At 63.8% G+C, this 115343-nt stretch carries 101 protein-coding genes and 2 pseudogenes (1 of these 103 running past the window's edge); 72 read left to right on the plus strand and 31 right to left on the minus strand.

Annotated features, from left to right (window positions below; translation table 11 throughout):
- Positions 1-73 precede the first annotated feature (73 nt).
- The 3 genes from NL532_RS26695 to NL532_RS26705 all read left to right on the plus strand — a co-directional run bounded on the left by NL532_RS26695 (position 74) and on the right by NL532_RS26705 (position 2703).
- Entirely contained in the window at positions 74-988 is a 915-nt protein-coding gene (locus NL532_RS26695) for a LysR substrate-binding domain-containing protein (protein ID WP_023828028.1), read from the plus strand.
- An 86-nt stretch (positions 989-1074) separates the two neighbouring features.
- Positions 1075-2331: an aminopeptidase gene (locus NL532_RS26700; protein WP_023823466.1), complete on the plus strand. Its 1257-nt coding sequence runs from the start codon at positions 1075-1077 to the stop codon at positions 2329-2331.
- Positions 2332-2346: 15 nt separating this feature from the next.
- On the plus strand, positions 2347-2703 hold the full coding sequence (locus NL532_RS26705; RefSeq protein ID WP_023823467.1) for a DUF488 domain-containing protein: 357 nt from the start codon (positions 2347-2349) through the stop codon (positions 2701-2703).
- Between the two features lie 138 nt (positions 2704-2841).
- On the opposite strand, the gene NL532_RS26710 is transcribed toward NL532_RS26705, so the two are convergent.
- Positions 2842-3189 carry an ArsC family reductase gene (locus NL532_RS26710; protein WP_023687095.1) on the minus strand — a complete coding sequence of 116 codons (348 nt, stop codon included), beginning with the start codon at positions 3187-3189 and terminating at the stop codon, positions 2842-2844.
- Positions 3190-3354: 165 nt separating this feature from the next.
- Here NL532_RS26710 and NL532_RS26715 point away from each other — a divergent pair, with 165 nt between their 5' ends.
- Both NL532_RS26715 and NL532_RS26720 read left to right on the plus strand, forming a co-directional pair.
- The gene (locus NL532_RS26715) at positions 3355-3711 is read left to right on the plus strand and encodes an ArsR/SmtB family transcription factor (RefSeq protein ID WP_023828027.1); all 357 of its coding nucleotides are present in this window, start codon (positions 3355-3357) and stop codon (positions 3709-3711) included.
- Positions 3708-4187: an SRPBCC family protein gene (locus NL532_RS26720; protein WP_023828026.1), complete on the plus strand. Its 480-nt coding sequence runs from the start codon at positions 3708-3710 to the stop codon at positions 4185-4187. The genes NL532_RS26715 and NL532_RS26720 overlap by 4 nt, the downstream gene beginning before the upstream one ends.
- Before the next feature lie 89 nt (positions 4188-4276).
- Here the strand turns inward: NL532_RS26720 and NL532_RS26725 are convergent, their stop codons facing one another.
- Complete coding sequence (locus NL532_RS26725) at positions 4277-4630, minus strand: nuclear transport factor 2 family protein (protein WP_023684393.1); 354 nt, start codon at positions 4628-4630, stop codon at positions 4277-4279.
- Between the two features lie 186 nt (positions 4631-4816).
- On the opposite strand from NL532_RS26725, the gene NL532_RS26730 reads away from it, so the two are divergent.
- Entirely contained in the window at positions 4817-5521 is a 705-nt protein-coding gene (locus NL532_RS26730; RefSeq protein ID WP_023684394.1) for an SOS response-associated peptidase, read from the plus strand.
- A gap of 440 nt (positions 5522-5961) precedes the next feature.
- On the opposite strand, the gene NL532_RS26735 is transcribed toward NL532_RS26730, so the two are convergent.
- The 6 genes from NL532_RS26735 to NL532_RS26760 all read right to left on the minus strand — a co-directional run bounded on the left by NL532_RS26735 (position 5962) and on the right by NL532_RS26760 (position 12070).
- Positions 5962-7047 (minus strand): ABC transporter ATP-binding protein, encoded by a 1086-nt coding sequence (locus NL532_RS26735; protein WP_023687090.1) that lies wholly within the window; start codon positions 7045-7047, stop codon positions 5962-5964.
- Entirely contained in the window at positions 7037-7645 is a 609-nt protein-coding gene (locus NL532_RS26740; protein WP_023687089.1) for a helix-turn-helix domain-containing protein, read from the minus strand. The genes NL532_RS26735 and NL532_RS26740 overlap by 11 nt, the downstream gene beginning before the upstream one ends.
- 213 nt (positions 7646-7858) lie before the next feature.
- The gene (locus NL532_RS26745; RefSeq protein WP_023668506.1) at positions 7859-8965 is read right to left on the minus strand and encodes an ABC transporter substrate-binding protein; all 1107 of its coding nucleotides are present in this window, start codon (positions 8963-8965) and stop codon (positions 7859-7861) included.
- A gap of 25 nt (positions 8966-8990) precedes the next feature.
- Complete coding sequence (locus tag NL532_RS26750) at positions 8991-9818, minus strand: ABC transporter permease (protein ID WP_023709184.1); 828 nt, start codon at positions 9816-9818, stop codon at positions 8991-8993.
- Entirely contained in the window at positions 9815-10696 is an 882-nt protein-coding gene (locus NL532_RS26755; protein ID WP_023828025.1) for an ABC transporter permease, read from the minus strand. Before NL532_RS26755 ends, NL532_RS26750 begins: the two co-directional genes overlap by 4 nt.
- 96 nt (positions 10697-10792) lie before the next feature.
- On the minus strand, positions 10793-12070 hold the full coding sequence (locus NL532_RS26760; RefSeq protein ID WP_023828024.1) for an NAD(P)/FAD-dependent oxidoreductase: 1278 nt from the start codon (positions 12068-12070) through the stop codon (positions 10793-10795).
- Positions 12071-12246: 176 nt separating this feature from the next.
- On the opposite strand from NL532_RS26760, the gene NL532_RS26765 reads away from it, so the two are divergent.
- The 7 genes from NL532_RS26765 (at position 12247) to NL532_RS26795 (ending at position 20394) form a co-directional block, all read left to right on the plus strand.
- Positions 12247-13404, plus strand: coding sequence for a fumarylacetoacetate hydrolase family protein (locus NL532_RS26765; RefSeq protein ID WP_023828023.1), 1158 nt, complete (start codon positions 12247-12249; stop codon positions 13402-13404).
- Between the two features lie 137 nt (positions 13405-13541).
- Entirely contained in the window at positions 13542-15086 is a 1545-nt protein-coding gene (locus tag NL532_RS26770; RefSeq protein WP_050590912.1) for a sugar ABC transporter ATP-binding protein, read from the plus strand.
- Positions 15083-16111: an ABC transporter permease gene (locus NL532_RS26775; protein WP_196813808.1), complete on the plus strand. Its 1029-nt coding sequence runs from the start codon at positions 15083-15085 to the stop codon at positions 16109-16111. Before NL532_RS26770 ends, NL532_RS26775 begins: the two co-directional genes overlap by 4 nt.
- Before the next feature lie 296 nt (positions 16112-16407).
- Positions 16408-17340 carry a substrate-binding domain-containing protein gene (locus NL532_RS26780; protein ID WP_023687083.1) on the plus strand — a complete coding sequence of 311 codons (933 nt, stop codon included), beginning with the start codon at positions 16408-16410 and terminating at the stop codon, positions 17338-17340.
- Between the two features lie 109 nt (positions 17341-17449).
- Positions 17450-18436, plus strand: coding sequence for an ABC transporter permease (locus NL532_RS26785; protein WP_023668514.1), 987 nt, complete (start codon positions 17450-17452; stop codon positions 18434-18436).
- A gap of 4 nt (positions 18437-18440) precedes the next feature.
- Complete coding sequence (locus NL532_RS26790) at positions 18441-19235, plus strand: ATP-binding cassette domain-containing protein (RefSeq protein ID WP_023668515.1); 795 nt, start codon at positions 18441-18443, stop codon at positions 19233-19235.
- A 136-nt stretch (positions 19236-19371) separates the two neighbouring features.
- The gene (locus NL532_RS26795; RefSeq protein WP_023668516.1) at positions 19372-20394 is read left to right on the plus strand and encodes a LacI family DNA-binding transcriptional regulator; all 1023 of its coding nucleotides are present in this window, start codon (positions 19372-19374) and stop codon (positions 20392-20394) included.
- 336 nt (positions 20395-20730) lie between these two features.
- Here the strand turns inward: NL532_RS26795 and NL532_RS26800 are convergent, their stop codons facing one another.
- A complete protein-coding gene (locus NL532_RS26800) occupies positions 20731-21312 on the minus strand; it encodes a TetR/AcrR family transcriptional regulator (protein ID WP_023668517.1) in 582 nt (193 codons plus the stop codon).
- A gap of 242 nt (positions 21313-21554) precedes the next feature.
- Here NL532_RS26800 and NL532_RS26805 point away from each other — a divergent pair, with 242 nt between their 5' ends.
- The 9 genes and pseudogenes from NL532_RS26805 (at position 21555) to NL532_RS26845 (ending at position 31859) form a co-directional block, all read left to right on the plus strand.
- Positions 21555-21815: a hypothetical protein gene (locus NL532_RS26805; RefSeq protein ID WP_023692134.1), complete on the plus strand. Its 261-nt coding sequence runs from the start codon at positions 21555-21557 to the stop codon at positions 21813-21815.
- Positions 21816-21862: 47 nt separating this feature from the next.
- A pseudogene (locus NL532_RS26810) lies at positions 21863-24079 on the plus strand (efflux RND transporter permease subunit); the annotation flags it as partial.
- A gap of 109 nt (positions 24080-24188) precedes the next feature.
- Positions 24189-24998, plus strand: a complete 810-nt coding sequence (locus NL532_RS32445; protein ID WP_280799651.1) for an efflux RND transporter permease subunit — start codon at positions 24189-24191, stop codon at positions 24996-24998.
- A 14-nt stretch (positions 24999-25012) separates the two neighbouring features.
- Entirely contained in the window at positions 25013-26167 is a 1155-nt protein-coding gene (locus NL532_RS26820) for an efflux RND transporter periplasmic adaptor subunit (RefSeq protein WP_023687079.1), read from the plus strand.
- Between the two features lie 179 nt (positions 26168-26346).
- A complete protein-coding gene (locus tag NL532_RS26825; RefSeq protein WP_023828020.1) occupies positions 26347-27054 on the plus strand; it encodes a GntR family transcriptional regulator in 708 nt (235 codons plus the stop codon).
- A gap of 17 nt (positions 27055-27071) precedes the next feature.
- Positions 27072-28175 carry a mandelate racemase/muconate lactonizing enzyme family protein gene (locus NL532_RS26830; protein ID WP_023696609.1) on the plus strand — a complete coding sequence of 368 codons (1104 nt, stop codon included), beginning with the start codon at positions 27072-27074 and terminating at the stop codon, positions 28173-28175.
- Positions 28176-28336: 161 nt separating this feature from the next.
- A complete protein-coding gene (locus NL532_RS26835) occupies positions 28337-29659 on the plus strand; it encodes an NAD(P)H-dependent oxidoreductase (RefSeq protein ID WP_023828019.1) in 1323 nt (440 codons plus the stop codon).
- 20 nt (positions 29660-29679) lie between these two features.
- Entirely contained in the window at positions 29680-31167 is a 1488-nt protein-coding gene (locus NL532_RS26840; protein WP_023729285.1) for a xylulokinase, read from the plus strand.
- Between the two features lie 224 nt (positions 31168-31391).
- Entirely contained in the window at positions 31392-31859 is a 468-nt protein-coding gene (locus NL532_RS26845; RefSeq protein WP_023828017.1) for a hypothetical protein, read from the plus strand.
- A 17-nt stretch (positions 31860-31876) separates the two neighbouring features.
- On the opposite strand, the gene NL532_RS26850 is transcribed toward NL532_RS26845, so the two are convergent.
- A complete protein-coding gene (locus NL532_RS26850) occupies positions 31877-32839 on the minus strand; it encodes a sugar-binding transcriptional regulator (protein WP_023668527.1) in 963 nt (320 codons plus the stop codon).
- A 284-nt stretch (positions 32840-33123) separates the two neighbouring features.
- Between NL532_RS26850 and NL532_RS26855 the strand changes: the two genes are divergently transcribed.
- The 11 genes from NL532_RS26855 to NL532_RS26905 all read left to right on the plus strand — a co-directional run bounded on the left by NL532_RS26855 (position 33124) and on the right by NL532_RS26905 (position 44805).
- On the plus strand, positions 33124-34107 hold the full coding sequence (locus NL532_RS26855) for an ABC transporter permease (RefSeq protein ID WP_050587056.1): 984 nt from the start codon (positions 33124-33126) through the stop codon (positions 34105-34107).
- A gap of 129 nt (positions 34108-34236) precedes the next feature.
- On the plus strand, positions 34237-35175 hold the full coding sequence (locus NL532_RS26860; RefSeq protein WP_023668529.1) for a sugar ABC transporter substrate-binding protein: 939 nt from the start codon (positions 34237-34239) through the stop codon (positions 35173-35175).
- Positions 35176-35204: 29 nt separating this feature from the next.
- Positions 35205-36713: a sugar ABC transporter ATP-binding protein gene (locus tag NL532_RS26865; RefSeq protein WP_023668530.1), complete on the plus strand. Its 1509-nt coding sequence runs from the start codon at positions 35205-35207 to the stop codon at positions 36711-36713.
- Between the two features lie 106 nt (positions 36714-36819).
- Complete coding sequence (locus tag NL532_RS26870) at positions 36820-37584, plus strand: SDR family oxidoreductase (RefSeq protein ID WP_023828016.1); 765 nt, start codon at positions 36820-36822, stop codon at positions 37582-37584.
- On the plus strand, positions 37562-38380 hold the full coding sequence (locus NL532_RS26875; RefSeq protein ID WP_050586867.1) for a glucose 1-dehydrogenase: 819 nt from the start codon (positions 37562-37564) through the stop codon (positions 38378-38380). Before NL532_RS26870 ends, NL532_RS26875 begins: the two co-directional genes overlap by 23 nt.
- 425 nt (positions 38381-38805) lie before the next feature.
- Positions 38806-39780, plus strand: coding sequence for an ABC transporter substrate-binding protein (locus tag NL532_RS26880; RefSeq protein ID WP_286487657.1), 975 nt, complete (start codon positions 38806-38808; stop codon positions 39778-39780).
- A gap of 70 nt (positions 39781-39850) precedes the next feature.
- Positions 39851-40930 (plus strand): quaternary amine ABC transporter ATP-binding protein, encoded by a 1080-nt coding sequence (locus NL532_RS26885; protein WP_023828015.1) that lies wholly within the window; start codon positions 39851-39853, stop codon positions 40928-40930.
- On the plus strand, positions 40927-42906 hold the full coding sequence (locus NL532_RS26890) for an ABC transporter permease (RefSeq protein ID WP_023828014.1): 1980 nt from the start codon (positions 40927-40929) through the stop codon (positions 42904-42906). Before NL532_RS26885 ends, NL532_RS26890 begins: the two co-directional genes overlap by 4 nt.
- Before the next feature lie 7 nt (positions 42907-42913).
- Positions 42914-43714, plus strand: coding sequence for a hypothetical protein (locus tag NL532_RS26895; protein ID WP_023828013.1), 801 nt, complete (start codon positions 42914-42916; stop codon positions 43712-43714).
- A 4-nt stretch (positions 43715-43718) separates the two neighbouring features.
- Positions 43719-43856: a hypothetical protein gene (locus NL532_RS26900; protein WP_023696622.1), complete on the plus strand. Its 138-nt coding sequence runs from the start codon at positions 43719-43721 to the stop codon at positions 43854-43856.
- Between the two features lie 154 nt (positions 43857-44010).
- Positions 44011-44805, plus strand: a complete 795-nt coding sequence (locus NL532_RS26905; protein WP_023687067.1) for a hypothetical protein — start codon at positions 44011-44013, stop codon at positions 44803-44805.
- A gap of 41 nt (positions 44806-44846) precedes the next feature.
- Here NL532_RS26905 and NL532_RS26910 read toward each other — a convergent pair whose 3' ends face one another.
- Positions 44847-46205 carry a trimethylamine monooxygenase gene (locus NL532_RS26910; RefSeq protein ID WP_023704844.1) on the minus strand — a complete coding sequence of 453 codons (1359 nt, stop codon included), beginning with the start codon at positions 46203-46205 and terminating at the stop codon, positions 44847-44849.
- 265 nt (positions 46206-46470) lie between these two features.
- Here NL532_RS26910 and NL532_RS26915 point away from each other — a divergent pair, with 265 nt between their 5' ends.
- The gene (locus NL532_RS26915; RefSeq protein WP_023687066.1) at positions 46471-47181 is read left to right on the plus strand and encodes a helix-turn-helix domain-containing protein; all 711 of its coding nucleotides are present in this window, start codon (positions 46471-46473) and stop codon (positions 47179-47181) included.
- Between the two features lie 153 nt (positions 47182-47334).
- Positions 47335-47706: an endonuclease domain-containing protein gene (locus NL532_RS26920; RefSeq protein ID WP_023701508.1), complete on the plus strand. Its 372-nt coding sequence runs from the start codon at positions 47335-47337 to the stop codon at positions 47704-47706.
- A 117-nt stretch (positions 47707-47823) separates the two neighbouring features.
- Here the strand turns inward: NL532_RS26920 and NL532_RS26925 are convergent, their stop codons facing one another.
- Genes NL532_RS26925 through NL532_RS26940 form a run of 4 tightly spaced genes read right to left on the minus strand, consistent with a single transcriptional unit; the run spans position 47824 to position 51608 of the window.
- On the minus strand, positions 47824-48864 hold the full coding sequence (locus NL532_RS26925) for a heme-dependent oxidative N-demethylase family protein (protein ID WP_023828012.1): 1041 nt from the start codon (positions 48862-48864) through the stop codon (positions 47824-47826).
- A 9-nt stretch (positions 48865-48873) separates the two neighbouring features.
- Complete coding sequence (locus tag NL532_RS26930; RefSeq protein WP_023828011.1) at positions 48874-49839, minus strand: PDR/VanB family oxidoreductase; 966 nt, start codon at positions 49837-49839, stop codon at positions 48874-48876.
- Positions 49836-50432, minus strand: coding sequence for a dimethylamine monooxygenase subunit DmmA family protein (locus tag NL532_RS26935; RefSeq protein WP_023668542.1), 597 nt, complete (start codon positions 50430-50432; stop codon positions 49836-49838). The genes NL532_RS26930 and NL532_RS26935 overlap by 4 nt, the downstream gene beginning before the upstream one ends.
- Before the next feature lie 42 nt (positions 50433-50474).
- On the minus strand, positions 50475-51608 hold the full coding sequence (locus NL532_RS26940) for an aminomethyl transferase family protein (protein ID WP_023825990.1): 1134 nt from the start codon (positions 51606-51608) through the stop codon (positions 50475-50477).
- A gap of 283 nt (positions 51609-51891) precedes the next feature.
- Between NL532_RS26940 and NL532_RS26945 the strand changes: the two genes are divergently transcribed.
- From NL532_RS26945 to NL532_RS27020, 16 genes are all read left to right on the plus strand, one after another.
- Positions 51892-52179, plus strand: coding sequence for a hypothetical protein (locus NL532_RS26945; protein WP_023668544.1), 288 nt, complete (start codon positions 51892-51894; stop codon positions 52177-52179).
- 28 nt (positions 52180-52207) lie between these two features.
- Complete coding sequence (locus NL532_RS26950; protein WP_023668545.1) at positions 52208-52585, plus strand: hypothetical protein; 378 nt, start codon at positions 52208-52210, stop codon at positions 52583-52585.
- 27 nt (positions 52586-52612) lie between these two features.
- The gene (locus NL532_RS26955) at positions 52613-52774 is read left to right on the plus strand and encodes a hypothetical protein (RefSeq protein ID WP_023668546.1); all 162 of its coding nucleotides are present in this window, start codon (positions 52613-52615) and stop codon (positions 52772-52774) included.
- Positions 52775-52788: 14 nt separating this feature from the next.
- A complete protein-coding gene (locus NL532_RS26960; protein ID WP_023668547.1) occupies positions 52789-54183 on the plus strand; it encodes an APC family permease in 1395 nt (464 codons plus the stop codon).
- Positions 54184-54225: 42 nt separating this feature from the next.
- The gene (locus tag NL532_RS26965; RefSeq protein WP_023754051.1) at positions 54226-54915 is read left to right on the plus strand and encodes a hypothetical protein; all 690 of its coding nucleotides are present in this window, start codon (positions 54226-54228) and stop codon (positions 54913-54915) included.
- Positions 54912-55229: a hypothetical protein gene (locus NL532_RS26970; RefSeq protein ID WP_023668549.1), complete on the plus strand. Its 318-nt coding sequence runs from the start codon at positions 54912-54914 to the stop codon at positions 55227-55229. The genes NL532_RS26965 and NL532_RS26970 overlap by 4 nt, the downstream gene beginning before the upstream one ends.
- Before the next feature lie 84 nt (positions 55230-55313).
- The gene (locus NL532_RS26975) at positions 55314-56210 is read left to right on the plus strand and encodes a class II glutamine amidotransferase (protein ID WP_023668550.1); all 897 of its coding nucleotides are present in this window, start codon (positions 55314-55316) and stop codon (positions 56208-56210) included.
- A gap of 4 nt (positions 56211-56214) precedes the next feature.
- Entirely contained in the window at positions 56215-56943 is a 729-nt protein-coding gene (locus NL532_RS26980) for a GltB/FmdC/FwdC-like GXGXG domain-containing protein (protein ID WP_023668551.1), read from the plus strand.
- A gap of 6 nt (positions 56944-56949) precedes the next feature.
- The gene (locus NL532_RS26985) at positions 56950-58278 is read left to right on the plus strand and encodes an FMN-binding glutamate synthase family protein (RefSeq protein WP_023668552.1); all 1329 of its coding nucleotides are present in this window, start codon (positions 56950-56952) and stop codon (positions 58276-58278) included.
- 32 nt (positions 58279-58310) lie between these two features.
- Positions 58311-59618, plus strand: coding sequence for a type III glutamate--ammonia ligase (gene glnT / locus NL532_RS26990; RefSeq protein WP_023696631.1), 1308 nt, complete (start codon positions 58311-58313; stop codon positions 59616-59618).
- Between the two features lie 36 nt (positions 59619-59654).
- Positions 59655-60908 (plus strand): sarcosine oxidase subunit beta family protein, encoded by a 1254-nt coding sequence (locus NL532_RS26995; RefSeq protein WP_023752573.1) that lies wholly within the window; start codon positions 59655-59657, stop codon positions 60906-60908.
- Between the two features lie 15 nt (positions 60909-60923).
- Positions 60924-61199 (plus strand): sarcosine oxidase subunit delta, encoded by a 276-nt coding sequence (locus NL532_RS27000; RefSeq protein ID WP_023684437.1) that lies wholly within the window; start codon positions 60924-60926, stop codon positions 61197-61199.
- A gap of 180 nt (positions 61200-61379) precedes the next feature.
- Positions 61380-64373 (plus strand): sarcosine oxidase subunit alpha, encoded by a 2994-nt coding sequence (locus NL532_RS27005; RefSeq protein ID WP_031202560.1) that lies wholly within the window; start codon positions 61380-61382, stop codon positions 64371-64373.
- On the plus strand, positions 64366-64983 hold the full coding sequence (locus NL532_RS27010) for a sarcosine oxidase subunit gamma (protein WP_023754049.1): 618 nt from the start codon (positions 64366-64368) through the stop codon (positions 64981-64983). Before NL532_RS27005 ends, NL532_RS27010 begins: the two co-directional genes overlap by 8 nt.
- A gap of 354 nt (positions 64984-65337) precedes the next feature.
- Positions 65338-67707: a trimethylamine N-oxide demethylase gene (locus tag NL532_RS27015; protein WP_023828009.1), complete on the plus strand. Its 2370-nt coding sequence runs from the start codon at positions 65338-65340 to the stop codon at positions 67705-67707.
- Between the two features lie 306 nt (positions 67708-68013).
- Positions 68014-69723: a trimethylamine N-oxide permease gene (locus NL532_RS27020; protein WP_023828008.1), complete on the plus strand. Its 1710-nt coding sequence runs from the start codon at positions 68014-68016 to the stop codon at positions 69721-69723.
- Positions 69724-69784: 61 nt separating this feature from the next.
- On the opposite strand, the gene NL532_RS27025 is transcribed toward NL532_RS27020, so the two are convergent.
- The 5 genes from NL532_RS27025 to NL532_RS27045 form a co-directional block, all read right to left on the minus strand.
- On the minus strand, positions 69785-71140 hold the full coding sequence (locus NL532_RS27025; RefSeq protein WP_023828007.1) for an LLM class flavin-dependent oxidoreductase: 1356 nt from the start codon (positions 71138-71140) through the stop codon (positions 69785-69787).
- Positions 71141-71415: 275 nt separating this feature from the next.
- Complete coding sequence (locus NL532_RS27030) at positions 71416-74553, minus strand: efflux RND transporter permease subunit (protein WP_023828006.1); 3138 nt, start codon at positions 74551-74553, stop codon at positions 71416-71418.
- A gap of 249 nt (positions 74554-74802) precedes the next feature.
- Entirely contained in the window at positions 74803-75942 is a 1140-nt protein-coding gene (locus tag NL532_RS27035) for an efflux RND transporter periplasmic adaptor subunit (RefSeq protein ID WP_023692166.1), read from the minus strand.
- Between the two features lie 58 nt (positions 75943-76000).
- On the minus strand, positions 76001-76606 hold the full coding sequence (locus tag NL532_RS27040; RefSeq protein WP_023668564.1) for a TetR/AcrR family transcriptional regulator: 606 nt from the start codon (positions 76604-76606) through the stop codon (positions 76001-76003).
- A 161-nt stretch (positions 76607-76767) separates the two neighbouring features.
- A complete protein-coding gene (locus NL532_RS27045) occupies positions 76768-78408 on the minus strand; it encodes an acyl-CoA synthetase (protein WP_023709942.1) in 1641 nt (546 codons plus the stop codon).
- A 190-nt stretch (positions 78409-78598) separates the two neighbouring features.
- Here NL532_RS27045 and NL532_RS27050 point away from each other — a divergent pair, with 190 nt between their 5' ends.
- The 5 genes and pseudogenes from NL532_RS27050 to NL532_RS27070 all read left to right on the plus strand — a co-directional run bounded on the left by NL532_RS27050 (position 78599) and on the right by NL532_RS27070 (position 82902).
- Positions 78599-79570, plus strand: a complete 972-nt coding sequence (locus NL532_RS27050) for a sugar-binding transcriptional regulator (RefSeq protein WP_023709943.1) — start codon at positions 78599-78601, stop codon at positions 79568-79570.
- Between the two features lie 94 nt (positions 79571-79664).
- Positions 79665-81719, plus strand: coding sequence for a bifunctional aldolase/short-chain dehydrogenase (locus NL532_RS27055; RefSeq protein WP_023668567.1), 2055 nt, complete (start codon positions 79665-79667; stop codon positions 81717-81719).
- Between the two features lie 213 nt (positions 81720-81932).
- Positions 81933-82267: pseudogene (locus tag NL532_RS27060) on the plus strand (D-alanine--D-alanine ligase A); the annotation flags it as partial.
- A 94-nt stretch (positions 82268-82361) separates the two neighbouring features.
- Complete coding sequence (locus NL532_RS27065; protein WP_023704832.1) at positions 82362-82622, plus strand: ribbon-helix-helix domain-containing protein; 261 nt, start codon at positions 82362-82364, stop codon at positions 82620-82622.
- Positions 82615-82902 carry a type II toxin-antitoxin system RelE/ParE family toxin gene (locus tag NL532_RS27070; RefSeq protein ID WP_023704831.1) on the plus strand — a complete coding sequence of 96 codons (288 nt, stop codon included), beginning with the start codon at positions 82615-82617 and terminating at the stop codon, positions 82900-82902. Before NL532_RS27065 ends, NL532_RS27070 begins: the two co-directional genes overlap by 8 nt.
- 71 nt (positions 82903-82973) lie before the next feature.
- Here the strand turns inward: NL532_RS27070 and NL532_RS27075 are convergent, their stop codons facing one another.
- From NL532_RS27075 to NL532_RS27085, 3 genes are all read right to left on the minus strand, one after another.
- Positions 82974-84026 carry a substrate-binding domain-containing protein gene (locus tag NL532_RS27075; RefSeq protein ID WP_023687049.1) on the minus strand — a complete coding sequence of 351 codons (1053 nt, stop codon included), beginning with the start codon at positions 84024-84026 and terminating at the stop codon, positions 82974-82976.
- A 46-nt stretch (positions 84027-84072) separates the two neighbouring features.
- Positions 84073-85068: an ABC transporter permease gene (locus tag NL532_RS27080; protein ID WP_023668572.1), complete on the minus strand. Its 996-nt coding sequence runs from the start codon at positions 85066-85068 to the stop codon at positions 84073-84075.
- A 74-nt stretch (positions 85069-85142) separates the two neighbouring features.
- Positions 85143-86654 (minus strand): sugar ABC transporter ATP-binding protein, encoded by a 1512-nt coding sequence (locus tag NL532_RS27085; protein ID WP_023825982.1) that lies wholly within the window; start codon positions 86652-86654, stop codon positions 85143-85145.
- Positions 86655-86791: 137 nt separating this feature from the next.
- On the opposite strand from NL532_RS27085, the gene mtnK reads away from it, so the two are divergent.
- From mtnK to fba, 3 genes are all read left to right on the plus strand, one after another.
- Complete coding sequence (mtnK, locus tag NL532_RS27090) at positions 86792-88060, plus strand: S-methyl-5-thioribose kinase (protein WP_023828005.1); 1269 nt, start codon at positions 86792-86794, stop codon at positions 88058-88060.
- The gene (mtnA, locus tag NL532_RS27095) at positions 88057-89151 is read left to right on the plus strand and encodes an S-methyl-5-thioribose-1-phosphate isomerase (protein ID WP_023668575.1); all 1095 of its coding nucleotides are present in this window, start codon (positions 88057-88059) and stop codon (positions 89149-89151) included. Before mtnK ends, mtnA begins: the two co-directional genes overlap by 4 nt.
- Before the next feature lie 315 nt (positions 89152-89466).
- The gene (fba, locus tag NL532_RS27100) at positions 89467-90531 is read left to right on the plus strand and encodes a class II fructose-bisphosphate aldolase (protein ID WP_023729260.1); all 1065 of its coding nucleotides are present in this window, start codon (positions 89467-89469) and stop codon (positions 90529-90531) included.
- Positions 90532-90691: 160 nt separating this feature from the next.
- On the opposite strand, the gene NL532_RS27105 is transcribed toward fba, so the two are convergent.
- The 5 genes from NL532_RS27105 to NL532_RS27125 all read right to left on the minus strand — a co-directional run bounded on the left by NL532_RS27105 (position 90692) and on the right by NL532_RS27125 (position 95455).
- The gene (locus tag NL532_RS27105) at positions 90692-91798 is read right to left on the minus strand and encodes an isopenicillin N synthase family dioxygenase (protein ID WP_023828004.1); all 1107 of its coding nucleotides are present in this window, start codon (positions 91796-91798) and stop codon (positions 90692-90694) included.
- A 137-nt stretch (positions 91799-91935) separates the two neighbouring features.
- On the minus strand, positions 91936-92592 hold the full coding sequence (locus NL532_RS27110) for a methionine ABC transporter permease (RefSeq protein ID WP_023668578.1): 657 nt from the start codon (positions 92590-92592) through the stop codon (positions 91936-91938).
- A complete protein-coding gene (locus tag NL532_RS27115; RefSeq protein ID WP_023704825.1) occupies positions 92573-93661 on the minus strand; it encodes a methionine ABC transporter ATP-binding protein in 1089 nt (362 codons plus the stop codon). The genes NL532_RS27110 and NL532_RS27115 overlap by 20 nt, the downstream gene beginning before the upstream one ends.
- Before the next feature lie 83 nt (positions 93662-93744).
- Positions 93745-94599 (minus strand): MetQ/NlpA family lipoprotein, encoded by an 855-nt coding sequence (locus tag NL532_RS27120; RefSeq protein ID WP_023828003.1) that lies wholly within the window; start codon positions 94597-94599, stop codon positions 93745-93747.
- Between the two features lie 172 nt (positions 94600-94771).
- Positions 94772-95455, minus strand: coding sequence for an SDR family NAD(P)-dependent oxidoreductase (locus NL532_RS27125; RefSeq protein WP_023668581.1), 684 nt, complete (start codon positions 95453-95455; stop codon positions 94772-94774).
- A gap of 213 nt (positions 95456-95668) precedes the next feature.
- Between NL532_RS27125 and NL532_RS27130 the strand changes: the two genes are divergently transcribed.
- Positions 95669-96784 carry an anhydro-N-acetylmuramic acid kinase gene (locus NL532_RS27130; protein WP_023709179.1) on the plus strand — a complete coding sequence of 372 codons (1116 nt, stop codon included), beginning with the start codon at positions 95669-95671 and terminating at the stop codon, positions 96782-96784.
- Here the strand turns inward: NL532_RS27130 and NL532_RS27135 are convergent.
- Together NL532_RS27135 and NL532_RS27140 are read right to left on the minus strand one after the other, a co-directional pair.
- Entirely contained in the window at positions 96781-97200 is a 420-nt protein-coding gene (locus NL532_RS27135; protein ID WP_023692175.1) for a GNAT family N-acetyltransferase, read from the minus strand. The two genes, NL532_RS27130 and NL532_RS27135, sit on opposite strands and share 4 nt — an antisense overlap.
- A gap of 60 nt (positions 97201-97260) precedes the next feature.
- On the minus strand, positions 97261-98439 hold the full coding sequence (locus NL532_RS27140; protein WP_023751854.1) for an MFS transporter: 1179 nt from the start codon (positions 98437-98439) through the stop codon (positions 97261-97263).
- Between the two features lie 48 nt (positions 98440-98487).
- On the opposite strand from NL532_RS27140, the gene NL532_RS27145 reads away from it, so the two are divergent.
- The 6 genes from NL532_RS27145 to NL532_RS27170 all read left to right on the plus strand — a co-directional run bounded on the left by NL532_RS27145 (position 98488) and on the right by NL532_RS27170 (position 106553).
- Positions 98488-99027 (plus strand): Lrp/AsnC family transcriptional regulator, encoded by a 540-nt coding sequence (locus NL532_RS27145; protein ID WP_023687041.1) that lies wholly within the window; start codon positions 98488-98490, stop codon positions 99025-99027.
- Positions 99028-99125: 98 nt separating this feature from the next.
- The gene (locus tag NL532_RS27150) at positions 99126-100529 is read left to right on the plus strand and encodes an SWIM zinc finger family protein (RefSeq protein WP_023828002.1); all 1404 of its coding nucleotides are present in this window, start codon (positions 99126-99128) and stop codon (positions 100527-100529) included.
- A complete protein-coding gene (locus tag NL532_RS27155; protein ID WP_023804368.1) occupies positions 100526-101959 on the plus strand; it encodes a DUF5691 domain-containing protein in 1434 nt (477 codons plus the stop codon). The genes NL532_RS27150 and NL532_RS27155 overlap by 4 nt, the downstream gene beginning before the upstream one ends.
- Before the next feature lie 19 nt (positions 101960-101978).
- A complete protein-coding gene (locus NL532_RS27160) occupies positions 101979-103058 on the plus strand; it encodes an ATP-binding protein (protein ID WP_023687038.1) in 1080 nt (359 codons plus the stop codon).
- Between the two features lie 4 nt (positions 103059-103062).
- The gene (locus NL532_RS27165; protein ID WP_023708142.1) at positions 103063-105315 is read left to right on the plus strand and encodes a DUF5682 family protein; all 2253 of its coding nucleotides are present in this window, start codon (positions 103063-103065) and stop codon (positions 105313-105315) included.
- A gap of 2 nt (positions 105316-105317) precedes the next feature.
- Positions 105318-106553, plus strand: coding sequence for a VWA domain-containing protein (locus NL532_RS27170; protein ID WP_023704819.1), 1236 nt, complete (start codon positions 105318-105320; stop codon positions 106551-106553).
- Here the strand turns inward: NL532_RS27170 and tssH are convergent, their stop codons facing one another.
- Positions 106554-109328 (minus strand): type VI secretion system ATPase TssH, encoded by a 2775-nt coding sequence (gene tssH, locus NL532_RS27175; RefSeq protein ID WP_023828001.1) that lies wholly within the window; start codon positions 109326-109328, stop codon positions 106554-106556.
- Between the two features lie 324 nt (positions 109329-109652).
- Here tssH and tssA point away from each other — a divergent pair, with 324 nt between their 5' ends.
- The 6 genes in view from tssA to tssF are tightly spaced (at most 51 nt apart) and all read left to right on the plus strand, a layout consistent with a single transcriptional unit that may run on beyond the window.
- A complete protein-coding gene (gene tssA / locus NL532_RS27180; protein WP_023687034.1) occupies positions 109653-110831 on the plus strand; it encodes a type VI secretion system protein TssA in 1179 nt (392 codons plus the stop codon).
- A 6-nt stretch (positions 110832-110837) separates the two neighbouring features.
- On the plus strand, positions 110838-111374 hold the full coding sequence (tssB, locus tag NL532_RS27185; protein ID WP_023673718.1) for a type VI secretion system contractile sheath small subunit: 537 nt from the start codon (positions 110838-110840) through the stop codon (positions 111372-111374).
- A 3-nt stretch (positions 111375-111377) separates the two neighbouring features.
- Entirely contained in the window at positions 111378-112883 is a 1506-nt protein-coding gene (gene tssC, locus NL532_RS27190) for a type VI secretion system contractile sheath large subunit (RefSeq protein ID WP_023682611.1), read from the plus strand.
- 51 nt (positions 112884-112934) lie between these two features.
- Positions 112935-113384 carry an Hcp family type VI secretion system effector gene (locus NL532_RS27195; RefSeq protein WP_023673716.1) on the plus strand — a complete coding sequence of 150 codons (450 nt, stop codon included), beginning with the start codon at positions 112935-112937 and terminating at the stop codon, positions 113382-113384.
- Positions 113371-114126 (plus strand): type VI secretion system baseplate subunit TssE, encoded by a 756-nt coding sequence (gene tssE, locus NL532_RS27200; RefSeq protein WP_023692179.1) that lies wholly within the window; start codon positions 113371-113373, stop codon positions 114124-114126. The genes NL532_RS27195 and tssE overlap by 14 nt, the downstream gene beginning before the upstream one ends.
- A gap of 3 nt (positions 114127-114129) precedes the next feature.
- Positions 114130-115343, plus strand: the 5' portion of a protein-coding gene (tssF, locus tag NL532_RS27205; protein WP_023682613.1) for a type VI secretion system baseplate subunit TssF. Its footprint extends 661 nt past the window's final position; the window shows 1214 of its 1875 coding nt (coding positions 1-1214); it begins with the start codon at positions 114130-114132; its stop codon lies off the right edge, out of view.

Below are 115343 nucleotides of genomic sequence, written 5' to 3' on the forward strand. Positions count from 1 at the left end.
GTCCCGCTAAAATTTGCTCTATTCCGCCGTCTTTCAATTGAGATTTCGGCCGCGCCGGTTTAGAAAAACTGGAATGGCTATGCTGAACCGCGTCCATCTCAACGGCCTGCGCGCCGTCGAAACCGTCGCCCGCCTCGGCTCGCTGGCGGCCGCTGCCGGCGAGCTCAACGTCTCCGTCAGCGCCGTCAGCCAGCAGATCAACCGCACCGAAAAGCAGCTTGGACAGGCGCTGTTCGAACGAACGGCGAGCGGGCTGGTGCTGACCGAGTTCGGCACGGTTTTTTCCGCCCGGCTGGGCGCCGGTTTTCGCGAGCTGGCGCAGGCGGTGGCGCTGGCCGACGAGGCAAGCCAGTGCACGCTGGTGGTTTCGGTGGCGCCGGCCTTCGCCTCGAAATGGCTGCTGCCGCGATTGTCGCGGCATTTCGACCGCCATCCCAACGTGCTGCTGCGCATCGACGCCTCGGTGCGGCTCGCCGATCTCGAGCGTTCCGACATCGACATCGCCATCCGGCTCGGCGACGGCAAATGGCCGGGCGGCCGGGCGGAACTTTTGTTGGCGCAGGAGGTCTTTCCGGTCTGTGCGCCGGTGATCGCCAAAAAGCTGACGTCGATCGAAGACCTCGCACAGACCTGCGCCATCACCGACGAGCGGGCGATGATCAATTGGGAGAGCTGGTTCAAAGCCGCTGACGTCGAACCAGTCACCTTCCGCAAGGGTGCGCGTTTCACCGACCCGATGCTGTGCCTGGAATCGGCGATCGCCGGCCATGGCGTCATGCTCGGCTGGCAATTGCTGGCCGCCGATGCGCTGGCCGACGGCCGCCTCGTCGCGCCTTTCGGCGTGCGGGCGCAGAGCGGCCTCGGCTACTGGCTGGTGACCTCGGCGACCAAGACCGAAAGCCGCAAGGTGCGCGATTTCAAGATCTGGATCCGCGAGGAAATCGCGGCGACCGTGGCGCAGTTCAGCGCGCTGGAAAGCGCTGCCTAGGGCTGTCCGTCGCGACAGTGCTGGAAAGCACAGCTGCGCCGACCTATGTTGGAAGCTTCACCCCCAAGACCAAGACAGGCAGGATCATGACCACACATTCGCGCGGCGTTTCCGCAACGATCGACCCGGTGAAGCTCGACAGGCTGGCGGAAGTCGCCATCAAGGTCGGGCTGCAATTGCAGCCGGGGCAGGATCTGGTGCTGACCTCGTCGATCGCAGCCCTGCCGCTGACCAGGCGCATCGTCGAGCACGCCTACAAGGCCGGCGCCGGGCTGGTAACGCCGATCTTCAACGATGACGAGATCACGCTGGCGCGCTTCCGCTACGGGGCGGATGCCGGCTTCGACCGCGCCGCCGGCTGGATGTATGAAGGCATGGCGAAGGCCTTTTCCAACAATGCGGCGCGGCTTGCCGTGCGCGGCGAGGACCCGTCGCTGTTGTCGGCGCAGGACCCGGCGAAAGTGGCGCGCGCCAACAAGGCGAACTCGATGGCCTACCAGCCGGCGCTGGAAAAGATCACCGGCTTCGACATCAACTGGAACATCGTCGCCTACCCGGATCTCGCCTGGGCAAAACAGGTCTTCCCCGGCGATGCCGACGATGTCGCCGTGGTGAAGCTCGCCGATGCGATCTTTTCGGCATCACGGGTCGATGTGGAAGACCCGATCGCAAACTGGACGGCGCACAATGCAGCGCTGCGCGGCCGCACAAAGTGGCTGAACGAGCACAATTTCCATGATCTGCATTTCAGCGGCCCGGGCACCGACCTCACCGTCGGGCTGGCCGATGGCCATGAATGGATGGGCGGCGCCTCGACCGCCAAGAACGGCGTCACCTGCAATCCGAACATCCCGACCGAGGAGGTCTTCACCACGCCGCATGCACGGCGCGTCTCCGGCCATGTCTCCTCGACCAAGCCGCTGTCCTACCAGGGCACGCTGATCGATGATATCTCGGTGCGTTTCGAAGAGGGTAGGATCGTCGAGGCCAAGGCTTCGAAGGGCGAGGACGTGCTGAAGAAAGTGCTCGACACCGACGAGGGTTCGCGCCGGCTCGGCGAGGTGGCGCTGGTGCCGCATTCCTCGCCGATCTCGGCCAGCGGCCTGCTGTTCTTCAACACGCTGTTCGACGAGAACGCCGCCTGCCACATCGCGCTCGGGCAGTGCTATTCAAAATGCTTCGTCGACGGCGCCTCGCTCACCCAGGACGAAATCGCCCAGCGCGGCGGCAACAAGAGTTTTATCCACATCGACTGGATGATCGGCTCGGACAAGATCGACATAGACGGCGTGCACAAGGATGGCCGCAAGGTGCCGGTGATGCGCAAGGGTGAGTGGGCGTAAGCTCGCGGAGGGCGGATGGCCTTCGACCTGACGGTCAAGCGAATTTACGAAGCACCCGCGCCCGATGACGGGCAGCGGGTGCTGGTCGATCGCATCTGGCCGCGCGGCATCAGCAAGGAGGATGCCGCGCTGACGCTGTGGCTGAAGGAGATCGCGCCGAGCGATGAATTGCGGAGGTGGTTCGGACATGAGCCGGCGCGATGGGCGGAGTTTCAGGTGCGGTATTCGGTCGAGCTGGATGGGAATAGAGAAGCGGTGGCGAAACTGCGTGGCTTGCTCGGCAAGGCCAAGGTGACGCTGCTTTATGGCGCGCATGACGAGGCGCATAACAATGCGGTGGCGTTGGCGGGGTATTTGCGCGGGACGGGTTGAGAGACAGCGAACCGCTGCATACGCCGCAAGCGAAAGCCTTCACAATTAGCGATCGCCCTCCACGCGTTCGTCATCCTCGTGTCTGCGCTGCGTCGCTTCGCTCCTTGCTACGCCATAGGCTGACGAGGCAGGGCTACGCTACTTCACCACCCCTTCATAAGCCTCCGGCTTGAACCCCACCAAAATCTCATCCCCGACCTCGAGCACCGGGCGCTTGATCATCGTCGGGTTGGCCAGCATCAGCTTCCTGGCCTTCTTCTCGTCGAGCCCTTGCTTGTGCTTGTCGGGCAGTTCGCGGAAGGTCGTGCTGCCCTTGTTGAGCAGCTTTTCCCAGCCAACCTTGCCGATCCATCCATCCAGTCTGCCCACCTCTATCCCCTCGGCCCGGTAGTCGTGAAAACGGTAAGGCACATCGTGGCCCTCCAGCCAGGTGCGCGCCTTCCTGATCGTGTCGCAGGTGGTGATGCCGTACATGGTGATCGTCAAAACGCACTTCCCTTGGGCTGGTGGTCGAATCCGCCGGACAGCCTAAAACCGTCCTTCCCGCTTTGCCAGCACCCCGGTCACATCAGCCCATTTTTAGGGCTTGCCAATACTAAGGAATTTTCCTAAGTATCTTTCTATACCCGTCGACGGACCTCAGGATCGCCCATGCCAAGCCTCCACGCCCCAACTACAAGTCTCCCGCCGATCGACGGCATCTTCCGCGCGCTGGCTGACCCGACGCGGCGGCGCGTGGTCGAGCGGTTGAACCGCAGTCCGGCCTCGGTCACCGAGTTGGCGCAGCCTTTCGAGATGGCGCTGCCTTCCTTCATCGAGCATCTGAAAGTGCTGGAAGGCTGCGGTCTGGTGCGATCGGAAAAAATCGGCCGCACCAGGACCTATCAGCTGGCGCCCGAACCGCTGCAGCTCGCCGAAAACTGGCTGGCCGAACAGCGCACGCTGTGGGAGCGCCGACTCGATCAATTCGACGCCTATGTGATGAGCCTCAAGGAGCAAGAAAAGTGAGCTATCCCTTCAAGCCCGACCCCAGACTGGACCTTGTGCTGGAGCGCAAGCTCGACGCGCCGCGCGAACTCTTGTGGAGCGCGATGACGGTGCCGGAGCATGTCAAGCAATGGTTCACGCCCAAGCCCTGGCTGATCACCGATTGCGAGATCGACCTTCGTCCGGGCGGACTGTTCCGGACGCGCATGCAATCGCCCGACGGCAAGGAGGTCAACGACCGCCATTGCTGCTATCTCGAGATCGTGCCGAAAGAGCGGCTGGTGTGGACCGATGCGCTGCTGCCGGGCTATCGGCCCTCCGGCGAGCCCTTCATCACCGCAGTCATTTCGCTTCAGTCGGATGACAAGGGCACGCGCTACACGGCAACGGCCATCCATCGCGACGAGGCTACCCGCAACAATCATGAAGAGATGGGGTTCTTCGACGGCTGGGGCACGGTGGCCGATCAGTTGGCGCAGTATGTGAAGACCATTTGAGCTTTTCCCACTGCGGCCAGGACTTTGTCCCGGCCGCCTGGTTTTTGGGTCGTGCAGCGAAGTGCGCCGGAACCCTACGGCACCCGGGCTCAGTAGTAGAAGCGCTCTTCGGTGATCTTGCCGTTCTTGACCGTGTACAGGCCAACCTCGTCCATGGTGACCCGTTCGCCGGTGGCCTTGGGCGTTATGTCGAACTTGAAGCGCACCGCGAACTGGTCGCCGTTGACATAGGGGCCTTCGACAGAGCCGCCATGGACTTCGTGGTTCTCTTGCCACCATTCGCCCTTTTGCCTGAGAGCCTCCTTGCCACGGGCGATGGCCATCGGCCCCTCCATGGCTTCGAGGCTGACGATATCATCGGCATTGTACTTTTCACCAGCACCCAGGTGATCCCCCTGCTGGAGCATTTCAGTGAAATCCTTGGCAACATCCGCGATGGTCATGTGTGTTCCTCCTGTTCAGACTGGTTTGAAGTAGGGAAGCTCTTGCCGGCCCGCCACCTTTACCCGCACGACAGCTGACAAGGTGTGTCAGGACGATGATATAGCGCGGCTGTGTGACGACGATTGCGGCGGCGTCGGACAGCGACTTCGGTTGCAGACAAAAGCCAATTCCGCAATGCTGGGTGCATGTGCAACCTCTACAACATCACGACGACGCAAGAGGCGGTCCGCCAATGGACCCGCACATTGCGCGATATCAGCGGCAACCTCGAACCTTCGCTTGATGTCTATCCCAATCAACCTGGGCTTGTCGTTCGCAACAGGACGGATGGGGAGCGTGAACTGGCGAAACTGCTTTGGGGTTTGCCAACGCCGCCCGAGCGCATGAAAGGTAAGGCCGACTACGGCACCACCAACGTTCGCAATCCGCAATATTCGCACTGGCAGCAATATGTGGGCGTCGAGCACAGATGTGTCGTGCCGGTGACCAGCTTTGCCGAGCCCAGCCCTGCGGCGAACGATAAAGACCCGGAAACAGGAATCCAGCGAAATTACTGGTTTGCCCGTGGCGAGAGCCGGCCGTTGTTCTTCTTCGCTGGTTTCTGGACGTCTTGGCAGGGCGTGCGAAAGGTCAAGGACGGTCCCGGCGACTTCGAGCTATACGCCTTCATGACCACCAAGCCTAATGCTCTCATTGCGCCGATACATGAGAAGGCTATGCCCGTGATCCTCACCACGCCGGAGGAAACCGAGGCTTGGCTGACGGCGCCATGGTCGGAAGCACGGCGTTTGCAGCGGACGGCGCCCAACGACGCGTTGGTGATCGTTGAGAAGCCAGCCACACAGATCAAGTTCCCACCACAGGCCCCGGCCCAAGGGTCTCTGTTTTAGCCCGAAATCGGCTCTCCTCAATCGTCGTCTCGCCAGATTACCCGGCGAACCATGCGGATTTCGACAAGACGTCTGACGCGAATTTTAAGGCGTTCAGCAGCGCTTGGCAGAATGATGCCTGCATCGAGCTCACGACCTTTGCAGCGCTCGCACCGCATGTGCCGCTCCACATCCCAAAAGGGGATATCACCAACCAGCTTTGCGAGATCGCCAGGCAGATAGTGTCGAGTGATGTTGCAGTTCCGACATCGAACACGAATTAGCTGCCCGACTTCATGCGCCAAGCAGAGGGTTTGCACATTTCGGCGCGGTCGGGTGCTTAGTTCGGGCATCCCGCAAAGTAGGAATATGTTCCTTTGCGAGTCAATTCACACTTAATTCCACCTTGGCGATCTTCACAGCAGGTTAAATCCAACCGTCGATGAAGGGATTGGGTTGGATCAGCTTGGCAGCATAGGGCAGTTGGCACCACGGCGCAGGCTGATATGCGCCACGTCGCCGACGCTGAATTGAAAGCCCTCGGCCTGGCGCGGCGCATCGATCACCACCGGCAATCCCTGCCCCAGCTCAGCATGCAGCCGCAGCGTGCGGCCGTGGAAGACGATGGAGTTGACGCGCGCCGGCGCGGTGCCGGCGGCGGCATCGGTGGTGGCCAGCAAGTCCTCGGGGCGAACGCCGATGGTGCGCTCAGTGCCTTCGCCGGGTGTGTCGCCGGTTTCAGATGTTGCTTCCAGCGAAAGCCCGCCAGCGGCGAAGCGCAGGCGGTCGCCGTCGCGGCCGATGAAGCGCGATTGCAAGAGGTTCATGGTGCCGATGAAGCTTGCGACGAATTTCGTCGCCGGCCGGTCGTAAAGCGTAGCCGGCGGCGCGATCTGTTCGATGCGGCCCTTGTTCATGACGACGATGCGGTCGGAGATCGACAGCGCTTCGGTCTGGTCGTGGGTGACCATGACGAAGGTGGTGCCGAGCCGCGACTGCAGCCGCTTCAGTTCGACCTGCATCTGTTCGCGCAGATGCGCATCGAGCGCCGACAGCGGTTCATCGAGCAACAGAACGCGCGGCTCGCAGACTATGGCTCGGGCGAGCGCGACGCGCTGGCGCTGGCCACCCGACAGTTCGGAAACGCGGGCGCCGAGCTTGTCGGCGAGGCCGACCATGTCGAGGGCTTCGCGGACGCGCTTTGCCTGCTCGGCGCCGGACAGTTTGCGCAGCGACAGGCCGAAGCCGACATTCTCGGCGACGTTCATATGCGGGAACAGCGCATAATCCTGGAACACGGTGTTGACGGGACGGTCGAACGGCCTGAGCGCGGTGATGTCGCGACCATCGAGCAGCACCTTGCCGCTCGACGGGCTCTCGAAACCGGCAATGACGCGCAGGCTGGTGGTCTTGCCGCAGCCCGAGGGCCCGAGCAGGGTGATGAACTCGCCGCTGATAATGTCGAGATCGACGGCGTCGAGCCCGACAATGCCGCCGGGGAAAACCTTCGAGACCGTGTCCAGGCGTACCAGCGCATCAGGCGCCATCGCGAACCTCGGACGGCTTGGTGGTGTTGACCCAGAGGATCTGGCAAGGCTCGGTGCCGGGATTGCGGAAGGCGTGCAGAAGCGTGCTCTTGAAGGCAAAGGAGTCGCCGCTCTTCAGCACGTATTTTGTCGAGTCCACCACCAGTTCGACCTCGCCCGACAGGACATAGCCGAACTCGTGACCGATATGCGCGTAGGCTTCCGCCGTGCCGCCATCGGCTTCCACGGTCACCAAGAGGCCGGTCAGCGCCGCGCCCGGCGGCGACAGCAGCGCCTTGGCGATGCCTTCCGACTTGACCGGGAGCTGCCGCCTTTTGTCGGCGCGCACGCAATAGAGATCGTTGGCGGCTTCGTTGCCGTCGGTGATCAGCGCCGAAGGCTCGATGTCGAGCGCGGCCGCAAGCGGCCAGATCACCTTGACGCGCAGCGAAGACAGGCCGCGCTCGATCTGGCTCAGCGCACCGATGGAGACGCCGGCTTTTGCTGCCAGCTCGGCCAGCGACAAATTGCGCTCCAGCCGCAGCGCCCGCACGCGCCGGCCGACGCGAATGTCGGCGTCGGCCTTGGGCTTCTCGGTTGCGTCGTCAAGCATGTCCATGCGTGGGTCCTTGTAACTGTCCTATTGGCGCGGCGCAGCGCCGAAGAGCTCCCCCTTCTCCCCTTGTGGGAGAAGGTGTCGCCGAAGGCGACGGATGAGGGGTGTTCCAGCGGAGTGAGACGTTGGCGTTCCCTGGACCACCCCTCATCCGTCTCGGCGCTATCGCGCCGATCCACCTTCTCCCACAAGGGGAGAAGGTGAGGTCTGCGCTGCTCACCCCCCCGCCTTCACCTTCTCGAACATCTTCGCCACATCGTCGTTCTGCTTCATCGGGCCGGTGAAGATGGTGGTCTTCAGCATCACCTCCGGGTCGGCCGGCAATTGCAGCTTGTCCAGTTCGTCCTTCGCCACGCCGGCGAAGGCGGTGCTCAGCGAGCTGCCATAGCCGTAGGCTTGGATCAGGTACTTACCCGAGTCGGCGTCGAGCCGGCTGTTGATGAAGTCATAGGCGAGGTCGACGTTTTTGGCGTCCTTGAGCATGACGAAGCCGCAGGCCCAGGTCAGCATGCCCTCCTTCGGCTTCATGAACTCGACCGGCACGCCCTGCTTCTTCAGCGAGGTTGCCGACGCGTTCCAGGTCATGGCGGCGACCAGCTGGCCGCTGGCCAGCGCCTGTTCGACCGAGGTCATGTCGGTGGTGTAGTTGGAGAGCAGCGGACGCTGCTCGCGCAATTTTTCCGCCACCTTGTCCATCTGCTCCGGCGTCATATCGAAGGGGTTTACGCCGGCCAGAAGTGCTGCAACGATCGGCGTGTCATGCACGGCATCGATGGTCGCCATGCGGCCGGCATATTGCTTGTCCCACAGAAGGTTCCAGCTCGCTTCCGGGTTCTTCACCAGATCGGTGCGGTAGAGGATCGAGGTGTTGCCCCAGTCCCACGGCACCATCCAGACCTTGCCGTCGCCGGCCTGGATGTCGGGCAGGTTCTTGAACACCGGGAAGATCGAATCCCAGTTCTTGATGCGCTTGGTATCGATCGGCTGCAGCAGGCCTTCCTTGTTCCAGCGCGCCACCTTGTCGTAGCAGGGATGGGCGATATCGGGGCGGAAGCCGGCCTTGACCTTGGTGAAGGCATCGTCGTCGTCGCCGAAGATCGAGGCCTCGACGCCATCGGGATGGGCCGTCAGGAAGCTCTTGTTGAAGTCTGGCAGTTCATAGCCGGACCAGGTGAAATATTGCAGCTTGTCGGCGGCGAAGGCGACAGTCGACGACAGGACGATTGCAAGCGCGGCAAGCCCGGTGCGGGCTGTCTTTGCAGTGATCGATTTCGGGCCAGTGATCGATTTCAGCCCAGTAATTGATTTCGGGTCGAATGCCATTTCGGTTCTCCTCTTTTGTTATGGTTCAGGCTGGACTGGTGGGCGCCGTCCGACGGGCTGTGCTCAGCCCGCGATGGCGCAGGATTTCGGCGATGCCGGCGATGATGACGGACACAGCAAGGATAGCTGTCCCCAGCGCCATCACGGTCGGCAGCGAGCGAGGAAAACGCAGTTGGCTCCAGATGTAGAGCGGCAGCGTCGGCTCGGTGCCGGCGAGGAAGAAGACGACGATGAACTCGTCGAAGGAAATCAGAAAGGCCAGCATGAAGGCCGAGACGATGGCCGGCAGCGAGAGCGGCAACATCACCCGCCGGAAGGTCGTCCAGTCGGAAGCGCCGAGATCGAGTGCGGCCTCGCGAATGGTTTTCGGAATTGCGGCAAACCGGCTGCGCATGATCACCACGGTGGTCGGCAGCGCCACCAGTATGTGGCCGAGAACGATGGCGATGCGCGACGGGCCGAGGCCGATGAGATTGACGAGGATCAGCAACGATATGCCGACGATGACGCCGGGGATCAGGATCGGCAGCCTGGAGATGGCGCTGATGGTGGCGGCGAGCGGCGAACGACCGTAGAGGTCCATATAGGAGACGGTGATGCCGCAGAGCGTGGCGCCGGCGGCGGCCACGACGCCAATGACGAGACTGTTCAAAAGCGCGCCGGACAGCGCCGGATTGCCATAGAGCGTGGCATACCATTCGAGCGTGAAGCCCTGCAGCGGAAACGCGGCCTGGATGGAGTTGTTGAAGGAAAACAGCGGGATCAACAGCACCGGCAGATAGAGGAAGACGAGATAGGCAAGCACATAGACGCCGAGCCAGCCGCGGCCATCATCTCTCCGCGCCGCGCTCATGTGCGGCTGCCGAATTTGCGGTCGGCGCCGCGTGCGACCAGCACCACGCAGAGGATGACCAGCATCACGCAGACTGAAAGTGCCGCCCCGAACGGCCAGTCATTGGCCTTGCCGAACTGCGACTGGATCAATGTGCCGATCATGGTGCTGGCGGGACCGCCGACCATGGCCGGGGTGACATAGTCGCCGACCGTCGGCACAAAGACGACGAGGGCGGCCGCCAGAACGCCCGGCATCGAATTGGGCAAGACGACGCGGCGAAACGCCGTGTACGGTCTGGCGCCGAGATCGGAGGCGGCTTCGAGCAGTGATTTCGGGATGGTGTCCAGCGCCACATAGATCGGCAGGATGGCGAAGGGCGCATAGGCATGCGCCAGCGTGACGACCACCGCCGCCGGCGTGTTGAGGAAGGCCAGCGTCGGCTCCGACCAGATGCCGCTTTCGATCAGCGCCGAGTTCAACACGCCATTGTAGGCCAGCACGATCTTCCAGGCGAAGACGCGCAGGAGATAGCTGGTCCAGAACGGCAGCGTCACCAGGAACAAAAGCAGGCTGCGGCGGCGGCCGGCATAGAAGGCGAGATAGTAGGCGACGGGATAGGCGGTGACGACGGTTGCCAGCGTCACCAGGCCAGCGATCACCAGCGAGCGCAGCGTCACCGTCCAGTAGAGCGGATCGGAGACCACGGTGATGAAGTTGCCTGCGGTGAAGCCGGCGCCGAGCAGCGAACCGTCATTACCGCGAAGTGAGAGGAAGAGCACAAGGCCAAGGGCAAACAGGATCAGGAACAAGGTGACCAGCCCGCCCGGCAGCAACATGGCGAAGCGGAAGCCTCGGGACGACCCTGCCGGCGCTTCTGTTGCAACGATGCTCGACATCGGACTGCTCAACGGAAATATGAAATCGGCTTAGCTTTTTTCATATTTGTGAAACTGTCAAGCTGAATCCACGAGGCCTAGGCGACCGGCGCCCAATCAGCGCTCGAAGGCGTCGAGCATCCGGTACCAGGCGATGGTCGCGGCGACGCCGACCTGGCGGAAGGCGTGGAACGGAATCGGCCGGACCGGCGACAGCGGGAACGGCAATTGATTGACATCGCAGCCCGCGAGGTAGCCCGCCATGCGTTTTCCCAGCGCGGTCATCAGGCCGACGCCCCTGCCCTGGCAACCAACTACGGCGAGCAGGCCCTTTTCCGGCTCATGGATGTGCGGCAGGTGATCCGGCGTCATCGCCACACGACCGAACCAGCGTTTCTCGATCGAGATATGGGCCAAGGCCGGATAGAGCCGCACCAGCGCGCGCTGCAGATGCGCCCAGTCGGCCTCGCTCCTCGGCCGCGCCATGCGGCCGCGGCCGCCAAGCACCAGATGGCCGTCGGCTGTTTTGCGGTAGTAGACGAGAATGCGCCTGGAGTCGGACACCGCCTGCCCTTCCGGCAGGATCGTCGCCGCAAGGTTGGACGACAGCGGCGCGGTCGCGACCTGGAAGGAATGCAGCGGCACGATCGTTTCGGCGAGGCCCGGAAGCAGTCCATCGGTATAAGCGTTCGTCGCCAGGACAACCGCTTTCGCCCGCACCTCGGCGCCGTTTTCGGTTGAAACACCCCAAAGGCCGCCCTCCTTGCGGAGTTTCACCACCTTCTGCCGCTCGGCAATGCTGGCGCCGGCGGCGGCAGCGATGCGCGCCAGTTCCACTGTATAGGCGAGCGGATCGATGACGCCGGCGCGGCGGTCGAGCCAGCCGCCGAGATAGCCTTGCGCGCCGGTCATATCGGCGATCTCGCTTTCATTCAGAAGCCGGACATCGGCGCCACGCGCCCGCCATTGAAGATCCCTGTTCGCCGCCGCTTTCAATGCGGTTTCGGTATGCGCGGCCTGGATCCAGCCCTTGCGCGTGAACGGCACCGCCAGCTTTTCGTCGCGGATGAGATCGAACACCGTATCCGCCGCCGAGGCGGCGAAATCGACCAGCGCCCGGCCACGCTCGGGGCCGAAGTGCTCGAGCAGCCATTCGGGATCATATTTCAGGCCGGGAATGACCTGGCCGCCATTGAGGCCCGAGGCGCCCTGGCCGATCTCGCCGGCCTCCAGCACCTGTACACCGAGACCGAGCCGGGCTGCGTGCAAGGCGGTCGACAGGCCCATGAAGCCGCCGCCGACGATGGCAACGTCGACCGGCGCAGTGACGAGCAACTGGAAGGCGGATGCGGTCTGCGGCTTCTGCCAGATCGGAACGGAAAACGGTGTGGGCAAGGCTTCACCTGGAGTATGCGGAAAATGAAAATTCTAGTGCTAGTTTCATTTTTTTGAAAGAGCGGGCCTCATGTCAGAACCGACAATTGCCTGCGCCACGGGATAGACCTTTGGCGTGAATCCGGTGAAAGTGCCGCGGCCCAGCTGCCATCTCGATCATCAAAGGACCGTAAGCCATGACGAACCCAACGCAGCTTCCCGCCGACGGGTTCTTCATCGGCCGAGCCAGGGCAAGCGATGCCTCGCATCCTCTGGTGGTCACCGTGCGCGACGGGATCGTTTTCGACGTCACCTCGACCACCGCACCCACAGTGCGCGACATCTGCGAGATGGCCGATCCGGCCGGACACGTGCGCTCTGCCAAGGGCGAACCGATCGGCTCGCTCGACGCGATCGCCGCCAACAGTTTTCAGGCCACCCGCGATCCGGCAAAACCCTATCTGCTCTCGCCTGTCGACCTGCAGGCGGTGAAGGCGTCGGGCGTGACCTTCGTGGTCAGCCTACTGGAACGCGTCATCGAGGAGCAGGCGCGCGGTTCGGCGGAAAAGGCCGACGCCATCCGCGCCGACATTGCCGGGCTGATCGGCCACGATCTGTCGAAGCTGAAGCCCGGCTCGCCCGAAGCGATGGAGATCAAGGCCAAGCTCATCCAGCGCGGCGCCTGGTCGCAATATCTGGAAGTCGGCATCGGCCCCGACGCCGAGATCTTCACCAAATGCCAGCCGATGGCGTCCGTCGGCTTCGGCGCCGATGTCGGGCTGCATCCTGTCTCCACCTGGAACAACCCCGAGCCGGAGATCGCCATGATCGCCGCCAGCACCGGCAAGATCGTCGGCGCGACCATCGGCAACGACGTCAATCTGCGCGACGTCGAGGGACGCTCGGCGCTGCTGCTCGGCAAGGCCAAGGACAACAATGCCTCGGCCTCGCTTGGGCCCTTCATCCGGTTGTTCGACGCAAGCTTTTCCATCGACGATGTCAAGCGCGCCACGGTGCGGCTGCAGGTCGAGGGCGAGGACGGGTTTTCGCTGGAGGGCGCGAGCTCGATGGCCGAGATCAGCCGTTCGCCCGAAGAGCTGGTCGCGGCCGCCATGGGGCCGCACCACCAGTATCCCGACGGCTTGGCGCTTTATCTCGGCACCATGTTCGTGCCGTCGAAGGATCGCGGCGAGAAGGGCAAGGGATTCACCCACAAGATCGGCGACATCGTCACCATCTCGTCGGAGAAATTCGGCGCGCTGGTGAACCGCGTGCTTCTGTCGCCCGATTGCCCGCACTGGACCTACGGCGCCAGCCATCTCATGCGGGACCTCGCCAAGGCCGACCTGATCTGATTTCGGAGCAGCGGGACGAACGGATAGCCGATAAACGTTCGTATCCGGTCCCTGTAAGCCGTTTGTTAGCGGAATCCGGGTGACTGTATCGGAAATTCGCTCCAGGATCGGGGCGCGGTCTGTGGGGGCCGAATCGCATGCTCGGTTTGCCGATGATATCGGTGCGCAATCTCGCCATGCGTTATGGCGGCGTTGTCGCGCTCAGGGATATGAACCTGTCTGTCGGACAGGGGACGATCCATGCTGTCGTCGGTGAAAGCGGCGCCGGCAAGTCGACGCTGGTGAAGGTGCTTGCCGGCGTGCTCCGGCCCAACAGCGGCACCATCCGCGTCGGCGACCAGATGGTCACCGTCGACAGCCCGATCGCTGCACGCAAGCACAGCTTCGGCGTCGTCCACCAGGGGCTCAGCCTGTTTGCCGACCGCTCGGTGCTGGCCAATCTGTTCGTCAATCGCGAGCCGTTGCGCAATGGCTTCGTCTCCAGGCGCGAGATGGAGGCACGCAGCCGCACCTTGCTTCGGCAACTCAAGCTCGACGTCGATGTCCACGCTCCTGTGGGACAACTCGGCATGGGCGAACGGCAATATGTCGAACTCGGCCGCGCAATTCTGGACGGCCCGAGGCTGCTGATCCTCGATGAACCGAATTCTGCGCTCGACCGGCGCCAGACCGAGCACCTGTTCACCGTACTAAGAGACCTCAAGGCCAAGGGCACGAGCGTGCTCTATGTCTCGCACCGGCTGGAGGATGTGTTTGCGATCGCAGACCAGGTCACCGTGATGCGCAACGGCCGTGACGTGCTGACAAGTGGGCGCTCGGCGTTGAGCGAAGCCGATGTGATCGACGCCATGATCGGCCAGCAGCGCGGCAGCCTGTTCCCGCCTGCACTGCCGGCCAATGCCAGCACGATAAGGCCGCGGATCACGGTGGAGGGTCTGAGCGGCGGCCGGATTTCCGGCGTCAGCTTCACCGCCCGCTCCGGCGAGATCCTCGGCTTGGCCGGGCTTGAGGGGTCAGGCGTTGAACACCTGTTCGAGATGCTGTTTGGCCTGCGCAAGGCGCAAAGCGGCAGGGTGCGGCTCCCCGACGGCTACGGCTTGCCTGGAAATCCGACCGAAGCGGCGCGGCGCGGCATCGGCCTGGTGCCGGCCAACCGCCTGTGCAACGGCCTGATGCCCGACAGGTCGCTGGCCTTCAACATAGGCAACATCGCTACCGGCGCCCGCAACTGGGGGTCGCGCCGCTACTCGCCCAAGGCGGCGATCGCCGCCGCCGCAAGGCAGATCGATGCGCTGCGCATCAAGGGCCTGCCGGACGCGCCGGTGAATTCGCTGCTGGCCGGCGATCAGCAGAAGATCGTAATCGCCAAATGGCTGGAGACGGCGCCGCAAGTGCTGCTCCTAGACAATCCGGCTGGCGGTATCGAGGCGGCTGCCAAGCGCAAGATCTATGCGCTGATCCGGCAGATGGCGGCCAATGGCTGTATCGTTTTGCTGCGTTCGGTCGAGCCGTCCGAACTGACCAACCTCAGCAACCGCGTCCTTGTCTTCCACCGCGGCCGGGTCGCCGGCGAGCTGTCCGGCCCCGAGATGAAGCGAAGGACAGTGCTGCAACTGACCACCACCGGCGAGATGCCGGAGGCGGAGCGGCCGAAAAAGAAGCTCGTGGGAGCCATGGCATGACACGATTGGATCCCATGCTACAGCTTGCCGGTTCGGCTGCCCACCCGAAGCGCAACCTTCGCCTGCCCGTCGAACTCAGGCCGCTCATCGGGCTCGTTGTCCTGGTGGCGATTACAGGCTTTGCCCGGCCGGATTTCCTCGATGAGGCCAATGTGCTGTCGTTGCTGGAAACCGCTGCGTATCCCGGCATGCTGGCGATCGGCATGGTGTTCGTGCTCGCACTCCGCGAGATCGACCTTTCCGTCGGCTGGATATTCCATCTCGCGGCCCTTCTCACCGCATTCCTTCTGGCCGCCGGCATCGACCCGTGGCTTGCCGCCCTTGCCGGCGTGCTGCTCGGCGCCGGGCTCGGCCTCGTCAACGGCCTGCTGGTGGTGGCGCTGCGACTGCCGGCCATCGTCGTTACGCTGGGCACCTTTGCAATGTTCCGGGGCCTGGCGGCGGTGGCCGTCAAGATGCAAGCGACAGCTCCGGCCAGCCCAGGCGGCGACTTCTTTGAGATCGTTCACGGCAAGCTGTTCGGCCTTGTGCCGACGGCTGTCTTTGTCTTCGTCACAATGGCGGTGGTGATGCACCTCGTGCTTCACCGCAGCCGCTTCGGCTACCGGATCCAAGCCGTCGGCAGCAATCCGCAGGCGGCGCTCTATGCCGGCATCCCGACAGGTGCTGTGCGGCTGCAGACGCTGGTGCTGATGGGCGTCATCTCGGGGCTGGCGGGCGCGCTGTGGCTTGGCTCTCCCGTTACCGACGTCGACCAAGGCGGCGGTTTCGTGCTGATGGCGATTGCCGCGGCGATCATCGGCGGCACCTCGCTTTCCGGCGGGCGCGGCACCGTCTTCGGTGCGGTGATCGGCATGCTGATCGTCCAGGTCATCTTGAGCGGCGTTACCCTGTTCGGCATCGACGCCGCATGGAGCCCGTTCGTGATCGGCGCGGTGATGGTGCTGGCGCTCGCGCTCGACCGGCTGGCCAAGGTGCTGCGCAACCGCCAGGCCGAGCGCTTTCAGGAAAATCCGCGCGCCTGAGTTTAAGCCCCGCCTGCTTGCCGGGAAATATCTCTATCTCTTGGTTGACGCAATTCCGGACGGAAAACCGTTTCACACTTTTCCTGGAATTGCCCTCTAACTGATGCGATCTGATGGGATCGATGATGGCGCGTTGCATCGCGCCACCATCCATTGGGCGGATGGAGGCTTGCCATCGGCCGCAAAAGAAGATGCTCTGCGCATCCGGGTCGGCGCTGGCAGGAGGAGAGGAACAAGGGCATGGCCCGGATCATCGCCGGACGTGGAGGTCGTTTTTCAACATGGGAGGAAAGCAAATGCTGACGAGGCTACGATTACTCGTGCTTGGCTTGATTGTGGCGCTGGCCGTTCCGGCGGCGGCACAGGCCAAGACGTTCTACTGGATTTCGCATGGCGGCCCGGCCGACCCGGTCTGGACCTACTTCCTGGCCGGCGCCAAGCAATGGGCGAAGGACACCGGCAACACCGTCAACACCTCGTTCCACAATGGCGACGTTGCCTCGCAGCAGGAGGCCGTGCGCGCCGCGATCTCGGCAAAGGCCGACGGCATCGTTACCACCAGCCCCGATCCGGGCAGCCTGATCGAAATCGCCAAGGAAGCCAACACCGCCAAGATCCCGATCATCAACTTCAACACGCCCGATCCCAAGGCAAGCTTCGACGCCTATGTCGGCGGCGACAACGTCACCTTCGGCAAGCACTGGGCGCAATATCTGGTCGACAAGGGCCTGGTGAAGAAGGGCGACTTCGTCTGGATGCCGGTCGAAATCCCCGGCGCCACCTACGGCGTCCAGGAAGAGGAAGGCATCAAGAGCGTCTTCGAACCGCTGGGGATCACCTATGAGATCACCGAAGCGACCCTCGACCAGGCCGAAGCCATCAACCGCATGGTCGACTATCTCACCGCCAACAAGGCCAAGGTCAAGGCAATCATCGGCCTCGGCGATCTGGTCACCGGCTCGATCAAGCGGGTGTTCGACCAGGCCGGCATCAAGCCGGGCGAAATCCCGGTCGTCGGCTGGGGCAACTCGCTCGACACCACCCAGGAAGTGCTGACCGGCTACGTCAATGCCGGCCAGTGGCAGGACCCGCAGGCGACCAGCTACGTCGCGCTGTCGCTGGCCAACATGGCGGCGTCAGGCATTCCTCCGGGCTTCAACGTCATCACCGGCGCGCTCTATGAAAAGGACACCGCGCAGGTCTACGACGACATCCTGTCGGGCAAATAACCCAGACCTTCAACAGTCGCGGCCGCAGCCGCGGTCGCGACTGTCTTTTCGCCGAGCCCTTCGCGTTGCGCGCTGGGCTCAGCCTTCCCCTTCCTGTCGCGGGTTATCAGTGGAAAACCGTTCGCTCATCCAACGCCTGATCGCGAGGCCGGAATTCGGGCCCTTCGTTCTGCTCATCGTCGAAATCGCGGTGTTCTGGAGCATCAACCACGATTTCCTGTCGCCGCAGAACATCTCCAACACGCTGGCCTTCACCGTCGAGCTCGGGCTGATCGCGCTGGCGATGACGCTGTTGATGACATCGGGTGAATTCGACCTGTCGGTCGGCTCGCTGTTCGGCTTTTCGCCGGTGCTGATGTGGACGCTGTTCAACAGCGGTCTGACCTCGCTGGAGGTCGGCTTCCTCGCCGCGCTGCTGATCGCCGCCTTCATCGGCCTGGTCAATGGCTGGTTCGTCACGCAGTTGAAAATCCCATCCTTCCTGGTGACGCTCGGCATGCTGCTGGTGGTGCGCGGCACCGCGCTGTTCGTCACCGACGGCTTTCCGCAGCGGACGTGGAGCGCCGAGGGCAGCTGGCTGGCCGAAGCGCTGGTCGGTGATTTCTTCATCGGCCCGTTCCGCATCTACATGTCGCTCTTCTGGTTCATCGCGGCGGCCATCGCACTGGGCTACGTGCTGACGCAAAGCCGGACCGGCAACTGGATCCAGGCAGCCGGCGGCAATCCAGGCGCCGCAAGGGCGCGCGGCGTCAACGTCAGCGGCGTCAAGATCGGCCTGTTCGTGCTGTCGTCGGTGATGGCTTCGCTTGCCGGCGTCATCTCGTCGCTGCGCACGTCGGCCGCCAACCCCAACAGCGGCACCGGCTACGAGCTCGAAGTCATCGCCATGGTGGTGATCGGCGGCACGGCGCTGACCGGTGGGCGCGGCACCATCATCGGCACCGTGCTCGGCATCCTCATCCTGCGCGTCATGCGGAACGGCATCGTGCTGATCGGCGTGCCCGGGCTGGCCTACAACATCTTCATCGGCGCCATCATCCTCGGCATGATGGCGCTGCACTCATGGCTGGAACGCCGGCATCAGGCAGGGACCTAGAACCATGGCTGAACCGCTCATCCGCATGTCCAACATCAAAAAGTCCTACGGGCGCGTGCAGGCGCTCGAAGACGCCAATTTTCATGTCAACGAAAGGGAGATCGTCGGCCTGCTCGGCGACAATGGCGCCGGCAAATCGACGCTGATCAAGGTGTTGTCGGGGGCGGTGCCGCTGACCAGCGGCGACATTTTCATCCGCGGCAAGAAGGTCAATCTGCGCAGCACCAGCGACGCCATCGCGCACGGCATCGAGACGATCTACCAGGATTCGGCACTGGTGACGCAGCTGTCGATCGCGCGCAACCTGTTCCTCGGCCGCGAGCCGATCAAACCGCCGCGCTTTTTGAACCGCATGGACCAGGAGGCGATGAACAATGTCGCCCGCGACCTGTTGAAACAGGTCGGCATCTCCAAGAACATCCCGCCGACGACGCCGATCGGCTCCCTGTCCGGCGGCGAGCGGCAGGCCGTCGCCATCGCGCGCGCCATGCACTTCGACAGCGACCTGATCATCCTCGACGAGCCGACCAACAATCTCGGCGTCGCCGAGACGCAAGGCGTGCTGAGCTTCGTGCGCAACGCGCGCGATTCCGGGCATTCCTGCATCTTCATCGCCCACAACATCCACCATGTCTTCCAGGTGGTTGACCGCATCGTCGTCATGCGCCGGGGCAAGGTGGTGGCCGACGACATCGACCCGAAGAAGACCAGCGTGGCCGAGGTCGAACGCATCATCACCGGGATGTCGGACAAGGAGATCCGCGACGCCATCATCGAAGGCGGGCCATCGCACGGCTGAACCGTCTTCGCGCCGTCTGGCACGGAAACGCATCCGCTCTAACTCGTTGTAGAGCATGACCTTTTGACAAAACGGTTCCCGTTTGTCCGAGAAAACCGGTTCCCACTTTTCGGGATCATGCTCTATGACTACAGCCATGAAAGCCACCGTTGCCGACATAGCCAGGAGCTGCGGCCTGTCGACCGCGACCGTCGACCGGGTTCTGAACAACCGAGCCGGCGCGAGCGCCGCCAACCGCCAACGGGTGATGGAGGCGGCCAAGCAGCTCGGCTATTTGCCGGTGGTCGATCAGGTGACGCTGCCGTCGCGGCCGGCGCATCTTGAATTCTTCCTGCCGATCGGCGCCAACGGTTTCATGATCGACCTCGCCGGGCACATCGAGGACTATGCGGGACGCCTGCCGCTGGTCGCCTCGTGCCGGATCCACAATCTCGGCGGCATCTCGCCGGCAGCGCTGCAGGCGGCGGTTGAAAATCTGTCGCTGAAGGCCAATGGCGTCGGCGTCATTGCCGTCGATCATCCGCGAACGCGCAACATATTGCGCGATGTGGTCGAGGCAGGCATCCGCCTTGTCACGCTGGTCTCCGACGTTCCAGCCGCCCCGCGTTCGGCCTATGTCGGCATCGACAACCGGGTTGCCGGACGCACGGCGGCGCTGTTGATGGGGCGCTTCCTCAACGGCCGCCAGGGTCATCTGGCGATGGTCGTCGGCTCGCGTTCCTATCGCGGGCACGAGGAGCGCGAAATGGGTTTTCGGTCGGTGCTGACAGAGGAATTCCCCAATCTCACGGTCTCGAGTGCGGTCGAGATCAATGACGAACCCGAAGGCAGCTACACAGCAACGATGCAGGCGCTGCACAACGAGCCGGAACTGCTCGGCATCTATTGCGTCGGGGCCGGGCGCTCAGGTGTGGCGAGAGCGCTGCTCGAGGCCAAGCCAAAGAAGAAGCCGGTCTTCATCTGCCACGACCTGACCAAGGAAACGCGCGGCTATCTCGTCGACGACCTCGCCGATGTCGTCATCGACCAGAATGCGCGGCTGATCGCGGAGCAATCTGTGATCCGCCTGCTCGGCTCGATCGCGTCCGCCGCGCCCTACCTGACGAAGAAGTTCATCGAGCCACGGCTGATCTTCAAGGAAAACGTGCCGGTGCAGTGAAGTCGCGCCGTGGCGGTTTCTCCGATTTGTACGACAAGTCGGGGTAGATGCCGCAAATCTGCACAGCAGCCATGCAACTTTCATTGTTGCCGAATCATTGGGCAACCCGTACTCATCTGGGTGTCGGCCATCTACTCCTCCCAGATGCGATGCCGACGCTGAGCGCGGTGCACCTCCTCCCGCATCTCGTTCGAAATCGAGCCCGCTGCCACCTCCTCCCGGCAGCGGGCTTTTTTCATTCTCAAACGAATCTAAATTAGAGTTGACGGGCAAGTTCGGAGAATAGCCAAAAGCCCCGCCGGATGATGGGGACTCCTCAACTCCGAAAGCTGGAATTCAGCGCGCCCTGAAAGAGCTGATCAGGCCTTCAGCCATGCGCACGAACTGCGTGCTGGGGCCCTGGCAGCCCATGGTCTGCACGCTGACGCGCGCCCCTTCGAACAGCAGCGACAGCGTATCGGCCAGAAGCTCGGCCTGACCGATGCCCGCATCCCGGCACAGCGCAACGAGGCGATCGCGCTGAGCGCTCTTGAGCTCCTTGATCACGCTCCTGGCGGGATGGTCCGGCTCGGTCAATTCGGCGGCGGCATTGGCCATGTCGCAGCCGCGACCGTCAGCCGCCAGGCAAGCAGCGGCCATGCGAATCCAGGCATGCAACTGGGCGAGCTTGTCGCCGGGATGCTCAGCCTCGAATTGGTCCCACATCGCGGCGCCTTTTGCCGCCGACGCGCGCAGGCATTGGACGATCAGTTCGTCCTTCGACTCAAAATGACGGTAGAGCGTCATCTTGTTGGTGCCGGCGGCTTCCGTGATTGCGTCGACACCGACGCCCTTGATGCCATGCTTGTGAAACATGTCCTGCGCCGTCTCCAGGATTCGGTCCCGGGGGCGCACGCGATCGGTAATGCCGTCTGCCATCGCAGTCTCCTTGTCTCCCTAAAAATTCGGTTCACCTCTTGACTAGGGTGTTACCGGTCTGTAACTATCCGAATGTTACTTACTAGTAACACCTATGTGGCCTTCCGTCAATAACAAGGCCGTGAACTGGTCCTGCCAGATCACAAAGGGTGAAAATTGCAGGTCATGCGGCTCCGGCCGGTGAAGAGATGAAAACCGGTTCGCGATCGTCCGATGCGAATCGCTGGAATGGAGACGCTCCAATGTCGCAGCGCAAGGATTTGACCATCGATGAAGCCATCCGGGATCCGATGATCCGGCTGGTGATGAAAGCGGACCGCGTCAATCCGCGCGCCTTCGAAGCGATGCTGAGGACCGTTGCCGATGAGCAGGGCCTCAGCGGTGCGGCGCCGTCTTCGTATTTTTTGCAAGACCCGGGTTCGGTGCGCGGCCGGCGGCTGTCCCGGTCTGCCAATTCTTTTAAAGAGGCCGGTTCTTCTAAAGAGGTTTGCGTGTCGTGGTAAACTTTTTCATCCATCGTCCGATCTTCGCCTCGGCCATCGCCATCATCATGGTGCTCGCCGGGACGATTTGTTATTTCCTTTTGCCGGTTTCGCAGTTTCCCGACATCACGCCGCCGCAGGTCGTGGTCAGCGCCCATTATCCGGGCGCCAGCGCGCAAGTGGTCGCCGATACGGTGACGACGCCGCTGGAGCAGCAGATCAACGGCGTCGAAGGCATGACCTACATGTCGTCGTCGAGCTCCAATGACGGCTCCTCGACCATCACCATCACCTTCGATGTCGGCTATTCCCTGAGCACCGCGGCCGTCGACGTCCAGAACCGCGTCTCGCAAGCCGCCTCGTCGCTGCCGGCGATCGTCAACCAGGGTGGCGTGACGATCAAGAAGCAGAACCCGAATTTCGTCCTCATCGTCAATCTGACCTCGCCCGACAGTTCGGTCGATCCGGTGGCGCTGAGCAACCTCGCCTATCTGCAGGTCGTCGATCCGCTGAAGCGGCTGCCCGGCGTCGGCGACGTGCAGATCTTCGGCGAACGCCGCTATTCGATGCGCGTCTGGCTCGATCCGGACAAGCTCGCCAATCTCGGCATCACCGCTGTCGACGTCCAGAACGCCATCTCAGAACAGAACGTCCAGGTGGCGGCCGGCAAGATCGGCCAGTCGCCGGCGCCCGCCGGCACCGCCTTCGAGATGCAGGTCAACGCCGTCGGCCGCCTGAGCGACCCCAAGGAGTTCGGCGACATCGTCGTGCGCGCCAACACCGGCACCGGCTCGCTGGTGCGACTGCGCGACGTCGCCCGCATCGAGCTCGGCGCGCTGCAATATTCGTCGTCGGCCTTCTTCGGCAAGGACCCGACGGTGGTGCTGGCCGTCTACCAGATGCCCGGTTCCAACGCGCTCGATCTGCAGCAGCACGTCAAGGACAAGATGCAGGAACTGTCGGCCCGTTTTCCCAAGGGCGTCAGCTACGCCATGCACTACGACACCACGCGCTTCGTGTCGGCATCGATGCATGACGTGCTGATCACGCTTGGCGAAGCGCTGGTGCTGGTCGTGGCCGTGGTGTTCATCTTCCTGCAGAGCTGGCGCACGACGATCATCCCGACCATCGCCATTCCGGTGTCGCTGGTGGCGACGATGGTGGTCATGGAAATGATGGGCTTTTCGCTCAACATGCTCTCCCTACTCGGCATGGTGCTGGCCATCGGCCTCGTCGTCGACGACGCCATCGTGGTGGTCGAGAATGTCGAGCGACAATTGGAGGCGGGCCTCAAACCGCTGGCGGCGACCAAGGCCGCGATGGCCGAGGTCACCGGACCGATCATCGCCACCACCGCAGTGCTGATGGCCGTCTTCGTGCCCGTTGCCTTCATTCCTGGCGTCTCCGGCAAGCTCTACAATCAGTTCGCGCTGACGGTGGCGATTTCGGTCGGCATATCCGCCTTCAACTCGCTGACGCTCAGCCCGGCGCTGAGTGCCGCCTTCCTGCGCCATCGCGGCGAGACGCAGTTCGCCCCATTCCGCTGGTTCAACACGGGCTTCGAGAGACTGTCGCATGCCTATGCCCATGGCGTGCGTATCCTCATCCGGCTGCGCTGGATCATGCTCGGTCTGTTCGCGGCCGGCCTGGTGGCCACCTACTTCGTCTGGCAGAAGCTGCCCTCGACCTTCCTTCCGGTCGAGGACCAGGGTTACTTCTTCGTCGTCATCCAGCTGCCTGACGGCGCCTCGCTGGAGCGCACCGACGCGGTGGCCCAGAAGGCGCGCGACATCCTCCAAGCTACGCCCGGAGTCGAGATTGTCGGTTCGATCAGCGGCCTGAACTTCCTGACCAGTGCGGCGCAGTCGAACTCGGCTGTCGAGTTCGCCATCCTGAAGCCGTGGGAAGAGCGCGGCCCCGACCAGAGCGCGTCGAAGCTCGTCGCCGACGTGCGCGGCAAGCTGATGCAGATTCCGGAAGCCTTCGCGCTGTCCTTCGATCCGCCTTCGATCCCGGGTATCGGCACCACGGGCGGCTTCGAATTCGTCGTCGAGGATCTCACCGGGCGCGGCAGTTCAGCCCTCAACGACGCGACGCAAGCCGTGATCGCCGAGGCGCGCAAGCAGCCGGAAATCAACCCGCAGCAGCTGTTCTCGCCGTTCTCGACCTCGACGCCGCAGTTCAACTACGACCTCGACCGCAGCAAGGCCAAACTGCTCGGCCTCAACCTGCCCGACGTCTTCAACACGCTGCAGATCTATCTCGGCTCGCTCTACGTCAACGACTTCAACCTGTTCGGCCGCACCTTCCGGGTGACCATCCAGGCCGACAAGGATGCACGTGCCCGACGCAGGCGACCTTTCGCGGCTCTATGTGCGCAACGCCTCCGGCGGCATGGTGCCGCTGAGCACACTGGGCAAACTGGTGCCGTTCGTCGGCCCGGAAACCGTGCCGCACTACAACAACAACGCCTCGGCCACGATCAATGGCGGCGCAGCCCCCGGCTTCTCGTCGGGCCAGGCGGTTGCCGCGATGGAACGGGCCGCCGCCACCGCTTTGCCCAGGGATTTCGGCTTCGAATGGACCGGCATCACCTTCCAGGAGCTCAAGGCAGGATCGATCGCGTCGGTCGTCTTCGGCCTCGCCATCGTCTTCGTCTTCCTGATCCTGGCGATGCAGTATGAGAGCTGGGCGATGCCGTTCATGGTGCTGCTGGCGGTGCCACTGGCCCTGTTCGGCGCCTTCGCAGCCCTGTTCCTGCGCGGCATGCAGATCGACGTCTACTCGCAGATCGGCTTCGTCATGCTGATCGGCCTCGCCGCCAAGAACGCGATCCTGATCGTCGAGTTTGCAAGGCGGCGGCGCGAGGAAGGCTTGAGCATTGTCGACGCGGCGATGGAAGCCGCGCGGCTGAGGCTGCGGCCGATCCTGATGACGGCCTTCGCCTTCATCCTCGGCGTGCTGCCGCTGATGTTTGCGACGGGTGCGGGTGCGGCAAGCCGGCAGTCGATCGGCACCACCGTGTTTGGCGGCATGGTCGCGGCGACCATTCTGTCGCTGGTGTTCGTGCCAGTCTTCTACGCGGTCATCGAACAGCTGCGCGAACGCCGCGTGCGCAGCGAACCCAACGCTGCTCATGACCAGGACAATAATGAACCGACAGCCGAACCAGCGCCGATGCGCCTGGCCGAAGCAGCCGAATAGAATTGGAGACCAAAATGCGTAAATGGAAAATAGCTTTGGGAACGGCCGTCGCCCTGGGAGCGATCTCGGTGGCAAGCGTCCACTTCCTCGACATGGGCAATCTCAGCCTCAATGCCGGCACGGCGGCAGCGACGGCAGCACCTGCGGCATTCGTTATGCCGGTGCCGGTGACGAGCGTGGTCAAGAAGACGATCCCGATCTATCTCGACTACGCCGCCCGCATCGAGGCGATCCGCAGCGTCACCTTGCAGGCCCGCGTGCCCGGCTATCTGCAGGAGCAGACGGCTGAGGACGGCGCGGATGTGCGCCAGGGTGATCTGCTCTACAAAATCTCGCCCGACGACTTCAAGGCGGCTCTCGACCAGGCCAAGGCCGAAGTGCAGCGCGACCAAGCGAGCCTCGACTATGCACGCTCCAATCTCGGCCGCGGCTCCGAACTCGCCAAGAGCGGTTATCTGGCCAAGGATGGGTTCGACCAGCGCACGAGCACCTTGCGTCAGGCCGAAGCGTCGCTTGCCGTCAACCAGGCGGCGGTGCGGACGGCCGAGCTTAATTTGAGCTACGCCGAAATCCACGCTCCGTTTGCCGGCCGCGTCGGCCGCAACCAGGCTTCGGTCGGCACGCTGGTCAGCGTCGCCGGCACGGTGCTGAACACGCTGGTGCAGCTCGACCCGATCTACGTCACCTTCAATCCGAGCGAGACGGATCTGGCCGAAATCGAACAGGCCCGGGCCGCCGGCCCGATCGAGGTCGAGGTGCTGCTGCCCGGCGAGACCGAAGCCAGCCAGAAGGGCGAACTCACCTTCATCGACAACACGGTCGACCACTCGACCGGCACGATTACGGCGCGCGCCACCATCGGCAATGCGAAGTTCTCGCTGCTGCCGGGCCAGTATGTCCGGGTGCGGCTGCACATCAAGCAGCTGCCCGACGCGCTGATGGTGCCGCAGGTGGCGCTGGGTTCGAGCCAGCTCGGCAAATATGTCTATGTAGTCGGCAAGGGCAACACGGTCGACCAGCGCATCGTCTCGCTCGGCGCGACCAGCGGCGACCTTGTGGCGGTGCTCAGCGGCGTTGCCGAAGGCGACCAGGTGATAACCGGCAATCTGCAGAAGATCGGACCAGGAATGCCGATCTCGCCATTGCCCCAGGAGAAACCGGCCAGCTGATAACCCCCATCAGCCCCGGTCCTGCGGCGCCTTCGGCTTCCACGCCGAGGGCGCCGTTTTTTATGGAGCGCCGCACGCCGTTTTTGGAGTAACCGCAAGGCACAAGAATCCGGAACAGACATATTGTAGGATTGTCGACAATCTGCTTGTCTGTTTCCGGCTCTCACTGGAGTGACGGAATGGCCAAGCTGGACTTCAATCCGATCGCGGATACGACACGCCGGGCCGAGATCGTCGCGCTGTTGCGGCGGGCGATCCTGACCGGCCAGCTGGAACCCGGCCAAAAGCTCAACGAGCTGAGGATCGCCGAGCAGATGAGGGTCAGCCGTGCGCCGTTGCGCGAGGCAATGCGCGAGCTGGTGCAGGAAGGCATCCTGACCAGCATTCCCTATGCCGGCACCTTCGTCATCGATGTCACCGCCAAAGATATCGACGACGCCTATTCGCTGAACAAGGTGCTCGATGAATTCGCCATCGAGCGGACATGGAAGCTGCGCGACCAGCGCTTCTTCGACGAACTCGACCGCCGGCACGAGGCAGTGAAGCAGGCGACGCGCGCGCGCGACACCACCCGCCAGATCGAAGCCGCGCTGCAATTGCACGGGCTGATCTATGAATGGGCCGACAATTCGGTGCTGCTGGAAACCTGGCAGCGGCTGACCAGCCGGCTGCAGATGTATTTTGCCCTGCACCAGCGGGCCCGCAACGAGCCGGTGCCGGCCGAAGATCTCCACGAGACCTATGTGCGGCTCTTGAAGGGCGCCGACATGCGCGCTGCCCAGCGCCATGCGCGCGAGCATATCGACCTCGATTTCGAAGAGCTGCTTGCCTATGCGCGTGGCCTCGATCAGCGGAACATCGAAGGGCTGACCCTCCTCAACGCCTAGAGACAACGGACAGACAAGTGCAGATCAAAACCATCAAGGCCTATCGCGTCGTGCAGCCGTTCGTGGACGGGCCCTACCGCATGTCCAAGGGGCGGGTTGCAGACTGCTTCGATGCGGTGATCGTCGCCATCACCTCCGACAGCGGCGTGACCGGCTGGGGCGAGATGGCGCCGCTCGGCAATTTCTATTCGGCCGCCTTTCCGGCGGGAACGCGCGCGGGCGTGGTCGAGATCGCGCCGCACCTGATCGGCCAGGACCCGCGTGGCCTCGCCGGCATCGGCCGATTGATGGATACGGTGTTCAAGGGCCATCCTTACATCAAGTCGGCGCTCGACATGGCCTGCTGGGATCTGGCGGCCCGGGCCGCCGACGTGCCGCTGGTGACCATGCTTGGCGGCCGCGAGAGCGACATGGCGGAGACCTACCGCGTCGTCACCCACGGCACGCTCGACCAGATGGCGGCACTGGCCAAAAGGATCATCGCCCAGGGCTGCCGCCGGCTGCAGGTCAAGGTCGGCGGCAATGTGCATGAAGACATCGAGCGGGTGAGCGCAGTCGCTTCGGCCGTGCCGAAAGGCACGGTGATTTTCTGCGACGCCAATGCCGGCTGGACACCCTACCAGGCGCGGCAGTTCGCCGATGCAACGCGCGGCATCGACTACACGTTCGAGCAGCCCTGCACGACGATCGAGGAGAACATGTCGGTGCGACGCATGCTCGACAAGCCGATGGTGCTGGACGAGAGCGTCATCTCGCTCGAGGCGATGCTGGAAATCCATCGCCTGGGCGCCGCCGACGGGCTGACGCTGAAGATCTCGCGGCTTGGCGGCGTAACCAGGACAAGGCAAATCCGCGACGTCGCCGTCGATCTCGGTTTCATGATCACCGTCGAGGATACGGGCGGCGCCGAGATCGACACGGCGGCGATGGCGCATCTGTCGCTGTCGACGCCGGAAGAACGCCGGCTGCACGCCATCGCCTTCCATGAGTGGGTGACGGTGCGCACGGCCTCCAACGCCCCACCGGTCACCGGCAGCCACATGGGCATTCCCGACGGGCCCGGCCTCGGCATCGATGTCGTGCCCGACCTGCTCGGCAAGCCTTTCCTAGAGATCGGCTGAGATCAAGCGCAGCATGAAGCTGTCACCCCACGAATCCTCCGTGGGAGATTTGGTCCTGCAGCCATTCTCCGATTTGCGGGTTGAAATATTTTTCAAATGGAAATAGGAATGTTCAAAATGATGATTTGACGCTGCGGCGCGTCATGACTGGAGGAAGCGATATGGCCCATCCGCAATTTGCAGCGGAACTTCTGCAGCGCGCTGAAGCCCAAGGGCCCATCACCATCGGACTCGCCGGCGCCGGGCAGATGGGCACCGACATCGTCGTCCAGGTGGCGCTGATGCCGGGCATGCGGATCGGTGCCATTTCCGAGGTGCGGCCGCAAGCGGGGATCGATGCCGCACTGCTCGCCGGCCATGACCGCTCCGACATCGTCCAGGCTGCGAACGCCTCTGCCATCGACCGCGCCATCGAGGCCGGCAAGATCGCTGTCACCGAAGATCTGCATGCGCTGGCCGCGGCCGGCCGCATTGATGTCATCATCGACGCGACAGGCAATCCCAACATCGGCACGCTGTTTGCGCTCGAAGTGATGAAGAACGGCAAGCACATCGTTATGCTCAATGTCGAGGCGGACATTACGATCGGCCGCTTCCTCAAGGAGGAAGCGCGCAAGGCCGGCGTGGTCTACACCGGTGCGGCCGGCGACGAACCCGCCTGCACGCTGGAGATCATCGGCTTCGCCAAGAGCCTCGGCTTCAACATCATCGCCGCCGGCAAGGGCAAAAACAACCCGCTCAAGATCGACGCCATGCCCGCCGACTACGAGAAGGAAGCGGCCGAGCGCAACATGAATGCGCGCATGCTGGTCGAGTTCGTCGACGGTTCCAAGACGGCGATCGAGATGGTGGCTATCGCCAACGCCACCGGGCTGGTGCCAGACGTGCCGGGCATGCACGGCCCGACGGCGACGCTGGAGGAACTGGCCAGCGTGCTTTGCCCGCGCGAGGATGGCGGCGTGCTGCACCGCAAGGGCGTGGTGGACTATTCTATCGGCAAGGGCGTGGCGCCCGGCGTGTTCTGCATCATCGAAACGAGGCATCCGCGCGTGCTGGAGCGCATGGTCGACCTCAAGGTCGGCAAGGGCCCCTATTTCACGATCTACCGTCCCTATCACCTGACAAGCCTTGAAGTGCCACTGTCGGCGGCGCGCGCCGTTGTCTACAAACGTGCCGACATGGAGCCGCTCGACCATCCGGTCGCCGAAGCGGTGGCGGTGGCCAAAAGCGATCTCGGCGCAGGGCAGTCGCTGGGCATGATCGGCGAGAACGACTATCGCGGCTTCGCCATGACCTGGGAGGACGCCCGCGCCAAGGGCGCGCTGCCGCTCGGGATTGCCGAACGCGCCAAGGTGGTCAAGCCGGTCAAGACCGGCGACTTCCTCACCTATGAAAATTGTGTACCCGACGATTCGATGGTGATAACGCAGATCCGCCGCCGTCTCGACCAGTCGGACGGACAGTTTGTGACCAACGCCGCCTGAACCTTCGGGATCTCCCTGTGATGGACGATGTCGTTATCGGGATCGATGCCTCGACGACGGCGGTGAAGGCAATCGCCTTCACCCGCGACGGCGCGGACCTGTTCCAGGCGCGCGAGGCCTATCCACTGGCCAATCCTAAGCCCGGCCATTTCGAGCAGGATGCCGAACATTGGTGGGCAGCCCTTATCAGTGCGCTGAAGCAGGTTGCCGACAAGGTCGGCGCCGCGCGCGTGGCGGCAATTGCCATAGCCCATCAGCGCGAGACCTTCACCCTGATCGATCAGGCCGGCACGCCGCTCATCCCGGCGATCCTGTGGCTTGACGAGCGCGCCCGGCCTCAAGTCGCCAGGCTGTCGGCCGAGCTTGGCCGCGAGACGATCCGCGACTGGAGCGGCAAGCCGCCGGATCCGACGCCGGCGCTCTATGCCATCGCCTGGCTGGCCGAACACCAGCCGCAGGTGCTGGCCAACGCCGCCGCCCTGGTCGATGTTCATGGCTTCTTCGTTCACCGGCTGACCGCACGGCTGGTTACCAGCACGGCAAGTGCCGACCCGCTCGGCTTGCTCGATGTCGCGACAGGCGAATGGCACCCTGAGCTTGTCGCGGCTGCAGGGCTGCAGCCACGGCAGTTGCCGGCGCTGATCGGCCCAGGCGAAATCTGCGGCGGCCTTGCCGAAAGCATTGCCCAGCTGACTGGCCTCAAAGCGGGCACGCCAATTGTCGCCGGCGCCGGCGATGGCCAGGCTATGGGTCTCGGCATGGGCGTCTATGGTGCCGGCAGGAGCTATCTCTCGCTCGGCTCCGGCGTCGTCAGCGGCTGCTATTCCGGCACGGTCACCACATCGGACGCGTTTCGCACGCTGGTCTCGCCGACCGGCTCCGGCTTCATGCTGGAAACCGTGCTGCGCTCGGGCATGCAACTGGTCGACTGGATCGTGCGCACCACCGGCGCGTCTTCCGCGGCAGAACTGGAGAAGGGTGCGGTCGATGTTGCGGCCGGCGGCGACGGTCTTTTGGTCATGCCCTATTGGGCCGGCGTCATGAGCCCCTATTGGGATGGCGCGGCGCGCGGCGCCGTTGTTGGCCTGTCGCTCGACCATGAGCCCAGGCATCTCTTCCGCGCCACGCTGGAAGGCATCGCTTTGGAGCAGGCCATCGCCAGCGAGGCGATGGAGGCCGAAAGCGGCGGCAAGCCGGGAGAGATGATTGCCGCCGGCGGCGGCACCAATTCGGCGCTGCTGATGAAGATCATGGCCAGCGTGCTGGAGCGGCCGCTGTTCGTGTCGCCGGTCAACGAGGCGGCGGCCCTTGGCGCGGCCATGCTGGCGGCTTCGGCGATCGGCTGGTTCGCCTCGGCGGAAGACGCCGCCAAGGCAATGGCGGCGGCGCCGGCCAGGCGTGTCGATCCGGATATGACGCTGGTGCCGGCTTACCGGGCGCGCAAGGCGATCTACCGCGACCTCTATCACGCGACACGCGACATCCACGCGCGGCTCGGTGCGATCTGAGTTCAAGCGCAGCTTGCCTGCGTGAGGCTCCCATGCCCAACCTGCCCAGCTTGCCGATTTTGCGTCCTGCCCGGCCAATGCTAGACTCATCGGGCTCATGAAAGCAGTATTTCACCTTGCCGCCCTGCCCTGGATTGTCGCGCTTGCGGCAGCTCCGATGACGGCGCGTGCGCAGGACGAGCCGCCCTTCGAGGTCACGCTCGACATTGGACAATGACGGCAGGATGGATCGGGCCGCGATCGCGGCGGATTCCGACAGCGGGCTGGCGGATCTCTCGATCTATCTGGCTGCCGGCGAAGGAAAGCTCGATCCTTCGCGCAAGCCTGACTTTGTCAAAAAGGCGCTGACGCAGGACCGTATTCTCCGGCTCGAAAGCAAGGGCAAGGGATCGCTTGTCGTCACCTCGTGCTTCGGCTGCGGCGCCAACAAATCATGGGATACAACGCTGACCATCGTCTGGCGCGGCGGTAAATTCCTTGTCGCCGGCTACAGTCGCGACTGGGACTGGAATGTGCAGAAAGCCGACGGCTCGGTCGAGACGACGCTGGGCGGTTGCGACATCAATTTTCTCACCGGCAGAGGCGTTGCCTCAAAGGACCTGGACGACGGCAAACCGGTCGCGGGAAAATTCGTGCCGATCGCACTGGCCGACTGGTCGGACGACAGTCGTCCGGAGCCCTGCGAATTCTGACCGACGCCGGACAGCGCTCAACGATTGAGCAGGCCTTTGGCCGCATCCTCATCGGTGATCAGCACCGAAATCCTGGTGTTGGCCAGCGCCGCGCGCATCACAGCGACCTTCTCCTGACCACCTGAAACCAGTATGATGCTCGGAATATCGGACAAATCCTGCAGCGGATAGGCGCAGACGCGGCGGTTGACCTCATGGTCGACCGGGTGGCCCTCGGCGTCGATGAAATGGCACAAGAGGTCTCCGACCGCGCCGGCGGCCTGCAGTTCCTCAAGTTCGCTCGGTTTGATGAAGCCGTAATTGGCGATCGGGCTGTCCTTGGAAAACGAGCCGACGCTGAGCACGGCGATGTTGGCGCGGCGCGCGCGGAAGACCACATCCTGAACGCTGCGCTGGCTCATGAAGGCATCGCGCTGTTCCGGCTTGTCGGCATAGACCGGCACCGGCAGCAGGAAACATTCAGCGCCGATCTTTTCGGCGAACTCCCAGGCGCTTTCGGTCGGGTTGAGCGGCTGCGCGTGGGTGAGGCCGCCGAGCATCGAGACGACCGTCGTCCTGGCGATCGGCCGCCTCGGCAATTCGTTGATGGCGAATTTCAGCGTGCGGCCCCAGCCCAGCGCAATGACGTCGCCGGCATTCACATTGTCGGCGAGATAGGCGGCAGCCGCGTGGCCGATCATCAGCGGCGCGTTGCTGCGATCAGCGGCTGATGGCACCACGACCGCCTGGCTGAGCCCGAAACGCTGCTTCAGGCTCTCCTCGAGCTGCACGCATTCGACGACACTGTCGCGAATGCGGAACTGCACGATGCCCTCCTCTCGCGCAGCGGAGAGAATGCGGTGCACCTTGATGCGGCCGACGCCGAGGATCTCGGAAATGCGCTCTTGCGTCAGACCTTCGACATAGTAATGCCAGGCGGCCCGGGCCTTGAGCTCGGCATCGGGGAAGCGCGAGGCCTTCTCGTTTTCGACGGTCGCCATCTTTTGCCCTCCCGCGGCAAATTTCGGAAATCTTTCCGCAAGCGCCGCCCCCTGGCCTTCCCTAGGACAAACCGCCCGGTGGCGCAAACCACCGCCGAATGGCGCAACGGCTCTTGACAATTTTCTAATGAACAGTTTAGCTGAACAAAATTGCATATCAAAGATAAATTGTTCACAGGGAGGTGCCTGGTGAACAAGAGCGGACGGCAGGCCATCGCCGTTTCGCTGACGGAGGAGACGAAGTGGCCGTGAGTAATGATGCAAGCGAGTCGAAGGCTGGCGAGTTGAAAGCCGCGCCCGGCACTCAAGGTGCGACGGCCGCGAAGCTTTCGGCGCTGTTTGCCGGAACCATGGGGCCGCTGATCGGGCTGCTGCTGCTTTGCCTGGCGCTGACGTTGACCACCGACACGTTCCTCACCATGCGCAACATCCTCAACGTACTCGACCAGATCACCGTGCTCGGCATCATGGCAATCGGCATGACGCTGGTGATCCTGATCGGCGGCATCGATCTCTCGGTCGGCTCGGTGCTGGCGCTGGCCGCCATGGTGATGGGCTTCGTCGCCCACCCCGACTATCTCAATCTCGGCCTTGCCGCCGGCGTCGTTGCAGCACTGGTCGTCGCCGGCCTTTGCGGACTGGTGTCCGGCCTGCTGGTGACCGTCACCCGGCTGCCGCCGTTCATCGCGACGCTGGCGATGATGTCGGTGGCGCGCGGCCTTGCCAACATGATCACCGACGGTTCGCAGATCGTCGGCTTTCCCGACTGGTTCACCAGCCTGTCGATCATCCGCCATTTCGGCTTCCTGTCGGTCACAGTCGGGGTGATGATGGTGCTGGCGATCGTCTTCGCCATCTTCCTCAACTACCGCGCCACCGGCCGCAGCCTTTACGCCATCGGCGGCAGCGCCGAGGTGGCGCGGCTCTCCGGCATTCCGGTGAAGTCGCTGACCAACTGGGTCTACGCCATCTGCGGCGTGCTTGCGGGTCTTGCCGGCATTGTGCTTGCCGCGCGGCTGGATTCGGTGCAGCCGAGTTCCGGCCTCGGCTATGAGCTCGACACCATCGCGGCGGTGGTGATCGGCGGCGCCAGCCTGTCGGGCGGCGTCGGCTCGATCGGCGGCACCGCGGTCGGCGTGCTCATCATCGGCGTGCTGCGCAACGGGCTCAATCTGCTCGGCGTCTCGCCCTTCATCCAGCAGGTGGTGATCGGCGTGGTGATCGCGCTGGCGGTCGCCAGCGATACCTGGCGGCGCAGGGCGCGATAGAGAACGGGGCACAATTGAGAATTCGCCCGGAGCGTCCGGGCGATAGACGGATCGGTCGATCCGAAACTGGGATGTTCCAAGGGGCGCGATGCGCTGGCGGGACAGTTTGACTATCAACGGAGGAAAAACATGCTGACCAAACGTTCACTGCTGCTCGCCGCTGCCGCCATCATTCCTATGCTCGGGCTGACCGACATGGCCTCGGCCAAGGAGGCCAAGAAACTCGGCCTCGCCGTGGCCAATTTGCAGGCCGACTTCTTCAACCAGATCAAGCAGTCGGTCGAAGCCTACGGCAAGGAGAAGGGCATCGAGATCGTCACCGTCGACGCCAAGGGCGATTCAGCGACCCAGGTCAGCCAGGTCCAGGATCTGATCACGCAGAACATCGACGCGCTGATCTACATTCCGGCCGGCGCCACAGCCGCCACCGTGCCGACCAAGACCGCCAAGGCTGCCGGCATCCCGGTCGTCAATGTCGACCGCAACGCCGACGGCGCGCCCGGCGACACCTTCATCGCCACCAACAGTGTCGCCTCGGCGCAGGCGGTGTGCGACTACATCGCCAAGCAGGCCGGCGGCAAAGGCGAACTGATCATCATCCACGGCCAGAAGGGCACCACGCCGGAAGTCGATCGCTCGAAGGGCTGCGGCGAAGCGCTCAAGGCCTATCCCGATATCAAGGTGGTCGGCGAATTGTGGAGCGAAGGCTGGCACCAGGACGAAGGCTTCAAGCTGACGCAGGACCTGCTGCAGTCGCATCCCGATGTCTCCATCGTCATCGGCCAGGCCGATGCGCTGGCGCTGGGCGCGGCACAGGCGGTCAAGGTCGCCAATCCCGGCCACAAGGTCTGGGTTGCCGGCTTCGATGGCGACGTGGCCGCGCTCAAGGCGCTGAAGGACGGCGTGTTCGACGTCACCGCGACGCAGCAGACGCAAGGCATGGGCCGTCTCGCCGTCGATGCGGCGATCAAGCTGGTGGCCGGCGAAAGCGTTCCGGCCGAGCAGCTGCAGGATGCGACGCTGACCACCAAGGACAATGTCGAGCAGTTCATCGCCAAGCATCCGTAACGACCGGCACCGCTTAAGAGAGCACCACGATGTCTCCTGATCCTCGCCACAGCGAAAGCCCGCACAACGGGCTCTTCGTCAACGGCCTTTGCAAGAGCTACGGACCGGTCCAGGTCCTGGCCGATGCGAGCTTCGAGGTGCGGCCGGGCGAGGTTGTGGCGCTGCTCGGCGAAAACGGCGCCGGCAAGTCGACGGTGTCCAATATCATCGCCGGCTCGACCCGGCCCGACGCGGGCACCATCATCTGGCGGGGGAAGCCCTATTCCCCCGCCTCGCCCGCCGCCGCCATCGATGCCGGTGTGGGCATGATCCATCAGGAACTGAAGCTGCTGCCGGATCTGTCGGTGGCGGAGAACGTCTATGTCGGGCGCCTGCCGATGCGCGGCGGCCGCATCGACCGCGCAGCGATGAACGCCAAGGCCTCGGCGCAGTTGAAGCGGCTTGGCCTCGACGTCTCGCCCGAGCGCAAGGTGGGCACGCTGCGCATCGCCGCCCAGCAACAGGTCGAGATCGCCAAGGCGTTGACGCTCAATGCCGAATTGCTGATCTTCGACGAACCGACCGCAGCGCTTGGCGGCGAGGAAACGGAGCTTTTGTTCCAGCAGATCCGCAAGCTCAAGGCGGAGGGCATGTCCTTCATCTACATCAGCCATCGTCTCGACGAGATCGCGCAGATTGCCGACCGCGTGGTTGTGATGCGCGACGGACGCATCGTCGCCCGCCACGAACGCGCCGATATTCCCGTGCGCACAGTAGTGGAGCAGATGGTCGGCCGCTCGGTCGAGCGGATGTTCCCACACTTGACGCCGCCGCGCGAGGAGACGCTGCTCGAGGTCGACAACCTGTCCTCGCCGGAGAAGAGCTTCAACAACGTTTCCTTCTCGGTCAAAGCAGGCGAGATCCTCGGCATTGCCGGGTTGATCGGCGCCGGCCGCACCGAACTGGTGCGGGCGATCGCCGGCGCCGATCCGATCTCGTCGGGCTCGGTGCGCGTTGCCGGCAAATCGGTGCATCTCAGCGGGCCGGCGGCAGCGATCAAGGCCGGCGTCGTGCTGGTGCCGGAAGACCGCAAGGCGCAAGGCGTCGTGCTCGACCAGACCATCGGCGAGAATTTGGCGTTCGGCAATTTCGACCATGTCGCGCCGAAGGGCTGGGTGTTTCCGAAAGCGGTGCAGAAATTCGCCGAAGCCGGCATCGCAAGGCTCGGGGTCAAGGGCAAACCTGGCCAGGCGGTCAGCAAGCTTTCCGGCGGCAACCAGCAGAAGGTGATCATCGCCAAATGGGTGTCACGCCCGCCGAAGGTGTTCATCCTCGATGAGCCGACGCGCGGTATCGATGTCGGTGCGCGCGCTGCGATCTACGACGTCATCGCCGACCTCGCCCGTTCCGGCATGGCGGTGGTGGTGGTGAGCTCCGACCTCGAGGAGGTGCTGGGGCTGTCGCACCGCGTGCTGGTGCTGAGCCGCGGCCGCCAGCGCGGCATTCTCGGCCGCAGCGAGGCCAGCAATGTCGCGGTGATGGAACTCGCCACGAGCTGAGGACAGGAGTCGGAACAAAGCGCAGCAGGTGGTATCCTCCCAAGGACCGGACCGCGCGGGGCGCCAGCAAAGACTAGCGCCCCTTCATTTCAGGAGGGGGAACAACATGAAACTATTCGATCTCAGCGGCGACGTAGCGCTGGTAACAGGCGCCGGCAGCGGCATTGGCCAGGCCATTGCCATCGGGCTCGCCGAAGCCGGCGCCGACATAGCCTGTTTCGGCCATGCCTCGAAAGGCGGGCTGGATGAGACCGCGCACAGGATCGCCGTGCTTGGCCGCAAGGCGGTGGTGCTGACCGGGACGGTGACGTCGGAGGCCGACCTGGCGACCGCAGTCGAGCGCACGGAAAAGGAGCTCGGCGCGCTGACCATCGCCGTCAACAATGCCGGCATCGCCGGGGCCGAGCCGGCCGAGACGCTGCCGCTGGAAAAATGGCAGAATATCTACGACGTGAATGTCAGCGGCGTGTTCCTGTCCTGCCAGGCCGAGGCGCGCGCCATGCTGACGCGGCGCAAGGGCTCGATCATCAACATCGCCTCGATGTCGGGCTCGATCGTCAATCGCGGCCTGACCCAGGCGCATTACAATTCGTCGAAGGCGGCGGTCATCCACATGTCGAAAAGCCTCGCAATGGAATGGGCCGATCGCGGCCTGCGCGTCAATGTGGTGAGCCCAGGCTACACGCTGACGCCGATGAACAAGCGGCCGGAGGTCGCCGAACAGATCAAGATCTTCGAACGCGACACGCCCATGGGGCGCATGGCGACGCCGGAAGAAATGGTCGGCCCGACCGTGTTCCTGGCCAGCCGCGCCGCGAGTTACGTCACCGGCATCGACCTGATCGTCGATGGCGGCTTTGTCTGCTGGTAGGAGAAGAAAAGTGCAGAAGCGTTTTGAAGGCAAGACTGCGGTCATCACCGGCGCGAGCGGCGGCATCGGCGCGGCGATGGCGAAGCGCTTTGCCGAGGAAGGTGCCGCGGTCGTGGTCAGCGCCATCGATACCCGCGTCGAGGACGTCGCCGCCAGCCTGAAAGCCGCGGGCGCCAAGGTCGCGTCGATGCGCATGGACGTTACCAGGAAGGATGAGGTCACCGCGCTGTACGACCTCGCCGAGAAGGAATTCGGCCGCGTCGACATTTCGGTGCAGAATGCCGGCGTCATCACCATCGCCCGCATCGAGGCGATGACCGAGGCCGAGTGGGACAAGGTGATGGCGGTCAACACCAAGGGCGTGTTCCTGTGCTGTCAGGAAGCGATCGCCCGCATCCGCAAGCATGGCGATGGCGGCCGGCTGATCAACACGGCGTCGGGCCAGGCGCGGCAGGGTTTCATCTACACGCCGCACTATGCGGCGTCGAAGTTCGGCGTCGTCGGCATCACCCAGAGCCTGGCCAAGGAAGTAGCCAAGGAAAAGATCACCGTCAACGCGATTTGCCCCGGCATTATCGACACCGACATGTGGGCTTACAACGACGCCGCCTGGGGCAAGCTGATGGGTGACTACAAGCCCGGCGAGCTGATGGCCGAATGGGTGAAGAACATCCCGATGGGACGCGCCGGCAGCGGCGAGGACGTGTCCGGCCTGGTCAGCTTTCTCGCCAGCGACGACGCCACCTACATCACCGGCCAAACCATCAATGTCGATGGCGGCCTGATCATGTCGTGAACGTCAGCTCTGGCGGTTGGCAATCGACCAGTCTGAAATTCCGTAGTGCACAGGGCATCAGCCGTTGCGCCGCATGAACGTTGGTATATATAATTTCATCTCATGAAACGGCCTTGGCGGGGATGGGGCTCGCCGGCCGAGACCATGGGACCTTGATGGCTCGCACGTCTGAGAGCGCCGCTGGAGCGGCGATCGATCTGTTGACGATTGCTCACGCAGCAATCCATCCGATGCCATGACGCGGGCCCGCCCGGCATCACATAAACACCAAGTCGAGCAACCATTTCGCCTGCGCAAGTTGCGGCCGCGGCACTGGCTTGGTGCGAACGAGCTTGCGTAACGACCCGCCTTTCCAACACAATCAAGAAAAGACGCAAGAAGGGAACGATCAAGAAATTTCCACATGGTTTGACAGGAGAACAAGCATGTCATTTCGCAGTGTGATTTCGAACCTATCAATGGGAGCCTTGGCGCTTGCCGCCGCAAGTGCGCTTACATCACCGGTCCACGCAGCAGCACCTGAATCCAACGACCCGATCAAGATCGCGCTGTTCGACTGGACCAGCGTCAACCTCAACGCCAAGATCCTTGGCGGTATCCTCGAAAAGCTCGGCTATACCGTCGAATATCCGACAGCCGACTACCTCTCCAGCCTGACCACCGGCCTCACCAATGGCGACCTTGATGTCGGCCTGGAGTTCTGGGACACGACGGCCGGCGAAGCGATGAAGGCTTCAGACGCCACCGGCCAGACCGAGCGGCTCGGCAAGCTCGGGCCGAAGGCCAAGGAGGAATGGTGGTTTCCCGAATATATGAAGGAGAAATGCCCCGGCCTGCCCAATTGGGAAGCGCTGAAGGACGCGAAATGCGCCGAGGCGTTCTCGACAGCGGAGACGGCGCCGAAGGGCCGCTATCTCGGCGGCCCGGTAACCTGGGAGGGTTTTGACGACGAGCGCGTCGAGGCGCTGAAGCTGCCCTTCACCGTCATCCATGCCGGCACCGACGCGGCGATGTTCGCCGAGTTGGACTCGGCCTATCAGCGCAAGGCGCCGATCATGCTGTGGATCTATTCGCCGCACTGGGCGCCGGCCAAGTACAAGGGCGAGTGGGTTGAATTCCCGGAGTATACGCCCGAATGCTACACCGATCCGAAATGGGGCACCAACCCGGATGCCAAATATGATTGCGGCAAGCCGCATGGCGAGATCTGGAAATACTCCTGGTCCGGCATGAAGGACAAATGGCCGATCGCCTACAAGGTGGCCAAGGCCTACACGATCGACACCGATGAGCTCAACAAGATGAGCGGCGAGATCGATCTTGGCGGCAAGACGCCGGAAGACGTCGCCGCCGCCTGGATCGCTGCCCACGAAGCCGACTGGAAAGCCTGGGCGCAGTGATCGCCTGACTGGAAGCCGGACCCGGCCCTAGCGGCCGGGTCTTATCTCCATTTTCCAGAAGGACCATTGGATGACGGAAGCGACTGAACCGCAGGCAGTTGGCACGCCAAAGGATGCGCGGCCGATAAAGCTTGCTTGCCGCAATGTCTGGAAACTGTTCGGATCGAACGCGGCCAGCTTCATCCGCGAGCGTGACGGCAAGGCCAGCATGGCCGATGTCGCTGCCGCAGGACTGGTGGGTGCGGTGCGCGCCGTCGATCTCGAAATACGCCAGGGCGAGATCTTCATCATCATGGGGCTATCCGGCTCCGGCAAGTCGACGCTGGTGCGCTGCATGTCGCGGCTGGTCGAGCCGACCCACGGCAAGGTCGAATTCGAAGGCAACGACCTGCTCAAGATTTCCGATGCGGCGCTGATCGAACTGCGGCGTCATCGCATGGGTATGGTGTTCCAGAATTTTGCGCTGCTGCCGCATCTTAACGTGCTCGACAACATTGCCTTTCCCCTGAGCATCCAGGGCCAGGACCGACCGACGCGCGAAACGAGAGCGCGGGAGGTGATCGATCTCGTGGGCTTACGCGGCCGCGAGCATTTCTATCCGCGCGAACTCTCCGGCGGCCAGCAGCAGCGCGTCGGCATTGCCCGCAGCCTCGCGACCAAGCCGGAGATCTGGTTCCTCGACGAGCCGTTCTCGGCGCTCGACCCGCTGATCCGCCGCGAGATGCAGGACGAACTGATGCGGCTGCAGACCATGCTGCACAAGACCATCGTTTTCATCACCCATGATTTCGACGAGGCGATCAGGCTGGCCGACCGCATCGCCATCATGAAGGACGGCGAGGTCATCCAGATCGGCACACCGGAGCAACTGGTGGTCAATCCGGCGACCGACTATGTCGCCGAATTCACCCGGGATGTCGACCGCGCCAAGGTGATTTCGGCGCGCAGCCTGATGCGTGCCCTGGATGGCTCCGAGCATGGCGGCACGGTTTCGCCCGACGCCAGGATCGCCAGCTTCTCGGCCAGCATCGTCGCTTCGGGAAAACCGTTCGCGGTGGTCAACGGCAGCGGCAAGTCGATCGGCGAGGTGACGCCGCAAGCCGTGATCGGACTGCTGGCCGGCATCGACAAGCAAAGAGCCGGCGCATGACGGTGACTGCAAGCGCCAGCCAAACGAGGCCACCGGTTCAGCGCTGGCTGCTGATCTGGGCGCTGGCGCTGGCCGCCGTGCTGGTGGTATTCCTGCTGCAGGAGAGGCTGCCATGGGCGGTCGACTATCCGGCCGATGCGGTCGTTCCCGTCGCCGACTGGGTCAGTGCGCTGATGCGCTGGATCAAGTCGAACTTGTCCTGGCTGACCCGCTCGATCACCGCGGTGCTCGGCGTTCCCCTCGATTTCGCGCTCGACCTGCTGGCCAAGAATTTCAAGATTGGTCACGGTGCCGATGCCTATGTCCTGCCGCGCCTGTCCTGGATCGGCGTCTGCGTAGCCGCCTTCATCGCCGGGCACGCCGTGGGCGGTAGAAAACTCGGCATGCTGGTCGGCGGCTGCTTCCTCTACACCGCGCTGTTCGGCCAGTGGACCAGCGCCATGCTGACACTGGCACTGATTTCCATCGCGGTGCCGTTCTGCATCGTCACCGGCCTGTTCGCCGGCATCTGGGCGTGGCGCAAGCCATGGGCCGAGCGGCTGATCATCTCCCCTGCCCTCGATTTGATGCAGACCATCCCGACCTTCGCCTATCTCATCCCGATGCTGCTCCTGTTCGGCAACAGCCCGGTCTCGGCGATGATCGCCACCGCCATCTTCGCCACGCCGCCCATGGTGCGGGCAACGATGCTGGGTCTGTCGCGGGTGCCCTCCGAGATCGACGATTTCTCAGAGATGGCCGGCTGCACGGCGCGGCAGAAATTGTGGCGCGTGCAGCTGCCGTCGGCGCGGCCGACACTGATGATCGGCGTCAACCAGGTGATCATGCTGGCGCTGAACATGGTGATCATCGCCTCGATGATCGGCGCCGGCGGCCTCGGCTATGATGTGCTGCTGGCGCTGCGTGCGCTGAAGGTCGGCGAAGCGATGGAAGCCGGGCTCGCCATTGTGGCGCTCGCAATCGCGCTCGACCGGCTGAGCCAGGCGATCGCGCATAAGCAGGCAAAAGGCCACGTTCAACGGCAGGCGAACCAGAGCGTTTGGCGGCGCTATCCCAATCTGTCGCTGGCCATCGCCATCCTGGTCGTGACGACGCTGCTCGGCCTGTTCGTACCGGCCTTCGCGGCGGTGCCGAAGGAGATCACCTTCACCACCGCGCCACTGTGGAAGGCGGCGGTGAGCTGGGTGACGATCAACTTCTTCGACGTGATCGAAGCGTTTCGCGTGGCGCTCATCCTCAATGTACTGAACCCGCTGCGCGCCTTCTGCGAAGGCTTTCCGTGGCTCGGCGCGGTGGCCCTGCTCGGCCTCGCCGGCTATCAGCTCAGTGGCCTGCGTTTGGCCGCCCTTGTCGCGGCGCTGACCGCCTTCTGCGCCGTCACCGGCCTTTGGGAAAAGACTATGGCCACAGTCTATCTCTGCGGCATCTCGGCCTTCATCGCCTGCCTGATCGGCATTCCGATCGGTCTCGCGGCCGCCCGCAGCGACCGCTTCGAAAAGATCGTCACGCCCATCATCGACACGCTGCAGGTGCTGCCGTCCTTCTGCTTCATCATTCCCGTGGTGATGCTGTTCCGGGTCGGCGACGTCACCGCCATGATCGCAACGGTCGCGTTCGCCGTGGTGCCAGCGATCCGCTACACCGATCACGGCATCCGGCAAGTGCCGCCGGCGCTGATCGAGGCGGCGAAGGTTTCCGGCTGCACGCCGCGCCAGACCTTCTTTCGCGTGCAATTGCCGCTGGCGCTTCCCGAAATCATGCTGGGCGTCAACCAGACGATCCTGATGGCGCTGGCGATGATCATCATCTGCGCCATGGTCGGCACACGCGACCTCGGCCAGGAAGTCTTCATCGCGCTGTCCAAGGCCGATTCCGGACGCGGCATTGTCGCGGGTCTCGCCATCGCTTTCATCGGCATCGTCGCAGACCGGCTGTTCAATGCCTGGACGGCGAAGGCGCGGGCAAGACTAGGATAATTGTTGAATGTCCAATCCCGGCGAACCGCCTTTTGCCGTACTCGTCTTCGACATGGCCAAGACCGGCGAGCCGGACGGGGAGCACGTAGTTTCGGGGTTTGAGACGCTGGAGGCGGCGACGTCCTACGCCATTGCGCGGGTTCGCGCCTCGGTGGAGGAGTTGCGCAAGCCCGGCATCGCCACTGCTGAGCTTCGCCAGCTCTGGCACCTCTATGGCGAAGACTGTTCGGTGCTGAACGCCGGAGTGCGCGGCAGCGATCTACTCGACGATTTCATTGCGACGCCGTCGATGCCGGCCGAATGCAACTGGCAAGTTCTCGCGCCCAGGCTGCGCCGCTTCCGCGCCTCGCTGCTGATCTCCAACGGCAACAACGAATCCGTCTGGGCCGGCGGCTTCTTTCGCTCGACCTTCAGGCTGTCGCGAGACGGTCTGCTCGAGCGCTTTGGCGACGACGCCATTGCCGCCTTCAAGGCCAAGGGGATCGAGCCGGCGGAGCCGACGAAGCTCATGGTCGCCAATTACTTCGAGCTTCCCGACCCGCCCTACCCGCCGCCAGGCGTGACGCTGCGATCCTGGAAGGTCGAGGTCGGTTTCGTCTGCCATGACGTGAAGTTCGGCGGCGACGCCGCCGGAATCTTCGCCTGGCCGCAAGAGCCCACCGACTGGGCGCTCAGAACCATGCAGTTCCTGCTGATGGCCGACATGATGGCCATGCGCGGCGATGGCCCCGACTGGGCCAACGACTGCGAGATACTAACCGCCAAGGTGACCGAGACGGAGGCGCCTCCCGACTATCCGCTGGATTGAAGTGATGATCATCACCTGCCCCGTGGCCGGCACACGCGATCTCGGCCAGAAAGTGTTCATCGCACTGTCCAAAGTCGCGGCATTGTCGCGGGCTGGCAACAACCTGCCATCGACATCATCGCGGTCGGTCTTCGACCCCTGAGCCGCGAAAGCTCAAGCACGGCTCGGATAGACGGTTTCGCCTCTTCTGGAGTTCGCCTCTTCTGGAAATGGCAGGCCGCGCTCCAGCTCTTGACTTTGACGCATTTTCGCGCGGAAAGCTGCTTCATCCTCGACCAGCCTGAGCTTGCTGCCGAATGCCCGATCAGCGCGAACCGCCTTTTACTGTCGTCGTCTTCGACATGGCCAAGACCGGCGAGCATGTGGTTTCGGGGTTTGAGACGTTGGATGCGGCTACGTCCTACGCGATTGCTCGGGTTCGCGCCTCGGTGGAAGAGCTGCGCAAGCCTGGCATCGCAGCAGCCGAGCTCCGGCGGCACTGGCATATCCATGGTGAGGATTGCACGGTGCTGAACGCCAATGTGCGCGGCAGCGATCTGCTTGACGATTTCATCGCGACGCCGGGGACACCGGCCGAATGCGACTGGCGGGCGCTGGCGCCACGACTGCGCCGTTTCTACGCCGCTGTGAACGTCTTCAACAACGATGGCAAATCTATCCGGGTCAGCGGCTTTTTCCGCGCGACCTACCGGTTATGGCACGCTGGCCTGCTCGCACGATTTGGCGACGACGCCATCGCCTCCTTCAAAGCCAAAGGCATCACGCCGGCAGTGCCGACGAGAGTCTCGGTCGACCATCACTTCGAGCAGCCCGATCCGCCGCGCCCGCCGCTCAGCGATATCAGGCCGTTGCTGTCGTGGAAGGTCGAGATCGATTTCGGATGCACCGATGTGAGGTTCGGCGCCAAAACCGACGGCGTCTTCGCCTGGCCCGAGGAGCCGACCGGCCGGGCACTCAACGACATGACACATCTGCTGATGGCTGACAGGCTGTCCATGTACGGCACCGGCCCGGAGGGCGCCTATTATAGCGAATTGGTCTGGGTCAAGGTGACGGAGACCGATGCGGCTCCCGACTACCCTCTGAATTGAAACTGGGCCGGTGCCGGCGCATTGTTTTGCATCCCGCCGACCTATTCCGCCGCCACGCCCTTCACCTGGAGATAGCTTTCCATCGAGTCGTCCAGCGCCTGCAGCCAGGGCGTATGGTGCGATGGCGCCATGGTGCCGGTCATCAGCGAGCGGTAGGCGTGGTCGCGGAAGCTCATAATGTCTTCCGCCTTGTGGTGCTCCCACTCCATGAAGGTCTGGTTGACCGCCTCGACGTCGAAGCCGGGATAGTCGGTCTGGTCCATCAATTCCTTGGTGTAGTCGCCCTGGAACCAGATCATCTGCTCGGCGTCTTCCAGCGTCTCTTCGCGTGCCCGCCACTTGGCGCCGTGCTCGGCCATCGCCTGTACCGACGGCAGCTTGATGCGGCCCATGATGACGTCACGGGCGAACCAGGCCTGGGCGTCGAACATGTTGAAAGTGTAGAACTGGTCCTGCATGCCGATATAGGACAGTTTCGGGTTCTTCTCCCACACGACGCCCTCATAGAGCCCGTCCGGCCACATGCGGTTGGCGGTCTTCAGCTTCAGCTCTTCCGTGAGGAACGGGAAGGAATGCAGATAGCCGGTGCACAGGATGATGGCGTCGACGTCCTTGGTGGTGCCATCCTTGAAGTGCGCCGTCTTGCCGACGACCTTCTGCAGCAGCGGCACTTCCTTCCAGTTCTCCGGCCATTTGAACCCCATCGGCTTGGAGCGGTAGCTGGAGGTGATAGATCTGGCGCCGTATTTGTAGCATTGCGAGCCGATGTCCTCGGCAGAATAGGAGCGGCCGATGATCAGTATGTCCTTGCCCTTGAACTCCATGGCGTCGCGAAAATCATGGCTGTGCAGGATGCGGCCGTTGAATGTCGAAAAGCCTTCGAAATAGGGAACGTTGGGAACGGAAAAATGCCCTGAGGCGACGACGACATTGTCGAACTCCTCGGAGTAGGTGACGTCGTTGGTGCGGTCATGCGCGGTGACGGTGAATTTCCTCGTCTCGTCGGAGAAAGTCACCATGCGCACCGGGCTGTTGAAGCGTACCCATTCGCGCAGGCCTGATTTCTCGACGCGACCCTTGATGTAATCCCACAGCACCGCGCGCGGCGGGTAGGATCCGATCGGGCGGCCGAAATGCTCCTCGAACGTGTAGTCGGCGAATTCCAGGCACTCCTTCGGTCCGTTCGACCAGAGGTAGCGGTACATCGAGCCGTGGACGGGATCGCCGTGCTCGTCGAGGCCGGTGCGCCAGGTGTAGTTCCACAGGCCGCCCCAGTCCGACTGCTTTTCGAAGCAGACGATTTCGGGTATCTCGGCGCCCTTGTCGGCAGCCGACTTGAAGGCCCTGAGCTGGGCCAGACCGGATGGCCCCGCTCCAATGACGGCAACGCGCGTTTTCATGGCAGGCCTCCCGGTGTCATTCGATTTTTGGAATTGCTCTTACGAAACAAATTTCACTCACAGGACAGTAATTGCCTCTTGGATGCTGTCAACAGGCCTTGTGGAGAAACCGCGTTTCGCCCCAGCGGATTTCCGGAAACGGATGACGGCGTAAATCCTGTTCGGACACCATTCGACTTAAGGGGCTTGCTGCGCGGTTGCGTTTCTGTATCGGCACCGAATATGTTCACCTGGAGTGAAATAATCATGGGGATTCGGAGGCGAGATGGCGAAGACAAGTTCCGATTCCAAGACTGCTTCGACAAGGGCAAAGCCACCGGCAAAGGCCTCCGTGGACGGAAAAACCATCCGCGCGCCGCTGACGCAGAATCCGCACGCCATTCGCGACACGCGCGAAAAAGTGCTGGAGGTGGCGATCGGGCGCGAGGTGCGCGCCTTCCGCAAGAAGCTCGGCATCACCGTCGCCGATCTCGCCGTCGCCACCGATATTTCGCTGGGCATGCTGTCGAAGATCGAGAACGGCATCACCTCGCCGTCGCTGACCACACTGCAGGCGCTGTCGAGGGCGCTCGGCGTTCCCGTCACCGCCTTCTTCCGCCGATTCGAGGAAGAGCGCAGCGCCGTCTTCGTCAAGGCCGGCGAAGGGCTAGATGTCGAACGCCGCGGCACCCGCGCCGGCCATCAATACAATCTGCTCGGCCATATCGGCTCCAACACCAGCGGCGTCGTCGTCGAGCCCTATCTGATTACGCTGACCGAGGATTCGGATGTGTTCCCGACCTTCCAGCATGAGGGCATGGAATTCCTCTATATGCTGGAGGGCGAGGTGGTGTACCGGCACGGCAGCAACCTCTATCCGATGAAGCCGGGCGACAGCCTGTTCTTCGACGCCGACGCGCCGCACGGGCCGGAGCAACTGACGAAACTTCCGATGCGGTATCTGTCGATTATTTGCTATCCGCAGAGCGCGGGGTAGGAGTTCGATCTTCCCTTGATCCTCTCGTGCGGAGATCAGTAGTTCCGCGACGGCCCCCCTTTGCAACATCGGCGATCGGCGAAAGCCGACGTGACATCCGATCTCCCCACTTGAGGGGGAGATGTCCGGCAGGACAGAGGGGGGCGAACCGCGATGACGCATAATCTGGTTTCCGCCAACAACCGCCGCAATGCCCGCAGGATGCGCAAGGTGATGACCGATGCCGAACTCAAGCTTTGGAACGAGATCAGGGCACACAGGCTGATGGGACTGAAGTTTCGGCGCCAGATGCCTATCGATGGCCATATCGTCGATTTTGCGTGCCCGGACAAAAAGCTGATCATCGAGCTTGATGGTTCCCAGCATGGCCAAGCCGAAACGTCGGAATCGGACGCCGCAAGAACCGCCAAGTTTGAAGCTCTGGGCTGGACGGTCCTGCGCTTCTGGAACGACGATGTCATTCGCGATATCGACAATGTCTGCCAGCATGTCGTGATTGTGGCTGGGCTGAGCGGCGCGCCGTGAGCTTCGCCGAAGCGCTGGGATGGACATTGGGCAAGGGCCGGCACTCTACGGCGCCCCCCTCTGCCCTGCCGGGCATCTCCCCCTCTTGGGGGGAGATCAGCAGCTTTGTGGGCATCTTTAGTCCGGCCCGAACCCCGGTGACGTCGCACTGCCATCATCCAGCTTCGACAGCCATTCCACCAATGTCGGCCGATACCGCGTCAGGCCCTTGTAGGTGGCCAGCTCTTCCGGCAAATCCCGGATCACCCGGTGCAGTCGTCTTGCCCATTTCGGCTGTGTCACCAGTTCGTCCATCTTGATGAGATAGCAGCGGATCGGGAAGACGATGCCGTTCGAGCGCGGCAGGCGCCAGAAGCTTTGCAGTTCGACGCGCAGATGCACCTTGTCGCCGACATTTTCGGGCGTCACCGTCGCGCGGTCCAGGCCCCATTTGTGGTAATTCTCCGGGCTGGTGTCGAGGCGCGGGTTGATGGTCATCGTCCAGTTGAGACGCCGCGCCGGCTTGCCCTGCTGGATGTTGGTGAGGAACTTCAGCGCCCTGACGAAAATCCCCTTCTCATGCGCCAGCGGCACCGGCGCGTGCCATTCGAAGAAATTCATGCCGATGTCGAAATCGAGCGACCAGTCGGCCTGAGTGGTGACCATGCCGGCGTCCATCCAAAGATTGCCGTCGCGCTGATCGAGAATGCAGAAATCACCCTGGCTCTGGCGGGTGATGTACTCCATCGGCCCGTAAGGCAGTGTCGAGGTGTCGCCGAAGGTGAAGGTGTCGTCGATGCCGAGCGGCCGGTTGATCCAGCGCCAGCGGTCGCCGTCGCGGGTCAGGGTGAAATGCTCGGGATAGCCAAGTGCCTGTTGCTCCATCAAAAGTTCGAGCAGGTCCCAGCCGGCCAGCGTCATATGCGGCAGCGACTGGCAGCGCAGCGGATCGTCGGCCAGCACCAGTGCACGGTCCTGCATCTCGGCGACATAGTGCTCGTCGACGTCGATCAGGTTTTCCAGAACGCTGCCCTTGGGGCCAACCACATGCGGCTCGATGTTGACCGCATACATGTAGGCGTCTTCGTGGAACGGGAACGGAAACCGCCTGATGTGTTCCGGGCTGTTCCTGAAGGTGAAATCGTCGCGAAACGTTTCCTTGCGAAAGGTGATGCCCAAGCTGGCCTCCTATCTTTCCAGGACCAGCGACTTGCCTTCGAAGCGCGACACGCACGGCATGATCTTGCAGCCGGAACGATGGTCTTCCTCGCTGAGCCAGTGGTCGTTGTGGATGAACTTGCCGTCATGCGAGACGACGTTGGTCTCGCACTGGCCGCAGACACCGCCGCGGCAGAGATAGGGCGGATCGACGCCGGCGGCCTCGATCGCTTCGAGCAGGCTCTGCTGCTCGCCGACGCGGATGGTCTTGCCGCTGACGGCAAGTGTGACGTCGAACGGCAGGCCGGGCTGGGGTGCCGCGAAATGCTCGTAGTGCACGGTCTCCGCCGGCCAGCCGAGAGCCGCAGCGCGCTCGCGCACCCAGTTGATCATGCCGGCCGGGCCGCAGACATAGAGATGGGTGCCGAGCGGCTGCGAGGACAAGAGACGGTCGAGTTCGATGCGCTCGTCGCGGTCGTCGTGATAGAGCCGGACGCGACGGCCATAGCGCTCCTGCAGCACATCGGCATAGGTGCCGAGCGAGGCGGTGCGGCAGGTGTAGTGCAGCTCGAAATTGCCGCCGGACCCGGCGAGCTGCGCGGTCTGCGCCATGAACGGCGTGATCCCGATGCCGCCGGCAAGCATCAGATGCTTCTTTGCCCTGAGGTCGAGCGAGAACAGATTGACGGGGTAGCTGACCACCATCTCCAGGCCAGGCTTGACGCTCCGGTGCATGAACAACGAGCCGCCGCGGCCGACATCGTCGCGGCGCACCGAGATGGTGTATTCGCGGGTGTCGAGCGGCGATCCCATCAGCGAATAGGGATTGAGCCTTGTGCGGTCGCCATCGCGCATCTCGACCACGACATGGGCGCCGCCGGAAAAGGTCGGCAAAAGCTCACCGTCACGGCGGCGGAAATGGAAGCGCGTCACCAGTTCGTTGACCGGGACGACGTCGCTGACGACGACATCGAGCTTGGTGGTGCCGGTGCTCATGGGAAGACCTCCTCTATGGGAGGGATCTCCGAGCGATCCTCGGCATTTATGCAGACGCCCTGGAATGCTGCCAGCCGTCGCGAATAATGATCGCGCACCAGAAGCAGCAGGCCGCAATGCGCGCAGGTGGCCGGCTGCGTCGTCACATTTTCGGTGATGCCTTTGCAATGCACGCACTGCATGCGCCGCGCCAATGAGCCGCGATGCTCGGTCTGCATGGAGGTATGATCGATGCCGGCTTCGAGCGCCACCTGCATGGCCTGGCCGATCAGCCCTTCGGTGCCGGCGAGATAGAGGCGCAGGCCCATATGCGCGTTGGCAAGCGTCTGCTTCAGCCGGGGCAGCAGGCTGGCGAAGGTTGGCGCGACATGAAATTGCGCGGACTTCAGTGCCTCAAGAGCGGCAACGTGCTTGCCGTCGGCCCCGGGAATGAAGACGATTTCGGCGCCGTCGAAGAAGCCGGGGGGCGCCGTCCTTGCCATATCGACGATCGCCAGCGCGCCTTCCGCATCCGCCACGAAAAGATGATGCTTGCCGGGCTGCGGGGACAGGGTTCCGTAAATGGGCCGGCTGATGATCGTTTTGGCTGCCATTCTCTACTTCGTACCTCGAAACCCCTCGCTGTCGATTGTGCCTCAGCCTTTCGCCGTGCGCTTGGTCTTTTTGGGATCGTCGAAGGGCAGAGGCTGCGCCGTCGCCCTGATCGAACCGCTCTTGTTGCGGATCTCGAGCCTGGTGTCCTTGACCGCGCAGTCGACGTCGAGGCGGGCGATGCCCATCGATTTCTCGACCAGCGGCGAATACATAGCGCAGGTCACCACGCCGACCTGTTTGCCGTCGTGATAGACCGGTGCGCCTTCGTCGGCCGGTTCCTTGCCGTCGAGCAGAACGCCGTAGATCTTGAAGCGCTCCTTGCCCTTGAGGCGGTAATGCTCTTCGGCGCCACGAAAGCCGGTCTTGCCGGGGCTGACGGTGAAGTCGAGGCCGAGCTCCCACAGCGTGTCGCCGGGGCCTTCGTTCTCGAACGGATATTTCTGCGAGTTGTCATAGGGATAGAACAGCAAATAACTCTCGACGCGCAGCATATCGAGCGTGGTGAAGCGGCAGGGAATGATGCCGGCGCTCTTGCCCTCGTCGAGAATCCTGTCCCAGATCGTGCCGGCGTCCTGACCGCGGCAGAATATCTCGTAGCCGCGCTCGCCGGTATAGCCGGTGCGCGAGATCATGACGGGAAAGCCGAACAGCTGCGTCTGCATATGATGGAAATAGTTGAGGTCGCGAATGCCAGGCACATGCTTTGAGAGATAGTCGACCGCGGTCGGCCCCTGCAGCGACAGATCGTGCAGATTGTCGTCGAAGCGCAGCGATACGTCGCGGCCGACGGAAGCGCGCTGCAATTCCTCATGGCCGGTGCCGGAGCCGTGCACCACCATCCAGGCGTTCGGCCCGGTGCGGTAGAGGATGCAGTCGTCGGTGAATTTGCCGGCCTCGTTCAGCATGCAGGCATAGGCCGACTTGCCGGGATAGATCTTCTCCACGTCGCGCGTCGTTGCCAGGTCGATGAGGTGTGAGGCGTGCGGCCCGGTGATGTGAACCTTCTTCAGGCCCGACACATCCATCAGCCCGGCCCTGGTGCGGATGGCGGTGTATTCCTCGTCGGCGTCCTTGTCGTAGGTCCAGGCGGTGCCCATGCCGCTCCAGTCTTCGAGCTTCGAGCCTAACGCGCGATGGCGATCCGCCAGGGTCGAAAATCTCCAGGATGCCGTCATCCGCAAATCCTCCGTTCGAAAATTCTATTGTGTTCCCGGCTCCCTGCGCGAGGCGGGAGCATTTGGTCGAATATTGATCGCAAACGTCCTGATGTCGCAATACCCGGAAGCAAATAATTTCATTGTCAGGCAAAATTCGCGACTGGGGACAAACGGTTAACCCAACGTAAAATCGGCTTGACAATTGCTGGATTCGGCCCGAATTTATGAAAAAAATTTCACTCTGTTGAAAGAGGGCAGCGGGCGGCCAATTCGGGGTCGGGCGCTGGAAAAGGGGAAACCGATGTCAGACCTGCAGCAGCGCATCGAAGCGCTGTACCGTTCCGACCTGCGCGGATCCGCGCTCCTGATCATCTGCCTTTGGGCGACGATCCTCTTCGTGCTTGTCATGACATGGCCCTACATCCCGGACACCGGGATCAAGATCGTCGTCGCTATCGCTGCCGCCGCCGTGCTGATCTTCAATACGGCCGCCATCCTGGCGATGGTCAATCACTACAAGGAAGACAAGGACTTCATCTACGGTCTCGACATCAAGAACGCCGACGCGGCCCGCAACCGCAAGTCCTGAAAACAGAACGTCCTGAGGGGTAGAAGTCATGTCGCGCTACACGCCGCCGGAACAAGGCAAGGCCGGGCAGATTTTCGATATCGTGGTCGTCGTGGTCGCCATTTTCGTGGCGCTGTGGCTGCCATTGAAACTCGGCCTGGCGGGTGCGGCGAAATCCATCGACGCGCTCGATGCCAAAACCTGGGAAGCGTTGGGACAGAACCCGACCATGGCCTCGATCTGGGAAAAGCTCGGCTATACGCCGGAGACCGCGCACGACATCATCCAGAACCGCTTCCACTACATCATCGACTGGCCGACGCTGATCATCATGGCGGCGGTGCTGATCGGCTATTTCGTCTTCCTGTTCCGCGCCTCCGACCGCGAATATCGCGACGTCATCAACGAAAAGTTCGACGACAAGTAACGCCAGAGATTTTGGGGAAGCACGCTCATGTGGGTCGCACTCTCTTACGCATCGTGGGGCATCTCGGTCGTGCTTGCGCTGTGGATGCTCTACGACTGGTTCAAGATCGACACGACCTATTCCGAGGAGGTGCTGACTTCCTCGCGCGAAGGCGAGCTTGAAGCCGCTTCCGAAAAACACCGGATCTGAGTGGGGATTGAACAATGACGATCACGCTTGAACCGGCAATACACGGCGACAGGGTTTCACTGCTACGCGTGCTCGGCCCGGCCCATGTCTGGGCGCTTGGCGTCGGCATCGTGCTGGTCGGCGAATTCACCGGCTGGAATTTCTCGGCCGACAAGGGCGGCGCACTGGCGGCGCTGATCGTCTGCTGGGTGGTCGGGCTCTTGTATACTTCGGTCGCCATGATCGACTCCGAGGTGACATCGACGGTTGCCGCCGCCGGCGGCCAATACGCGCAGGCCAAGCACATTGTCGGGCCGCTGATGGCCTTCAACGTCGCGCTGTTCCTGGTCTTTGCCTACACCATGCTGGAGGTTTCGGACGCCATCCTGCTCGGCGACACCATCGTCGCCAAGGCCGGCGTCGAAGGGCTCACCCACAACTCCTTCATTGCCGCCACCATCGTCGTGCTGGCATGGCTGAACTATCGCGGCGTGCTGATGACGCTCAACGTCAACTTCGTCATCACGGCGATAGCCTATGTCTCGATCGTTATCCTGTTCTTCTCGGTCAGCCCCTGGACGCAGGGTGCTGTGCTGAAGCTCAACGAACTGGTCACCCCCGGCAATGCGCTGCCCTATGGCTGGATCGGCGTCATCGCGGCCTTCCAGTTCGGCATCTGGTACTATCTCGGCATCGAAGGCACCACGCAGGCCGCCGAGGAAGTGCGCTCGCCGGCGCGTTCGCTGCCTTACGGCACCATGGCCGGCATGATCACGCTTTTGATCGCCGCCGCCATGACCTGGTATGTCTGCGCCTCGCTGATGCCCTGGGAGTACCTCGGTATCACCTATTATCCCTTGTGGGACGCCGGCAAGCTGACCGGCAGCCCGCTGCTGGAAAACCTGTTGTTCGTCGCCACGCTGCTCGCGGCACTGGCGTCGGCCAATGGCTGTATCAACGATGCGGCCCGCGCGTGGTTCTCGCTTGGACGCGACCGCTATCTGCCGACATGGTTCTCGGCCGTGCACCCGAAATACCGCACGCCCTATCGCTCGATCCTGTTCCTGTTGCCGATCGCGCTCGCCTTCGCCTTCATCGCCGACCTCAACCAGGCGATCACCTTCTCAATCCTGTCGGGCGTGCTGCAATACACCTTCATGAGCATAAACATCATGATGTTCCGCAAAAAGTGGCCGCTGGGCACGATCCGCCGCGGCTATACGCACCCGTTCCACCCGATCCCGGCGATCGTGCTGTTTTGCCTCTGCGTGGTGACCTTCTTTGCGATCTTCCTCGGCTACGGCACGCAGCTGATCGCCATGGTCGCCTTCTACTTCCTGATCTCGCTGTGGTTCCACTTCTACCGTTACCGCTATGTGCGCCGCGGCGACCAGTTCACCATGCCGTGGCCGAAGCCGCAGGGCTATTGACAGGAGAGGGCCTGCCGGTCTGGGCGGGCATGGCGTGACGAGGTGTCTGACGTGACGACAGCATTGCTGGCCGGGGCGGTCGCCGTGGCTCTCGTCCTGCACCTCGCCTGGCATACGCGCGCCAGCCGCAAAAAGGCCAAGGCTGATCTTGCAGCCGAGGCAGCCAGCATCCGGACCGTCATCACAGATGCCGTTGATGTCTCCGATGGCACAGCCGGCGTTGTCACCTGGGCCGGCACATGGAACGGACAGCGCGTGCAGCTGCGCACCATCGTCGACACGCTGGCAACGCGAAAGCTGCCGGCGCGATGGTTGAGTGTCACGATCACAGAGCCGGTTGCGGTGCCGGCGACCTTCGACATGATGATGCGGCCGGGCTCGCCGACGACCTTCTCCAATTTCGATCATCTTCAGCATACGCTGCCGAAGGCTCCGGGATTTCCGGCTGAAGCCGTGCTGCGAACCGACCTCAGGGCGGCGCGCTTTCCGCAGAACCTGATCGCCAGCCATCTCGACATCTTTGCCGAAGGCCGCGCCAAGGAACTCTTGATCACCCCGGACGGCGTGCGCATCGTCTGGCTGCTGGCCGAGGCCGAGCGGGCGCGCTACGGCGTGTTCCGGCAGGCCGCATTCGGCGGCGCAAGGCTGGATCCAACGCTGGTCGAGAGACTGCTGACCTCGGCCTCAGTGCTGCGCGATGCCATCAACCGACAGGAAAGGCAGGTCGCATGAGCGCACCCGCACCGACAAACCCGTATCTGGTGCTCGGCGCTGCCATCGTCTTACCGGCCAGCGGCCACGTCATTCTGGGCGTGCCCGTGCGCGGCCTGCAGTTCCTGTTCTTCATGGTGATCCTCGCCTGGGTGACGGCCAAGATCGCGCCGGCCGATGCCAGCTTCGTCGGCCGCCACGCCGGCGGCTTCCTGATCTATGCGCTGTCGATCCTCGATGCCTACAGAATAGCCCGCATCCGCACCGCCACATGGATTCACAGCGCCCGCGACGGCGGCGATAGTTCACAAGGCCGCATCGAGCCGGATACGTAACTACAGGAATATTTTTTTCATACGATTGAATTCGCACGACGCATTCGATACATCATCGTCTAGTGGTAACGTCGGGAGGCTGACATGTGTGGAATCGTCGGACTTTTTCTGAAAGACAAGTCGCTTGAGCCGCAGCTCGGCTCGATGCTGTCGCAGATGCTGATATCGCTCAGCGATCGCGGCCCCGACAGCGCCGGCATTGCCATCTATGGCGCGCCTTCCAGGAATGAAGCCAAGATCACCATCCAGTCCGCGAAGCCCGAGCGCGATTTCCGCGGCCTCGACGCCGAACTCGCGAAGGCCATCGGCGCGCCGGTGAGCATAGCGGTGAAGTCCACCCATGCAGTGTTGAGAACCGCGCCCGACAAGGTCGATGCCGCGCGCGAAGCGCTGCAGTCAATCCGCCCCGACGTGCGCATCATGGGCGCCGGCGAAGCGGTGGAAATCTACAAGGAAGTCGGTCTGCCGGAAGCGGTCGTCGACCGCTTCGACGTCCGCTCGATGACCGGCACGCATGGCATCGGCCATACCCGCATGGCGACGGAATCGGCCGTCACCACTATGGGCGCGCATCCGTTCTCGACCGGCGCCGACCAGTGCCTGGTGCACAATGGCTCGCTGTCCAACCACAACAATGTGCGGCGTGAGCTGGTGCGGGAGGGCATGAAATTCGAGACCGAGAACGACACCGAGGTCGCCGCCGCCTATCTCTCCTCGCAGATGGCGCATGGCAAGAACCTCGGCGAGGCGCTGGAAGGCACGCTGTCCGACCTCGACGGCTTCTTCACCTTCGTCGTCGGCACCAAGAACGGTTTCGGCGTGGTGCGCGATCCGATCGCCTGCAAGCCCGCCGTCATGGCCGAGACCGACCAGTATGTCGCCTTTGGCTCGGAATATCGGGCGCTGACCAAGCTGCCCGGCATAGACAATGCGAGGGTCTGGGAGCCGGAACCCGCAACCGTCTATTTCTGGGAGCATTGAGCCCATGCCGGCAACCAAACTTTCGAAGGCGGCGCAAGACCAGGCGTCCCGGGTCTTCGATCTTGATGTGTCGTCGCTGCGCGAGCTCAACCAGGCGCTTCACAATCTGACGCCCGGCTCCAACGAAACGGCGTGGGAAGTGCTGCACCCGAAGGGCAGCCATTCGGTTGCGGTCGGCGTCGACCAGCCTGTCAGCATCGATGTGCGCGGCAGCGTCGGCTACTACTGCGCCGGGATGAATGACGGCGCTGCCATCACCGTGCACGGCTCGGCCGGACCTGGCGTCGGCGAAAACATGATGTCGGGCTCGATCGTCATCAAGGGCGACGCCAGCCAGTATGCCGGCGCCACCGGCAAGGGCGGGCTGCTCGTCATCGAGGGCAACGCCTCGTCGCGCTGCGGCATCTCGATGAAGGGCATCGACATCGTCGTGCACGGCAATATCGGCCACATGTCGGCCTTCATGGCGCAGTCCGGCAATCTGGTGGTGCTGGGCGATGCCGGCGACGCACTTGGCGATTCCATCTACGAAGCGCGGCTGTTCGTGCGCGGCAAGGTCGAAAGCCTGGGCGCCGACTGCATCGCCAAGGAGATGCGGCCCGAGCATATCGAACTGCTGCAGGGACTGCTCGACCGCGCCGGCGTCACCGGCGTCAAGCCGTCGGAATTCAAGCGCTACGGCTCGGCGCGCACGCTCTACAATTTCAATATCGACAACGCCGACGCGTATTGAGGCAGCATGACCTACAAGAACCCGCCGACGACGCCGCGCAAATCCGCGACCTTCGACGACTACACGCTTTCCGAAATCCGCCGCGCCGCGGCGACCGGCATCTATGACATCAGGGGCGCCGGGGCCAAGCGCAAGCTGCCGCATTTCGACGACCTTTTGTTCCTCGGCGCCTCGATCTCGCGCTATCCGCTGGAAGGCTATCGCGAGCGGTGCGACACGTCGGTCGTGCTGGGCTCGCGCTATGCCAAGAAGCCGATCGAGCTGAAAATCCCGATCACCGTTGCCGGCATGAGCTTCGGGTCGCTGTCCGGCCCGGCCAAGGAAGCGCTCGGCCGTGGCGCTACGCTCTCAGGCACGTCGACCACCACGGGCGACGGCGGCATGACCGAGGAAGAGCGCGGCCATTCCAAGCAACTGGTCTACCAGTACCTGCCGTCACGCTACGGCATGAACCCCAGGGATTTGCGCCGTGCCGACGCCATCGAAGTCGTTGTCGGCCAGGGCGCCAAGCCCGGCGGCGGCGGCATGCTGTTGGGACAAAAGATTTCCGACCGCGTCGCCGAAATGCGCACGCTGCCGAAGGGCATCGACCAGCGCTCGGCCTCACGCCATCCCGACTGGACCGGGCCGGACGATCTCGAGATCAAGATCCTCGAGCTGCGCGAGATCACCGACTGGGAAAAGCCGATCTACGTCAAGGTCGGCGGCGCCCGCCCCTATTACGACACAGCACTTGCGGTGAAGGCCGGCGCCGATGTCGTCGTCGTCGACGGCATGCAGGGCGGCACGGCGGCCACCCAGGAAGTATTCATCGAAAATGTCGGCCAGCCGACGCTTGCCTGCATCAGGCCGGCGGTGCAGGCGCTGCAGGATCTCGGCATGCACCGTAAGGTGCAGCTGATCGTCTCCGGAGGCATTCGCAACGGCGCCGACGTCGCCAAGGCGCTGGCGCTCGGCGTGGACGCGGTGTCGATCGGCACGGCAGCGCTGGTCGCACTCGGCGACAATGATCCGCGCTGGGAAGCGGAGTACAATGCACTCGGCACCACCGCCGGCGCCTATGACGACTGGCACGAGGGCCGCGACCCCGCGGGCATCACCACGCAGGACCCCGAACTGATGAAGCGGGTTGATCCGGTCGCCGCGGGACGGCGGCTGGCGAACTACCTCAAGGTGATGACGCTGGAGGCGCAGACCATTGCGCGTGCCTGCGGCAAGAACAGCCTGCACAATCTCGAGCCCGAGGATCTCGTAGCCCTCACCATCGAAGCCGCCGCCATGGCAGGCGTGCCGCTGGCCGGCACCAACTGGATACCGGGGAAAAACGGCTTCTAACAAAATCACATCAAAATAAGCGAGGAGCTATAATGGGGAACGATCTCGCCGCATTCGCCAAAGAGAACGGCGTCAAATATTTCATGATTTCCTACACCGACCTGTTCGGCGGCCAGCGCGCCAAGCTGGTGCCGGCGCAGGCGATCGCCGACATGCAGAAGGACGGCGCCGGCTTCGCCGGTTTCGCCACTTGGCTCGACCTGACGCCGGCGCATCCTGATATGCTGGCGGTGCCGGATCCGGATTCGGTGATCCAGCTGCCGTGGAAGCGCGATGTCGCCTGGGTCGCCGCCAACTGCATCATGGACGACAAGGAAGTCGAGCAGGCGCCACGCAACACGCTGCGCCGGCTGATCGCGGAAGCCGCCACTGACGGCATGCATGTCAAGACCGGCGTCGAGGCTGAGTTCTTCCTGATCTCGCCGGACGGCAGCGTCATCTCCGACAAATACGACACGGCTTCAAAACCCTGCTACGACCAGCAAGCAGTGATGCGCCGCTACGATGTCATCGCCGAGATCTGCGACCACATGCTGGCGCTGGGCTGGAGCCCCTACCAGAACGACCATGAGGACGCCAACGGCCAGTTCGAGATGAACTGGGCCTTCGACGATGTGCTCGCCACCGCCGACAAGCACTCCTTCTTCAAGTTCATGGTCAAGTCGGTGGCCGAGAAACACGGCCTGCGCGCGACCTTCATGCCAAAGCCCTTCCAGGGCCTGACCGGCAATGGCTGCCACGCCCATATTTCGGTGTGGGACAAGGCCGGCAAGGTCAACGTCTTTGCCGATAATGCGATGGAGCTCGGCCTGTCGGCCAAGGGCAAGAATTTCCTCGGCGGCATCATGAAACATGCCTCGGCGCTGGCCGCCATCACCAACCCGACGGTGAACTCCTACAAACGCATCAACGCGCCGCGCACCATTTCGGGCGCCACCTGGGCGCCGAACACGGTGACCTGGACCGGAAACAACCGCACCCACATGGTGCGCGTGCCCGGCCCCGGCCGCTTCGAGCTGCGGCTGCCGGATGGCGCCGCAAACCCTTATCTGCTGCAGGCCGTCATCATTGCCGCTGGTCTCGACGGCATCCGCTCCAAGGCCGATCCCGGCAAGCGCTACGACATCGACATGTACCAGAACGGCCACACGGTGAAAGGCGCGCCGAAGCTGCCGCTCAATCTGCTCGACGCGCTTCGCGAATACGACAAGGACAAATCGCTCAAGGCGGCGCTGGGTGAGGAATTCTCGTCGGCTTATCTAAAGCTGAAGCACCAGGAATGGAATTCCTATGCTTCGCACTTCACGCAATGGGAGCGCGACCACACGCTGGACATATAATCGTCCCAGCTGTGCGAGCGACCTCGGAATGACCTGATGAAATATTCGATCTTCTCGCTCGCCCGTGCTGCCCTTTCCGGCCACAAGAATTGGCAGCGCACCTGGCGCGATGCGGCGCCCAAGGACCACTACGATGTGGTGATCATCGGCGGCGGCGGCCATGGGCTCGCCACCGCCTGGTTCCTCGCCAGCGAGTTCGGCATCAGAAACGTCGCCGTGCTGGAAAAGGGCTGGATCGGCTCCGGCAATGCCGGCCGCAACACCACCATCATCCGTTCCAATTACGGCCTGCCCGGCAATACCGGCTTCTACGAGCTTTCGATGAAGCTTTGGGAGCGGATGGAGCAGGACCTCAACTATAACGCCATGGTCAGCCAGCGCGGCGTCCTCAACCTCTATCATTCCGACGCGCAGCGCGACGCTTATGCGCGGCGCGGCAACACCATGCGCATCAATGGCATCGATGCCGAACTGCTCGACCAGGCGGCGCTGAAGAAGATGCTGCCGTTCCTGAATTTCGACCATGCGCGCTTTCCCGTGCAGGGCGGCCTCCTGCAGCGCCGCGGCGGCACCGCGCGGCATGACGCGGTGGTCTGGGGCTATGCCCATGCGGCGAGCGAACTCGGCGTCGACATCATCCAGAACTGCGAGGTCACCGGCTTTGTCCGGGACGGCAACGGCAAGGTGACTGGCGTCGAGACGTCGCGTGGAAAAATTGGCGCCGGCAAGGTCGGCATGGCGGTCGCCGGGTCCTCCTCGCGCGTCGCCGCGATGGCGGGCCTGCGCCTGCCGATCGAAAGCCATGTGCTGCAGGCTTTCGTCTCGGAGGCGATCAAGCCGCTCATCCCCGGCGTCATGACCTTCGGCGCCGGGCATTTCTATGTCAGCCAGTCCGACAAGGGCGGGCTGGTCTTCGGCGGCGACATCGATGGCTACAATTCCTACGCCCAGCGCGGCAATTTGCCTGTCATGGAAGATGTCTGCGAAGGCGGCATGGCGCTGATCCCGATGATCGGCCGCGTGCGGCTTCTGCGCCAGTGGGGCGGCATCATGGACATGTCGATGGATGGCTCGCCGATCATCGACAAGACACCGGTCGACGGGCTCTACCTCAACGCCGGCTGGTGTTATGGCGGCTTCAAGGCGACGCCCGGTTCCGGCTTCGTCTTTGCCCATCTTCTGGCGCGTGACGAAACGCACAAGGAGGCGGCGCTGTTTCGGCTCGACCGCTTCCAGCGCGGCGCCATGATCGACGAAAAGGGCCAAGGCGCCCAACCGAACCTGCATTGAGGCGGCCGGAACAAGATGCGTATCACCTGTCCTTTCTGCGGCGAACGCGAACTCGGCGAGTTCAGCTATCTCGGCGATGCCAAGCCTGTACGGCCGGCGGCGGATGCCGGCGAAGATGCCGTCTACGACTATGTCTATCTGCGCGACAACATCGCCGGCGTGATGGCGGAGAACTGGTATCACGGCGGTGGCTGCCGGGCCTGGCTGAAGGTCACCCGCAACACGCTGACGCACGAGATTTCGGCGGTGGAACCGGCGGCGGGGGCTGGTGCGAGCCAGGTGGAGACATGAGCTATTCTGTCGAGACCACAGCCGTCGCGAAAAGCGCCAGCCCCCTACCTCCCCTTGTGGGGAGGTCGGACCGCAGGTCCGGGTGGGGGTCGGTGCCGCACCCCCACCCCGCTGCTGCGCAGCGACCCTCCCCACAACGGGGAGGGTAAGGGGCGGCGCCATCCTTCGCCATGACACCATATGGATCAGAGGCTGGACATCGTGACCTCTCATCGTCTCTCATCCGGCGGTCTCATCGACCGTTCCACCCCCCTCACCTTCCGCTTCGACGGCACGACATTTTCCGGCTTCCAGGGCGACACGCTGGCGTCGGCGCTGGTCGCCAATGGCGTCAAGCTGGTCGGCCGCTCGTTCAAATACCATCGTCCGCGCGGCATTCTGACTGCGGGCTCGGAAGAACCCAACGCGCTGGTCGAACTGCGCACCGGCGCACGGCGCGAGGCCAACACCAAGGCCACGACGGCCGAACTCTATGAAGGCCTCGAAGCGGCCAGCCAGAACCGCTGGCCGTCGCTGCGCCACGATGTGATGTCGGTGAACCAGCTGTTCGCACCGATCTTCGTCGCCGGCTTCTACTACAAAACCTTCATGTGGCCCGCAAAATTCTGGGAAATGGTCTACGAGCCGGCGATCCGACGCGCCGCGGGTCTGGGTCGCGCGGCGGTCACCCCCGATCCGGATCACTACGACAAGGCCTGGGCGCATTGCGATGTGGTGATCGCCGGCTCCGGTCCGGCCGGTCTCGCCGCCGCACTCGCTGCAGGCCGCAGCGGTGCGCGCGTCATCCTGTGCGAAGAAGATTTTGCGCCCGGCGGCCGTCTGTTGTCGGATGGCGGCACGATCGACGGTCTGCCGGCCGCGGAGTGGCTGTCGCGCACACTGGCCGAGCTCAGCTCGATGCCGGATGTCCGCATCATGACCCGCACGACCCTGTTCGGCGTCTATGACGGCGGTACCTATGGCGCGATCGAGCGGGTCAACGATCATCTGCCGGTGCCGCCCGAGCATCAGGTGCGCCAGCGCCTGTGGCGCATCGTGGCCAAGCGCTGCGTCGTCGCCGCCGGCGCGATTGAGCGTCCCATCGTCTTTGCCGGCAATGACACGCCCGGCGTGATGATGGCGTCCGCCATCCGCACCTACGTCACACGTTATGCGGCGACGCCGGCAAAGCGGATCGCGCTGTTCACCAACAATGAGGATGGCTGGCGCACGGTCGAGACGGCACTCGGCGCCGGGCTGCAGATCGCGGCGGTGGTCGACGCGCGGGCTGACGTCACGCCTGCCCATCGTTCTCTCGCTTCCAGGAACGGCTTCACCGTGCTGCATGGTTCGGTCAGCGGCGTCGACGGCGGCAAGGACGGCGTAAGAAAAATAGCGGTGTCGCTGACCGGCGGCGCGCGCGCCGAGGTCGAGGCCGACGGGCTTGCCGTTTCCGGCGGCTGGAATCCGGCGGTCGGGCTGACCTCATACCATCGCGGCCGGCCGAAATGGCGCGACGACATCTCAGCTTTCGTGCCGGACGGCGCGCCGCCCGGGATGGTCGCCGCAGGTGCGGCTAACGGCGACTTCGGGCTAGGCGCCTGCCTGCGCGCAGGTTTCGAGGCCGGCGCCGCAGCGGCGCGGGACGCGGGACGCAATGGCAATCCGGGCTCTGCAGCTGTTGCCGGCCACGAGTCCTTCTCACTGACCCCGCTCTGGCACGTCGCCGGCAAAGGCAAGGCCTTTGTAGACCAGCAGCATGACGTCACCGCGTCCGACATCGAGCTGGCGCAGCGCGAGGGTTTTGAATCGGTCGAGCATCTGAAGCGCTACACCACGCTCGGCATGGCGACCGACCAGGGCAAGACGTCCAATGTCGCCGGCCTCGCCATCATGGCGGCGGTGTCGGGCAAATCCATTCCCGAGACCGGCACGACCATCTATCGCCCGCCGTACGTGCCGGTCGCCATCGGCGCCTTTGCCGGCCACCATCGCGACGAAAATTTCCATGCGACGCGGCTGACGCCGTCGCATCACTGGGCGGCCGAACAAGGCGCGATCTTTGTCGACACCGGCCTGTGGAAGCGCGCGCAATGGTATCCGCGCGCGGGCGAGAAGGACTGGCTGGAATCGGTCACCCGCGAGGTCAAGGCGGTGCGCTCGGGCGTCGGCTTCTGCGATGTCTCGACGCTGGGCAAGATCGATGTGCACGGCCCCGATGCCGGCGCCTTCCTCGACCGCGTCTACATCAACACCTTCTCAAACCTTGCCGTGGGAAAAGCCCGCTACGGGCTGATGCTGCGCGAGGACGGCCTCGTCTATGACGACGGCACGACCTCGCGGCTGGCCGATGACCATTATTTCCTCACCACGACCACGGCGAAGGCCGGGCTAGTGATGCAGCATCTCGAATTCTGCCGGCAGGTGCTATTCCCCGAACTCGACGTGCAACTGACCTCAGTCTCCGACCAGTGGGCGCAATTCTCGATTGCCGGGCCAAGGACGCGAGACCTGTTGAAGGAAATCGTCGACCCTGCCGAGGACCTTTCGAACGAAGGTTTTCCATTCATGGGCGTGCGCGAAGTCGCTTTGCGCGGCGGCATCAAGGTGCGGCTGTTCCGCATCTCCTTCTCCGGCGAGATGGCGTTCGAGATTTCGGTGCCGGCGCGTTACGGTGAAGCGATGGCACGCAATTTGATGCTGGCGGGAAAACCGTTCGGCGTGACGCCGTATGGCACAGAAGCCCTCGGCGTCATGCGCGTTGAAAAGGGCCATGTCGCCGGACCGGAACTGAGCGGCACGACGACCGCCGCCGATCTCGGCCTCGGCAAGATGATGTCGACCAAGAAGGATTTCATCGGTCGCGTCATGGCCGGCCGCGAGGCGCTGGTGGCGCCGGACCGGCAGGTCGTGGTCGGCATCAAGCCGATCGACAAGGCGCGCCGCCTGCGCTCCGGCGCGCACATCATCCCGAAGGGCCAGACGCCCGGGCCTGATAACGACCAAGGCTACGTCACCTCGGTCTGCTTCTCGCCGACGCTCGACCAGTGGATCGGTCTCGGCCTTGTCGAGCGCGGCCGCGAACGCATCGGCGAGATCGTCCATGCGCATGATCCGCTGCGCGGTGAAGACTATGATGTCGAGCTCTGCAACCCCGTCTTCTACGATCCCGATGGAGGGCGCCAGCGTGGCTGATTTTTCCTGGGATGTTCGTAGCCCGCTCGAGCGCGCGCTCGCTCCTGGCGCTTACGGCGTGCAAGGCGATGCCGGTGTGTCGTTGACCGAGATCCGCAATTTCGACCTCGTCCAGGTGATGGCACGGCGCGGCAAGGCGGGTGATTTGGCCGAGGCCGCGAACGCTCGTTTCGGCGTCGCGGCTCCGGAAACGCCGAAGGCGGTTGGCACCGCGGATGCGACGCTGATCTGGTCGGGACCGGATCAGTTTTTTGTCCTGTCGAAGGGTGGCAGGACTGAGGTGCTCGCTCAGACCTTTGCATCTTCCGCCTCACTATCCGACCAATCGCATGCCCGCGTGCTGATCAGCGTCTGCGGCCCCAAGGCGCGCGCCATGCTGGCGAAACTGTTGTCGATTGATTTGCATCCCGATGCGTTTCCGGTTGGCGCTGCTGCCGCGACTTCGATGGATCACACCAGCGTCACGCTCTGGCGTGGTGGTGACCAGGCGGATGGGCAGGCGGTGTTCAACCTCCTGGTGTTTGCGACGTTTGCCGAAAGTCTGTGGCACACGATGTTGGATTCGGCTGCGGAGTATGGTGTGGCTATCGGGCATTCCGAGGAGCTTTAGCTCGATAGTTTCAGATGTTGGCGCCGCCCCTCATTGCCCTGCCGGGCATTTCTCCCCGTATAGTGACGGGGAGAAAGAAGCTGGTCGCAGCCTCGGCGCTCGTCCTGCAACGCTGGCGATTGGCGAAACCGGCGACGACAGCATCCTTCGCCCCGTTTACGAGGAGAAGATGGCGGCAGCCAGATGAGGGGCGGCGCTGGCGTTCGGAAGATGGGTTTGATTGGAAGGGTCTAACCTGCAGCGACCGCGTCGAGAACGCCACCTCCACCTTGCCAAACCCAACCGCGCTGCTATTCTTGCTGCTAAAATAATTTTACACACAGGCAAACATGTTTCTCTAACCGCAAGGCTGAGATGAGCCAGTCGCCCTACCCTTCAGTGACAGCTGGGCCGCCGCGGCCGAGCCTCGTCGTGAGGCCCGGACAGATCGCGCTGCCGCCGGGCATGGAGCGGTATACGATCCAGGGCAATGGCGCGGTGCTGATCGAGGTCGAGGCCGGCGATACGTTCACCGTGCGCAATGTCGAGGGCGGGCAGGCTTGCGAGTTGCTGGCCTGGGACAGGACCGGCGCCACCGATCCTTCCATCCTCGGCGAAAAGTCCAACAGCAATGCCGCCGGGATCAAGGCGCTTCTGGCCGAGGGCGATGACAGCCTGGCTTCCGTCCGTCGTGGCCTTGAGCGCCGCCAGGTGCAGCTCGACGAGCCCAAGGCGGTGCGTGTGTTCGGCGGCGCAACGCCTGCCGGCACCGAGCAGGCATTCACGGTCAGGCGCGACGGCGCGATGCTGATTGCCGCACCCGGCGGGCCGATGCTCGTCGACAGCCATGATACGGCAACGCCGCTCACCGTCATGGTGCGCCGCGCCACCGTGCGCCTGAAGACAAAGTCGCAGCTGGCCGATCCGCTTGCCGATCCGGTGCTCGATCTGCGCGTCCATTCGGCGACAGCCGAATCCTATTTCGTCAAGGCGGGCGACTACCTGCAGATCATCGATGTCGACGGCCGCCAGTGCACCGATTTCCAGTGCTTCTCGGCGCGCAAGCTGGACAAGGGGCTGGACCATCCGCTCGACGTAACGACCACGCGCACGCTGATGGGGTCGAGCTACCCGATGCCGGGCCTGCATTCGAAATATTACGACCAGGACATGGAGCCGCTGGTCGAGGTTATCCAGGACACATGCGGGCGACACGACGCATTCGCGCTGGCGTGTGCCGCCAAATATTACGATGACATCGGCTATCCCGGCCACACCAACTGCTCGGAGAACTTCAATCGCGCGCTGGCCGACAAGGGCGTGACGCCCCGCGCCGGCTGGATGGCGATCAACTTCTTCTTCAACACGGAGATCGACGCCCATGGCGTGATGGTGTCGGACGAGCCGTGGTCGCGGGCGGGTGACTATGTCCTGCTCAGGGCGCTCACCGACATTGTCTGCGTCTCCTCCGCCTGTCCCGACGACACGACACCGGCCAATGGCTGGAACCCGACCGACATCCATGTGCGAACCTATTCCGGCCAACACAAATTCTCGCGAGCGATCGCCAGACGCATGACGCCCGATTCGGAACCGAAAATGACCCGCGAGACCGCCTTCCATTCCAGCTTCGCCAAGCACACCCGCAACTTCGTGGAATACCGGGGTTATTGGCTGGCCAATTCTTTCGCCAAAGAGGGGCCGATCGCCGAGTACTGGGCCTGCCGGCAGGACGCGGTGATCATGGACCTGTCGCCGCTGCGCAAGTTCGAGGTCACCGGTCCCGATTCCGAAGCGCTGCTGCAATACACGCTGACCCGCGACGTCAAGAAGCTCGGCGTCGGCCAGGTCGTCTATTCCGCCATGTGCTACGAGCATGGCGGAATGATCGACGACGGGACGCTGCTGCGGCTCGGCAAGGACAATTTCCGCTGGGTCGGCGGCGATGACCTGTCCGGCGAATGGCTGCGCGACACCGCCAGAAAACTCGGCCTCAACGTGCTGGTGCGCTCGTCCACCGACCAGATGCACAATGTCGCTGTCCAAGGGCCGAAGAGCCGTGACATTTTGCGAGAGGTGGTCTGGACCTCGCCGCTGCAACCGTCGATCGACGAACTCGAATGGTTCCGCTTCGCTGTCGCGCGCATCGGCGGCGGCAATGGCATTCCGGTCGTGGTGTCGCGCACCGGTTATACCGGCGAGCTCGGCTACGAGATCTGGTGCCATCCGCGCGACGCCGAAAAAGTGTTCGATGCCATCTGGGAGGCCGGCCAGCCGCATGGGTTGAAGCCGATGGGCCTGCAGGCACTCGACATGGTGCGCATCGAAGCCGGGCTGATCTTCGCCGGTTACGAATTCTCCGACCAGACCGACCCGTTCGAGGCGGGCATTGGTTTCACCGTGCCGTTGAAGACCAAGACCGACGATTTCATAGGCCGCGAGGCGCTGATAAGGCGCAAGGAACATCCGCAGCACAAGCTCGTCGGCCTCGACATCGACAGCAATGTCGCGGTCGGCCATGGCGACTGTGTCCATATCGGCCGCGCCCAGACCGGCGTCGTCACCTCGGGCATGCGCTCGCCGGTGCTGAACAAGAACATCGCTCTGGCGAGGCTTGACGTCACCCATGCGGCCACTGGCACAGAGGTCGAGATCGGCAAACTCGACGGGCAGGCCAAGCGGCTGCCGGCGCGCGTCGTGGCCTTCGCCCACTACGATCCGCAAAAGACCAGGCCGCGATCCTGAGGGTTGCACCCCCGGCCCTTCGCAGGCTCAGGGCGTTCGAAGCTCGAAAGCAATTGGCTTTCCGTCCGCTACCGCGGACCGCTTCTCACCCCACAAGGGGAGAAGGACAAAGCGAGCGTTTCGCAACCGTGATGTGCACGACGCCACAAATCACTTGACGTGAAAGCGCGCCGGATCAATCTTCACTGTTAAGAAAAAAATACGACTGAGTGGAAACACTGGAGTCGTGCGGTCATGTACCGGGGAACAAGCTTCGCGAAGCCGAGGCATCACCGGCCGGGAACACAAAATGGGGAATTCAGACAGATGAGCACGATTACCACTGCCTTGGAGCAGCCCGCTGAAGGCAAGCTGCTCCGCAACATCGACTGGCGCGGCGCCTTCTGGGTGGCGAGCGGCGTTCCTGCCCTTGTCCTGTTTTCGATCGGCGGCATTGCCGGAACGACGGGAACGCTGGCCTTCGGGATCTGGATCGCTTCCATGATCATGGGCTTCCTGCAATCCTTCACCTATGCCGAGATCGCCGGCCTGTTCCCGAACAAGTCGGGCGGCGCCTCGATCTACGGCGCCACCGCCTGGCTGCGTTATTCCAAGTTCATCGCGCCGCTGTCGGTGTGGTGCAACTGGTTCGCCTGGTCGCCGGTGCTGTCGCTGGGCTGCTCGATCGCCGCCGCCTATATTCTCAACGCGCTGGCGCCGGTGCCGCTGTTCACCGAGGCGTCGCCGGACGTCGTCGCCTATATCGCGGCGCATGCCGGAACGGTGCCTGCCGACGCCATCGCCGCGGTGACCGCAGCGGCCACGCCGGCGATCCGCAACTGGACGATGTTCAGCCACACGCTAGGTCCTGTCTCCTTCACCCTCAATGCCACTTTCTTCATCGGCGCCGTGCTGATGCTGATCATCTTCTCGATCCAGCATCGCGGCATTCTCGGCACCGCCAATGTGCAGAAGTATATCGGCCTCCTGGTCATCATCCCGATGCTGATCGTCGGTGTCGTGCCGATCGTCACCGGCCAGATCAACTGGGCGAACTTTTCGCCGCTGGTGCCGCTGGCGGCGGCTTACGCGCCGGAGCCCGGCTCGTGGAACATTGCCGGCTGGACGCTGGTGCTGGGCGGCATGTTCATCGCCGCATGGTCGACCTATGGTTTTGAGACCGCCGTCTGCTACACATCGGAGTTCAAGAACCCGGGCACCGACACGTTCAAGGCGATTTTCTATTCCGGCCTGCTCTGCATGCTTCTGTTCATCCTGGTGCCCTTCACCTTCCAGGGCGTGCTGGGCCTCAACGGCATGCTGGCGACGCCGATCGTCGACGGCTCGGGTGTCGCCGATGCACTGGCCGGCATGGTCGGGGGTGGCGCATTGATCCACAGCCTCTTGGTGATGCTGATGATCCTGGCGCTGGTGCTGTGCATCATGACGGCAATGGCCGGCTCGTCGCGCACGCTCTACCAGGGCTCGGTCGATGGCTGGCTGCCGCGCTATCTCAGCCACGTCAACGAGCATGGCGCGCCGACGCGCGCCATGTGGACCGATCTCGTCTTCAACCTGATCGTGCTGGCCATCGCCTCGGCCGACGCGACGAGCTTCTTCTTCATCCTCGCCGTGTCGAACTGCGGCTACATCATCTTCAACTTCCTCAACCTCAATGCCGGCTGGATCCACCGCATCGACAACGGCCACATCAACCGGCCTTGGAAGGCGCCGAGCTGGCTGCTCGGCCTCGGCGCCATCTTCGCCTATGTAAACGCCATCTTCATGGGCGCCGGCGCCAAGGTGTGGAACCCGATGGCGCTCTGGGCCGGCCTGATCACAGCCGCCTTGATCATCCCGGTGTTCTGCTACCGGCACTACGTCCAAGACAAGGGCAAGTTCCCCGACCACATGCTGGCCGACCTCGGCATGGCGGGCGCAGACCTCTCGGTCAAAAAGGCAGGCATGCTGCCCTACCTGACGCTGGTCGCCGGCCTGGTGGTGATGCTGCTCGCCAACTGGTACTTCGTCATCTGAAAGTGATGGCTTGAAAAGAATGGGCGCGCTTCGGCGCGCCCGTTTCTTTTTGTGGCAGACGTCAGCCGGCCTTGCGGATGACCGCTTCGGAGCCTTCGAAGAACCGGTTCGGCGGACGCTTCAGGCCGAGATTCTCGCGCAAGGTGGTGCCCTCATACTCACGCCGGAAGAGCTTTCGCCGCTGCAGCTCGGGCACCACCTTCTCGGCGAAGTCGTCGAGCCCGGCTGGCAGATAGGGGAACATGACGTTGAAGCCGTCTGACCCTTCGGCAAACAGCCATTCCTCCATCGAATCGGCGATGGTTTTCGGCGTGCCGACGAAAGCAAGGCCGGAATAGCCGCCGAGCCGCTGCGCCAACTGGCGGACGGTCAAATTCTCCCGGCGCGCCAGCTCGATGACGCGCTCGCGGCCGCTCTTCGAGGCATTGGTCTCGGGGATTTCGGGCAAGGGCGCGTCGGGGTCGAAGGCCGACGCGTCATGGCCGAGCGCGATCGACAGCGAGGCAATGCCGCTCTCGTAATAGACCAGGCTGTCGAGCTTGGCGCGTTTGGCCTGTGCTTCCTCGACGCTGTCGCCGACGATGACGAAGGCGCCGGGCAGGATCTTGATGTCGTCGCGCGAACGGCCGAGCTTCTCGGCCCGGCTTTTGACATCGGCAAAGAAGCGCTGCCCGGACGCCAGATCGGAATGGGCGGCGAAGATCACCTCCGCCGTTTCGGCTGCCAGCTGCCGCCCGGCCTCAGATGCGCCGGCCTGGACGATGACCGGCCAGCCCTGCACCGGCCGCGCAATGTTGAGCGGGCCGCGCACCGAGAGATGCTCACCCTTATGGTCGAGCACATGCAGCTTCGCGGGATCGAAATAGAGCCCGCTCTCGGCGTCGCGGATGAAGGCGTCGTCGGCAAAGCTGTCCCAGAGGCCGGTCACCACATCGTAGAATTCCCGCGCATTGTGATAGCGCTCGTCGTGCTCGACATGCTCGTCGAGGCCGAAGTTCAGCGCGGCGTCGGGATTGGATGTGGTGACGATGTTCCAGCCGGCGCGGCCGCCGCTGATATGGTCGAGCGAGGCGAAGCGACGGGCAATGTGATAGGGCGCGTCGAAGGTCGTCGATGCGGTGGCGACAAGGCCGATATGATCAGTGACGGCGGCGAGCGCCGACAGCAGCGTGAACGGCTCGAACGAGGTCACCGTGTGGCTGCGCCGTAGCGCCTCGATCGGCATGTTGAGAACGGCCAGATGGTCGGCCATGAAGAAGGCGTCGAACTTCGCCGCCTCAAGCGTCTGCGCAAAGCGCTTCAGATGGGCGAAGTTGAAGTTGGCATCGGGATATGAGCCGGGATAGCGCCAGGCCCCGGTGTGAAGACTGACCGGACGCATGAAGGCGCCGAGCCGCAATTGCTTATTGTCTACCATGGGATGATCACCTGATGCGAACGAGGGTTGCCGCTCCGATATGTAAGCAGGATCGGACGGCTTTGCCGTCCTGGGAAGGAATTCTGTTTTGCAAAACCGGCGCCGCGAAGCATTTTCATACAGGTGGCCGTTCAACCTATTTTGATGAACCCGCCTGGTGTTGAGATACTTGCCTGGGTGCTCGGTGCCACCGGCAAGGAGAAAGCCAGAACGCCGCACGTCAAGCGTACGGCGTTCCAGCATTTTCCAAGGAAGATCCTGTGCCCCAGCAGCGCCTACTCGGCGGCCAGCGCCAGTGGCGGCCTGTCATTGTCCTGCACGGCCTCATCAGCCGGCTTCCTGCCTTTCTTCGGCTCGCGGCCGAAGAACAGCGCGTAGCCTGCCGGCAGCACCAGGATGGTGAGTACGGTGGCGACGAGGATGCCGCCCATCATGGCGTAGGCGAGCGGTCCCCAGAACACCGCACGCGAGATCGGGATCAGCGCCAGCACCGCCGTCATCGCCGTCAGCACGATCGGCCGGAAACGGCGCACGGCCGAGCCGATGATGGCCTCCGATCGGTCCATCCCCCTGGCGATGTCCTGATCGATCTGGTCGACCAGGATGATCGAGTTGCGCATGATGATTCCGAGCAGCGCGATGACACCGAGGATGGCGACGAAGCCGAACGGCGCGCCGCTGATCAACAGAGCCGCCGCCGCACCGATGATGCCGAGCGGACCGGTGGCCAGCACGAGCATCGCCTTGCCGAAATGCTGCAGCTGGATCATCAGGAGCACGACGATGACGGCCAGCATGATCGGCGCCTTGGCGGCAATCGAGGCCTGGCTTTCGGCGGAATCTTCCGCACCGCCCTGGATCTCGATCTTGTAGCCGGGCGCCAGGCCGGCGCGCATGCCCTGCATGTCATTGTAGAGCTTGGTGACGACGTCGTTCGACTGCACGCCATCCGGCAGCGTGGCGCGCACCGAGATGGTCGGCAGGCGGTCGCGCCGCCATTCGACGCCCTGCTCGAGCACCGGCACCACCTTGGCCACCTGCGACAGCGGCACGAAGCCGCCGAAATCGGTCGGGATATAGACCGAGTCGACCGAGGACAGCAGGCTGCGGCTGGCGTCCGGTTCGCGGGCGACGATGGAAACCGTCTCCTCGCCATCACGGAAGTCATCGAGCGGCGCGCCGGACATCGCTGCCTGCAGCATCTGGCGGATGCGTTGCGAGGTGACGCCAAGCGCTCGCGCGCGGTCCTGGTCGATGACCAGCTTCATCGCCGGTACCGGCTCCAGCCAGTCGTCATGGACGGCGCCGAGCAGCGGATTTTCGGCGAATTTCGCCTTCACCTGGTCGGCGATGCGGCGCACCTCCTGGCGGTCCGGACCCATGATGCGCATCTGCACCGGCCAGCCGGTTGGCGGGCCGAGGAACAGACGGTCGACCTTGGAACGGATCGAGGGGAAATCCTGCGCCAAGATTGAGCGCAGCTTGAGGATCAGCCGCTCGCGCGCCGGTTCGTCATTGGCCATCACCAGAAGCTGCGCATAGTTCGGATTGCGCAATTGCTGGTCGAGCGGCAGGAAGAAGCGCGGCGCGCCTTCGCCGATATAGGTGGCGATGAAGCGCTTGTCCTTGTCGTCCATCATCCGGGCTTCCAGCGCCTTGGCCTGCGTCTCGACTTCCTTGATCGAGGTTCCCTCAGGCAACCAGAGATCGACGAGGATTTCCGGCCGCGAGGATTGCGGGAAGAAGTTTTGTGGGATGAACTGGAACGCCCACAGGCTGGTGGCGAAGGTGACCAGCGTCATCACCAGAACGATGATGCGGTGGCGCACCGCCCAGCCGACCGTGGCGCGCAGCCGCCGGTAGAAGCCGGTGTCGAAGGCGTCATGATGGTTGCCGGCATGCTTGCGCTGCTTGAGGATCATGTAGCCCAGCCACGGCGTGAAATAGACGGCGACGAACCACGACACGACCAGCGCGATGCCGACCACATAGAACAGCGTGCGCACATATTCGCCTGCGGTCGAGGCGGCGAAGCCGACCGGGATGAAGCCGGCTATGGTGATCAGCGTGCCGCTCAGCATCGGGAAGGCGGTCGAGGAATAGGCGAAGCTCGCCGCCTCGATCTTGACCAGCCCCTCCTCCAGCTTGCGCTCCATCATCTCGACGACGATCATGGCGTCGTCGACCAACAGCCCGAGCGCGATGATCAGGGCGCCGAGCGAAATGCGCTGCAGATCGATACCGAGCTCGTACATGATGGCGAAGGTGGCGGCCAGCACCAGCGGAATGGCAATGGCGATGACCAGGCCGGAACGCCAGCCGATCGACAGCAGCGAGACAGCAAGCACGATCAGCAGCGCCTCACCGAGCGCCTCCATGAACTCGTTGACGGCGTCCTTGACAACCTCGGGCTGGTTGGAGATCTGGTCAACCGCAACGCCGTAGGGCAGCGCTTCCTCGAAGCGCTTGTAGGTCGCCTCGACATCCGTGCCGACGTCCCTGACGTTGAAACCCTTGGCCATGACGACGCCGACCTGGACGCTTTCGTGGCCGTTGAAGCGGTACTTGCGCTGATAGGGATCTTCGAGACCGGAACTCACGGTGGCAATATCGCCAAGACGTGTCACCTGACCACCGGCGCGCAGGCGCAATTCCCTGATGTCGGCAGCCCTGGTGACATCGCCCTCGACCGAGATGCGCACCGAGCGCAGGCCGGTGTCGACGGAGCCCGCCGGATCGACATTGTTCTGGCCCTTGATGGCGTTCTGCAGGTCGGTCAGCGTCAGGCCGCGTTCGGCCAGGGCCTTGGACGAGACGTCGATATAAAGCTTCTCCGGCTGGTCGCCGATGATGACGGCCTTCTCGACGCCCGGCGTCGTCAGCAGCATGTCGCGAGCCTGGGTGGCGAATTTCTTCAGCTCCGGATAGCTGTAGCCGTCGCCGCCGATCGAGTGCAGGGTGATGAAGGTGTCGCCGAACTCATCGTTGAAATAGGGCCCGAGCAGGCCTTGCGGCAGGTCGCCGGAGATGTCGCCGACCTTCTTGCGCACCTGGTAGAAGGCGTCCTTCACCTCCTCTGCATTGGTGTCGCCCTTGATCTGGACGGTGATGATGGCGCTGCCGGCGCGGGTGTAGGAACGGACGAAGTCGAGGTGCGGCGTTTCCTGCAGCTTGCGCTCGATCTTGTTGACGACCTGGTCTTCCATCTCCTGGTTCGAGGAGCCCGGCCAGATCGCCTGGACGACCATGACGCGGAAGGTGAAATCGGGGTCTTCCTTCTGGCCCATGCGCATCAGGCCGAGCGCGCCGGCAATGATGATCAGACCGAACAGGAAGCGCGCGATCGAGGGATGGCCGATGGCCCAGCGCGAAAGATTGAAAGGCTGCTTTTCATTGCTGTCGGTGGTGGTCATCGGCGTCAGTCCAATTCGTTGATCGTGAGCGCACACCCTCGGCATGCGGCTTCAGGTATTCCGATGCTGGCTTCCGGGCGGCGAGGCTTTCCGAGCGGAGAGACACTCATCGCGGTGGGACGCGCGGATCGATGCGGGGGAACTCGATCTTGGCGTCTCGACCATCGGGCGCTCGCCGCCCGGAAACCCTGAATTCGCTTGCCCAGCCCTTTCGCCGGAGCGACGATCAAGCCGGCTTCATGCCTGCGGTCAGCGCAGGGCCTTTGCGGCATCGCCTTCCGCAGAGGCGGCCTGGACCGCATCGCCGGTCAGCTTGACCTTGAGATTCTCGGTCATGAACTGGGTGCCGGCGGCAACGACGACATCCCCCGGCTTGAGCCCGTCGGCGACGCTGACGCCGTCGGCGGTGAACTCCGCAACCTTGACCAGGCGCTCGTGCACCGTCTCGCCGGCGCGGTCGACGGTCCAGACAATCTTGCGACCATCCTTTTCCGCAAGCGCGCTGAGCGGGATCGACACCATCTCCTGCTTCTTGGCCACCGAGGCCTCGATGTTGGCGGTCATGCCGAGCAGCACGCGCGGGTCGTCGGGCAGCGAGACGCGGACGGCAAAGGTGCGCGACTGCTGGTCGGCGCTGCCGGCGACTTCACGCACTTTGCCGGAGAGCGCCAGCGCGTCATCGGACCAGAAGCTGGCCTTGACGTCCTTTCCCGGCTTGAAGGCGGCGATGTCCATTTCGGGAACCGCGATCAGCACTTCCTTTTCGCCGTCGACGGCAACGGTCATCACAGGCGTTCCGGCGCCGACCACCTGGCCGACATCGGCCGAGACCGCCGTGACGATGCCGTTCTCGCTCGCCTTGAGATCGGTGTAGACGACCTGGTTCTGCGCCTGGGCAAGGGTTGAGCGGGCGGCATCGCGCGTCGCTACCGCCTGGTTGTAGCTCAGCGTCGCCTGTTCGAGCTGCGACTTGGAGGTGAAGTTCTTGGCAAAAAGCTGTTCGGCGCGCTTGCGGGACAGATCGACCGTCTCGACCTGCCGCTCGGCGGCGTCGAGGCTGGCCTTGGCGCTCTTGACCGACAACTCATAGTCCGTGGGATCGATACGGGCTAGCACATCGCCTGTCGTCACATGCTGGCCGATGTCGACCAGACGCTCAGTGACCTTGCCCGAGATGCGAAAGCCGAGGTTCATTTCGGTACGGGCTCGCACCGAGCCGGAATAGGTGAGTTCGCGACTCTTTTCGGCCTGGCCGATCTCGACCACCTTGACCGGACGGATGATGTCCTGGACCTCGGTCTTCTCCTGGCTGCAGGCGGCGAGCCCGAGCGTGGCGACGATCAGGCCGGCGACCGGCAGCTTGCGGATGATGGAACTGGACAAAGACACTTTCGTACTCCCGACTGGAGATGAACGGTCGACGCCGGCGCCCGGCGGGCGGCGGCTATTACTTCAGAGCCTTGATCGCGTAATCGATGAGATCGTCGGGCATCGCCCGATTGGTCTTGGCAAGGCACTGCGCCACCATTTGCGGGTGGCACAGAATGACGGTGGCGGCGCCGAAGCAGCGCGATGCGATGACCGGATCCTGGTCGGCAAACTCGCCGGCCTCGATGCCCTCGCGGATGACCTCGGCAAACAGGTCGTGAATGCTGTCGATATGCTTGTCGATGACGCCCCAGTCGCGCTCGAGCGCGACGATGACCATTTCGTGGACCTTCTGGTCGTCGAGCATGACTTCCAGCGTCATCTTGTACTGCGCATGCACGTAGCGGCGCAGCCGCTCCTCGGCGCTGATCGGCAACCGGGAAATCTCGTAGGCCATGTTGTAGCTGGCGAGGAGCATGCGGCCGCAGACGGCCTGGTGGATTTCGACCTTGGAGGCGAAGAAACGGTAGATGTTGGCCGGCGACATGCCGAGTTCGCGGGCGATGTCGGCGACATTGGTCTTGCCGTAACCATAGTGCCGGAACAGGCGTTCGGCACAGTCGAGAATGCGGGTGACATTCTCCTGGCGGGTGGAGTCGGCCATTATGCTGGCGGCTTCGGACATGGCTCTCTGTCGATTTATGAGTGACGAATTTAAACTTTCGTCAGTCGTAAATCGAAAAGAGGGAAGTGTCAATGCGAATTCGACGTACGCGTATAATTTGGTGACAGATGGTGACAGAGGGTGTGCGCGAACTCGACCTTGCGTGCCGTTGCGCTCTGGAACTAAGATCCCTTCGCCATTTCCCGCAGCTGAAACTTCTGGATCTTCCCCGTCGATGTCTTCGGGATCTCGGCAAAAATCACCGCCTTCGGCACCTTGAAGCGGGCGAGCAGCGCGCGGCAGTGTTCGATGATCTCGGCCTCGCTTGCCACCTTGCCGGGCTTCAGCTCGACATAGGCGACCGGCACCTCGCCCCATTTGTCGTCTGCCTTGGCGACGACGCCGCAGGACGCCACGGACGGGTGTTTGTAGAGGGCCTCCTCGACCTCGATCGATGAAATGTTCTCGCCGCCGGAGATGATGATGTCCTTGGAGCGGTCCTTGAGCTGGATGTAGCCGTCGGGATGCATGACGCCGAGGTCGCCGGAGTGGAACCAGCCGCCGGCAAAGGCCTCTTCGGTCGCCTTCCTGTTCTTCAGATAGCCCTTCATGACGATGTTGCCGCGAAACATGACCTCACCGATCGTCTCGCCGTCGGCCGGCGTCTTCTGCATCGTCTCCGGGTCCATCACGGTCAGGCCTTCGAGTGCGGCATAGCGCACGCCCTGCCTTGCCTTCTTCTGCGCCTTCGATCCCTTGTCTAGATCGTCCCAGGCGCCGTGCCATTCGTTGACGACCGCCGGGCCATAGGTCTCGGTCAGCCCGTAGAGATGGGTGACGGCAAAGCCGGCATCGGCCATGCCCGACAGCACCGCTTCCGGCGGAGGTGCTGCCGCCGTATTGAAGGTCACCGTCTGGGGGAACGTCCGCTTGTCCTCGTCCCTGGCGTTGATCAGCACCGACATGACGACCGGCGCACCGCACAGATGCGTCACGCCGTGGTCGGCGATGGCATCATAGATCGGCTTCGGCCGCACCCAGCGCAGGCAGACATGGGTGCCGGCCTGGACGGCCATTGTCCATGGGAAGCACCAACCATTGCAGTGGAACATCGGCAGCGTCCACAGATAGACGGCGTGCTTGGCCATGCCGGCATGGATGGTGTTGGTGTAAGCCATCAGGGCAGCGCCGCGATGGTGGTAGACGACGCCCTTCGGATTGCCTGTCGTGCCGGAGGTGTAGTTGAGCGAGATGGCGTCCCATTCGTCGTCGGGCATCGACCAGGCGTAGCCCTGGTCACCGCCGGCGACGAACGCCTCATAGTCGATCGCGCCGATGCGCTCGCCCTTGGGATAGGGTGCATCGGCGGCATAGTCGGGATCGTCATAGTCGATGACCAGCGGCTTCACCTTGGCCAGTGCCAGTGCCTGTTTGACGACAGCGGAAAATTCGCGGTCGACGATGAGCACCTTGGTCTCGGCATGGTCGAGCTGGAACGCGATGACGGCGGCATCGAGCCTTGTGTTGAGCGAATGCAGCACCGCTTTGGCCATCGGCACGCCGAAATGCGCCTCCAGCATGGGGGGCGTGTTGGACAGCATGACGGTCACCGTATCACCCTTGCCGATGCCGCGCTTCGACAGCGCCGAGGCCAGCTTCAGCGAGCGCCGCCAGAAGGTGCGATAGGTGATGCGCTGGCTGCCATGGATGATGGCGACATGATCGGGATAGGTGCTTGCCGCCCGCTCCAGATAAGTGAGCGGCGTCAGCGGCTGATGGTTGGCGGCGTTCTTGCCGAGATCCTGCTCGTAGGGACTGCCCATCCCGTGCTCCCCGAATTTTCATTGTTGAGAACTTCTAACCACAGGTTCCCGCCACGTCACCATCGGCGATTCCCGACCGGGCACATTTGGCGCAATGATCGTCCAGATTCGATGGGCAAAGAGGTATCGTGTACCCACGCCAGTTTGACTTTTGTCGAGAGCCGTGAATAATGTCAGCCGAGGAGACGGCATGGCGATCCGACCGGCAGAACAGCTTATCCACAAGGCCGCATGGCTCTATTATGCCCATGGTCTGCGCCAGGACCAGGTCGCCAGCCAGCTTAACATTTCCCGCGCCTCGGTCGCCATGTATTTGCGCAAGGCGCGCGAGACCGGCATCGTCAACATCTCGACCTCGACGCAGCTGTTCACCGACGACGTGCTTGCGCGCCAGCTCGAGGACGCGCTCAAGCTTGATGCGGTGTGGATCGCGCCGGAGAATGCCTATGTCGTCGACCCTTCGACGGACGTTGCGGTGCTGGCGGCGGGCGTCTTTCTCGAACTGGTCAAGAAGGGCGACCGGATCGGCGTCGCCTGGGGCCGCACCGTCTACACTATCGCCGACGTCATGTCCTATGCCGACCTGCAGGACGTCACCGTTGTGCAGCTCTGCGGCAATCTCGGCGCGCCCTACTCCTACCGTCCCGACCAGTGCACGATGGAGATCGCCCGGCGGCTCAACGCCAAGGGCCTCAATTTCTACGCGCCGCTGGTGCTGACGACGGAATTGCTGGCGCATGGGCTGCGCGCCGAACCGGTGATCCGCGAACAACTGGCCGATATTGCCAACTGCGATCTGGCGCTCTATTCGGTCGGCACGGTCGATGGCGACAGCCATGTCGTCAAATGCGGCGCGCTCAGCCCCGGCGAGATGGGGCTGTTGCGCGAAGCGGGCGCCGCCGGAGTCGTTGCCGGCCAGATCATCGATGCCACCGGCAAGGCGCTCGACTGCAGCTACAACCGCCGCGTCATCTCGGCCTCGCTGTCGTCACTGCGCCAGATCGAAAAGCGGCTGATGGTGGTCCAGGAAGACAGCAAGTTCGAACCGCTGCTCGCAGCACTCGCCGGCGGACTCTGCACGCATCTGGTCGTCGGCGCCGGCATGGCGCGGCGGCTGCTCGAATATGCCGGAGCCAGCGCGGGGGCAAAAAAGGCTTCCTGACAAACGAAATCCTTGCAGCCGGCGCATTGTCATCAAGGCGTCGCGGTACTCCTGTTCACAGCAACATCAAAGACAGCAAAGCGGACATAGCGACATGAAGAACCTTTGGAATGACGGCGACGCGGAAAGACTGGTTGCCGACTATGCGAAAAAGGGCATTGCCCGCGACCTCGCGCTGCGCGTCTACACGACCCGGCTGCTCGGCGGCGAGCCGCGGCTGGTGCTGCATGGCGGCGGCAACACCTCCTGCAAGACCAAGGCCACCGATCTCGTCGGCGACGAATGGGATGTGCTGTGCGTCAAGGGCAGCGGCTGGGACATGGGTGTGATCGAGCCGCAAGGCCTGCCGGCGGTCAAGCTCGGCGCGCTGCTGAAGGCGCGTGCGCTGGCCAGCCTCGCCGACGAGGACATGGTGGCGCTGCAGCGGGCGAACCTCATCGACCCCGCCTCCCCCAATCCATCGGTCGAGACGCTGCTGCACGCCTTCCTGCCGCATAAATTCGTCGACCACACGCATTCGACCGCGATCCTCGCCATCGTCGACCAGGCGGACAGCAAGCCGCTGATCAAGACCGTGTTCGGCGACAAGATGGGGTACGTGCCCTACATCAAGCCGGGCTTCGACCTCGCCAAGGTGGCCGCCGATGTCTACGACGCCGACCCCAGCGTCGAAGGCCTGATCCTCGACAAGCATGGCATCTTCACCTTCGGCGACGATGCCAGGCAGGCTTACGACCGGATGATCCACTATGTGAACGTGGCCGAGGACTATGTCGCCAAGCACGGCAAGCCGCAGCCGGCCAAGGTCACGCTGCCGGCAAAGCTGGCGACGCCCGCGGCAATCGCGCCCATGCTGCGCGGCGCGGTGGCGGTATCGCGTGGCGAAGGCCGCTTCGATCGCATGATCAGCGACTTCCGCACCTCGGATGCCATTGTCGATTTCATCAATTCGGCCGGCATCGCCGACTATGCCGCACGCGGTGTGTCGACGCCGGACCTGTCGATCCGCATCAAGACCGGGCCGATGGCAGTTCCGGCGCCAGACGCCGACAAGGCCGGCGACTACAAGGCCGTCATCAAGAGCCATGTCGAGGCCTTCGCCAGCGACTATCGCGCGTATTTCGAAACCAACGACGCGCTGGACGACGTCGAGCGCACCATGCTCGACCCGATGCCGCGGCTGACGCTGGTGCCGGGCCTCGGCATGTTCGGCCATGGCCGCACGCTGAAGGATGCGAAGATCGCATCTGATGTCGGCGAGATGTGGATCGAGGCGGTGCGCGGCGCCGAGGCCGTCGGCAGCTTCCATCCTCTATCGAAGGCCGACCTCTTCCCGCTGGAGTACTGGTCGCTTGAGCAGGCCAAGCTCGCCTCCAACAAGCCGAAGCCGCTGACCGGCCAGGTGGTGCTGATCACTGGCGGCGCCGGCGCGATCGGTGCTGCGACGGCAAAACTGTTCGCCGCCAATGGCGCGCATGCCGTCGTCGTCGATCTCGATGCGGCCAGGGCGGCCGAGGCGGCAAAGGCAGCCGGCAACAATTCGATCGGCGTCGGCGCCGACATCACCAACCCGGCCGAGCTGCGCGCCGCCTTCGACAAAGCTGTCGCTGTCTATGGCGGCGTCGACATCCTGGTCTCCAACGCCGGTGCCGCCTGGGAAGGCCGCATCGGCGAGCTCGACGACGCGCTGCTGCGCAAGAGTTTCGAGCTCAACTTCTTCGCCCACCAGTCGGCGGCGCAGAACGCGGTGCGCATCATGCTGGAACAGGGCACCGGCGGTGTGTTGTTGTTCAACACCTCCAAGCAGGCGGTCAACCCGGGTCCGAAATTCGGCGCCTATGGTGTGCCGAAGGCGGCGACGCTGTTCCTGTCCCGGCAATATGCGCTCGACTACGGCGCGCACGGCATCCGCTCCAATGCGGTCAACGCCGACCGCATCCGCTCCGGCCTGTTGACCGACGCCATGATCGCCAGCCGTTCCGGCGCGCGCGGCGTGTCGGAGAAGGAATACATGTCGGGCAATCTGCTCGGACAGGAGGTGACGGCAGAAGACGTGGCGCAGGCCTTCCTGCACCAAGCATTGGCCGAACGCACCACCGCCGATGTGACGACGGTCGACGGTGGCAACATCGCCGCAGCGCTGCGCTAGACATAGACCTGGAGCGGTTCATCGTTCACCAAAACGACGAACCGCTCTCCCACCTGAAGGACTCCAGGCGAGAACTGCTTTTGCAGGTCGTGCTGAAAAACTGCTCGAACTGGTCAAAATCCACTCCAATCCTTGGCCTATTGCTCGACCACTTTAGGGCGCGCCTTGTGTTTCGCATGCGAGCTCCGACCCTGATCCTTGGTGGAGTTGTCGATGGCTGCGAAGAGACTTCGTGTCGGCGTGCTGTTCGGCGGGCGCTCCGCCGAGCATGAGGTTTCGCTGCTTTCGGCAACCATGTCATGCGTACTCTGGATCGGCGAAATACGACTCCGTTCCCACCTTCGTCACCCGCGAAGGCCAATGGCTGCTGAGCGATTTCAAGGACGGCGCGCTGGCGACACCGTCTGATGGGACGCAGCTTTGCCTGCCGCCGGGCGGGCATGGCGGATGCTGGCGATCCCGCCAAGGGCGCCGCATGACCTGCCTGCCATCGAATATGGTGTTCCGGTGCTGCACGCCTGCATGGCGAGGACGGCGCGGTGGCTGGTGCGCGTCGGGCGGTCATGATGCAGGGGCAGATTCCTAACAGATATTGTTAGATCTTGTTGGCTGCATTATAATGTGGGTATGAAAAACGAACCTATGCGCACCCTCACCATATCCCTTACCGCGCAGCAGATAGCTCGCCTGCAAAGCGCTATCGAAGGTGGCGGTTATGCTTCCAACAGCGAGATTGTCCGCGACGCCCTGCGCTTATGGGAGCAGCGCGAGGAATTGCGCACGCTCGAACTCCAGCACTTGAAGCGGGCCTATGCCGACGGGATGGGCAGCGGCAAGCCAGTGGCTGTCGACCACACCGAGTTCATTCGCAGCCTGAAGGCAGAACGCCGCGCCCGTGGCTAGCCATCGGCTCACACCGCGCGCTTCGCAGGATTTGCGAGACATCTGGCACACCATCGCCGCCGACAATGAAAAGGCAGCAGACAGACTGTTGATGCGCATTTTCGAAAGACTGGAGCTGGCGGCGCAGCACCCCAAGATGGGCAGCGCACGGCCCGAGTTAAGCGCAACGGCCCGCGTGCTCGTCGAAGACCGCTATATCATCATCTACGAGCCGCAGCCCGATGGTGTTATCGCTGTGGCGATTGTCCCCGGGATGCGCGATCCAGACCATTGGTTGTAGGCCGGCAGGCTTACCATCAATATGAAAAGAGCGGCCCATAGCCGCCCTTCGCATCTATCAGACGACCGATCCTACTTCGCGTTCGGGTTCGGCATCCAGGCCGGCATGGCGACATCGGCATGGGCGAATTGCGGCAGCTTGGCCGACAGGTCCTCCATGTTCTTGATGTCCTTGTCGATCAGGTCCTTCTGGGTGATCAGCGTCGGCGGCACGACGACGTTGTGGCCGGGATCTTCACCGGCGAGCAGCTGCGCCAGCGCGCGCACCGAGACCTGGCCGACGACGGCAGGGTTGGTGGCGGCGGTGGCGGCCCAGGCGCTGTCGGTCTCGCGCATGGCCGCGATGTCCGAGGTAGAGATGTCGGCGGAGTAGATCTTGATCTTCTTGTTCAGCCCCGCCTCGTCGACGGCGATCTTCACACCCTTGGCGAACTCGTCATAGGGCGCGAACATCACATTGATGTCGGGATGCGCCTGCAGCACCGAGCGCGCCTGGTTGGCGACCGAGTTGGCGATCGGGTTGTCGAGCGTGCCGAACATCGCGACTTCCTTGATGCCGGCATGTTTCTTCTTCACGTCGACCCAGGTCTCGTTGCGGCGGTCGAGCGGCGCGATGCCAGCGACATAGACATAGCCGGCGTTCCAGCTCTCGCCATTGTCCTTGACCGCCTGCTCGAGCGCCAGGCGCGCAAGGTCCTTGTCGGACTGTTCGATCTGCGGGATCTTGGGGTTTTCGACATTGACGTCGAAGGCGACGACCTTGATGCCGGCATCGACCGCGCGCTGGGCGGCGTCCTTCATCGATTCCGTCAGGCCGTGCTGGATGATGATGCCCTGCACGCCGAGTGCGATGGCCTGGTCGACCATGTCGGATTGAAGGGCGGCGTCCTGGCGGCTGTCGAGCACGCGCAGATCGATGCCGAGCGCCTTGGACTGGGACTCGACGCCCGAGAGATAGGCCTGGAAGAAATCGCCGGTCGAGAGATAGCGCACCAGCGCGATCTTGACGCCGGGCTTGTCGAACGGCGCCGGCTTGTCGGCGGCAAAGGCCGGGACCTGCATCAGCATTGTTGCGCCGGCCAATCCGAGCGCGACCTTCCCCAAAAGTCGTCTTGTGATGTTCACGTTCTTTCCTCCGTTTGTTGAACCCAAAACTGTCCCGGCAGCCATTCTATCTCCTGCCCCGGCCGGAAAGGGCGAAGGTAAAGACAAGGGCGACGACGAGAACCACGCCCTTGACGAAATCCTGCGTGTAGTAAGGCGCGTTCATCATCGTCAGGCCTTGCAGCAGGATGCCGACGAACAGCGCGCCGATGGCGGTGCCGAAGGCGTTCGGCTTGGCGGCGCCGAGCACCGCGTAGCCGATCAGCGCCGCGGCAACCGCATCGAGCAGCAGATTATTACCCGACGCGATGTCACCGCGTCCAAGCCGTGCGGCCAGCAAAATCCCGCCGATCGAGGCAAAAACTCCTGAAATGACGTAGGCCCAGATCTTGTATGCCTTGACAGGCGCGCCGGCGAGTTCGGCGGCCCGTTCATTGCTGCCCACGGCATACATCATGCGGCCGAAGCGTGTGTATTCGAGGAAGAACCAGATCAGCACGGCGAGCACGATCAGCACGACCACCGAGACCGGAATGAGGTTCGGGATGAAGAAGTCGAAGCGGTGGCGGCCGAGCGCCAGGAAGGCGTCGGAGAATTTGCCGTTGGCGACCGAGCCGTCCGGCATTGTCATACCGGTGGCGATGGAGCGTCCTTCAGTCGGGATGCGCTGCAAGCCGACGAGCAGGAACATCATGCCGAGCGTCGCCAGCAGATCGGGCACGCGCATATAGACGATCAGCCAGCCATTGATGAGGCCGACAAGGGCGCCGATGAGCAGGCAGATGAGGACAGCGACGACAACGTTCTGCTCCAGCACCACCATGACATAGGCAGCCGCCATCATGGCCGATGTGGCGACCGAGCCGATCGAGAGATCGAAGCCGCCGACAACCAGTGTGGCGGTGACGCCCAGCGCCAGCACGCCGGTGATGGCGACCGACTGGAAAATGAAGACGGCACTTTGCGGCGAGACGAACCCGTCGGCGGCGATGGCGAAATACGCGATCAGCCCGAACAGAAGCACGATGAACCCGTAGCGGATAGCGTAATCGCGCAGCGTCATTCAGCGCCCGCCGTCAATACCCAACTCAAACCCGTGCACTCCATTCCAACCCTCAGTTCTTCAATCATCGTGGCTCAGGCCGCACTGTGCAACGGCCCGCCCGCGACTTCGGCCAGCAGACGGTCGAGATCGACATCGGCGTTGCGGTGTTCGCCGACGATGGTCTGCTCGGACATCACCAATATGCGATCGGCCGTCTCCAGTGCCTCGTCGAGTTCGGTGACGAACAGCAGCGTGGCGCGGCCATTGGCGCTGGCCCTCAGCTTGGCGGCGATGTCGCGCCTGGCGGAGATATCGACGCCCTGGAACGGTTCGTCGAGAATGAACAATCGGGCGTCCTGCGCCATCCAGCGGGCCACCATCACCTTCTGCTGGTTGCCGCCCGACAGAGTGGTCATCTCGTCCTTCTCCGAGCGGCAGACGATGCCGAGATCCTCGATCTGCCGGCGGGCAATAGTGCGTTCAAGGCCGCGTTTGAGAACTGAAAAGCGCGACATGCGCTTGTGGAAGGGCAGGCTGATGTTTTCCTGGATGTTGAAGCCGCCGACGATGCCGTTTTCGCCACGGTCCTTGGCGACCAGAAACACGCCGGCGGCGATGGCTTCGCCGGTCGACGCGGGCGCATAGGGCTTGCCATATAAAGTCATCGTGCCGGACAGCGGTTTGCGCAAGCCGAACAGCGTCTCGGCGAGCGCGGTCTTGCCGACGCCGACGAGGCCGGTAATGGCAACGACCTCGCCGTCGCCGAGAGTCAGCGAGAATGGCCGGGCACCAGGGGCGATGCGGAAGGCATCGACGGTCAGGATCGGCTCGGCAGAACTCCTGGCTTCGATGCGGTCAAGATGGATCTTGCGGCCGAGCATGGCGTTAACGGCGCCCTCATAGTCGAGAGGCTTGCTGTCGAAGACGCCTGAGATGACGCCATCGCGCATCGAGACGATGCGGTCGGCCAGCCGCCTGATATCCGACATGCGATGCGAGATGTAGAGGATGGCGACGCCCTGCTCGCGCAAGCGGTCGAGCAGCGCAAACAGCCGGTCGGCCTCGGCGCTGGACAGCGACGAGGTCGGCTCGTCGAGGATCAGCACTTTCGGCTGGTGCGCCATGGCGCGCGCGATGGCCACCATCTGGCGATCGGCCAGCGACAGGTCGCTGATGCGGGCCTTGAGGTCAATGGCGAGCCCCATGCGGTCGGCCACCGCTTTGGCTTCGCGGCGCACCCGGCCGGGGTTGAACAGCAGCGGCGCGCCCTTGCCGCTCAGCCGGTCGAGCGTCAGATTGGTGGCGACATCGAGATCGGCGACGACGCCGTCATTGATGTTTTGATGCACGGTGACGACGCCTGCGCGGATCGCCTCGGCCGGCGTGTTCGGCGCGAAATCATGACCGGCCAGGTGCATGGTGCCGCCGGCATGGTCGTAGACGCCGCTGATAATTTTCACGAGGGTGGACTTACCGGCGCCATTGGCGCCCATCAGCACGGTGATCTCACCGGCATGCAGTTCGAGCGAGACGCCGCCAAGCACCTCGATATGGCCGAAGGATTTCCTCAGCCCGTCCACGCGGAACACGGCATCATTGCCCATTCGTTCCTCCCTGAAGATGACGCTATGGGCTACGTCATCAATTGTCAACTCGATTGACAATTGCCAGTCAGCTTCCTAGCTTGGCCTCACCGCCATCGCTCCACTATGATTGGAGCGAGCAAGCGGGAGGGTGAGGAATGACTGCGAAATTGCCGTTTGAAGCACTGTCGGTGGAGACGCTTGCAACGCGCCTCGGTACGAACGAAGCGCTGTGCGCCAAAATCGGCAAGGGCCCTTGGAAGGTGCGCGAGGTCGGCGACGGCAATCTGAACCTCGTCTTCATCGTCGAAGGCGGCTCGGGTGCGGCCGTGGTCAAGCAGGCCCTGCCCTATGTTCGCCTCGTCGGCGACAGCTGGCCGTTGCCGCTCAAACGCTCCTTCTTCGAGTATCACGCGCTGACGCGGCAAGAGGCGCGCGCGCCGGACTCGGTGCCGGCGATCCTCCATTTTGACGAAGCCCAGGCGCTGATCATCATGGAATATCTGGCGCCGCCGCACATCATCCTGCGCCGTGCCCTGATCGACGGCCGCGAGTTGCCAAATATCGCCCGCGACATCGGCCTGTTCATGGCCCGCACTTTGTTCCGCGGCTCTGATCTCTCCATGCCCACCAAGGACCGCAAGGCCGACCTGGCGCTGTTTGCCGACAATGTCGAGCTCTGCGGCATCACCGAAAACCTGGTGTTTTCCGACCCATATTTCGATGCCAAGCTGAACCGGCACACCTCGCCGCAGCTCGACGGCCTGGTTGCCGAACTGCGCGCCGACCGCGACCTCAAGGTCGAAGCGCAGCGGCTGAAGCATATCTTCGCCGCCAACGCCGAGACGCTGCTGCATGGCGACCTGCATTCGGGCTCGATCATGGTCACCGACACCGAGACGCGGATGATCGATCCGGAGTTCGCCTTCTACGGTCCGATGGCCTTCGATGTAGGCATGCTGCTCGCCAATTTCTGGATGTCCTACTTCTCGCAGCGCGGCCATGAACAGAAGGGCAAGCGTGACGCCATGCGTGCCTATCTGCTCGGGGTGACCAACGACACCTGGACGGTGTTCCGCGCCGAGTTCTCGCATCTATGGCGCACCGAGCGCACCGGCATGCTTTACCAGAAGAGCCTGTTCGAGGATCAGGGCGACATTCTCGCCTCGGAGCAGGCGCTCGACCATGTGCTGCACCAGATCTGGACCGACCTCTTGGGCTTTGCCGGCATCGAGGTGCACCGGCGCATCCTCGGCCTCGCCCACAATGCCGATTTCGAGACCATCGAGGACGAGGATCTGCGAGCCTCCTGCGAGGCCAAGGCGCTGAAATTCGGCCGTCACATCGCCGTCAACCGGCGCCAGATTCACGGCATGGACGAGGTCAATAATCTGGCCGCTTTGATCGAACGGGAGAGCAGGATTTGAACGTCGGCGAGCGCCACTACCGCACCATCTGGCTGAGCGACGACCAGCGTTCGGTCGAGATCATCGACCAGCGCTGGCTGCCGCACGAGTTCCGGGTCGAGACGATCGGGAGCGTTGCCGGCATCGCCACCGCGATCCGTGACATGTGGGTTCGTGGCGCGCCGCTGATCGGCGTCACCGCGGCCTACGGCGTCGCCATCCAGATGGCGGACGATCCGTCTGACGAAGCGCTCGACGCGGTCTGGGAGACGCTGCACAAGACGCGGCCGACTGCGATCAATCTACGCTGGGCACTGGACGAGATGCGGCGGTTCCTCAGGCCGATCGTATTGGGACAGCGCGCGGAGGCGGCCTATAAGCGCGCCGCGGAAATCGCCGACGAGGATGTCGATCTCAATCGCGCCATCGGCGAGAACGGGCTTGCCATCATCAAGGAGATCGCGGCACGCAAGAAGCCGGGCGAGCCGGTCAACATCCTCACCCATTGCAACGCCGGTTGGCTGGCGACGGTCGATTACGGCACCGCCACGTCGCCGATCTATCTCGCCGTCGAGGCCGGCATTCCGGTCCATGTCTATGTCGACGAGACGCGCCCGCGCAACCAGGGCGCCCAGCTGACCGCCTGGGAGATGGCCGGCCACGGCGTGCCGCACACGCTGATCGTCGACAATGCCGGCGGCCATCTGATGCAGCGTGGCGCGGTCGACATGGTGATCGTGGGCACCGACCGCACCACGGCCAATGGCGACGTCTGCAACAAGATCGGCACCTATCTCAAGGCGCTCGCCGCCTCCGATAATGAGGTGCCCTTCTACGTCGCTCTGCCCTCGCCGACCATCGACTGGACGGTGGGTGATGGCCTCACCGAAATCCCGATCGAGGAACGCTCCGGTGACGAGGTGTCGCTGGTCTGGGGCAAGACGGCGGACGGCAAGATCGCGCAGGTTCGGGTTTCGCCCGAAGCGACGCCGGCGGCCAATCCGGCGTTCGATGTGACGCCGGCACGGCTGGTGACGGGGCTGATCACCGAGCGCGGTGTGGCCAAGGCTTCGCGCGAAGGGTTGAAGGCGATGTTCCCCGAACGCGGATAATCTCCCCCCTTGAGGGGGAGATGTCGCCAAAGGCGACAGAGGGGATCGGCGCGTCCTGACGCGACCTCCCAGCACCGACAGATTACGCTAGCGCTCCAGTCGAACCGACCCCCTCTGGCCTGCCGGCCATCTCCCCCTCAATGAGGGAGATTAGCGCCTCACCGGCTGGCTACCGGATTTCAGCCCTGCAACAAGAATTGCGGCCTCGATGGCGGCGGACGGTTGCGGTTCTGGCGAAATCCGGCCAGAAGCATCTGGCCGGCAACCGGCCGGCCCGCGACGTTGCGCTTGAAACCAGATACGGGAGACTATTGGGTGGCTCGCATAACACTGAGACAATTGCTCGATCACGCCGCCGAGTACGGCTACGGCGTACCCGCTTTCAACATGAACAATATGGAACAGGGCCTCGCCATCATGGAGGCGGCCGAGGAGACCAAGTCGCCGGTCATCCTGCAGGCAAGCCGCGGCGCCCGCGCCTACGCCAATGATGTGGTGCTGGCCAAGCTGATCGACGCGCTGGTCGAAATCCACCCCGACATCCCGGTCTGCATGCATCTCGACCATGGCAACAACGAAGCCACCTGCGTCACCGCCATCCAGTACGGCTTCACCTCGGTGATGATGGACGGCTCGCTGAAAGAGGACGGCAAGACGCCGGCCGACTATGCCTACAATTCCGGAATCACCCGGCGCGTCGTCGACATGGCGCATTGGGGCGGCGTGTCGGTGGAAGGCGAGATCGGTGTGCTCGGTTCGCTTGAGAGCGGCGGCGGCGAGCAGGAAGACGGCCACGGCGTCGAAGGCGCCATCAGCCACGACCAGCTCTTGACCGACCCAGTGCAGGCGGTCGAATTCGTCAAGGACACCCATGTCGATGCGCTGGCTGTCGCCATGGGCACCAGCCACGGCGCCTACAAATTCTCGCGCAAGCCGGACGGCGCGGTGCTGGCGATGAATGTCATCGAGGAAATCCACCGCCGCCTGCCCAACATGCATCTGGTCATGCACGGCTCGTCCTCGGTGCCCGAGGACCTGCAGGAGATCATCAACAAATATGGCGGCCAGATGAAGCCGACCTGGGGCGTGCCGGTGGAAGAGATCCAGCGCGGCATCAAGCACGGCGTGCGCAAGATCAACATCGACACCGACAACCGCATGGCGCTGACCGGCGCCATCCGCAAGGTGCTGACCGAAAACCCGAGCGAGTTCGATCCGCGCAAATATCTGACGCCGGCGATGGCGGCGATGCGCAAGCTGTGCAAGGAGCGCTTCGAGCAGTTCGGCACCGCCGGCAATGCCCAGAAGATCAAGCCGCTGCCGGTAGCTGAGATGGCCAAGCGGTACAAGTCGGGCAGCCTTGATCCGAAGTTTGGGTGAAGTACCTGGCGCCTCTTCCTTCTCCCCTTGTGGGGAAGAAAGAAGAGCTCTTGACATAAAAAGGGCCGGGCGCGAAAGCGGCCCGGCCAAAAGAAGGTCAAGAACCTTCAGAGGGGAACACCGCTCGGTGGAATGGGAGGAAACCGCCGAACGATAATTCCTATATGCGCGTATTCGCGGCAGATGGCGACGAACGGCTTTCTAAAACAACGCGAGATTCGGAAATTTCGTTCTCGTTTTGAAAGATTTCAGCCGGTGAGGCGTCGGTTTCCAGAAGATCGGCATAGTGCCGGCGCGCCACGTCGGGATGCGAGCGCAGGCGGCTCTTCAGCACATTGGTGCCGACATTGCGAAACAGCGGGTTGTCGGGGTCGCTGGCCGGCCCGCGCGCCTCGGCCGCCAGATTCTCGGGCAGGTCGAGCAGCGGAATCGTGGCGTCGAGCCGGGCGCTGAAGAAGAACGGGACCGAGACGCGCTCGACGCCGGCTGGCGGTGTCACCACACGGTGGACTGTCGCCCGGAGATAGCCGTTCGACGCCAGTTCGAGCAGTTCGCCGATGTTGACCACCAGCGTGTCGGGCAGCGGATCGACGTCGACCCAGGCACCGTCATATTCGACCTGCAGGCCCTTGCTCTCGTCCTGCAGCAGAAGCGTCAGGAAACCGCCATCCTTGTGCGCGCCGACGCCCTGGTCATCGCCGGTGGCGTCGCGACCGGGGTAGCGCACGATCTTCATGCGGTGGTTGGGCTCGGCCCGGTAGATCGGATCGAAGGCATCCTCGGTCTGGTCGAGCGACAAAGCGAAGGCCCTGAGCAGCCGGATCGCTACCGCTGTCGCCTTGGTCTGCCATGCCAGCAGAGCCGGCTTCAGCTCGGGCAGTGCCCCCGGCCACTGGTTCGGCCCTTGCAGCCGCGTCCAGGCGGGCACGCCGGGGCCTTGTTCGATGGCCGGGCGTTCGACGCCGATGTCGAGCTGTTCGCGCCAGTCGGCCTTGCCTTTGGTCAGCTCGCCGCCGGCGCGCGTGTAGCCGCGGAACTGCGAGGACTTCACCATTTCGATCGCCAGTTTGTCGGCTTCCGGCAAGGCAAAGAACCGGCGCGAGGCGTCGAGCACTTCTGCGGTATCCGTAGCCGATATGCCGTGGCCGGTCAAATAGAAGAAGCCGACATCGCGCGCGGCCGTGCGCAGGTCGAAGAGAAACGTTCGCCGTTCCGAAGCGCCCTGTTCGAGGCGGCCGAGATCAAGCACGGGTACGATCCTGGGCATGGTCAAGCTCCTTGTTCCGCTGTCACGGTGGCACGCAGGCCGGTCCGATCAAAGCAACGCGCAATCCAATCTCGGCGCCGATGGAGAAAGCCGGCGCTGCGTTTGGCAGCCTGCCGGCAAATAACGTTCGTGGCCGCTTATCCGCGCCGGTCCAGCCTGGCGACCAGCCGGTCGCCGACCCACTGGATGCCGCAAACGAGGATGATCAGCACAATGACCACGGCGACCATGACGCTGGTCTCAAAACGCTGGTAGCCGTAGCGGATGGCGAGGTCGCCAAGCCCGCCGGCACCGATGGCGCCGGCCATGGCCGAGGCGCCGATCAGCGTTACCAGCGTCACCGTGAAACCAGCAACGATGCCGGGCAAAGCTTCGGGCACCAGCACCTCGCGGATGATCGTCCAGCGGTTGCCGCCCATGGCGCGCGCCGCCTCGATCAGGCCGCGATCGACCTCGCGCAGCGACACTTCGGCGATGCGGGCATAGTAGGGCGTCGCCGCAATCGACAACGGCACGATCGCCGCCCAGGTGCCGATCGAGGTGCCGACGATCAGCCGCGTCACCGGGATCAGCGCCACCAGAAGGATGATGAAAGGCACCGAGCGGAAGCCGTTGATGACGGCGCCGAGCGCGCGGTTCACCCACAGGCTTTCGGCAATGCCGCCGCGCTCGGTGGCAATCAATGCCAGGCCGAGCGGCAGCCCGAAGACGAGCGAGATGAGGCCCGATGCCGCCGTCATCAGGACCGTCTCCCAGATCGAGCGCAGCAGAAGTTCAAACAGAACCGGCGACATGGCCAAGCACCTCCACCCGTGCGTCGCGGGCCTTCAGGAATGCGATTACTTTCGACAGATGTTTCGGATCGTTGCCCGCGACCGCAAGGAACAGCGTGCCGACCGGCTGCTGCTGGACATGGTCGATGCCACCATGGACGAGGCGGAACGGCCCCGGCACCGCCACCGCAAGATCGGACAGCAGCGGACCGCGCGCGGCCTCACCTGCGACGTCGACCCTGAGGATGAGCTCGGCGCCGCCTCCGGGAGCAAGCCGGCCGGCAATCTCGGCCGGCAGTTGCGGGCGGATGCCGCCGAGCAGGCTCCTGGTGATTTCGGAACGCGGCTCGGCAAAGACCGACCACACCGGGCCTTGCTCGACGATGCGCCCGGCATCGATCACCGCGACGCGGTCGGCGATCGAGCGGATCACCTCCATCTCGTGGGTGATGAGCAGGATGGTCAGGCCGAGCTGCCGGTTGATGTCTTTCAGCAAGGCCAGGATGGAGCGCGTCGTCTCCGGATCGAGCGCTGAGGTCGCCTCGTCGGACAGCAGCAGCGCTGGCCGCGCGGCCAGCGCCCTGGCGATGCCGACGCGCTGCTTCTGGCCGCCCGACAGCGAGGACGGATAGGCCTTCGCCTTCTCCGACAGGCCGACGAGGTGGAGCAATTCGGCGGCGCGCGCCAGCCGTTCGGCCTTTGGGCGGCCCTCGATCTTCAGCGGCAGCGCGACATTGTCCTCCACGGTCTTGGCCGACAGCAGATTGAAGTGCTGGAAGATCATGCCGATGCGACGCCGCAGCGGCTGCAATTCACGCTCGCCGAGCCGGCCGATCTCGCGGCCCTCGATGAAGACGTCGCCGGAGTCCGGCCGCTCCAGCCCGTTGAGGCAGCGGATCAGCGTCGACTTGCCGGCTCCGCTGCGGCCGATGATGCCGAGGATCTCGCCCTTCTTCACCGTCAGCGAGACGCCGTCGAGCGCAGGCGTCGCGCCAAAGCGGCGCTTGAGGTCGACGAGGCGTACGACATCTTCTTGCCCGGCCGATATATTGACCGGACCGGATGCCTCGGCCGTGACGTGCTGGTTCATCTCACTGTCCGTTTCAACGCTCGACAAATGCGACAGCGGCCCGCTCAACAGCGGGCCGCCTGCTCCTGACAACCAGGCGCCAATCAATAGGCGCTGATCCCGGTGCCCTTGTAGACCTTGTCGAACTCGGCCTTGACCGCCTCGTTCTGGTAGGACGCGACCAGCGTCTTCACCCACGCCTCGTTCTCGTTGCCGGATTTCACGGCGATGAAGTTGCGGTAGGGGTTGTCGGCCACTGGCTCCTGGGCGATGCGGTTGTCCGGGCCGAGACCGCTCTTCAGCGCCCAGTCGGTGTTGACGACAGCCGCGTCGAGATCCTCGACCGAGCGGCCGACAATGCCGGCGTCCAGTTCCTTGATGACGACCTTCTTAGGGTTCTCGGCAATGTCGGCGGTGGTCGCCAGGACGCCGGTGCCGTCCTTCAGCTTGATCACGCCTTCGTTCTCCAGAACGCGCAACGCGCGGCCCTCATTCGAGGGGTCGTTGGGCAAGCCGATGACGGCGCCTTCGGGCAGGTCGGCAACCTTGGTGTATTTCTTGGAGTAGAGGCCGATCGGCCAGACGCCGGTGTAGCCGACGCGCACGATGTGGTACCCTTGGGTCTTGATCTGGTTGTCGAGATAGGGCTGGTGCTGGAAGGCGTTGGCGTCGATCTCGCCGCGCTCGAGCGCCTCGTTGGGCTGGGTGTAGTCGTTGAACACCACGGTCTCGACGGTCAGGCCTTTTTCGGCGGCCTGGGCGACGACGACGCGCCAGACATCCTCATCCTCGCCGCTGATGATGCCGACCTTGATAGACTTCTTGTCCTCGGCGAAGGACGGCGTCGGCTGAGCCAGACCGGCAAGCGTGACGGCCGAGGCAAAAAGTGCCGCAAGGGCAGCTCGCCGGCTGATGGCTGAAAAAAGAAGAGAGCTGGAAGCGTTTCCGCGTTCGGACATTGTCGATCCCTCGTAATCCTGAAGTCATTGCGGCGAGGTGGAATACCAAGCCTTGACGACATCATCGGCAATGCTGCTTGCCGGATCAAAGAACCGCATTTCTTCTCAAACACGAAGCCGGGAATATTCTCTCAAAGATTTCGCAATTGCGAGAACGGTCACGCCGGACCGGTCAGAATGTCTCGACAAAGGGCCGCAGCTCGACCTCGAAGCTCCAGGCGCTGCGATGCTGGCGATGGGTCGCGAGATAGGTCTGCGCGATCGCATCGGGCGACAGCTGGCTGTCCGGTCGCTCGGGCTTCGTCCCGACCGGCTCGATCTGGCCGTCGATAATGAAATGGGCGACATGGATGTTCTTCGGGAAGAGTTCGCGCGCCATCGACTGAGCCAGACCGCGCAGGCCGAATTTCGGCATGGCAAAGCCGGCGGAGTTGGGAAAGCCCTTGATGCTGGCGGAGGCGCCGGTGAAAAGAATCGAACCGGAGCCGCGCGCAAGCAGCCGCCGCGCCGCTTGCTGGCCGACCAGGAAGCCGCCATAGGCGCCGACAAGCAAGGCTTGTTTGACCGCATCGGGATCGACCTCGGCGATCGGGCCGCGCGTGCGGCCGCTGGCATTGAAGACGGCAAGGGCCAGCGGGCCTTGCTTGTCGGCGGCGTCAAACAGGCCGGCGACGGAGGCCGGATCGGCGACGTCGGTTTCGACGGCCAGCGCGCCGGTTTCCCCGACCAGCGCCGCGAGTTTGGCCGTGTTGCGGGCGGCCAGCACCACACGATAGCCTTCCGTGGTGAGAAGGCGTGCCAAAGAGGCGCTCAGGCCCGCACCCGCGCCGGCGATCACTGCGACTTCGGATGCCATGTCGTTTCTCCTTGGCGATGACGTGTTCGTCTCATAGCTGGCGTCTTGAGCGGCGAGACGCAAGAACGGCGTTGCTCGATTTTCGCTGTTCGGTGAAAAACTCTGCCGGCAGGTTCGGAGCAATCGACCGCGGCCAGGGTCTTGCCTGGCGAGACAATCCGTCCGACAGGTGATTGCGTTGGAATCGCAAACGGTGTCGCAAGGGAGTCGACCGTGGAACCAATCTGGGCCGTCGGCCTGATGACCGGCACCGTGCTTGACGGCAATATCGACGTGGCGCTGATCAAGACCGATGGCGAGCGGATCGCCGATTTCGGCACCTATACGCTGGCCCCCTACCCCGCAGCGATCCGTGCCTTGCTGGAGGAGACGCTGCGTCAGGCCCGGGTGTGGAATTTCGACGGGCCGGAGCCGGCGATCTTTGCCGAAGCCGAGGAGGCGCTGACGCGGGCGCAGTCGGCGGCGGTGAAGGACCTTGTCGAAAGCTACGGCCTAACCATAGGCGATATCGGCGTGGTCGGTTTTCACGGCCAAACCGTGCTGCATCGTGCCCCGCAACCCGGGCGGCGCGGCGATACGCGCCAGTTGGGCGATGGCGCGCTGATGCATTCCATTTTGGGCGCCAAGGTCGCCTATGATTTCCGCTCGGACGATGTGCGCGCTGGCGGCCAGGGCGCACCACTGGCGGCTGCCTACCACGCGGCGCTTTTGAGGGAAGCCGACGCCAGCGGGGACACCGCTGTGCTCAATCTCGGCGGTGTCGGCAACGTCACTTGGTGGGACGGCAAGGACAACATCGTCGCCTTCGACACTGGCCCGGCCAACGCGCCGCTCAACGATTTCATCAAGGCAAACGGCCTCGGCGAGATGGACCGCGACGGCGCACTGGGCGCGGCCGGCACCGTCGATGAAGTGCGGCTGGCCAAATTGCTCCAGCATCCGTATCTGACCAAGCCCTATCCGAAATCGCTCGACCGTTTCGACTTCGGCGCCGCCATGGCCGACGGCCTCAGCGCAGAGGATGGGGCGGCGACGCTGACGGCCTTCACCGTCTCGGCCGTCGGCAAGGCGCTCGATTTGTTGCCGCGCCGGCCGAAGCGCCTAGCGGTCAGTGGCGGCGGCCGCCGCAACCCGACGATGATGGCGATGCTGGCGAGGCGCGCCAACGTCGAGGTGGTGCAGGCCGAGACACTGGGCTGGAAAGGCGATGCGGTGGAGGCCGAATGCTTTGCCTTCCTAGCCGTGCGCGTGCTGCGCGGCCTGCCGATCAGCTTTCCCAGCACCACCGGCGTGCCGCGGCCGATGCAAGGCGGGCGGCTGGCAGGTTAGAGCTTCTTCTGCAGGAAGATGCGGCTGCGGCCGATGGGAAAGTCAGGCAGCTCGCCGAAACGCCGGTAGCCTTGCCGCTCATAGACTTTGGCCGCTGTCGGATTGAACGTGTCGATCCAGGCGGTCTGGCAGCCCCGGGCGACTGCTTCGCGCTCGGCAGCGTCCAGCATGTCGCCGGCCATATGCTGGCCGCGCAGGCGTTCGTCGACCCACAGCCATTGCACATAGAGCCAGCCCCAGGCGGTGTATCCCGAAATGCCGGCGACGACAGCGCCGTGCTCGTCACGAACGAAGACCGCGATCGGCTTGCGGCCGGAGGGGCCGACATCGCCGTCATTGAACGCCGTCAGCCGCTCGGCCAGGAAGGCGAGGTCGTCTGACGAGGGGTCGGCAGTGGTTTCAAGCGTCGTCTTCATCCGGGCGGGGCTCGCATGGCAAGCCAAGCTCTAGCGAAGGACGGGATGAGGACGCAAGCTTTACGGCTTGATGGGCGGAGGCGACCGCCATGACCCCGCTGCTGCCGCAACCAGCATCAGCACGGCGGCGACGATCGCGCAGATGGCAAAGCCGAACGATGAATAAAGCGGCCCGAAGCTGGTGGTGCCGATGAAGACGGCGAGGTAGGTGACCGAACTGTTCAGGCCCATGATGGTGCCACGGCGCGACGGATCGAGCGCGGTAAGGCGCATCACCAGCACGTTCAGGCCGAAATGATTGGCAAGGCCCCATATGGCGATCATAGCCAGGATCAGCACGAAATTGCTGCTTGCGAGCGCGATGGCGACATAGACGACGGCGACCAGCAGATAGGCGAAGGGCATGACGCGCCGCGCGCCGATGCGGTCGATGACGCCGTCGAGGAAGGCCGCGGCGCCGAAGCCGGCGCCATAGGCGAGCGCGGCCAGCGCATTGGCGCTGACGGGCTCGCCCAGATCCTGGTGCAGATGATCGCCGAGATAGCCGTAGACGCCGTAAAAAGCGGTCATGAAGGCGGTGCAGGCGATGAGCAGCGGCACGATCCCCGGAATGGCCAGCGCAACGAACGGCGACGGCGCCGGGCCGCCCTTCCTGACGTCGCTGAGCGAGGTCATCGACAAGGCAGCAAGCGCAATGGCGGAAAGCACCGCGACGGCGGCGAAGACGGCGCGCCAGTGCACGAGATCGGCAAGCACGGCCGACAGCGACACGCCGGCCACCATGGAGACCGTCCAGCCGGTCAGCACGACGCCGATCGTGCCGCTTTCACGGCCGGGCGGCGCAATTGCCGCTGCACTGGTATAGATGGCCGGCATGGCGACGCCCGCGGCGATGCCGGCGACGGCCTGGGCCGCGACCAGCATGATCACCGTCGGCGCCAGCGCGCTGGCGAGAAGGCCGACCGCCAGCAACAGCAGAGCGCCCTGCAGCATGCGGCGGGCGCCGACGCCGTCGATATAGCGGGCGAGGAACAAAGCGCTGGCGGAAGTGCCGAGACCGAAGGCAGCCGACGCGGCCATCACCGCCGGCACGCTGGTGCCGAAGGATGCGGCGACTGCCGGAGCAATTGGACCCAGGACCAGCGAGTTCGAGCCGATGACGGCGATGCAGCCGGTCAGGAGGTAGGCCAGCGCCGGAATCGGCTGATGGAGCGTTGCAGCTTGATGCGCGTTCGTCATCGGGTCATAATGGCCGAACTGAATTCCGCGACAACAAGGAATTTCGATATGGACGAAGAAACAGATGGGGTTCTGCAGAACAAGGTAGCTCCCCGCGAGCTCGACGCAATCGACCGAAAAATATTAGGCGTGCTGGTCGAGGATGCGACGATCAGCTACGCCGAACTTGGCGAACGCGTCTGCCTTTCGCCGCCTGCGGCGCATGAGCGGGTCAAGCGCCTGCGGCGCAGCGGCGCCATCCGCGGCACCGCTGTGATCATCGACCCGAAGGCGGTGAAGAAGCCGCTGCTCACCTTCGTGCATATCGATACCAAGGGCTGGGGCAAGACACCGGAGCTGATGGCCGTCTCCCAATATCCTGAGGTCGAGGAAATCCATTCGGTGGCCGGCGACACCTGCATGCTTCTCAAGGTCCGCACCGAGGACACCAGGGCGCTCGAAGGCCTGCTGGCGCGTCTCTACGAAACGCCCGGCGTCACCTCGACGCGAAGCTATGTCGTGCTGTCGACCTATCTCGAGCGCCCTGTGCAGCCCGAGATCACGGCGCAATGGCCGACGCCCCGGCATATGGCCACGCCGTTGTACTGATCTGCGCTATCTTCGTCTTGCCGGGGCCACAACAATCCTTCACAAACGGCACCCTATATTGATGCCAGGCATTGATTTGGGGTGACGAGAGGCGCGGCTTGGAATTCGAACTGAAAACCATCGAGGCGCTGGCCCCCGATCAGGCGTCGCTAAGCGCTGCCTCGAAGCTCACCAAGCGCTCGAACTGGCCGCGGCTGGAGAAGAACGAGCAGCAGGCGCTGATCTGGGGCGAATGCCAGGGCTCGGGATCCAACCCCTATCGCACCGTCGTCGACACCGGCGACCACGGCTACAAATGCACCTGCCCGTCGCGAAAATTTCCCTGCAAGCACACGCTGGCGCTGATGTGGATCGCCGCCACGGCGCCGGCCAGCTTCACATCAGCCGAAACAACGCCGGAATGGGTCAATGACTGGCTTGGCCGGCGCAGGAAGAGTGCGCCCCCGCCGGTCGACGCAAAGTCTGGCAGGGGCGCGTCTGGCAAGAGCATTGGCGAGGCCTCGCAGGCAGAGGAAAGCACCGTCGATGACGCCGCCGCGACGGAGCGCCGCGAGACGGCGCAGCGCAAGCGGGCGGAAGATACGCGCACCGCGGTGGCAGGCGCGCTGGACGAACTCGACCAGTGGATTGCCGACCAGCTGCGGCTCGGCCTTTCCGCCTTTGCCGACGCCAGCAGCGAGCGCTGCCGCCGCATTGCCGCCAGGCTGGTCGACATGAAAGCAACGGCGCTTGCGGGACGCATCGACGAAATCCCGGCCCGGCTAATGGCGCTGCGCAGCGAGGAACGGCCGGACGCGGCGATCCGCGAACTCGGCAAGCTGGTGCTGCTGGCCAAAGCCTGGCGCTCGGCGCCCGACGATCCCGAGCTGAAGCGACTGGTGTCGGCGTCCGAAACCCGCGACCAGGTTCTGTCCAGTCCCGACGCGAAGCAGGTCGACAGCCATTGGGAGGTCGTAGGCGAGAAGATCGAGACCCGCCGCGACGGTCTCGTCAGCCATTCGACCTGGCTGCTCGATCTGAAAAGCCCGACGCCGCAGTTTGCACTGCTACTCGATTTCTTTCCGGCTTCGGCCGGCCGCCGCTCGGCGGCGTTCACGCCCGGTGACCGGTTCCACGCCCGCCTGGTATTCTACCCGTCGCGCCAGCCACTGCGGGCCTTGGTGGCGGAGCGCAAGGGCGATGTCGTGTCGGGCGCCTGGCCGGATTTCGGCCTCGGCATTGTCAAGGATCCGCTGGCGGCGCATGCGGCGCACCAGGACGCAGCACCCTGGTCGACCGATAGCCCGCTGATGCTGCCTGCCGGCGCGATCCTGCTCGATGAGCGCGGCACCGCCTGGTGGCAAGCGGCGCACGACCCGCAAGGGATCGCCCTGCCTGTCGCCGGAACCGTCGATCAAACCGTGCTCGGTCTCGACCTTTCGGCAACGGCAGCCCTGTGGAACGGCGCGCGGCTCGATCTGCTCGCCGCGCAAAGCGGCTTCGGGAGGCTCGATCTGTCATGAACGAGCTCGAGCAAACCGGCCTGGCGACGATGCGCGACTGCTGGATCACCGGCGGAACTGCGTTCGATCTGGCGCCAGCCGCGTGGAAGGAAATCGCCGGCGGCGCAAGCCCGGACGAACGGGAGCGGCTGTTGCTGGCCATCGCCGCGCAGGCGCTCGATGTGGGCTTAAGGCCAGCCGCGCCGAAGTCGCTGAAGCGGCGCCCGCCGCTGCCGAGGCTTGGCCTGCCGCTGCTGCCGGAGCGGTTGCGGCCGCTGTTGCGGGCTGCCTTGAAGAACACCGCCGATGCGCGGCGCAAGGCGCGCGTGGCGACGCTCGTCGCCGGCCGTGGCTACGTGCTGCATCCGATGGACTGGATGCCGTCGGCATCAGACCAGAACAGCCCTGACATCTATGCGCCGTGGATCGACTGGCAGGCCAGCGTCGAGGGGCTGAAGATTGCGCCGCAGGAGCAACTGACGGTGCAGAACTGGGATGACTTTTACCCCGCCGCGCGCCGTATCGCGTTGACCGAGATGCGCCGTCGCGATCCGGCCACGGCCCGCAGCCTGATGGAAGCGAAGGCGCCCGGCGAGCCGGCGGAAGTCCGGCTGGCACTGATCGAACTCATGCATTTCGGCCTGACGCCTGAGGACGCGCCGTTCCTGAAAAGCCTGGCCACTGACCGCTCCGGCAAGGTGCAGGAACTGGCGAGCCGGCTGCTGGCGAGGTTGGGCGAGCACGGTCGTGTTGGTGGCGGTGCCGACGATCCCGTTGCCGAACTTGCCGCCTTCATCGCAGAAGGCAAATCCGGCTTTATCCGCCGCCGCACCACCTACACCCCGGCAAAACTCAAATCCCCGGCGCAGGAAAAGCGCCGCGCCGAACTGTTCGAGACCTGCAATCTGGTCGACCTTGCTTCCCGATTTGGGGTCAGCGAACCCGATTTCATTGCAGCCTGGCAGTTCGGTGCCGACAACAATGCCGACATCCAGATCTCACGAATGGTCGCCGCGTCGGGCAGCGACGCTGCAGTAACGCAGATGGCCGACACGCTGATCGCCGAGGGTGGCAAGCCGGCACTGTTCGTGCTGCACCTGACACCGCGCCTGGATAGCCGCAGGAAGCGTGTCCTGGTCAGATTGATCCTGAAAGATACGCCGCAGTATGTTAGCACGCTCACCCTTGCCGAGGGCTTCGAAGCCAACTGGCTGGATTGGCCCGACCTGACGAACGGCCAGAGCTTGGCGGTGTTGCGTTCGGCTGTCGCCGGCAATGATGAAGCGATGAAGCGAACCGTCGACGACCTGTTGGAAACTTTGGGCTTTCTGGCCACTGCGGCGACAGCGGAAAAATTGATCGAGCATGTCGTTGCGGCTGGCATGCCGCCGGCGGCAGCCTCGCTCGCTTTCCTGCGCCTCAACGCGGCCCTGACGGGAACCAACACATGACAATCCGGAGAACAGCACCATGAACGCAGCCATCCGCCTCCCTGTCGAGCAGGCCTATGCCGCTGAACTGCAGGCGCTGGCGCGCAATGACGAACGCCAGAAGCCGGCCGGATGGAGCCTGTCGCCGAAGGCCGTGCTGACCTATCTGCTCGGCGGCAAGGCAAGCGACGGCACCGTGATATCGCCGAAATATGTTGGCCGCCGCCGGCTGATGGAAACCGCGGTGGCGACACTCGCTACCGACCGCGCGCTGCTGTTGCTCGGCGTTCCCGGCACCGCCAAGTCCTGGGTGTCGGAACATCTCGCCGCCGCCATCATGGGCAACTCGACGCTAATCGTGCAGTGCACGGCCGGCACCGACGAGAACCAGGTCCGCTACGGCTGGAACTATGCGCAGCTTTTGGCCAAAGGGCCGAGCCAGGAGGCGCTGGTGCCGACGCCGCTCTACCGCGCCATGGAGAGCGGCAAGCTATGCCGCCTGGAAGAGTTGACGCGCATGGGCTCCGATGTACAGGATACGCTGATCACCGTGCTGTCGGAAAAGATGATGCCGATCCCGGAACTCAACACGTCGCTCTATGCCCAGCGCGGCTTCAACATCATCGCCACCGCAAACAACCGCGACAAGGGCGTCAACGAGCTGTCCTCGGCGCTGAAACGCCGCTTCAATGTGGTGGTGCTGCCGCTGCCCGAGGACATGGCGGAAGAGGTGGCGATCGTCTCCAAGCGGGTCGACGAGATGGCCGGCGGGCTCGACCTGCCGGTGCCGAAAAATGTCGGCGAGGAGATCGCTCGCGTGTTGACCATTTTCCGCGAGCTGCGCTCGGGCGCAACCGCCGACGGCAAGGTGACGCTAAAGACGCCTTCGGGTTCGCTCTCGACCGCCGAGGCGATCGCCACCATGGTCGGCGGCCTCAGCCAGGCGGCGTGGTTCGACAGCGGCAAGCTCGGCGCCGAAGGCCTCGCCGCCAGCCTTGTCGGTGCCATCGTCAAGGACCCGGTGCAGGACAAGGTGGTGCTGGAGGAATATCTCGAAACGGTGCTCAAGAAGCGGCCGGACTATGCCGGCTATTACGCGGCGCTGAACGCAGCGATCTGAGGTCATGAGCGACGTCGCCTATTTCGGCATCCGCCATCACGGGCCGGGCTCCGCCGACAGCCTGGTGCAGGCGCTGCGGGACTTGCAGCCGGTCGCGGTGCTGATCGAAGGGCCGAGCGACGCGTCCGCCCTGCTGCCATTGCTGGCGCGCCCGCAGATGCAGCCGCCGGTGGCGCTGCTCTGCTACCCCGAGGACGATCCGGCCGCGACAAGTTTCTGGCCGTTCGCCGAGTTCTCGCCGGAATACCAGGCGGCGGTGTGGGCGGTGGAGAACAAGGCGGCATTGCGGTTCATCGACCTGCCGTCATCGGCACGGTTCGCGGCACCGGCAACCGACGACACCGACAAAACGGCTGACGCCGACAAGCCCGAACCCAAGGACGAAACCGGTGAGGATGGCGAGCCCGCATCGCATCGCGACCCGATCGGCACGCTGGCTGCGGCCGCCGGCTATGAAGATGGCGAAAGCTGGTGGGCCGACATTATCGAGCAGAATCCGCAGCCGGGTCCAATCTTCGCTGCCATCACCGATGCGATGACGACGCTGCGCGACGGCGAAGGTGCGATCGCGCCGTTCGAGGCCAAGCGTGAAGCGCATATGCGATTGGAAATCGCCGCCGCGCGCAAGGAATTCGCCGGACCGATCGCCGTCGTCTGCGGCGCATGGCATGTGCCGGCCCTGCAGGCCGCGCACACGCAGAAGAACGACCAGGCGCTGATCAAGGGAATTGCCCGGCGCAAAAGCATCATGACATGGGCGCCATGGACCGGGCCGCGTCTTGCGCTGGGCTATGGTTATGGCGCTGGCGTCGTCGCGCCCGGCTGGTGCAAACATCTGTGGCTCACACGAGGGCGGCGCGACGCCGCGACGCTGTGGCTGGCGACGATCGCGGCGGTGCTGCGGGCGAAGGGCCATCTGGTGTCGACCGCGTCGCTGATCGAGGCCGAGCGGCTTGCGCGCACACTGGCTGCCATTCGCGAGCGGCCGAAGCCCGGCTTCGAGGAATTGCGCGATGCCGCGATCGCGGCGCTGTTCAACGGCGAAGCGGTGCTGTGGGCGCTGGTCGAGGCCGAGCTGCTTTTGGGCGCGGATGTCGGCGAGATTCCGCCCGACACGCCGCTGGCGCCGCTGATCGAGGACCTGCAGCGCAACCAGAAGGCGGCGCGGCTGAAGCCGGAGGCGCTGGAACGCGAGCTGTCGGTCGATCTGCGCAGCGAAAGCGGACTGTTTCGTTCGACATTGCTGCACCGGCTGAACGTGCTTGGCGTGCAATGGGGCAGGCTGGCCGACGCCGGCCGCAGCCGCGGCACCTTTCGCGAAAAATGGACGCTGGCCTGGGAGCCGGAATATGCCGTGCGCCTGGTCGAGAACCTGATCTACGGCCCGACTATCGAAAAGGCCGCCAATGGCCGCCTGATCCAGATGCTCGGTGCGGCCGCGAGCCTCGACACGCTTGCCGCCCTTGTCCAGAGCGCCATTACCGCGGATCTGTCGGAGGCCGCGAGCGCCGGCCTTGTAGCGTTGGAGGCGCGCGCAGCGCACAGCAGCGAATGCCTGGAGATGCTGGCCTCGGTGCCGCCGCTTGCCGACATCATCCGTTACGGCGAGGCGCGCAAGACCGAAACTAACCGGCTGTCCGGTTTGTTGGAACGGTTGATCGTCGAAGGCGCGATCGCGCTGCCCTATGCGGTGCGCGACCTGGACGAGCAGGCCGCCACCACGCTGGTCGGTGCTGTGCGCAAGGCCGACACGGCCATCCGGCTGGTCGAGCCCGGCGAAGGCGTGCTCGATGCATGGCGCAACGGCCTGACCGGCGTGCTGGAAGGTCCGGGCTCGACGGCGCTGCTCGCCGGCTGCGCCGCGCATCTGCTCTATGAAGCCGGCCAACTGTCGGCAGAGGACGCCGCCGGGCTGCTCGGACGCAGGCTGTCGCCGGGGACGCCGGTCGCCCAGGCAGCGGGGTTCTTCGAAGGTTTCTTCAGCACTGCCGGCCAGCGGCTGATCTACGACGAGGGCCTGCGCGGCGCCGTCGATGGGTGGCTGAAATCGCTCGACGAGGACGCTTTCATCGCGCATCTGCCATTGCTGCGCCGCGTCTTCTCCAATCTGGACTCGATGGAGCGGCGGCGGTTGATCGAGGCCGTGCTCGGCCGCACCGCAAGGTTGCCGGCCGGCCTGACGCCGGCGCCGGATGGCGGCGAGGGCTGGCGCCGTCACCTGGAGCGGCTTGGGCCATTGCTGGCGGGCGGAGTGTGACAATGGATGACGAAGCCGAAGTGCCCGAACCCGGCCCAGCATCCTCCGATAGCGGGCGCGAGCGCCGCTGGCGGCTGGCGATCGGCGCCGATGACGAGGCTTCCTCCGCCCTTTCCAGTGATGACAAAAAACTGTCTTCGGCGCTCGATGCGCTTTACGGCGACGGCGCCAATGCCGATGCCGACCCGCGCAAGCGGCGCGGCGGGCTCGGCCGCTCGGCGCCACGCGTGGCGCAATGGATGGGCGATATCCGCTCCTTCTTTCCCGCCCAGGTGGTCCAGATCGTCCAGAAGGATGCCTTTGAGCGGCTGAACCTGAAGCAGATGCTGATGGAGCCGGAATTCCTCAAGGCGATCGAGGCCGACGTCAACCTCGTCGCCGACCTGATCTCGCTGCGTTCGGTGATGCCGGCCAAGACCAAGGACATCGCCCGCACCATTATCGCCGACATCGTTGCCAAGCTGATGCAGCGGCTGGAGCAGAAGACCGCCGAGGCGATCCGTGGCGCGCTCGACAAGTCGCGACGCACCAACCGGCCGCGCCAACGCGACATCGACTGGCCGCGCACCATCTCGGCCAATCTTCGCCACTACCAGCCTGAGCACAAAACCGTCGTGCCGGAAAAACTGGTCGGCTTCATGCGCAAGCAACGCCGGCTGGTCGATCTCGACGAAGTGGTGCTGTGCGTCGACCAGTCCGGCTCGATGGCGAGCTCGGTGATCTACGCCTCGATTTTCGCCGCGGTGATGGCGTCGCTGCCGGTCGTGCGCACCAAGCTGGTCTGTTTCGACACGGCCATCGTCGACCTGACCGAAGAGCTCAGCGACCCGGTCGAGGTGCTGTTTGGCGTGCAGCTCGGCGGCGGCACCGACATCAACCAGGCGGTCGCCTATTGCGCCGACCGCATCGAGCGGCCGACCAAATCCCACTTCGTGCTGATCACCGACCTCTATGAGGGCGGCAACGGCCAGGACTTGCTGCGGCGGCTTGCGGCGCTGGTCCGGTCCGGCGTCAATGTCATCGTGCTGTTGGCGCTGACCGATCAGGGCCGGCCGGGCTATGATCAGGCGATGTCGGCTTCGGTCGCGGCACTTGGCATACCGGTCTTCGCCTGCACGCCGGACCTGTTTCCCGACATGATGGCGGCGGCGTTGCGGCGCGAGGATATCGGCGCCTGGGCAGCCGGCGCCGACATAAAGCTGATCCGCGCCGAGACGGAGCCGAGCAGTCAGGCCTGACTATTCGAACGAATAGGCAAACCCGTCAGTGGAAGCGCTGACGGTCACCTTGGTCATCTTCTCGCCGTCGAGCGACCGGTTCAGCACGCCGCGGCTGAGTTCCGGCAACAGCGTGTTGGTGAGGATGGCGTCGATCATGCGGCCACCAGACTCGATTTCGGTGCAGCGCGCCTTGACCAGCGCCATGACGCCGTCGCCGATCACCAGTTCGGCGTCGTGGCTGGCGCGCAGCCGCCGCGCGATCTTGCCGAACTGATGGCGGGTGATGGCCTCGATCATCGAATCCGAGAGCGGATAGTAAGGGATGGTCACGACGCGGCCGAGGAAGGCCGCTGGAAACACCTTCAGCAGTGGAGCGCGCAGTGCAGCATCGAGGCCGTCGAGCCCTGCCCTCACCGTGCCGTTGCCGGTCCGCTCCATGATGACTTCGGAGCCGACATTGGACGTCAGCAGGATCAGCGTGTTCTTGAAGTCGATGCGCCTTCCCTCGCTGTCATCCATCATGCCCTTGTCGAAGACCTGGAAAAAGATCTCGTGGACGTCGGGATGGGCCTTCTCGACCTCGTCGAGCAGGATCACCGAATAGGGTTTTCGGCGCACGGCCTCGGTGAGAATGCCACCCTTGCCGTAGCCGACATAGCCGGGCGGTGCGCCCTTGAGCGTCGAGACGGTGTGCGCCTCCTGGAATTCGGACATGTTGATCGAGATCAGGTTCTGCTCGCCGCCATAGAGCGTCTCGGCCAGCGCCAGGGCCGTCTCGGTCTTGCCGACACCTGAGGGGCCGCAGAGCAGGAACACGCCGACCGGCTTTTCCGGCGCTCCGAGCCCGGCGCGGCTGGTCTGCACGCGCTTGGCAATCATCTCCATGGCGTGATCCTGGCCGACGACACGTTCGGACAGCGTGGTGGCCAGCTTGAGCGCCTTTTCGGTCTGGCTGGACAGCATCCGTCCCGTCGGGATGCCGGTCCAGTCCTGGACCACGGCAGCGACCGCATTGCGGTCGACCGACGGCAGGATCAGCGGCGTCTCGCCTTGCGCGGTGGCAAGCTCGGCCATGAGTTCACGCAGCCGCGCCAGATCGGCGACAGGATCTGACGGCGCAGCTTCGGCCGCCGGCGCTTCGGTCTCGGACGTTTCGGCCTTGGGCGTCTCGGCCTTGGGCACCTTGGTCTTTTCTTCGTCCGGCGCTGCCGGTTCGGCATCGGCCTCAGCTGTCGCCACCGCATCGAGCGGGACGCCGTCGCCGCGCAGCCGCGCGCGCAGTTCGAGGATCTCGGCAACCAGCGCCTTTTCGCGCTCCCAGCGCTCCTCGGCGGCGGCGAGCATGGTCCCCGTCTCAGTGAGCCCGGCCTCGACCCGCGCCTGCCGGTCAGTTACTTCGATGCCGATCGCTGCCTCGCGGCCGATGATGCCGCTTTCGACTTCCAGCGCCTGGCGGCGCCGCAAAATGTCCTCTACTTCGGCCGGCGTCGCATGCTGCGAGATCGCGACCCTGGCGCAAGCGGTGTCGAGCAGGCTGACCGCCTTGTCGGGCAATTGCCGCGCCGGGATGTAGCGATGCGACAGGCCGACCGCCGCCTCGATCGCCTCGTCCAGGATCTGCACTTCGTGATGCTGTTCGAGCACGCCGGCTACACCGCGCAGCATGAGCACGGCGACCGCTTCCGACGGCTCGTCGATCTTGACCACCTGGAAACGGCGGGTCAGCGCCGGGTCCTTTTCGATGTGCTGCTTGTACTCGGCCCAGGTGGTTGCGGCGATGGTGCGCAATTCGCCGCGCGCCAGCGCCGGCTTCAAGAGATTGGCGGCATCGCCGGTTCCCGCCGCACCACCGGCGCCGATCAGCGTGTGCGCCTCGTCGATGAACAGGATGACCGGCGTCTCGGATGACTGAACCTCGTCGATCACCGCCTTCAGGCGCTTCTCGAACTCGCCCTTGACGCTGGCGCCGGCCTGCATCAGGCCGACGTCGAGCATACGCACGCTGATGCCTTGCAGGGGCGGCGGCACGTCGCCCTGGGCGATGCGCAGGGCAAACCCCTCGACCACCGCGGTCTTGCCGACACCGGCCTCGCCGGTCAGGATCGGGTTGTTCTGCCGGCGCCGCATCAGGATATCGATGATCTGCCGGATCTCCGGGTCTCGGCCGACGACCGGGTCGATCTTGCCGTCATGGGCGCGCTGGGTGAGGTCGGTGGCGTATTTGGCCAGCGCGGAGTCCCCGCCCGGAGCGCGCCGCGGCGCCTCCGCGGTGGGAGCCACTGCTGCCGTGGCGCCGGCTTCGAGCGAACCGTCCACCACCTCGGCAAAGCGGGCGATGACCCCGTCGGCGTCGATCTTGTCGAATTCGCCGCTGATCTTCGCCACCAGGCCTTCCAGCACCGGCGTCTTCAGGCAGGCGAGCACGATATGGGCGCTGCGGACCTCCTCCATGCCGAATTCCAGCGTCGCCAGATTCCAGGCTTCCTGGATGGCGTGGAAAATGTGGTCGGAAAATTCCTCGATCGAGGTGGCGCCGTAGGGCAGCTTGTCGACGGCGCGGGTCATTTCGCTGGTAAGCCGGCTGGCATCGACGCCGGCATCGGCAATGATCATCTGCACATCCGAACGCTCGGACAGCACCAGTTGTTCTATGAAATGGACGAGTTCGACGTAAGGATTGCCGCGCAGCTTGGCGCTGTCGGCGGCGGCCTTGAAGGCGCGCAGGCAGACCGGATTGAGCTTGCCAACCAGTTCCTTGCGTTTGAACCCCTGCGACGACCGGCGCTGTTCCATCGAACGTGCTCCTGCAATCTGCCCGTCGACAGCCTGCCACATAAGCAGCCGCTTGACAAAGCGCTTGATGCAGCCGGCCTTTTCCCTTTGTGGAGAGTCCCGCGCCGCCAAATGCAGACAACCACGATTTTTTCTAATCCTATGCGATGCGCTTCACATACGAGGTTGGCCAAGCACGCCATGAATTGCGCCATCCGAGACGCAGTTGCACCGACATTCATTAGCGCTCGTTAACTTTTGAGCGGATGGCGAATTGTGGGAATATGCAACCGTGTGCTAACGTTGGGTCACGTACGGTTTTAGAGCCGGTCGCCGGGGGTATCTGTGATCGATCTCGCACTCTGGCTTGCTCCGCTGGACGGTGAAAATCCGTCAGGCGAAGACTTGCGCAACGATCCGGCTTTTCATGAGCTGGAGCGGCTCACGGAGCCGCAGGTCAAGGTAGTCCATGACGGGCGCAACAAGCCAGCCGCGCAATCGACCATTCCGGTCGACTGGCCTGCCGTGCTCGGCAAGGCCGAGGAGTTGCGTTCGCATGGCCGCGACCTGCGCCTGCTTGTCATTGTCGCCCGGGCGCTGGCCAATGAAGAGGGATTGGCCGGACTGGCACAGGGCCTGACCCTGATTGCAAGGACCTTCGAGACGCATTGGGAGACGATGCACCCGGCGCTGCGGGCCAGCCCCCAACCACGCGAGGCCGCCCTGCGCCGCCTCAACGCGCTGGCCGACCTGCAGAACGGCCAGGAAGGCCTGCTGGCGAACCTCAGGCAGATGGTCTTCTTCGCGCCGCGTCCCATCGGGCCGATCAGCGGACGCGATCTCGAACAGGGTGCGCTCGACGATCGCGTCATGCTTCAGGAAGCGGCGTCGGGATTGAATGCCACGGAGAAGGCAGCGCTGGTCAGCGCGCACGGACAGCTCCTGAACCGGGTGGGCAGCGGTTGTGCCGCCCATCAGGACCAGGCCGGTGAACAGATGACGGCGCTCATCGCCGGGGCGCACGCAGCGATCGAGGCGCTCGACGCAGTCGATGCGGCGCTGAATGCCCGCCTCGACAGCAACGGGGCTGCCGTCCCGGACCTGAAGCGGTTTTTGCAGCGCGTGCTGACGACGCTGGAACGCAATACGGCGGTCGAGACCACGGAAGAGGCAGCGACGAAGGGGGCGGCCAGCCCGGCTGCTCCCCCGGCAAGCCCGGCCGCGCCGGTCAGAAACGGTCATGGAGCCGAGACGATGGCAAGCTACGCGGAGACCGGTGCGGGGCTCCCGGACAGGATTTCCTCGCGCGACGATGTGGTGAAGTGCCTCGACCTTGTGGTCGCGTTCTACGACCGCACCGAGCCGTCGAGTCCGATCCCGCATCTCGCCCGCCGGGTGCGCAGGATGGTGCACATGGATTTCGTTGAACTGATGGAAGACCTCGCCCCGTCGGGGCTCAAGGAATTCCGGCTGCTCGCCGGCGTTCCCGACGCCAAGAAGACTGCCCAGAAGGATGAAAGGTAGCAACACATGCCAGCCGAAAGCAAAGCGAAGGTCATCGAGCGAAATCGCGCCCCGCGCGTGCAGATCGCCTACGATGTCGAAACCTACGGCAGCCCGACGACGATCGAACTGCCGTTCGTCATGGGCGTGATGGCCGACCTGTCGGGCGCATCGCAGACCAGAGAAGCGTCCAAGACGGTGCTCGACCGTTCCTTTGTCGAGACCGATGCCAACCGCTTCCCCAAATTCATGGAAGCGCTGGGACCCAGGGTCAAGGCGCGGGTGAAGAACACGCTGCCGCAGGCCGAGGGACAGGAGCGCGACGAAGAACTGGCGCTCGACCTGACCTTCACCAAGATGGGCGATTTCGCCCCCGACAAGATCGCCGAACAGGTCCCGCAACTGGCCGAAATCCTCAAGATGCGGCGCCAGCTCGAGGAGCTGCTCGGCTTCATGGACGGCCGCGTCGATGCCGAAAAGCGCATCGCCCAATTGCTGAACAACCAGCCGCTGCTTGGCCAGATCGCCGCCCAGGCGCTGTCCGACGACAAGGGTGAGGAATAGATCATGGCCGAACAGCAAAAGACCGCAGCATCCGTCGCCGAGGCCGAGGCCGTCGATCTCGGCGAATTCAGCCAGCTCTTGGAGAAGGACTTCAAGGTCAAGAAGGACGACAGCGAGAAGCTGCAGCAGCTGGTTCGCAACCTGGCTCTGGCGGCGCAGTCGCGCTCCGAGACGACGACGATTTCGTCCAACTCGATCAAGTCGATCAAGTCGTTGATCGCCGGCATCGACAAAATGCTGACGACCCAGGTCAACGAAATCCTGCACGCGCCGGAAGTGCGGCAGATGGAAGGCACCTGGCGCGGCCTCTGGTACCTCATCAACAACACCGAGACGGATCAGAAGCTGAAGATCCGGGTGATGAACATTTCCAAGGAGCAGCTGGCCGATACGCTCGAAGACTATGAAGGCCAGATGTGGGACCAGAGCCCGATCTTCAAGAAAGTCTACACCGACGAGTATTCGATGCTCGGCGGCGAACCGATCGGCTGCGTCATCGGCGCCTACGAGTTCTCCAACCACCCGCGCGACGTCGGCCTGTTGCGCAACATCTCCGGCATCTGCGCCTCGGCGCACACGCCGTTCATCGCCGCCGCCTCGCCACGGCTGTTCCGCATGGACAGCTGGCAGGAACTGCCCAACCCGCAGGACCTGCAGCAGATCGTCTCCAACCCGGCCTACGCCTCGTGGCAATCGCTGCGCGAGAGCGAGGATGCGCGCTATATCGGGCTGACCATGCCGCGCGTGCTGGCGCGGCTGCCCTACGGCTCGGAGACAGTCCCGGTCAAGGGCTTCTCCTTCGAGGAGGAAGTGCAGGGCGATCACAACAAATATGTCTGGATGAACGCTGCCTTCCCGATGGGCGTCAACATCAACCGCAGCCACAAGCTCTATGGCTGGGGCACCCAGATCCGCGGCGTCGAAAATGGCGGCACTGTGCTTAACCTGCCGGTGCACTCCTTCCCGACCGATGACGGCTCGATCGCGATGAAATGCCCGACGGAAGTCGCCATCGACGACCGGCGCGAGGCGGAACTGGCCAAGCTCGGGCTGATGCCGATCCTGCACCGCAAGAACACCGATCTCGCGGCCTTTATCGGCGCCCATTCGCTGCAGGATGACGAGACGCGGGCGGGCCGCCTGGTCGACCCCGACGCCCAATCCAACGAGCGGCTCTCAGCCAACCTGCCCTATCTGTTCCCGGTCTCGCGCTTCGCCCACTACCTCAAGGCGATTGCGCGCGACAAGGTCGGCTCGTTCAAGGAACGCACCGACATGCAGATCTGGTTGACCGAATGGATCAACCGGTACGTGCTGGCCAACCCGGCCTTCGCCGACGACAAGGCACGCGCCAAGCGTCCGCTTGCCGCCGCCGAGGTGCAGGTCGACAGCGTGGAGGGCCGGCCGGGCTACTACAACGCCCGCTTCTATCTGCGCCCGCACTACCAGCTGGAGGGCATCAACGCCTCACTCAGGCTGGTGTCGGAATTGCCGTCCGTGAAGACCTGATTGCAGCAACCAACCTTTGTTTGAAAGCGGTGGAGAACGAAAATGCCCACAATGAAGATCGACGGTTTTCTGAAAGTTCCGGATATCAAGGGGCCCAGCACACGCGACGGCCATGACGACGAGATCGAAATCCATGGCGTCGATTACAAGATGGTCGCGCCCTACGACCCCAATTCCCTCTCGCGCCGAGGCCGCGTGTCGATGGGCATGATCAAGTTCACCAAGCACTATGACAAGGCCTCACCCTATCTGGCCAAGGCCCTGTTCGAAAACAAGGCGCTGGACGAGGTCAAATTCTCCGCGCGGCGGACCATCGACGGCGAGAGCAAGGACTATCTGGTCGTTACCCTGACCGACGCCTCGATCATGGAATACGACATGTCGCAGGCCGATGATGAAGCCGACCTGATCCAGGAGGAAGTCTCCTTCGCCTACAAGAAGATCAAGTTCGTCTATGACGACAATGACGAAGCCGAAATGGATGTCTATGTCGGCAAGTGAGGGGCGAGCAAAGCGCCCTGCCGCCGACAAGGTACAGGCGGGCGGTTCACGGGCCAAGCGCGAGGCGGTACAGCCTTCGCTGTGGGACCGCCTCGTCAACGATCTGCCGGGCCTGAGCTCGGAGATAGACGGGCTCAGGCAGGCTCTGCAGGAGGAGCTTGGCGCAGAGCGCCTGGACGAGCTGCTGGCAGACGGACCGAGGCGCATCGACGCCGATGACGCATTGAACCCCGATCAGAAGCGCCGGCTGCAAAGGCTGGCGTTTCAGAACCGGCACCGTGGCGAGCTTGAAAGCCGAGGCATCGTGGTGTCGCCCGATGTGCTGCGCGAGGCCGTGCGGCGCGACATCGAGGCGCTGTTCAACACCGAGCGTTTCGAATCCGCGCCGCTGCTATCCGATCTCGAGGCCGAGCAGATGACCGACAGTCCGACATCGCTGGCCGACTTTCCGGAGGTGCGCCGCAGCGTTGTCAATTATGGCGTGCCGTCCTTCTCCGGCCGGTCGTCGCGCGACTTCGATCGCGATGTTCTGGCACGCGAGATCCGCGCCGTGCTCGCCGCATTCGAGCCGCGGCTGAAGGAGAGCGCGACGAAAGTCACGGTCAACCTCGGCGACAAGACCGGCCTGAAGATCGAGATCGACGCCGTGCTGATCATGACGCCGACGCCCGAGCGCATGCGCCTGCGCACGACGATCAATCTCGACAACGGACTGGCGCGCACCGAGTTCAGGGAAGCCTGAGAGATGGACCGGGTCTTCGTAGAATATTACGAGGAGGAACTGTCCCACATACGCGGGCTGGCGGCGGAGTTCGCCGACATGCATCCGGCGGTTGCCCGCAATTTGTCGCTGGATACGGTGCCGTGTCCCGACCCCTATGTCGAGCGGCTGCTCGACGGCGTCGCCTTCCTCGCCGCGCGCACGCGCCTGAAGGTGGATGCCGAGCGCTCGCGGTTTTCGCGCAGCATCCTCGACGTGCTTTATCCCGATCTCGTCACGCCGGTGCCGGCAACCGCCATGGTGGTGCTGAAGCCCGGCCAGCAGGTGCAGACAATGCTTGCCGGCCACGTCGTCAAGCGCGGCACGCGGCTGGTCTCCAGCCTGCAGGCCGGCCTGTCGACACGCTGCACCTTCACCACCGCGCAGGACATGACGCTGTTTCCGATCGCGATCAGTTCGGTCGGCTATTTCCAGGACCGCAGCGCGCTTGCCGCCGCCGGCATCGGCCCGATCGCCGGCAAGGCCGGCGAAGCGGCACTTCGCATCACGCTGGCGCGGACCGGCAAAGGCAAGCTCGACGAACTGGCGCTCGACCGGCTCGACTTCTATTTCGCCAACCGCACCAAGGCGCCGCTAATCTTCGACGCCATCTTCGGAGTCTGCTCTGGTGTCGGCGCTCGACCGGAAGGCAAGACCAATCCATTGTCGCCGCTACCGCCGCCGGAGATGGTCGGCATTGCCGATGCCGAGGCGCTGATGCCGCGCACGCGGCCGACCTTCGAAGGCTACCGCCTGCTGCGCGAATATTTCATGATGCCCGAGCGCTTCCATTATGGGCGCGTCACCGGCTTGCTGCCGGTCGTGCGCAAATGCCAGGCCGGGCTCGAAATCATCTTCCTGTTCCGGCGTCCGGTGCCCGAACTCGCCGATCTGACGCCGGCGGATTTCGATCTCTTCGCCACCCCGATCATCAATCTCTTCGAGCGCGAGTGCAACATCGTCGAGCTCGACCAGCGCAAGACACGCCAGGTGCTGCATGCCGACCGCACGCGGGCGCGCGACTTTGAAATCTACCGCGTCATCCGCGTCGAAGACGCCGATGCCGAGGGACCCGACGCGGAGATACCGGAACTCTTCAGCCTTGGGCAAAATCGCGGCAGCGGCTGGGTCTATTCGACGGAGCGGCGGCCGCGCCGGCCGACCGAGGACGAGCGGCGCCAGGGCGTGACGCGGACCTC

The sequence above is a fragment of the Mesorhizobium sp. C120A genome, assembly GCF_030323105.1.
GTDB lineage: Bacteria > Pseudomonadota > Alphaproteobacteria > Rhizobiales > Rhizobiaceae > Mesorhizobium.

Coding starts and splice junctions, on each gene's coding strand:
- NL532_RS27050 (WP_023709943.1), top strand. CDS start 78,599: ATGGCGATCCGACCGGCAGAACAGCTTATCCACAAGGCCGCATGGCTC.
- NL532_RS27120 (WP_023828003.1), bottom strand. CDS start 94,599: ATGTCCGAACGCGGAAACGCTTCCAGCTCTCTTCTTTTTTCAGCCATC.
- NL532_RS26820 (WP_023687079.1), top strand. CDS start 25,013: ATGCGTAAATGGAAAATAGCTTTGGGAACGGCCGTCGCCCTGGGAGCG.
- NL532_RS26995 (WP_023752573.1), top strand. CDS start 59,655: ATGAAATATTCGATCTTCTCGCTCGCCCGTGCTGCCCTTTCCGGCCAC.
- NL532_RS27045 (WP_023709942.1), bottom strand. CDS start 78,408: ATGGGCAGTCCCTACGAGCAGGATCTCGGCAAGAACGCCGCCAACCAT.
- NL532_RS26770 (WP_050590912.1), top strand. CDS start 13,542: ATGCTCGGTTTGCCGATGATATCGGTGCGCAATCTCGCCATGCGTTAT.
- NL532_RS26755 (WP_023828025.1), bottom strand. CDS start 10,696: ATGTCGAGCATCGTTGCAACAGAAGCGCCGGCAGGGTCGTCCCGAGGC.
- NL532_RS26825 (WP_023828020.1), top strand. CDS start 26,347: ATGGCCAAGCTGGACTTCAATCCGATCGCGGATACGACACGCCGGGCC.
- NL532_RS26745 (WP_023668506.1), bottom strand. CDS start 8,965: ATGGCATTCGACCCGAAATCAATTACTGGGCTGAAATCGATCACTGGC.
- NL532_RS27080 (WP_023668572.1), bottom strand. CDS start 85,068: ATGACGCTGCGCGATTACGCTATCCGCTACGGGTTCATCGTGCTTCTG.
- NL532_RS26780 (WP_023687083.1), top strand. CDS start 16,408: ATGCTGACGAGGCTACGATTACTCGTGCTTGGCTTGATTGTGGCGCTG.
- tssB (WP_023673718.1), top strand. CDS start 110,838: ATGCCAGCCGAAAGCAAAGCGAAGGTCATCGAGCGAAATCGCGCCCCG.
- mtnK (WP_023828005.1), top strand. CDS start 86,792: ATGACTGCGAAATTGCCGTTTGAAGCACTGTCGGTGGAGACGCTTGCA.
- NL532_RS26860 (WP_023668529.1), top strand. CDS start 34,237: ATGCTGACCAAACGTTCACTGCTGCTCGCCGCTGCCGCCATCATTCCT.
- NL532_RS26850 (WP_023668527.1), bottom strand. CDS start 32,839: ATGGCGACCGTCGAAAACGAGAAGGCCTCGCGCTTCCCCGATGCCGAG.
- NL532_RS26740 (WP_023687089.1), bottom strand. CDS start 7,645: ATGGACATGCTTGACGACGCAACCGAGAAGCCCAAGGCCGACGCCGAC.
- NL532_RS26750 (WP_023709184.1), bottom strand. CDS start 9,818: ATGAGCGCGGCGCGGAGAGATGATGGCCGCGGCTGGCTCGGCGTCTAT.
- NL532_RS26865 (WP_023668530.1), top strand. CDS start 35,205: ATGTCTCCTGATCCTCGCCACAGCGAAAGCCCGCACAACGGGCTCTTC.
- glnT (WP_023696631.1), top strand. CDS start 58,311: ATGGGGAACGATCTCGCCGCATTCGCCAAAGAGAACGGCGTCAAATAT.
- NL532_RS27025 (WP_023828007.1), bottom strand. CDS start 71,140: ATGGTAGACAATAAGCAATTGCGGCTCGGCGCCTTCATGCGTCCGGTC.
- NL532_RS26985 (WP_023668552.1), top strand. CDS start 56,950: ATGACCTACAAGAACCCGCCGACGACGCCGCGCAAATCCGCGACCTTC.
- NL532_RS26910 (WP_023704844.1), bottom strand. CDS start 46,205: ATGAAAACGCGCGTTGCCGTCATTGGAGCGGGGCCATCCGGTCTGGCC.
- NL532_RS32445 (WP_280799651.1), top strand. CDS start 24,189: ATGGTGCCGCTGAGCACACTGGGCAAACTGGTGCCGTTCGTCGGCCCG.
- NL532_RS26725 (WP_023684393.1), bottom strand. CDS start 4,630: ATGACCATCGCGGATGTTGCCAAGGATTTCACTGAAATGCTCCAGCAG.
- NL532_RS26715 (WP_023828027.1), top strand. CDS start 3,355: ATGCCAAGCCTCCACGCCCCAACTACAAGTCTCCCGCCGATCGACGGC.
- NL532_RS26805 (WP_023692134.1), top strand. CDS start 21,555: ATGTCGCAGCGCAAGGATTTGACCATCGATGAAGCCATCCGGGATCCG.
- NL532_RS26905 (WP_023687067.1), top strand. CDS start 44,011: ATGCCCGATCAGCGCGAACCGCCTTTTACTGTCGTCGTCTTCGACATG.
- NL532_RS26935 (WP_023668542.1), bottom strand. CDS start 50,432: ATGGCAGCCAAAACGATCATCAGCCGGCCCATTTACGGAACCCTGTCC.
- NL532_RS26950 (WP_023668545.1), top strand. CDS start 52,208: ATGTCGCGCTACACGCCGCCGGAACAAGGCAAGGCCGGGCAGATTTTC.
- NL532_RS26970 (WP_023668549.1), top strand. CDS start 54,912: ATGAGCGCACCCGCACCGACAAACCCGTATCTGGTGCTCGGCGCTGCC.
- NL532_RS27160 (WP_023687038.1), top strand. CDS start 101,979: ATGAACGCAGCCATCCGCCTCCCTGTCGAGCAGGCCTATGCCGCTGAA.
- NL532_RS26730 (WP_023684394.1), top strand. CDS start 4,817: ATGTGCAACCTCTACAACATCACGACGACGCAAGAGGCGGTCCGCCAA.
- NL532_RS27115 (WP_023704825.1), bottom strand. CDS start 93,661: ATGAACCAGCACGTCACGGCCGAGGCATCCGGTCCGGTCAATATATCG.
- NL532_RS26695 (WP_023828028.1), top strand. CDS start 74: ATGGCTATGCTGAACCGCGTCCATCTCAACGGCCTGCGCGCCGTCGAA.
- NL532_RS26800 (WP_023668517.1), bottom strand. CDS start 21,312: ATGGCAGACGGCATTACCGATCGCGTGCGCCCCCGGGACCGAATCCTG.
- NL532_RS26920 (WP_023701508.1), top strand. CDS start 47,335: ATGACGCATAATCTGGTTTCCGCCAACAACCGCCGCAATGCCCGCAGG.
- NL532_RS26895 (WP_023828013.1), top strand. CDS start 42,914: ATGTCCAATCCCGGCGAACCGCCTTTTGCCGTACTCGTCTTCGACATG.
- NL532_RS26845 (WP_023828017.1), top strand. CDS start 31,392: ATGGATCGGGCCGCGATCGCGGCGGATTCCGACAGCGGGCTGGCGGAT.
- NL532_RS27145 (WP_023687041.1), top strand. CDS start 98,488: ATGGACGAAGAAACAGATGGGGTTCTGCAGAACAAGGTAGCTCCCCGC.
- tssH (WP_023828001.1), bottom strand. CDS start 109,328: ATGGAACAGCGCCGGTCGTCGCAGGGGTTCAAACGCAAGGAACTGGTT.
- NL532_RS26900 (WP_023696622.1), top strand. CDS start 43,719: ATGATCATCACCTGCCCCGTGGCCGGCACACGCGATCTCGGCCAGAAA.
- NL532_RS27085 (WP_023825982.1), bottom strand. CDS start 86,654: ATGGGCAATGATGCCGTGTTCCGCGTGGACGGGCTGAGGAAATCCTTC.
- NL532_RS27055 (WP_023668567.1), top strand. CDS start 79,665: ATGAAGAACCTTTGGAATGACGGCGACGCGGAAAGACTGGTTGCCGAC.
- NL532_RS26945 (WP_023668544.1), top strand. CDS start 51,892: ATGTCAGACCTGCAGCAGCGCATCGAAGCGCTGTACCGTTCCGACCTG.
- NL532_RS27195 (WP_023673716.1), top strand. CDS start 112,935: ATGAAGATCGACGGTTTTCTGAAAGTTCCGGATATCAAGGGGCCCAGC.
- NL532_RS26870 (WP_023828016.1), top strand. CDS start 36,820: ATGAAACTATTCGATCTCAGCGGCGACGTAGCGCTGGTAACAGGCGCC.
- NL532_RS26890 (WP_023828014.1), top strand. CDS start 40,927: ATGACGGTGACTGCAAGCGCCAGCCAAACGAGGCCACCGGTTCAGCGC.
- NL532_RS26955 (WP_023668546.1), top strand. CDS start 52,613: ATGTGGGTCGCACTCTCTTACGCATCGTGGGGCATCTCGGTCGTGCTT.
- NL532_RS26980 (WP_023668551.1), top strand. CDS start 56,215: ATGCCGGCAACCAAACTTTCGAAGGCGGCGCAAGACCAGGCGTCCCGG.
- NL532_RS27000 (WP_023684437.1), top strand. CDS start 60,924: ATGCGTATCACCTGTCCTTTCTGCGGCGAACGCGAACTCGGCGAGTTC.
- NL532_RS27155 (WP_023804368.1), top strand. CDS start 100,526: ATGAACGAGCTCGAGCAAACCGGCCTGGCGACGATGCGCGACTGCTGG.
- NL532_RS27125 (WP_023668581.1), bottom strand. CDS start 95,455: ATGGCATCCGAAGTCGCAGTGATCGCCGGCGCGGGTGCGGGCCTGAGC.
- NL532_RS26840 (WP_023729285.1), top strand. CDS start 29,680: ATGGACGATGTCGTTATCGGGATCGATGCCTCGACGACGGCGGTGAAG.
- NL532_RS27110 (WP_023668578.1), bottom strand. CDS start 92,592: ATGTCGCCGGTTCTGTTTGAACTTCTGCTGCGCTCGATCTGGGAGACG.
- NL532_RS26775 (WP_196813808.1), top strand. CDS start 15,083: ATGACACGATTGGATCCCATGCTACAGCTTGCCGGTTCGGCTGCCCAC.
- NL532_RS27165 (WP_023708142.1), top strand. CDS start 103,063: ATGAGCGACGTCGCCTATTTCGGCATCCGCCATCACGGGCCGGGCTCC.
- NL532_RS26705 (WP_023823467.1), top strand. CDS start 2,347: ATGGCCTTCGACCTGACGGTCAAGCGAATTTACGAAGCACCCGCGCCC.
- NL532_RS27140 (WP_023751854.1), bottom strand. CDS start 98,439: ATGACGAACGCGCATCAAGCTGCAACGCTCCATCAGCCGATTCCGGCG.
- NL532_RS27065 (WP_023704832.1), top strand. CDS start 82,362: ATGCGCACCCTCACCATATCCCTTACCGCGCAGCAGATAGCTCGCCTG.
- NL532_RS26975 (WP_023668550.1), top strand. CDS start 55,314: ATGTGTGGAATCGTCGGACTTTTTCTGAAAGACAAGTCGCTTGAGCCG.
- NL532_RS26790 (WP_023668515.1), top strand. CDS start 18,441: ATGGCTGAACCGCTCATCCGCATGTCCAACATCAAAAAGTCCTACGGG.
- NL532_RS27170 (WP_023704819.1), top strand. CDS start 105,318: ATGGATGACGAAGCCGAAGTGCCCGAACCCGGCCCAGCATCCTCCGAT.
- tssC (WP_023682611.1), top strand. CDS start 111,378: ATGGCCGAACAGCAAAAGACCGCAGCATCCGTCGCCGAGGCCGAGGCC.
- NL532_RS26700 (WP_023823466.1), top strand. CDS start 1,075: ATGACCACACATTCGCGCGGCGTTTCCGCAACGATCGACCCGGTGAAG.
- NL532_RS26930 (WP_023828011.1), bottom strand. CDS start 49,839: ATGAGCACCGGCACCACCAAGCTCGATGTCGTCGTCAGCGACGTCGTC.
- tssE (WP_023692179.1), top strand. CDS start 113,371: ATGTCGGCAAGTGAGGGGCGAGCAAAGCGCCCTGCCGCCGACAAGGTA.
- NL532_RS26885 (WP_023828015.1), top strand. CDS start 39,851: ATGACGGAAGCGACTGAACCGCAGGCAGTTGGCACGCCAAAGGATGCG.
- NL532_RS26880 (WP_286487657.1), top strand. CDS start 38,806: ATGTCATTTCGCAGTGTGATTTCGAACCTATCAATGGGAGCCTTGGCG.
- NL532_RS27135 (WP_023692175.1), bottom strand. CDS start 97,200: ATGAAGACGACGCTTGAAACCACTGCCGACCCCTCGTCAGACGACCTC.
- NL532_RS27005 (WP_031202560.1), top strand. CDS start 61,380: ATGGATCAGAGGCTGGACATCGTGACCTCTCATCGTCTCTCATCCGGC.
- NL532_RS26795 (WP_023668516.1), top strand. CDS start 19,372: ATGAAAGCCACCGTTGCCGACATAGCCAGGAGCTGCGGCCTGTCGACC.
- NL532_RS27015 (WP_023828009.1), top strand. CDS start 65,338: ATGAGCCAGTCGCCCTACCCTTCAGTGACAGCTGGGCCGCCGCGGCCG.
- NL532_RS26940 (WP_023825990.1), bottom strand. CDS start 51,608: ATGACGGCATCCTGGAGATTTTCGACCCTGGCGGATCGCCATCGCGCG.
- NL532_RS26960 (WP_023668547.1), top strand. CDS start 52,789: ATGACGATCACGCTTGAACCGGCAATACACGGCGACAGGGTTTCACTG.
- NL532_RS27020 (WP_023828008.1), top strand. CDS start 68,014: ATGAGCACGATTACCACTGCCTTGGAGCAGCCCGCTGAAGGCAAGCTG.
- NL532_RS26765 (WP_023828023.1), top strand. CDS start 12,247: ATGACGAACCCAACGCAGCTTCCCGCCGACGGGTTCTTCATCGGCCGA.
- NL532_RS26875 (WP_050586867.1), top strand. CDS start 37,562: ATGGCGGCTTTGTCTGCTGGTAGGAGAAGAAAAGTGCAGAAGCGTTTT.
- NL532_RS26835 (WP_023828019.1), top strand. CDS start 28,337: ATGGCCCATCCGCAATTTGCAGCGGAACTTCTGCAGCGCGCTGAAGCC.
- NL532_RS27040 (WP_023668564.1), bottom strand. CDS start 76,606: ATGTCCGAAGCCGCCAGCATAATGGCCGACTCCACCCGCCAGGAGAAT.
- NL532_RS26735 (WP_023687090.1), bottom strand. CDS start 7,047: ATGGCGCCTGATGCGCTGGTACGCCTGGACACGGTCTCGAAGGTTTTC.
- NL532_RS26915 (WP_023687066.1), top strand. CDS start 46,471: ATGGCGAAGACAAGTTCCGATTCCAAGACTGCTTCGACAAGGGCAAAG.
- NL532_RS27030 (WP_023828006.1), bottom strand. CDS start 74,553: ATGACCACCACCGACAGCAATGAAAAGCAGCCTTTCAATCTTTCGCGC.
- NL532_RS27105 (WP_023828004.1), bottom strand. CDS start 91,798: ATGCCCAGGATCGTACCCGTGCTTGATCTCGGCCGCCTCGAACAGGGC.